84 protein-coding genes, 2 pseudogenes and 1 CRISPR repeat array are annotated in these 96,261 nt (G+C 30.5%); of the genes and pseudogenes, 23 read left to right on the forward strand and 63 right to left on the reverse strand.

Annotated elements, in window-relative coordinates:
* Positions 1–361: 361 nt before the first annotated feature.
* From J2Z44_RS13420 to J2Z44_RS13440, 6 genes are all read right to left on the reverse strand, one after another.
* Positions 362–1,533 (reverse strand): IS3 family transposase gene (locus J2Z44_RS13420; protein ID WP_152513312.1). Its coding sequence is split into 2 segments (ribosomal slippage): positions 362–1,269 and positions 1,269–1,533, totalling 1,173 coding nucleotides; the frame shifts between segments, so codons are not numbered across the junction.
* A 271-nt stretch (positions 1,534–1,804) separates the two neighbouring features.
* On the reverse strand, positions 1,805–2,170 hold the full coding sequence (locus tag J2Z44_RS13425; protein WP_021285653.1) for a RidA family protein: 366 nt from the start codon (positions 2,168–2,170) through the stop codon (positions 1,805–1,807).
* Between the two features lie 451 nt (positions 2,171–2,621).
* Positions 2,622–4,316 carry a M3 family oligoendopeptidase gene (locus J2Z44_RS13430; RefSeq protein WP_209649663.1) on the reverse strand — a complete coding sequence of 565 codons (1,695 nt, stop codon included), beginning with the start codon at positions 4,314–4,316 and terminating at the stop codon, positions 2,622–2,624.
* 57 nt (positions 4,317–4,373) lie between these two features.
* Positions 4,374–4,499 (reverse strand): hypothetical protein, encoded by a 126-nt coding sequence (locus J2Z44_RS21850; RefSeq protein WP_278245324.1) that lies wholly within the window; start codon positions 4,497–4,499, stop codon positions 4,374–4,376.
* A gap of 31 nt (positions 4,500–4,530) precedes the next feature.
* Positions 4,531–5,559: a serine hydrolase domain-containing protein gene (locus J2Z44_RS13435; protein ID WP_021285649.1), complete on the reverse strand. Its 1,029-nt coding sequence runs from the start codon at positions 5,557–5,559 to the stop codon at positions 4,531–4,533.
* Between the two features lie 135 nt (positions 5,560–5,694).
* The gene (locus J2Z44_RS13440) at positions 5,695–6,081 is read right to left on the reverse strand and encodes a GNAT family N-acetyltransferase (RefSeq protein ID WP_021285648.1); all 387 of its coding nucleotides are present in this window, start codon (positions 6,079–6,081) and stop codon (positions 5,695–5,697) included.
* Positions 6,082–6,401: 320 nt separating this feature from the next.
* Between J2Z44_RS13440 and J2Z44_RS13445 the strand changes: the two genes are divergently transcribed.
* Positions 6,402–6,611, forward strand: a complete 210-nt coding sequence (locus J2Z44_RS13445) for a hypothetical protein (protein WP_209649665.1) — start codon at positions 6,402–6,404, stop codon at positions 6,609–6,611.
* A 184-nt stretch (positions 6,612–6,795) separates the two neighbouring features.
* On the opposite strand, the gene J2Z44_RS13450 is transcribed toward J2Z44_RS13445, so the two are convergent.
* From J2Z44_RS13450 to J2Z44_RS13470, 5 genes are all read right to left on the reverse strand, one after another.
* A complete protein-coding gene (locus J2Z44_RS13450; protein ID WP_021285646.1) occupies positions 6,796–7,680 on the reverse strand; it encodes an EFR1 family ferrodoxin in 885 nt (294 codons plus the stop codon).
* Between the two features lie 42 nt (positions 7,681–7,722).
* Positions 7,723–8,520, reverse strand: a complete 798-nt coding sequence (locus tag J2Z44_RS13455; protein WP_021285645.1) for a class I SAM-dependent methyltransferase — start codon at positions 8,518–8,520, stop codon at positions 7,723–7,725.
* Between the two features lie 83 nt (positions 8,521–8,603).
* Positions 8,604–9,107: a hypothetical protein gene (locus J2Z44_RS13460; RefSeq protein WP_021285644.1), complete on the reverse strand. Its 504-nt coding sequence runs from the start codon at positions 9,105–9,107 to the stop codon at positions 8,604–8,606.
* A gap of 128 nt (positions 9,108–9,235) precedes the next feature.
* Positions 9,236–9,478 carry a hypothetical protein gene (locus J2Z44_RS13465; protein WP_021285643.1) on the reverse strand — a complete coding sequence of 81 codons (243 nt, stop codon included), beginning with the start codon at positions 9,476–9,478 and terminating at the stop codon, positions 9,236–9,238.
* Positions 9,479–9,616: 138 nt separating this feature from the next.
* On the reverse strand, positions 9,617–10,267 hold the full coding sequence (locus J2Z44_RS13470; protein WP_021285642.1) for a class I SAM-dependent methyltransferase: 651 nt from the start codon (positions 10,265–10,267) through the stop codon (positions 9,617–9,619).
* A gap of 669 nt (positions 10,268–10,936) precedes the next feature.
* Here J2Z44_RS13470 and J2Z44_RS13475 point away from each other — a divergent pair.
* Positions 10,937–12,109, forward strand: a pseudogene (locus J2Z44_RS13475) (MerR family transcriptional regulator).
* 275 nt (positions 12,110–12,384) lie between these two features.
* Here J2Z44_RS13475 and J2Z44_RS13480 read toward each other — a convergent pair.
* From J2Z44_RS13480 to J2Z44_RS13525, 10 genes are all read right to left on the reverse strand, one after another.
* A complete protein-coding gene (locus J2Z44_RS13480; RefSeq protein WP_021285638.1) occupies positions 12,385–13,302 on the reverse strand; it encodes an alpha/beta hydrolase in 918 nt (305 codons plus the stop codon).
* 225 nt (positions 13,303–13,527) lie between these two features.
* Positions 13,528–13,749: a GNAT family N-acetyltransferase gene (locus J2Z44_RS22075; protein ID WP_021285637.1), complete on the reverse strand. Its 222-nt coding sequence runs from the start codon at positions 13,747–13,749 to the stop codon at positions 13,528–13,530.
* 9 nt (positions 13,750–13,758) lie between these two features.
* Positions 13,759–14,001: a hypothetical protein gene (locus tag J2Z44_RS13490; protein WP_021285636.1), complete on the reverse strand. Its 243-nt coding sequence runs from the start codon at positions 13,999–14,001 to the stop codon at positions 13,759–13,761.
* Positions 14,002–14,234: 233 nt separating this feature from the next.
* On the reverse strand, positions 14,235–15,398 hold the full coding sequence (locus J2Z44_RS13495) for a DUF4932 domain-containing protein (RefSeq protein ID WP_021285635.1): 1,164 nt from the start codon (positions 15,396–15,398) through the stop codon (positions 14,235–14,237).
* Between the two features lie 184 nt (positions 15,399–15,582).
* Entirely contained in the window at positions 15,583–16,818 is a 1,236-nt protein-coding gene (locus tag J2Z44_RS13500) for an alpha/beta hydrolase-fold protein (protein ID WP_242833457.1), read from the reverse strand.
* Between the two features lie 457 nt (positions 16,819–17,275).
* Positions 17,276–18,760 carry a DUF4179 domain-containing protein gene (locus J2Z44_RS13505; protein WP_021285633.1) on the reverse strand — a complete coding sequence of 495 codons (1,485 nt, stop codon included), beginning with the start codon at positions 18,758–18,760 and terminating at the stop codon, positions 17,276–17,278.
* Between the two features lies 1 nt (position 18,761).
* Positions 18,762–19,283 (reverse strand): sigma-70 family RNA polymerase sigma factor, encoded by a 522-nt coding sequence (locus J2Z44_RS13510; protein WP_209649667.1) that lies wholly within the window; start codon positions 19,281–19,283, stop codon positions 18,762–18,764.
* Positions 19,284–19,508: 225 nt separating this feature from the next.
* Positions 19,509–20,066, reverse strand: coding sequence for a DUF7010 family protein (locus J2Z44_RS13515; protein WP_021285630.1), 558 nt, complete (start codon positions 20,064–20,066; stop codon positions 19,509–19,511).
* Positions 20,067–20,136: 70 nt separating this feature from the next.
* Entirely contained in the window at positions 20,137–20,640 is a 504-nt protein-coding gene (locus tag J2Z44_RS13520; protein WP_021285629.1) for a hypothetical protein, read from the reverse strand.
* Positions 20,641–20,656: 16 nt separating this feature from the next.
* Positions 20,657–23,338 (reverse strand): sigma-54-dependent transcriptional regulator, encoded by a 2,682-nt coding sequence (locus J2Z44_RS13525; protein WP_021285628.1) that lies wholly within the window; start codon positions 23,336–23,338, stop codon positions 20,657–20,659.
* A 398-nt stretch (positions 23,339–23,736) separates the two neighbouring features.
* Here J2Z44_RS13525 and J2Z44_RS13530 point away from each other — a divergent pair, with 398 nt between their 5' ends.
* Positions 23,737–23,904, forward strand: a complete 168-nt coding sequence (locus J2Z44_RS13530) for a metallophosphoesterase family protein (protein ID WP_021285627.1) — start codon at positions 23,737–23,739, stop codon at positions 23,902–23,904.
* Between the two features lie 351 nt (positions 23,905–24,255).
* A CRISPR array of direct repeats spans positions 24,256–26,652; the repeat unit is 30 nt; unit sequence ATTTAAATACATCTCATGTTAAGGTTCAAG.
* 176 nt (positions 26,653–26,828) lie between these two features.
* On the opposite strand, the gene cas2 is transcribed toward J2Z44_RS13530, so the two are convergent.
* The 8 genes from cas2 to cas6 form a co-directional block, all read right to left on the reverse strand.
* Positions 26,829–27,119, reverse strand: a complete 291-nt coding sequence (cas2, locus tag J2Z44_RS13535) for a CRISPR-associated endonuclease Cas2 (protein ID WP_021283469.1) — start codon at positions 27,117–27,119, stop codon at positions 26,829–26,831.
* Positions 27,120–28,118, reverse strand: a complete 999-nt coding sequence (gene cas1b, locus J2Z44_RS13540) for a type I-B CRISPR-associated endonuclease Cas1b (protein ID WP_021283468.1) — start codon at positions 28,116–28,118, stop codon at positions 27,120–27,122.
* A 12-nt stretch (positions 28,119–28,130) separates the two neighbouring features.
* Positions 28,131–28,625 carry a CRISPR-associated protein Cas4 gene (cas4, locus tag J2Z44_RS13545; protein ID WP_021283467.1) on the reverse strand — a complete coding sequence of 165 codons (495 nt, stop codon included), beginning with the start codon at positions 28,623–28,625 and terminating at the stop codon, positions 28,131–28,133.
* Positions 28,626–28,633: 8 nt separating this feature from the next.
* Complete coding sequence (gene cas3 / locus J2Z44_RS13550) at positions 28,634–31,228, reverse strand: CRISPR-associated helicase Cas3' (RefSeq protein WP_209649669.1); 2,595 nt, start codon at positions 31,226–31,228, stop codon at positions 28,634–28,636.
* A 229-nt stretch (positions 31,229–31,457) separates the two neighbouring features.
* Positions 31,458–32,255, reverse strand: a complete 798-nt coding sequence (gene cas5b / locus J2Z44_RS13555) for a type I-B CRISPR-associated protein Cas5b (RefSeq protein WP_021283464.1) — start codon at positions 32,253–32,255, stop codon at positions 31,458–31,460.
* Between the two features lies 1 nt (position 32,256).
* Positions 32,257–33,225, reverse strand: a complete 969-nt coding sequence (locus tag J2Z44_RS13560; protein WP_021283463.1) for a type I CRISPR-associated protein Cas7 — start codon at positions 33,223–33,225, stop codon at positions 32,257–32,259.
* Complete coding sequence (gene cas8b / locus J2Z44_RS13565) at positions 33,218–34,948, reverse strand: type I-B CRISPR-associated protein Cas8b/Csh1 (protein ID WP_021283462.1); 1,731 nt, start codon at positions 34,946–34,948, stop codon at positions 33,218–33,220. Before cas8b ends, J2Z44_RS13560 begins: the two co-directional genes overlap by 8 nt.
* Positions 34,949–34,960: 12 nt before the next feature.
* Positions 34,961–35,662, reverse strand: coding sequence for a CRISPR-associated endoribonuclease Cas6 (gene cas6, locus J2Z44_RS13570; RefSeq protein ID WP_021283461.1), 702 nt, complete (start codon positions 35,660–35,662; stop codon positions 34,961–34,963).
* Positions 35,663–36,532: 870 nt separating this feature from the next.
* On the opposite strand from cas6, the gene J2Z44_RS13575 reads away from it, so the two are divergent.
* From J2Z44_RS13575 to J2Z44_RS13585, 3 genes are all read left to right on the forward strand, one after another.
* Positions 36,533–36,676, forward strand: a complete 144-nt coding sequence (locus J2Z44_RS13575; RefSeq protein WP_161624465.1) for a hypothetical protein — start codon at positions 36,533–36,535, stop codon at positions 36,674–36,676.
* A gap of 92 nt (positions 36,677–36,768) precedes the next feature.
* The gene (locus J2Z44_RS13580; protein WP_021283460.1) at positions 36,769–37,224 is read left to right on the forward strand and encodes an MgtC/SapB family protein; all 456 of its coding nucleotides are present in this window, start codon (positions 36,769–36,771) and stop codon (positions 37,222–37,224) included.
* Between the two features lie 317 nt (positions 37,225–37,541).
* Positions 37,542–38,762 carry a metallophosphoesterase family protein gene (locus J2Z44_RS13585; protein WP_021283458.1) on the forward strand — a complete coding sequence of 407 codons (1,221 nt, stop codon included), beginning with the start codon at positions 37,542–37,544 and terminating at the stop codon, positions 38,760–38,762.
* A 171-nt stretch (positions 38,763–38,933) separates the two neighbouring features.
* Here the strand turns inward: J2Z44_RS13585 and J2Z44_RS13590 are convergent, their stop codons facing one another.
* A complete protein-coding gene (locus tag J2Z44_RS13590) occupies positions 38,934–39,875 on the reverse strand; it encodes a helix-turn-helix transcriptional regulator (RefSeq protein ID WP_021283457.1) in 942 nt (313 codons plus the stop codon).
* Between the two features lie 91 nt (positions 39,876–39,966).
* Here J2Z44_RS13590 and J2Z44_RS13595 point away from each other — a divergent pair, with 91 nt between their 5' ends.
* Positions 39,967–42,240 (forward strand): ATP-binding cassette domain-containing protein, encoded by a 2,274-nt coding sequence (locus J2Z44_RS13595; protein ID WP_021283456.1) that lies wholly within the window; start codon positions 39,967–39,969, stop codon positions 42,238–42,240.
* Positions 42,241–43,014: 774 nt separating this feature from the next.
* Here J2Z44_RS13595 and J2Z44_RS13600 read toward each other — a convergent pair.
* The 5 genes from J2Z44_RS13600 to J2Z44_RS13620 form a co-directional block, all read right to left on the reverse strand.
* Positions 43,015–43,827, reverse strand: a complete 813-nt coding sequence (locus J2Z44_RS13600; protein ID WP_021283455.1) for an alpha/beta fold hydrolase — start codon at positions 43,825–43,827, stop codon at positions 43,015–43,017.
* 70 nt (positions 43,828–43,897) lie between these two features.
* Positions 43,898–45,556 (reverse strand): hypothetical protein, encoded by a 1,659-nt coding sequence (locus tag J2Z44_RS13605; RefSeq protein ID WP_209649671.1) that lies wholly within the window; start codon positions 45,554–45,556, stop codon positions 43,898–43,900.
* Between the two features lie 4 nt (positions 45,557–45,560).
* Positions 45,561–46,343, reverse strand: a complete 783-nt coding sequence (locus J2Z44_RS13610) for an ABC transporter ATP-binding protein (RefSeq protein WP_209649673.1) — start codon at positions 46,341–46,343, stop codon at positions 45,561–45,563.
* Positions 46,344–46,778: 435 nt separating this feature from the next.
* On the reverse strand, positions 46,779–48,902 hold the full coding sequence (feoB, locus tag J2Z44_RS13615) for a ferrous iron transport protein B (protein WP_021283451.1): 2,124 nt from the start codon (positions 48,900–48,902) through the stop codon (positions 46,779–46,781).
* 3 nt (positions 48,903–48,905) lie between these two features.
* The gene (locus J2Z44_RS13620) at positions 48,906–49,145 is read right to left on the reverse strand and encodes a FeoA family protein (RefSeq protein ID WP_021283450.1); all 240 of its coding nucleotides are present in this window, start codon (positions 49,143–49,145) and stop codon (positions 48,906–48,908) included.
* 164 nt (positions 49,146–49,309) lie between these two features.
* Here J2Z44_RS13620 and J2Z44_RS13625 point away from each other — a divergent pair, with 164 nt between their 5' ends.
* A complete protein-coding gene (locus tag J2Z44_RS13625; RefSeq protein WP_021283449.1) occupies positions 49,310–49,777 on the forward strand; it encodes a metal-dependent transcriptional regulator in 468 nt (155 codons plus the stop codon).
* 181 nt (positions 49,778–49,958) lie between these two features.
* Here the strand turns inward: J2Z44_RS13625 and J2Z44_RS13630 are convergent, their stop codons facing one another.
* The 5 genes from J2Z44_RS13630 to J2Z44_RS13650 form a co-directional block, all read right to left on the reverse strand.
* The gene (locus tag J2Z44_RS13630; protein WP_209649675.1) at positions 49,959–52,106 is read right to left on the reverse strand and encodes a diguanylate cyclase; all 2,148 of its coding nucleotides are present in this window, start codon (positions 52,104–52,106) and stop codon (positions 49,959–49,961) included.
* Positions 52,107–53,042: 936 nt separating this feature from the next.
* Complete coding sequence (locus tag J2Z44_RS13635) at positions 53,043–54,818, reverse strand: aminopeptidase P family protein (protein ID WP_021283446.1); 1,776 nt, start codon at positions 54,816–54,818, stop codon at positions 53,043–53,045.
* Positions 54,819–54,921: 103 nt separating this feature from the next.
* Entirely contained in the window at positions 54,922–56,031 is a 1,110-nt protein-coding gene (gene eutH / locus J2Z44_RS13640; RefSeq protein WP_021283445.1) for an ethanolamine utilization protein EutH, read from the reverse strand.
* Positions 56,021–56,590, reverse strand: a complete 570-nt coding sequence (locus tag J2Z44_RS13645; RefSeq protein ID WP_021283444.1) for a helix-turn-helix domain-containing protein — start codon at positions 56,588–56,590, stop codon at positions 56,021–56,023. The genes eutH and J2Z44_RS13645 overlap by 11 nt, the downstream gene beginning before the upstream one ends.
* Before the next feature lie 315 nt (positions 56,591–56,905).
* A complete protein-coding gene (locus J2Z44_RS13650) occupies positions 56,906–58,813 on the reverse strand; it encodes a S8 family peptidase (protein WP_031271441.1) in 1,908 nt (635 codons plus the stop codon).
* Positions 58,814–59,109: 296 nt separating this feature from the next.
* On the opposite strand from J2Z44_RS13650, the gene J2Z44_RS13655 reads away from it, so the two are divergent.
* A complete protein-coding gene (locus J2Z44_RS13655) occupies positions 59,110–60,819 on the forward strand; it encodes a methyl-accepting chemotaxis protein (protein WP_209649677.1) in 1,710 nt (569 codons plus the stop codon).
* Between the two features lie 283 nt (positions 60,820–61,102).
* On the opposite strand, the gene J2Z44_RS13660 is transcribed toward J2Z44_RS13655, so the two are convergent.
* From J2Z44_RS13660 to hcp, 5 genes are all read right to left on the reverse strand, one after another.
* Positions 61,103–63,115: a methyl-accepting chemotaxis protein gene (locus J2Z44_RS13660; protein ID WP_021282011.1), complete on the reverse strand. Its 2,013-nt coding sequence runs from the start codon at positions 63,113–63,115 to the stop codon at positions 61,103–61,105.
* Between the two features lie 522 nt (positions 63,116–63,637).
* Complete coding sequence (locus tag J2Z44_RS13665) at positions 63,638–63,865, reverse strand: hypothetical protein (RefSeq protein ID WP_021282010.1); 228 nt, start codon at positions 63,863–63,865, stop codon at positions 63,638–63,640.
* A 381-nt stretch (positions 63,866–64,246) separates the two neighbouring features.
* Positions 64,247–65,953: an HD domain-containing phosphohydrolase gene (locus J2Z44_RS13670; protein ID WP_209649679.1), complete on the reverse strand. Its 1,707-nt coding sequence runs from the start codon at positions 65,951–65,953 to the stop codon at positions 64,247–64,249.
* A 32-nt stretch (positions 65,954–65,985) separates the two neighbouring features.
* On the reverse strand, positions 65,986–66,153 hold the full coding sequence (locus J2Z44_RS13675; protein ID WP_021282007.1) for a hypothetical protein: 168 nt from the start codon (positions 66,151–66,153) through the stop codon (positions 65,986–65,988).
* Positions 66,154–66,579: 426 nt separating this feature from the next.
* Positions 66,580–68,226: a hydroxylamine reductase gene (gene hcp, locus J2Z44_RS13680; protein WP_021282006.1), complete on the reverse strand. Its 1,647-nt coding sequence runs from the start codon at positions 68,224–68,226 to the stop codon at positions 66,580–66,582.
* 267 nt (positions 68,227–68,493) lie between these two features.
* Between hcp and J2Z44_RS21605 the strand changes: the two are divergent.
* A pseudogene (locus tag J2Z44_RS21605) lies at positions 68,494–68,718 on the forward strand (hypothetical protein); the annotation flags it as partial.
* Positions 68,678–68,914, forward strand: coding sequence for a DUF2249 domain-containing protein (locus tag J2Z44_RS13685; protein WP_021282005.1), 237 nt, complete (start codon positions 68,678–68,680; stop codon positions 68,912–68,914). The pseudogene J2Z44_RS21605 and the gene J2Z44_RS13685, both read left to right, overlap by 41 nt.
* Positions 68,915–69,184: 270 nt before the next feature.
* Here the strand turns inward: J2Z44_RS13685 and J2Z44_RS13690 are convergent, their stop codons facing one another.
* The 3 genes from J2Z44_RS13690 to J2Z44_RS13700 form a co-directional block, all read right to left on the reverse strand.
* Positions 69,185–69,427: a response regulator gene (locus tag J2Z44_RS13690; RefSeq protein WP_021282004.1), complete on the reverse strand. Its 243-nt coding sequence runs from the start codon at positions 69,425–69,427 to the stop codon at positions 69,185–69,187.
* A 53-nt stretch (positions 69,428–69,480) separates the two neighbouring features.
* Positions 69,481–69,816 (reverse strand): thioredoxin family protein, encoded by a 336-nt coding sequence (locus J2Z44_RS13695; RefSeq protein ID WP_021282003.1) that lies wholly within the window; start codon positions 69,814–69,816, stop codon positions 69,481–69,483.
* A gap of 125 nt (positions 69,817–69,941) precedes the next feature.
* A complete protein-coding gene (locus J2Z44_RS13700; protein ID WP_021282002.1) occupies positions 69,942–70,223 on the reverse strand; it encodes an ArsR/SmtB family transcription factor in 282 nt (93 codons plus the stop codon).
* 433 nt (positions 70,224–70,656) lie between these two features.
* Here J2Z44_RS13700 and J2Z44_RS13705 point away from each other — a divergent pair, with 433 nt between their 5' ends.
* Positions 70,657–71,316: a 4Fe-4S binding protein gene (locus tag J2Z44_RS13705; protein ID WP_021282001.1), complete on the forward strand. Its 660-nt coding sequence runs from the start codon at positions 70,657–70,659 to the stop codon at positions 71,314–71,316.
* A gap of 147 nt (positions 71,317–71,463) precedes the next feature.
* On the opposite strand, the gene J2Z44_RS13710 is transcribed toward J2Z44_RS13705, so the two are convergent.
* On the reverse strand, positions 71,464–72,084 hold the full coding sequence (locus J2Z44_RS13710; RefSeq protein WP_021282000.1) for a LysE family transporter: 621 nt from the start codon (positions 72,082–72,084) through the stop codon (positions 71,464–71,466).
* A 374-nt stretch (positions 72,085–72,458) separates the two neighbouring features.
* Between J2Z44_RS13710 and J2Z44_RS13715 the strand changes: the two genes are divergently transcribed.
* Entirely contained in the window at positions 72,459–73,664 is a 1,206-nt protein-coding gene (locus J2Z44_RS13715; protein WP_021281999.1) for a DUF401 family protein, read from the forward strand.
* A 235-nt stretch (positions 73,665–73,899) separates the two neighbouring features.
* Here the strand turns inward: J2Z44_RS13715 and J2Z44_RS13720 are convergent, their stop codons facing one another.
* Entirely contained in the window at positions 73,900–74,433 is a 534-nt protein-coding gene (locus J2Z44_RS13720; RefSeq protein WP_021281998.1) for a rubrerythrin family protein, read from the reverse strand.
* Between the two features lie 310 nt (positions 74,434–74,743).
* Between J2Z44_RS13720 and J2Z44_RS13725 the strand changes: the two genes are divergently transcribed.
* A complete protein-coding gene (locus J2Z44_RS13725) occupies positions 74,744–75,220 on the forward strand; it encodes an RNA polymerase sigma factor (protein WP_021281997.1) in 477 nt (158 codons plus the stop codon).
* On the forward strand, positions 75,217–75,654 hold the full coding sequence (locus J2Z44_RS13730) for a DUF3955 domain-containing protein (RefSeq protein WP_021281996.1): 438 nt from the start codon (positions 75,217–75,219) through the stop codon (positions 75,652–75,654). Before J2Z44_RS13725 ends, J2Z44_RS13730 begins: the two co-directional genes overlap by 4 nt.
* 141 nt (positions 75,655–75,795) lie before the next feature.
* On the opposite strand, the gene catA is transcribed toward J2Z44_RS13730, so the two are convergent.
* Both catA and J2Z44_RS13740 read right to left on the reverse strand, forming a co-directional pair.
* Positions 75,796–76,452: a type A chloramphenicol O-acetyltransferase gene (gene catA, locus J2Z44_RS13735; RefSeq protein WP_021281995.1), complete on the reverse strand. Its 657-nt coding sequence runs from the start codon at positions 76,450–76,452 to the stop codon at positions 75,796–75,798.
* A gap of 125 nt (positions 76,453–76,577) precedes the next feature.
* Positions 76,578–78,587 carry a methyl-accepting chemotaxis protein gene (locus J2Z44_RS13740; protein ID WP_021281994.1) on the reverse strand — a complete coding sequence of 670 codons (2,010 nt, stop codon included), beginning with the start codon at positions 78,585–78,587 and terminating at the stop codon, positions 76,578–76,580.
* Positions 78,588–79,123: 536 nt separating this feature from the next.
* Here J2Z44_RS13740 and J2Z44_RS13745 point away from each other — a divergent pair.
* The 4 genes from J2Z44_RS13745 to J2Z44_RS13760 all read left to right on the forward strand — a co-directional run bounded on the left by J2Z44_RS13745 (position 79,124) and on the right by J2Z44_RS13760 (position 80,637).
* Positions 79,124–79,618, forward strand: coding sequence for a hypothetical protein (locus tag J2Z44_RS13745; protein WP_021281993.1), 495 nt, complete (start codon positions 79,124–79,126; stop codon positions 79,616–79,618).
* 169 nt (positions 79,619–79,787) lie between these two features.
* Positions 79,788–79,967, forward strand: a complete 180-nt coding sequence (locus tag J2Z44_RS13750; protein ID WP_209649681.1) for a YvrJ family protein — start codon at positions 79,788–79,790, stop codon at positions 79,965–79,967.
* A 102-nt stretch (positions 79,968–80,069) separates the two neighbouring features.
* Entirely contained in the window at positions 80,070–80,294 is a 225-nt protein-coding gene (locus J2Z44_RS13755) for a DUF1659 domain-containing protein (protein WP_021281991.1), read from the forward strand.
* Between the two features lie 124 nt (positions 80,295–80,418).
* Positions 80,419–80,637 (forward strand): DUF2922 domain-containing protein, encoded by a 219-nt coding sequence (locus tag J2Z44_RS13760; protein ID WP_021281990.1) that lies wholly within the window; start codon positions 80,419–80,421, stop codon positions 80,635–80,637.
* A 78-nt stretch (positions 80,638–80,715) separates the two neighbouring features.
* On the opposite strand, the gene J2Z44_RS13765 is transcribed toward J2Z44_RS13760, so the two are convergent.
* The 5 genes from J2Z44_RS13765 to J2Z44_RS13780 form a co-directional block, all read right to left on the reverse strand.
* Positions 80,716–81,795 (reverse strand): RpnC/YadD family protein, encoded by a 1,080-nt coding sequence (locus tag J2Z44_RS13765; RefSeq protein WP_021281989.1) that lies wholly within the window; start codon positions 81,793–81,795, stop codon positions 80,716–80,718.
* Positions 81,796–82,032: 237 nt separating this feature from the next.
* Positions 82,033–82,176 carry a hypothetical protein gene (locus tag J2Z44_RS13770; RefSeq protein ID WP_021281988.1) on the reverse strand — a complete coding sequence of 48 codons (144 nt, stop codon included), beginning with the start codon at positions 82,174–82,176 and terminating at the stop codon, positions 82,033–82,035.
* 218 nt (positions 82,177–82,394) lie between these two features.
* Positions 82,395–82,517 carry a hypothetical protein gene (locus J2Z44_RS21855; protein ID WP_278245279.1) on the reverse strand — a complete coding sequence of 41 codons (123 nt, stop codon included), beginning with the start codon at positions 82,515–82,517 and terminating at the stop codon, positions 82,395–82,397.
* Between the two features lie 44 nt (positions 82,518–82,561).
* Positions 82,562–84,355 (reverse strand): ABC transporter ATP-binding protein, encoded by a 1,794-nt coding sequence (locus J2Z44_RS13775; RefSeq protein ID WP_021281986.1) that lies wholly within the window; start codon positions 84,353–84,355, stop codon positions 82,562–82,564.
* Between the two features lie 72 nt (positions 84,356–84,427).
* Entirely contained in the window at positions 84,428–84,985 is a 558-nt protein-coding gene (locus tag J2Z44_RS13780) for a GNAT family N-acetyltransferase (protein ID WP_082206870.1), read from the reverse strand.
* A 476-nt stretch (positions 84,986–85,461) separates the two neighbouring features.
* Here J2Z44_RS13780 and J2Z44_RS13785 point away from each other — a divergent pair, with 476 nt between their 5' ends.
* Positions 85,462–85,839, forward strand: a complete 378-nt coding sequence (locus tag J2Z44_RS13785; RefSeq protein ID WP_021281983.1) for an FtsW/RodA/SpoVE family cell cycle protein — start codon at positions 85,462–85,464, stop codon at positions 85,837–85,839.
* Positions 85,840–85,947: 108 nt separating this feature from the next.
* Here J2Z44_RS13785 and J2Z44_RS13790 read toward each other — a convergent pair whose 3' ends face one another.
* On the reverse strand, positions 85,948–86,322 hold the full coding sequence (locus J2Z44_RS13790; protein WP_021281982.1) for a DUF3888 domain-containing protein: 375 nt from the start codon (positions 86,320–86,322) through the stop codon (positions 85,948–85,950).
* 599 nt (positions 86,323–86,921) lie between these two features.
* Between J2Z44_RS13790 and J2Z44_RS13795 the strand changes: the two genes are divergently transcribed.
* Entirely contained in the window at positions 86,922–87,845 is a 924-nt protein-coding gene (locus J2Z44_RS13795; RefSeq protein WP_209649683.1) for an Rpn family recombination-promoting nuclease/putative transposase, read from the forward strand.
* A gap of 270 nt (positions 87,846–88,115) precedes the next feature.
* Here the strand turns inward: J2Z44_RS13795 and J2Z44_RS13800 are convergent, their stop codons facing one another.
* Positions 88,116–88,352 (reverse strand): hypothetical protein, encoded by a 237-nt coding sequence (locus J2Z44_RS13800; RefSeq protein WP_152513222.1) that lies wholly within the window; start codon positions 88,350–88,352, stop codon positions 88,116–88,118.
* A gap of 520 nt (positions 88,353–88,872) precedes the next feature.
* Between J2Z44_RS13800 and J2Z44_RS13805 the strand changes: the two genes are divergently transcribed.
* Positions 88,873–89,040: a hypothetical protein gene (locus tag J2Z44_RS13805; RefSeq protein WP_031270987.1), complete on the forward strand. Its 168-nt coding sequence runs from the start codon at positions 88,873–88,875 to the stop codon at positions 89,038–89,040.
* Between the two features lie 432 nt (positions 89,041–89,472).
* Here the strand turns inward: J2Z44_RS13805 and J2Z44_RS13810 are convergent, their stop codons facing one another.
* The 4 genes from J2Z44_RS13810 to J2Z44_RS13825 form a co-directional block, all read right to left on the reverse strand.
* A complete protein-coding gene (locus tag J2Z44_RS13810) occupies positions 89,473–90,108 on the reverse strand; it encodes a chloramphenicol acetyltransferase (protein ID WP_021281978.1) in 636 nt (211 codons plus the stop codon).
* A gap of 475 nt (positions 90,109–90,583) precedes the next feature.
* Positions 90,584–91,714: a ribose-phosphate pyrophosphokinase gene (locus tag J2Z44_RS13815; protein WP_209649685.1), complete on the reverse strand. Its 1,131-nt coding sequence runs from the start codon at positions 91,712–91,714 to the stop codon at positions 90,584–90,586.
* A gap of 789 nt (positions 91,715–92,503) precedes the next feature.
* Entirely contained in the window at positions 92,504–93,097 is a 594-nt protein-coding gene (locus J2Z44_RS13820; RefSeq protein ID WP_209649687.1) for a hypothetical protein, read from the reverse strand.
* A gap of 149 nt (positions 93,098–93,246) precedes the next feature.
* The gene (locus tag J2Z44_RS13825; RefSeq protein WP_021281974.1) at positions 93,247–93,606 is read right to left on the reverse strand and encodes a hypothetical protein; all 360 of its coding nucleotides are present in this window, start codon (positions 93,604–93,606) and stop codon (positions 93,247–93,249) included.
* 611 nt (positions 93,607–94,217) lie between these two features.
* Between J2Z44_RS13825 and J2Z44_RS13830 the strand changes: the two genes are divergently transcribed.
* Positions 94,218–95,996 (forward strand): penicillin-binding transpeptidase domain-containing protein, encoded by a 1,779-nt coding sequence (locus J2Z44_RS13830; RefSeq protein WP_378109408.1) that lies wholly within the window; start codon positions 94,218–94,220, stop codon positions 95,994–95,996.
* The last annotated feature ends 265 nt before the right edge of the window (positions 95,997–96,261 follow it).

Genomic DNA, 96,261 nt, shown 5'->3' on the forward strand with positions numbered 1-96,261 from the left:
TATCAATATTGGTGTTCACAAGATTAGTATTGATATCTAGAAGGCGTTTGGTACGTTGTATTTTTTGGTAATTTTAAATTACTTGTAAAGTGGTGGAATTAATATTTGCATAAAATATTACCTATTACTTTACATTGCTGCCTTTAAAATAAAGCTTATATATATGCATCATGTTAGAATTTCATTTTAATTTATAAAACTTGGTGCAAGGAAACTCTTCATTTTTTTATTTCAATTCCGCAGCATGAGCATTCATAACAGACTTTTCCTTTACTTGCGTTGATATCTACAAATGTTGATAAGAATACATATTTAAAGCAATACTTCTTGTGGACCTAGGTCAATATTTTGGACACTTTTTTTATAAATTTGACGCCTTAGCTAAATCTTCTTTAGCCTGAGGCGTTAAATAACCAATTGAACCATGAATTCTTTGTCTGTTATACCATCCCTCAATATACTTAAAGAGCGCCAGCCTTGCGGCAGCAAAATCATAGTATATTACACGATTAACTTCTTCTTTCTTTAAGATAGAATGAAATGACTCTATACACGCATTATCATAAGGACAACCCTTACCGCTGTAGGAGGCTGTAATATTGTACCTTTTTAGTTGCTCTATAAACGCTTCGCTAGTATACTGTGCTCCAAGATCAGAATGAAAAATAAGAGAGCCGTTAGGCCTTTGTGTTTCATAAGCATTTCTTAAGGCTGTAATAATTAAGTTTGTATCCATAGTTTTTGCAAATGAATATCCAACTATCTTTCTTGTATGAAGATCCATAACTGAAGCTAGGTAACACCAGCCATTTTTTATTGTGTGTATATAGGTTATATCGCCTACCCACTTTTCGTTGATTGTTTTTGTTCTGAAATCTCTACGTAGTATATTTTTTCTTTCAACGATTTCACTCTTGCTACTATATGGCCTAAATTGTTTAACAACCACTGATGCTATATTTAACTTCTTCATAAGTCTCTGAACTCGCTTAATACTTATATTAAAGCCCTGATTTGTAAGTATGTTATGAATTTTGGGTGCACCATATCGCTCACTACTCTTTTTATAAATAGCAAGTATCTCAGATTCGTATTTTTGATTTTCAATAGCTCTCTTACTTGGAGTCTTATCAAGGAACTTGTAGTAAGTACTTCGAGGTATGTCAAGCACCTTACACATAGTTTTAACCGAATAGTTCTCCTTATTTTCATTAATAAAATCTAATATGGATTCTCTTCCTTTGCGAACATGGCGATAGCTTTTTTTAATATTTCATTTTCCTCTTTAATGCGTTCATTTTCCTTTTGAAGCTTAAGTAACTCTTTGTCATTATCCACAGCCTTTGGCTTATTATCAATTTTAATTATAGGCTTTTTTGATTCATTGGTAGGTGGATTCTTAAGCCATTTATATAATGTTGCGCTTGTTACACCATATTCGCTGCATAACTCAAGCACTGGCTTGCCTGAGTTATATACCTCTATTAACATTTTCTTAAAATCATCTGTATATCTCTTACCTCTACTCCTCATACGGACACTTCCTTTCAACAACTTTATATTAACTTGTTATCTAAACTTGTGTCCATAAAATTATACTAACACTACTTGAAAATAAGAAATATTGATATCAAGAAGTATTGATATCAATAAAAGAAGATAAGAAGATATAGTGTTTATGCGGGTTTTAGAAGTTTCTTAGATAAATTGCCCTTATTTATTCACCTTAAAAACCTCAGATAAATGAAACTATTTATATAATAGTGTCTAAGTACCCACTGATCATCTCTTTATGAGTCAACAACTACCCCTTAAATGCTATAGCATCAAGTTGAAAGTGAAGCCCATCTTCTCCACCACGATGTGCAAATTCTGTTTGTATGGATTTTCTTGCAGGGTACTTGCCATTAAATCTCTCTTTAATTACCTTTTCTAACACAGGAATATTCCAAACATCTCTAAACAAACAATCAATTTTTACCACTGACTCTAAAGTTAAGCCAATTGATTTTAGTCTTTCTTCTAAATGGTCAAAGGCACCATTAATTTGATTCTCAACAGGCTGTCCAATATTACCAACGCAGTAATTTATAAAAGCAAAATCTCCTGCTTCAACTATACCAGAATGTGCCCATTCCTCGCTTACATCACTTCTTACAATCTCTCTCATTTATTCTTCCTCCTTTTAAATACAAAAAAATCTATATTTTTTATGGTGGTCTATGTATTATTTAACTCAAAATTTTTTTACTAATTATAGTATATTTTATCATAGGATTTTTGTTAAAATATACCTAAGATTCAAAATCATTCAATAAAAAAGTAATTCTAAGATTACTTAATAGACTATCTTTTAAAGATAGTTCATAAACAAAAACAAAAGAGGCTAGTTCAAAATAGAAAGTAATTTCTAAGCTGACATAGTCTCTTTTATTTATTATATCAATGGGATCTTTAAGAAAAATCGAAGCATTCACCATTCTATGAATTCTTACCTTTATTTATATTCTATCATGATTATGGTTGAACCTTATAAACCCCATAATAAAAAGAGGTATATCAAAACAAATTCATTTGTAAAATGTTTTGATATACCTCTAAAAATATTTATTATTCATAAGTTAGACTAAGTTAACTTCAGCTTCAAGTATCCATTCTCTAATAGATTTTATGATAGATTCAATACTTCCTTCTTTAAAAGGATTTTCTAAGTTTCCTAATCTAATAACCTCCATAAAGGACTTACTTCCCCCTGCACTACATACCTTCATATAATCTTCCCAAGCTTTATCTCTATTTTTCTTAGCTTTACTCCAGAAATTAAATGCAACAAACTGTGCTAATCCATAATCTATATAATAAAAAGGCCCCCAGAAAATGTGTGATTGACGTAACCAGAATCCGCCTCTATCTAAAAAACTATTTTCTTCATAGTCCCTATAAGGAATATATTTCTTTTCAAGTTCTCTCCAGAAACTATTTCTCTCTTCATATGAAGCTTCAGGCTTTTCATAAACAAAATGTTGAAATTCATCAACTACAGCAATGTAAGCTAATAAAAATAATGCACTGCACATATGAGAGAATTTATATTTTTCTCCATCTTCCTCAAAAAAGTCCTCTACCCAAGGTTCAGTTAAAAATTCCATGGTCATAGAATGAATCTCTGATATATCTTCAGTTGCTGTTAAATACTCTGGTATTTTATAATTTCTGCATAAATAATGTTGAAAGGCATGTCCAACTTCATGGGTAAATACATTGAAATCTTCTATAGTTCCTTTGTATACGCAGTATATAAATGGTGCAGAGTATTTGGGGATATACTCACAAAATCCCCCCTCATCCTTTCCATCTCTTTTTTCAATATCAAAAAGATTTCTCTCACAAATATATTTAAAGAATTCATTTGTTTCTAATGACAATTCCTCATACATCTTTTGGGTTTTCTTTATAATTGACTTCTCGTCCCCTTTTAACAGAGGATTACCACTTAAGAAAAATATTGATTCATCATAATATCTTATATTTTCCACATTCAACCTTTTAGCTTGTCTTTCCATCAATTCTTTGTTCAATGGTACAACATATTCTAATATTTGCTTTCTAAAATTAGTTATCATTTCTTTATCATAGCCAATCCTATTCATTCGTGCATATCCCATATCAACAAAATTTTCATATCCCATTTTTATGGCCATATTATTTCTTAGCTTTACAAATTTATTAAATATTTCTTGCATTTCTTCTTCATGTTCTATATATATTTGTGTTTGAGCCTCATAAGCTCGCTTTCTCATTTCTCTATCTTCAGAGCATATATACTTATCAAAATCCCATCTTCCAAGTTCTTCTCCTTGAAATTTTGTCTTAAAAGACTGCCCTAATTTAACATATTCTATTATCAACTTTTTTTCCTGTTGTAAATCCTCTATTATGTCTTTTGAGATACACTTTGTCTTCATTTCCGCTAAGTTAAATAGATGATCTCCATACTTTTCTTTAAGTAGAGATTTAAACTTTGAGCTATTTAAAGCTTTATAGTAGTCACAAACTAAATCCTCTAAAATAGGTTCGGCATCAGCATAGTAATCCATTTCCTCACTATAAAATTCCTTATCTACTCCTAAGTTACTTCTTAACTCGCTTAATACTCTCATTGATGTAAACTCATTTCTAATATTATTAATTTCATCTATTATTAAGCATTGTGTTTCAAAAGAATTAGCTTCATTTATTTTGTTTATTAACTCATTAACTTTATTCTCAGTTTCTTTTATATCTACTCGTTGGTATATAAAATTCTCAAATTTCATGTTTGGTTATCCCCTTTAAACTCTCTCTATTTTATACCTTTTATAATCCCAATAACTTTATAAGGAAGCTTCTTCTGCAAAATATTCCACAAATACATTTTTCTCCTTTGTAAGACCTTGCATAACCTTTCTTTTCATCTTCATCCCCAAACACATTGAACTTTGCCAATATTTCTGTTCCAAAATCTACAAAGGGATCTTCCTTTAGCGGTAATTATATTTCATCAAAAATAATTCCTTCTATTTTATCTATATACTCATTCAAGTAATCGAAGTTATATACATTGTTTAAAATAATTATCTGGATATCCCCATCCCACACAGAGTTACATGTAAGAAATCCTGGCATAGAACCGTCATGATACACTAATCTACGTGTCTTTCCACCCATCTCCATGTCACTTACAATAAGTCCATATCCATAGTAAGTATCTTCATCCATCTTTGCTTGTTTACTAAGCATTTTATTTAGAGATTCCTCACTAATTACTTTTCCCTTGTATAAACCATCATTCCATAAATATAAATCTTCTATAGTTGAATAAATTTCTCCTGACCCATGATATCTACTCATATCCCCAAAATCACAGTTTATTTTAGCGCCATCCTCATTGAAACAATACCCACTAACTCTTCCATAAATTATCTTTCTATGGTTATCTATCCCTGAATCCATCATTGATAGTTTATGAAAAATATTTTCTTGGAGATTCTCTTCATAGCTCTTATTAGTTATTTTTTCTATTATGTATGCTAATAAAGTATATCCAGAGTTTGAATATGAAAACTTTTCTCCTGGTTCAAATTCATAAGCCAAGCCTTTAAAATGATTAATAAGGTCTTCAACAGTGTGACTGGTTCTTTTAAATATTCTCTCATATTCTTCACCATCAGTATAATCAGGTATGCCTGATGTATGAGTTAACAGATGATGAATTGTTATCTTATCTCCTTTAGGATAATCTTCAATATATTTATCTAAGGTATCCTCTAGACTTAATAAATCTTTTTCAACTAATTGCATTACTAAGACAGCTGTAAATTGCTTAGTTATAGAACAAATCCTAAATTTTGTATTATTTGTGTTGGGAACTCCAAGTTCATAATTTGCCATCCCCAAGCCTTTACTTATTACTTTTTCACCTTTAATAGAAACTAATAATTGACCACTAAATGTGTTATCTTCCTTCAAGTGGTTTTCTATATTCTTTCTAATTTTTTCTATCATCTCTTTATTTATCATAAATTCCCACCTAACTCCCATAATAGATTTTTACAGTGATTTAATTGCCATATACTCTCATACATTACCATATAAGGCTATTATGTTTATATCTCATAAATAATTCTGTGCTGAATTTGATTGGAACCTTAAATCTTAAAGGAACATTCCAATTGCACACTCTGTCTGCTTATAAAGTTTATAGCCTATACTTTCATAAACTGATAATGCCCTTTTATTATCACTCCACACTTCTAATCTTGACTCTTTAATGCCTAAAGCTATTAGTTCGTTAAGTGCTTTTAGAATTAGATTTCTTCCAATACCATATTTTCTCCATTCTTTCGAAACAAATAAGTCGTCTACCCAGCCATACTTACCTTCTACTTCATCTTCTTTTATAACTATGACAATATTACCTACAATCTCCCCTTTGTGTTTAGCTGCTATACTAAACCACTCAGTGTTGTTCTTTAAACTTTTTAAATCTTCCACAGAATATCCACTAGTAAATACTTTATTTTGTTTTTCCACTAATTCCATTATTTCTTCCTCATCTTTAAATTGAAGACTGGAAAATGGACAGCTTCAATGTTCTTAACAGAACCAAGGTAGGTTGCATAATTTAATTCCTACTTTTGTTTTCTAGAAATGAGATAGTAAATTTAATATAAATAAGCCCTAATAAAATAGCAAGATATAATCCCCTTATAACAAAACTGTTAGTAATATGCAATTGGTTATGCATAATATCTAGCATCATCACAAAGGGGATAAATAGTATGGAATCTACTGTTATAATTATCTCTGGAAAAATTGTTGGATTAGGTGTGCTTTGATAAAAAAAGGATGTTATATATTCAATGTCTATAATGATAGGTAAACAAAATATTAGGATGACAATTAAAAAGTTTATTATTGCAATTCTTTCTATTCTCCATGCCTTAGACAGAATTATAAATGTTAATAAACTTATAATCACCACAACCACAGCACTTTCATTAGTATGGTATGTTTCTTTGACATCAAAAAACAAGGAACCAACAATAGATATTAAATACATGAAAATATAAATAGTTATCAACTTAAATCTATCCTTCAACATCATTCCACCCTTAATTTATATATTAGCTCCATATGCTAGTATTATAGTTTTTTTTAGTCCCTGGTTATCTTTATAATACAAACCTAAACTCTTGATGCTAGTAGTATCCTACCTACGCTTCTTGTAACTAATAAATTAGTCTTTATAAAAAACTATTGATTTTCCAGCAAATACTCTTTAATTCCTTTATATAAGTACCCTTTTGCCAGTTCATCAATAGAATCGATTTGGTCTTTATTAGTACATTTTTTAATCTTGTCCAAATTATATCCTTCTTTGATTACAATAAATTTTCCTATACCTGGAGTTAAAGCCCTCTTAGGACATCCATAAATACATTTTAGGCATAGTAAGCATTTATTGCTAAACTGTGGTGTAGAATTTATAATTGTTATGTTTGTTCTTGGGCAATTTTTTTCACACCATCCACACCCATTACAATTTTCATTTACTTTTATTCTCTTACCGCAATACCTTGCACCATACTTTTCTAGTTCTCCTAAATTAGAAAAAAATTTATTGATTAAATTAGGTTTTGTTCTTCGTGTGATTCCCTTGGATAAATCACTAATTATTTTCTCAATTCTATTTGGAAGAACTTCAAGTAATCTTATTGATAATCCATCAACAGTTCGAATTATCCAATTACTAGGCATAACAATCATTTTTTCATATATAACCTGGAACCCCTTATTTTCTAGTCGTTTAATGCAATGTAATCTACTGGCAGTGTTAGGAGTAATTTCTCCTCCACCTGAAACAGATATTACTACTGCTGGCTTTTTCTCTACCTTGTCAACGGTTTTAATATATTCGTAAACTGCTTCAGGGGCATTACAAGCATGAACTGGATATAAAATTATCAGCATATCTTCTTTATCATTGGTTATTGTATTTCTACTGTTAAGTTCATGTACTATAACTTTTTTTTCTTGTGCTTCTAAGAGCCTTTGGAAAGTACCTGCAACTTCACCAGTACTTCCTGTTCCAGAAAAAAATACTATTTTAATTATTTCAGTAGAATTATATTGGTTCATATATGTCACCAACCTAACTAAAATTAGCTTTGAAAAGAGGTGCTATTTCTTTGTAGAAATAAATAACCCAGTTTCCTTGGGAATATTTATGGACCCTTCTTTTTGTCTTATTTCTTCAAAGTAGTCATAGAAGCCATGCAAATCATTTTCAGTATAATGTGCTATAGTAATGGTAGATTTTAGCCAATCTACTAGATCTTGAGTTTCTGTGATAGCTAAGGAATCTTCATAATCATATCTTTCAACTTCATCAAAATGCTTACTTAATATTTCCTTCCCATTTTGCAGATTGAAAGTAAAGTTTTCTGTAAAGGAATTCAGTTTTGGATTAACCTTTTTAAATGCATCTCTAAGAAATGGTCTCATACCTCCATTTCCATTTGTTGCTGAATAAAACTTCCCACCACTTTTAAGTACCCTGTTAACCTCAGATAGTGCTTTTGATAAATCTGGCACATGATATAACATGTGATTTGCTATGACAACGTCAAAGCAATTATCTGGGAATGGTATATTCTGAATGTCCACCTTTTGTGCTAACATATTAGTTCTACTTGAATACTTTTCCCAAACTGCTTTTACCATGCCCTCTGAAAAATCCGATAAAACTAAAGTGCAATCCTCAGGAAGCTTATGAATTTCCTTTTCCCATTGAGCACCATTTCCACAGCCTAATTCTAATATGCGGCACCCCTTTGGAAACTCATATTTTTCAAAAAGCCAAGGAAAAAAACCTTGCTTATTTGTACTGTATTTATCATGTAATTTAGTTCTTATTGATAGGTTACTACCATCTTTATATTGTTCTTTCACATTTTCTACTTTGTTCATTACTGACATAATATTCCCTCCAACGATATAAAATTCTTTTAATTTAACACTAGTATATTTTCACTAAGAGGCTATTAATAATTTTTATTAATTTATTGAACTTCTTCAAACCCAACGCACTGCTTAGTGTTATTTAAATAGTCAATCCTATATTTTTTACCAGATTTTAATTTTCCCTTTATAAATAACTTTGCTTCATAAAGCTTTAAATCATAAATAAATATGATATTACTACTTTTTGCCTCTTGAATATTATAAATTGTACCAACTGTGTATTCATAATTGTTTTTCATTAAACTAGGAATATCCTTAACTGCTGGAACTACCATGTAATAAATATAGAAAGGAATTGCAATAAAGTAGAACATAGATGCTAAGAAAGAAAAACTACATTTAAACAGCAAAGTAACTTTCGATTGGACTTTGGCATTTACAAAATATCCAATACATCCGTTCGCATTCTTTGATATTTTATAAAGTCTTAAATTCTTCCTACCAAAATAATAAGATATTCTTGAAGCTCCTGCTATAAGTGCTATACAGCTTAATAAAATTATAGTGTTAAAAACTACCATGTATTTTAAATTAAACTCCATCTGAATTTTTCCTTTCATAAATTAAACTGTTTTGTTTTTTATAACTTTAACCATAACTCAGTAAGAAACCCTAAGATTACGGCTATTTAAAAAACCTTATAAACCCATAAGTTTTTTTACATGCCTATTTACATAAATAAAAATAATACAAACTTCATTACCATGGTTACTAAAAATATTAAGATGCCTATAATTAGAATTTTAATACTTTTATTCTGAACCAGTTTTTCACCATCAGATATTAAGTCATCGTCACTTATTTTTCTGTGTTCTTTTAGTGTTTTCTTAAATCTGAGAATTGCAATACCTATCATGGTAAGCCCTAATAGTTCTATAGCAAAAAATACAATATTAAATATGCTCCTAAGCACTGCAGTTCCTCCTCGAATTCCTATTGTTTTTTAACTTATCTTCCGGTTCTTAAACTTATAGTAAATGAACACCTTAAGAAGAAAGCGAAGTGAAAAACTTCTAACTATTCTTATTTTATAGTTATCACGTATCAAGAGTTATTTGTTAAATTTTAAGAGTAATATTTTTGGTACACTGGAGCTATCATTAGAAAGTTGCGGCTCGTATAATAGTCTCAAATTAAATCCAACATTTAGCATACAATTGATTGTAGTGCTTAATGTTTTATGCCAAAAAGTAATTGGTTTCCCTAAATGTTCACTTAACATTTCTTGATATGGACCTTCATTAAAATAATCTTTTAATCCAAAACATGGATGCAAAATAGAAATTAAAAATTCACCACCTGGTTTTAATACACGATAAGCTTCCTTTATAGCCGCTTCAAGATTTTCTACTGCCATTAAACACATGGCTGATACAACGAAATCAAATTTTTCATCTTCAATTCCTTCTAAAAAACAAGCATCTCTTACATAATATTCAATTTCCTTAGCCTGGTTTTGTTTTAATGCTTCATTGATTAAGTTTTCGCAATAGTCTACTCCTATTACTATAGCTCCTTTACTTGCAAATAATCTCGAATATCCACCTTCTCCACACCCTAAGTCAAGTATTCTTTTCTCGTTTATATCACCAAGAATTTTTAATGTCTCTGGTATTAATATATCTGTTCTAACTTGATTAATTTTTAAAGATTCTAGCCATTCATTTGAAGCATTGTCGCATTCATTTAAAATATCATTCATCTATTTTTCCCCCATCGATATAAATAATTTTTGCTTTACAATACAATCTTTCTCGTGGATAGATCTTTTTAAAAGAAGTTGTCCTATTTTTGTTCATTTATCATATTTTCCTCATAATTATCTCCCATAGTAAAAATTATCTCTTCGGTACTTAGTTATTTATATACTTTTATATAGTAAGAGATGATTCATTGTTAGCATTTATATATATTTATGGACTCCCCTATATGGTTTCGTGATTGAATTGTAACTTAATCATATCCACAATCTCTTAAGGTAACCACCGTAGGACTCACTTATAGGTTAAGATATAACTCTGTACCCTAATAAATAGCTTATACTAATTATATAGTTACCCATTAAATCTACAATAACTTTATAGCTTGTTTTAGATCATTTTTATGAAGCTTTTAAGTTTTCATGTGTTTTTTTATTCAATTTAAACTTAAATAGAAAACACATGAATTGAAGAAATGTATTTAATACTTAATTCGAGTTATTTATACTTTCAGAAATAATTACCTAGCAATATAATTTCTTTAAGTGTTGACCCTCACATGATGTCATAGTGTAATATAAAAATAAAGGTTGAAGATATAAGCTAAAACTCATAGCCGGCAGAGTATTAGGTGATATTCTCATCTTAATTTTAAACTTGGAGGTATGTACATGAGAACAGTAAAACAAGTTTCGGACCTTACAGGGATAAGTGTGCGCATGCTGCATTACTACGATGAAATTGGATTATTAAAACCAAGTGCTGTTACAGATGCAGGCTACAGACTTTATGACAATGAAGCTCTTTTAACCCTACAACAAATTTTATTTTTTAAAGAACTTGATATACCACTAAAACAAGTTAAAGAAATTATGGATGGTCCACATTTTGATAAAATGCAGGCTCTTGAAAATCAAAAAAAACTACTCCTTATAAAACGGAATAGATTAAATGGTTTGGTAGAGCTTATAGATAAAACCTTAAAAGGAGAAAATACAATGAGCTTTAGAGAATTTGATATGAGCGAATATTATAATATACTAGAGGAATTTAAGAATGAAAATAGTGACAAAGTAATTAGTCAGTGGGGAAGTATAGATAAATTTGATGAAATCATTGAAATAATAAAATCTAAGGAAGCAAAGCTTGTGAACATGGCTTTGGAGGAATATGGAAGTATAGAAAAGTATACTGATGCTGTAAAGAAAAACTTGAATAATAGTGTGGTAATAACTAAAGCAGCACAAATTGATGAGTTTAAAAAGGATTTTCTTTGTGACAATCACCCAAGGTTAAAAGAATTATTTAAAACTCTTGTAGCTGACTTAAGTAAAGATCCTTCTTCAAAGGAAATTCAATAAATTGCTAATGAAATAACTAATACAACTAAAAAGGATTATGAGGTTTTTAGAGCTGACATGGGAGAAGATTATTGGTATACTATAGTACAACTTTTCTTAGTATTTCCTATGTGGATAGAAGAAGTTGATAAAAAATATGGTAGTGGTACATCTAATTTTATTGGAAAAGCTTTAAAAGCTTATTTGGGAGATTATGAACCTAAATTAGACAAGCTATATAAAAACCTTACTGCGGACTTAAGTAAAAACCCTTTATCAAAGGAAGCCCAAGAAATTATTTCTCATATAGTAGATGAGACACAAAGGCAACATGAAGTCTTAAAAGTAGAAGTAGGAGAAAATTATTGGAGCTACCAAGCAGACCAGTATTTATCAGAACCTATTTTAATTAAAACTCTGGATAATAAATATGGCAGTGGTGCATCTAAGTTTATTGGAGAAGCTCTAAAGTTTTATGCAAAAAATAATAAGAATCAATTATAAATGTCATGTTAAGTAAACCATAATAAAATAAAGTCCTATTTACTCTATAGCTTCCAATTTGTATTTTTCCCTAAAAGGGCAATATGAACTGGAAGCTATTCTAATCATAGTAGGTCTTAGTAAGGGTACAGCAAAAAAATATAATACTAAGTGCACTCTTTAGCACTGCAGTTTCTGATTAAATTTTTATTGATTTTTCAACCTAGTTCACAGGTTATTAAGCTTGCAATAAATGAACACCTTAAGAAGATTACGAATTAATTAAACTGCTATGTTTATTTTGCAGCCTCAATAATCCAGTCAACTATATAATTAAATCTTTCTGATGTAAGTGCATGACCACCTTCATATTGTTTAATACTAATTTGTTGCCCTGCATTACATTTTTTATATTCCTTTTCTGCCTTTTTATAGATATCCATTGCATCTTTGGAGTATTTATCTTCTGTTGCTGATACAATTAGAAATTTAGTTGGGCAAATCTCGCATACTACATCATCAATATCATAATATCTCATAAAATTTGGTATAACACTTGCCATTTCAATACCAACATTGTTCTTAATTCTGTTTCTAAATGTTGCGGCACTACCGCTAGCACAAGCATAATGTATTCTTTTATCAAATGCAGTAAGGTAAATCGTTGTATTACCTCCATATGAATGGCCTAAACAACCTATTTTATTATAATCAACGCAATCCAATCCATTTAACACACTGATTGCTCCTATTGCATCTTCAATTACTGTTTTTGCCAGAGTCTCACCTGTGAGTATTCCGTAGCACATTGTAAGAAAATGCTGCCAGTCATCATCTTCATCATTTTTATTGATTCCTGAGGCATTAACTCTTCTATCCTCAAAACACAATGAATCTGGCGCGATGACAACAAATCCCCTCTGTGCAAGTGCAGGACCAAATGCTTGAAGAGGATTCCCAGCAAGACCGCAAACTTCACTCTTGCCAAGATTTCTTTCTCTGTTATGTTGATGATTTATTAAAACTGCTGGGTGCTTTCCTTCTCCATCTGGCAAAAGCAAAAAGGCACTGTTTTTACGTCCATGTACGAAATATTGAATAAGTTCCCTTCTGTATCCATTACATTGGAATGTTTCTAAAACCTCATAATCTATTCTGCTATTCACAGGCTTCAAGTCAATAAGTTTTACCATCTCTTTACTATTTATACTCATACTACCTCCTTCTAATAAATACAAATTTATACTTTTTCGATATACGGATTTTATTTACTTCGACTTAGATTGCAAGTGTGTCTTTCTATAAAAATATTTTGTATTAAGTTTACTGTAGATTATGCTTATTAGGTGCTAATGTGAAAAATCGTTATTTGCACAATTAATTGATCTACCTTGCTCGTGAAGTCACCAAGTTTTGTTGCTATTTTCATCTATGACATCTCATATTTCATTTAGGTTGTATGACATTGGTGTTTTCCAAGGAGTATTAATGTTTTTTTCTGTTTCAATAATTGTAAATCCAAAATGTTTATAAAATAACAAACCATTTGGTGAAGAATTTAACACAATTTTATTAAAACCGCTTATCTTCAGCTCACAAACCATTCTGCTCATCAAGTCGGTTGCAATACCTTGACGTTGATAATCACTGTCAACAAACATCAAAGAGATTCAATTGTTTCCGTATGTCTCGATGATGCCAATGACTTTTTTGTCATCCAAAGCAACAAACATCAGGCGGTTACCCGAAAGATAAATATCAGGATTTGCAATTCTTTCTTCAATAGATAAGCGCATACGTTCTGTGTGCTCTGGGCCATAGTCCAGCGAGTCATATTCCATAAATACACGTAGTGCAAGGTCAAGAGCAGAGCGAATATCCTCAGCTGTTGCTTGCCTTATTTGATAGTTCATTTTACTGCCTCCTATTCCTTAACTTGATAATGTTATGAATATTACCTCTAACTAACTTTCCATATTTTCTTATAATAACATTGCACCGTCTAATATAAATAATCTGTAGTTCACACTTATCTACCACTATGTCTTATTTCCACCTGAAGTAATCCTCAATCATAGTTTTAAAAATGTGATAAGACCACTTCATAAAACCCTTTACTAAATAAAGAGCTTCAACTTTTATTAAATTATAGATTTGAATCTTTTAGACTCTTATCAAAAGCTTTAATAAGCTCTGGATAAAACTCTTTAAAACTTTTATATTTATCTCTGTTCTTTTCAAAGTCTTCAAGCTTTTTAGTTAGTTCATCAATGTATTGGAATCCTCTGTTCTTTTCATTAGCAATTACTTTTTCATATGCCTCACTACCAGAATTAATATAGGTAATCCTAGCTACAACTGCCCTAACTATATGCTCATTAACACTTATATCCCAACTTGAATAGGCTTGCTTAGCCATTTTATCCTGAATAGGTTCGTAGAGCTTTTTATATTTATTAACTTCTGCTATATTCTCTTCAGTTAGAGAATTTACAAAGGAATGGCTGAATTCATGTAAAGCAAGGTATCTAAAGCCTTCTTCATCTCCAAACATAGGGATATTGCCCTTCAATGAGTTAGGCCCCTCTATGCTGTAGAGATCATATAAACCATTTTCATTTTCAATACTTGGTCCAAAGCCTCCATTATGAAACATAGGAGCTAAAATTATATTATAACTATTTTGTTTCATACCATAGTACTGCTCTAAGTAGCTTATATAGTTGCTCTTTCCCATAACCTCTGCATTTTTTTCCACTACTGAATTATAAAAGTCTCTATGACTATTAAAAAACTCTTGAAACTTTGTATCCACTGCAAAATTTTTAAGTTCCTTAGCCAGCTTATTTAATGACTCTTTTGTTGCCCTGCTTTTAAGCTCTTCATTAAAGTCTTGTTTAATTTCTATATTTATAGGATTTGATAGATAAAGCATTGCAGTTGGTGGCGCATCAAAGGAAAAACCTGACCTGCTCATGGTATCAAACTGCTTCACAGCTTCATGTTTTGAAAAACTTGAAAAGTATTTCATTATATCGTCCTTATAGTTAAAACTCATATTAGTTATTAAGTCAAATTGTTGGTCATAGGTTCCTAAAGCTTGAACAACAGCTAGAAGCTCCATTCTTGGGTCAATCATTACATTTATTCCATTAACATTTTTAACTACTGGTTTTAAACTCTCCTCAACTACTGAGGTTGAATTTTTTGTAGCTACCTCAGTAACCTTTGGTTTCCTTAGCTTAATAAAACATCCCCCTGCTATAACTATTAATATTAAAATTATTAAACCATATTTAAACTTTCTCATGATAATTCCCCACTTTATAAATTGTTTTATTTTTATATAATTTTACCTATAATTAAGTTACACCACTAGAAACTAAACCCATAAATTACCATTACCATAATATTGCAAAACAAAATTCTAAGTACCATTTTTTATAAATAACTAGGTAATATCCATTTACATAAACAATTAGCACATAAGATCTTTATTTATTTCCAATAAGGTAAACTAGCCCATTTGCCAAGGTTTCCCCCCAACTTAAATAATCATGTCCACCTTTAAACTCTGAGTATTCAACCTGATACCCTTTAGAAAGAAGTACATCTTTCATTATTATGTTTGGTTTTATCATCCTATTTCCCTCAAGGGTTCCTACTTCTAAGTAAAACTTTAAGTTCAGCTTTTCTTTTTCTTTAAATAAATTACTAATCCAAGTTTCCTGAAATTCTTCTTTTGAGTTCACATTTTCAGGAGTCCATCCAGGACACCACCAAAAGGACCCTGATTGGGATAAAACATTACCAAATACCTCTGATTTCATTAGACCTAAGTAAGTAGCAGCCAATCCTCCTAAGCTAAGACCACCTATTATGGAATCCTCTGACTTATAGGAAACATTATATCTTTCTCTCACATAGGGAACTATTTCCTCAGCTATAAAACTAGTAAAATCCTTATTACAGGACAGCATCTCAAATCTATTGTCCTTACTTTCTATAAAAACTGTTACTATAGGTGCTATTTGCTTTTCATAAATCAGGTTGTCCAATAATGAAGGTGTTAAAAGCCCATGAACGTATTCAAAGCCATCAGTCAAAACTAGCATTTTATAGGGTTCTTCTTCTTTTGAATATCCTCCAGGAGTATAAATCCACACTCTATACTCATCATTTAAAATCTTACTTTTATATCTAAGCATTTCTAAGTTTCCACTAGGAATATCTTCCCTTTTTACAGACCACATCTTAGGCTCTGCTTTAGGAAGTTCAACCATATTGCATGTCCAGGGCTGTGAATTTGGAGTTTCTTCATCCTTTGGAACTAAAACCTTTTGCTTTGCCAATGGATCAATTCTTATACATTCTTCATTTCTTTTTTGCCAATCTTCATTTAAAGGATCATTTACAGTTAAAAAGTATCTAAATCTTAAATCATTTCTTACTTTAAAGGTCTTATACCAAATATCAGTATCTTGAATCCTATCCATTTTATTCTTTTCGTAATCTAGTCCTAGACCTCCATCAAGAACTACAACATTTTCAACTTCGTTGTCCCCTTCATATAAAAACGTAATTAGTACATTATCAGTATCTCCCTGGATTTCTTCAATAATTGGTGTATTATTTTCTTTGATTTCTTTCCAAAATTCATCTATATCCTTTTTATTTCCGTCCAAAATGCTTCTTTTAAAATTATTAATTTTTTCACTTTCAAAATTCATGCTATTCACAATAAATCCCCTCTTTATCAACGGTTAAGTTCAAGTTTTTAAAGGTTCAATAAGATCCTTTCATATAACTTTTTAGTAAATAAGTTCCTTATAAATTATATTTTACCATGTAGTTAATGTAAAAATATACCTTCAATCTTTGATTATTTACACAGATAAAAAAATAAAGACAGTTTACAGTTAATACTTTAATTTAATTAAAGCTTTAGCTGCAAACTGTCTATAGGCTTCATAAGTAACCGTTTAATCTATTATGCATGAATGAATTTCATGCCCAAAAGGTCTTAAGGGAACCAGGATAGGCTCATGTATAATTTAAGCTTTAATTCTGGTTCCCTATTTGATTGAATTTTATTATAGTTATTAAATAATAATTATCCAATGATTGATAGGTGCTATTTCCTTCAATTATCCTATAGCAATCCTACTTCTGCCTTTACTATTATCTTTAATTATTAAGATCAATGTCTATTTTATACTTATCATCAATTTCAGGTTCCTCCATAATAGGAAGTGCTATTTTGTATTTCTTGCTTTGATCTAAAGGAGGAAGTTTTACTGATGCAATTCTCTCCTCCACATCTTCAAGCACCGCCATAGGTCCATCAAATTCTGTCCCTATATCATTAAAATCTTCATCTAAAATTTCCACAAAATTAATCTTTCCAAATGGATATGCGCTGCTACCTTCCAGCTTGAAAGTGATTTTAGTTTCTTTGTCTGTTGCCTCAATACCCTTTATAAGGGCTGTGCTGTTTTCCCCTACTTTTATTACCTTATTAACAAGGTTACCTAAGGTTTCAAATTCCCTAGCTTTATCAATATTATAAACATGAGTAACCTTAGCCCAACCATACCCCTCAGATTTTTCCTTTTCTGTTGCAGCCCTTGATTTTGTTACAACCTCCTGTGGAATGTTTAAATCAGTGCTACTAACTGTAGTTTGTAATATTTGATATTTAATACCCTCTATCTCCTTGGTCTTATCTTCCGATTTCTTTAACACAGGTACAACAGTTAGTGATTTTACATTTGACAAGTTATTGATTATATTTATACTTCCTTCATATCTCTCCTCGTTAGAGTGACCACTTCCCTGGGTAGTTTGCAATATTCTTCCTTTATCATCCATAACAACAAAGTTATATATACCAGTATTATGAAATTCACTTTTATTTAAATTATCGAAAACTCCTGTGTAATTTATTGTATTTCCCAAAGGACTTATAACCAGTTTTTCAAGCTTTAAGGTGCTACTTGGCAACTTAATGGTTTTATCTAGATTTAAATCCTTTGACTTTGTTGAGTCATCTGCCTTTGAGACCTTAAATTTAAATTCCCAAGGCCCTTTTACCTCGTCTACCCAAGGAATATTTATTTTAACATCGACTTCCTCAGATAGCTCCATATTCGAAACATTTGCATAGGTTATGATAATAAGTTTATTATCACCTATTTTTTTATCCTTCTCACTATATGAAGCTACTGATTCACCATTTAAACTTATAAAGCCCATATCTACTCTATTTTCACTAAGATTCTCCCCTTCAACTATTGAAGTTATTGCCAAGGTATTATCATCAATTACAATTTCATCTATTGTAACTTTTATGCCGTTGTTCTCTGCAGTCTTGTTCACACTAGTTGAAAACTGCTCAAATTGTTCCAACTGCTCCCCCATGTTACCATGCTTCACAAGTTTGAAAATAGATTCCATTCCTGGGATTGCTTTTACTATTTCAGGATTCATAACCCCTGCAGCTGTTGTTATAAATACTGCTGCTGTAGCTGCAACTGCTATGTTTTTATATTTATTTCTAGAACTACCCTTTTTCTGCTTCTCTCTTCGACCTCTTTCAATTCCCTTTTTAACTGCTAAATCTATGCCTTCTGGTATTTTAATATCATTTATTAAACTATCTATATTCTCCATATTAAATGCTCTCCTTACCCATAGATATTCTCAACCTGCTTAAAGCTTTATTTAGATGTGTCTTTACTGTACCTGTTGGACAATCAAGAACCTCTGATATCTCAGTTATGGTGAGATTCTGAAAATACTTTAGTACTATAACATTCTTCTGCTTATGTTCAAGCTTTTCAATGGAACTAAGGATATCTAGCTTTTCATCAATTCCACAGCTTTCATAATAGCTTGAAGTATCCGAAAGATTATCCATTATAGACAAAACCTTATTCTTTTTTTTCATAAAGTCTTTAGCATTATTAATCAAAATTCTAGTTATCCAAGTTTTAAAGTATTTAGGCTCCTTTAATTTGCCTATGGACATGTAAGCTTTATATACAGTCTCCTGCAATATGTCTAATGCATCTGCTTCATTTTTAACATAAGCATAGGCTGTTCTGTAAAACCCTTCTTTATTTATGTCCATAAGATATTCAAAAGCCTTTTCATCCCCTTGGATTGCTAGCTTCACCTGTTCTTCTATAACCATAGCTAATCTCCTTTAAGGTATTAATTACGCGTAATTTTTGTTTTAGGCATCTTTGACTTATTATTTATTTTTAGGTACCTTACACCTATTAGACATTGATAATCATAAAACGGTTTTAAAAATCATAAAAAATCTGCAGAAGAATAAAGATTCTACTGCAGATTTCTGTAGGACTAAAACTATCCTTGGCTGGCTCAGTATACGCCATGATGCTATTAAACTGTATTAATGTTTTAGATTAAACTTAAAATCTGCTGGAATTTTTTTATTTTCAACCACCAAACAAATGCTAAAGAAAATCTCTATTATCATCATCATAACTGCAAGAATATAAGGTTCGAAATTTACACCAACTATAAGAGATAAAATTGGAACTAAAATAGCAAACGTAATATATGATTTTGACTTATACAGCCACCCATAAGGCAGTAAATGTGCTCCAAAAATCATTGCTATTATCATTAACATTTTTTCAGGTAATGTTGGATATATCCACATTGCAATTAACAGATATAGCATTTGATTGGCTGAAAAAAGAATTCCCAAATTAGTTAAGGGATTTTTCTTGTTTTGAAAATCCACTTTAATAATTTTAGATATTAAAAATGCTAAGGGCATTAACGGTGCTGTAAAACAAAATGTAAGTAAATTTTTAGTAAGAATAGGTAACGCTGTTATGTGAATAAAAAATACAGCACCCCAAATAATAATTGATGCTAATATGAAATGTAATCCCTTCTTTTGCTTAATTGCACAATCCAAGCGTAATTCTTCTAAGTACATAGTGAAGCCTCCCCATTATAAAAATGTATTTTTATAATATTTTTTATAAGAATTCTGTTTATAGATTCTATTATTTAAACTTTACAACAACTTCTCCTCCTGTAGCTTCATCACCAACTACCTTTAAAGTATACTCGCCTACCTCAGGTGCAGTTAGTTCCACAATTTCCTCTTTGCTCCCTTCAACAAACTTAAGAATATTACCACCTTTATCCAAAATTAAGAACACAAGCTTTCCTGATTCTATTTTTGAACTATACTGAAGTTTTACACTTTGCTCCTTGTCCAGTTTAAGCTTTGACATGGTGTGTGTTCCTCTAAACTTTTCAAACCTTAATTCCCACGAATCCCTAGTATCACGAGGCATAAACATTACCCCGCTAATTTCATCCTCTGATTTAGTTATATTAAATTCACTTAGATCTACACTAGTTGGTAAGTTTTCTTTACTTTCAACTTTAGCTTCATAGTTAATGGTATTCCCTTGATTCATCTTCTCATTGTTATCTTTACTACATCCTGACAAGGATAAAAGAATCCCCATAAATAATATAATTAATGACTTTCCTCTCATAATAACCCCCTACTTCTTAATAACTATTCTGATTCCCCATTTTAAAGTAGCTCATTATATAGCAAATTTCATCGGACAGAATATAAATATCATATTTTTCATTTAATTCATTGCAAGCTCTCTTCACTGCTTTATAAAGCTGTGGATTGGCTTTAATATATTCTTCCTTACCTTGAAACCCTATTACAGAGTCACCCTTTTTAAGTCTTTCAATCATGCATCCTATATGAAGAGTTGTACCTATAAGCACTTCCCTATCCATTTTTATATTTAGCTTTTCTTCTATTTCAGTTATGAATGTCTTAATATCTTTAAAAACTTCAGCTCCATCTATAGCTTTAAGTTGATTTTTTAAGGTATCTCCCATTTTCATATAAGTAGCTTCTACATCTATAAGCTGCTGAATTTCCTCTATAGCTGCCCCACTTATAATTTCGTGAAGCCCAAAATGCTTTATTTGCTTATTTATGTCGAAGGAGCTAACTATACAAAGAATATTTTTTTCCCGGGAAATAGCCTTAATCCTTGAATTGATACTTTCCCTTGATACTAAATTGAAAGGGATTATTTCAAGTAGATTGCTGTCATATCTAAGGTTCTTTTCTAGTAATTCTTTGATAGTTCTTGCACTGCCTTCTCCTGTAGTGCAAACTGTTATAATAGCCATTTTATCCTCAAAGTTGTTTAAGTCTTGAGTCTGTGAAATATTCTGTTCAATTAAGCTGTTAACGTTTAAGGTTTCTTTGTAAACTTGTTCTAAAGAGCACCCAAGCATGGATTTTCTTGCTGCTTCTAAAACATGAAGAGTACTCACCAATGGGATAGTCCTTGTTTTAATTGAAAATTCTTTCTCTAGCTCTTCTCCAAAGGTTGTTAAAGAACCCATGTCTACTAAAATCATCATATCTGAAGCTATATTATTTTCTCTTATCACAACCTTCAACCTCTGAAGCACTTGTTGAGGTTTTTCTTCAAGAGGAGCATTTATGCCAATAACATGATTTATTCCTAAAAGCTTATTTGCCACCTCTGCCATGGAAGTTGCAGTATTACTACCATGAGCGATCACAACTACTTTTACTTCTTCCTCATACTTTATGCTCTCTTTTTCATCATAAACTAAAAATAGTGCAATGAATCCTGCTTCATCAATAGGCATTGTGATATCAAGAGTTCTTTCTATTATGTTTAAGCATTCTAGTGCCACTGAAAACTCTTCACTATGGTCACTTCTTATCCTGTTTAGTTGAGGATTTATTATTTTTTTACTTCTGTTAACCCTTTCAATTGCATTGGCTAAATGAGCTGCTAATCCAAAATAAACCTTTTGACTTAATACCCTTTTAAGTCTTTCCTCACTAAAAGTCATTATATGCTTTATAACACTAATAATTTCCGGTGAAATTATATTTTCTAGGCTGGAAATATCTGTTCTTTTGCTTACATTATAAATATACTTTGCAAAATAGTCCTCTATATCCCTACCTATTTCCCTTTCAAAGTCATTTTCCTTTACACCCTTTGCCTTAAGTTCATGAACTCTCATGGCAATCATGTCATATATAGTGTCTTCACTGTTATCCTCTTGAAAAAGAATTCCTTCATTGTTTTTATTAAAAATACAGTATCTTTTATTGAAACCTATGAGCTTGTTCCATATTTGCCTATGTTCAGTTTCCTTATATAAGCCTTCCCTAATGTAAATAGGAAGCTCTGAGCTATTTATCTTTATTTCACCTTTTTTCCCAGCAGCAAAATCTGCATAAGCTTTAGCACAAGCTAATTGAATATCTGTTTTAAGTTGCCCTATATTATTTGTACAATCATAGCTTAAAAAAGCTCTCATGGAATTTACGGACACCTTTATTTCTCGCTCTAATCTAGTGGATTCTTCTTTAAAGAAACCACTAATAAGGTTGAATCTTTCCTCAACACTTCTCTCTCCTAAAGATGGTATTTTAATCACCATAGGAATTCTTCTGGTAAAGGTTCTTAAAAGAGCTGACTCAGGATTTTCTGTAGTTGCGCATATAATCAGCACCGTTGCTCTTCTTTCCTGCTCCGTTTCCCCAAGCCTTCTGTATATCCCCTTATCCATAAAGGTAAAGAATATTTCCTGTCCCTCTGGTGGAAGTCTATGAACCTCATCAAGAAATAGCACTCCCACATCAGCCTTTTCAATAAGCCCTTGCTTATCTGAATCTGCCCCTGTATAAGCACCTTTTTTAGTTCCAAAGAGCTGACTAATTAAAAGCTGAGGGTTATTCGCATAATCTGCACAGTTAAAGGTAACAAAGGGAGCATTATTTTGAAGCTTCTTTGTCTCTAAGGCATACTTATGTATAAGAGAGGCAAACATAGACTTTCCAACTCCAGTGTCTCCAAGGATTAAAATATTCATACCCTTAGGAGGATAAAGCACTGCAGCCTTAGCTTGTTCCACTGCAGTAAAAAGACTTTCATTAAGCTTTGAAAATTTATCTATGGTAAAAGTAAATCTTTCAGTAGGCTGATCTTTTGAAACACTAAATACTACAGGCCTACCACTACTTTTAGAAACCCTGCCCTCTTCACATAATTTATTTAAATCACTGCTTACATTGGCCCTGCTTAAATCTAGAGCCTCTGCAACTTCTATGGCAGTTGCCCCCTTTTCATATTCCTTTAGCTTTTCATAGATAGCATCAATTCTCTTCAAGTTATCACCTCCACTCAGATGATTAAAAAATATTTGCATTTACAGTTTCTGCACCAAAACTTCTAAGGTAAAATTCCCCTTTATACTATAATTCTAATAAATATCTAGTGAAATGTCTAAGGTAATTTAGTGATTTTTGGAAATCTTTCGAAAGTAATCTCCCATAACTAAGATTAAGGCATATAGTGCCTCTAACATAAAGGGACTAACAGTTTTAAACTTTTGGATATGAGTACTATTTTTTGAAGAGTGAATAATGCGGTGCTATAAGCCCAAATCTGAGGGGTAAATCTATAGTGGTTTAATGTACTAATATGAAGTATATGATATAATTACCATTGAATTGAAAATTTTATAATTTAGCACGCAATTAAGAACGATATGATGGTTATGTTTAATTGGAGAGAATTGCATTAATTTCAGACATACATGCTAATATACCTGCATTGGAAGCAGTGTTATTAGATATAAAAAATAGGGTAATTAGTAGAATTATGTGCTTAGGTGATTTGGCAGGTAAAGGCGCAAGTCCTCAAATTGCAGTGGATATGATAAAAAGCAGTTGAAGTGCCAGGTTTTCAAAAATTTTTACATGAATTAAAAACTGGTGAAGTTTTTAGAATTAACTAGATAAAGGTAATCCTAAAAGTGGATTGTGTAATGAAGAAATAGTAAAAGAGTTTTATGGAGGAATGGATTTTTTATTAGATAAACAACTATAAAAATCTCCGTCTAAATACATCTCATGTTAAGGTTCAATCTTACGGACATTTTTACGCCCATTCTTCCATTTAAATACATCTCATGTTAAAACTCAAGTTGAAGAGGTTATACAACCAGTGAAGTATACTTTACTATTTTAACGCATTTTATGTTAATATTCAAGTTTACAATACTTTAATAAATTAAACCAGTTTATTTGGATACATATCATGTTAAGGTTCACGTACATTAATCCATTACTGAAAGGCTTGTCTATATCTATTTAAATACATCTCATGTTAAGGTTCAAGTTTTAAATTGCTCAATGTTTCTTACACCTTTTTCTTATTTAAATACATCTCATGTTAAGGTTCAAGCCTTCAAGAATTACATAGCCTTAAAAAGCCTATAAAATTTAAATACATCTCATGTTAAGGTTCAAGTACATATCAACATTATCCCAAGAATGAAGTATATTTGATTTAAATACATCTCATGTTAAGGTTCAAGGAACGCAGGCATTGTTGCTTAAATTTGCATATCTTATTTAAATACATCTCATGTTAAGGTTCAAGTTGGATTATTGTGGTTTTAGTTTAGATTTAGGTTTACATTTAAATACATCTCATGTTAAGGTTCAAGGTCGGAATTGACATCACTTATGATATTATCACTTAATTTAAATACATCTCATGTTAAGGTTCAAGGAGCTGTATTTTTAAGTTTTAAAGATTGGAAGGAATAATTTAAATACATCTCATGTTAAGGTTCAAGTCTTCAAATTTTGCATTTTGCTCAACCTTCTCTTTATTTAAATACATCTCATGTTAAGGTTCAAGTAACCCAATAGCACATAAAGAGTTCGTTAGGCTTAAATTTAAATACATCTCATGTTAAGGTTCAAGCTTATCAGCTGGAGAGCATATAGTGGGGCAACAACTATTTAAATACATCTCATGTTAAGGTTCAAGAAGAGGATTATTACCATTCGGTACAGCGGTAAAAAAATTTAAATACATCTCATGTTAAGGTTCAAGTATAGCAGATGGCAAAGATGCTGAAGCCTATATTGAATTTAAATACATCTCATGTTAAGGTTCAAGTATCTGTCCCCAGTTTCTCTATTAAGCTTGTCTATTGATTTAAATACATCTCATGTTAAGGTTCAAGATTTTTAAACCTCCTAGTTTTATTATTTTCATTAGTATTTAAATACATCTCATGTTAAGGTTCAAGGTCGTGATGACAATTGGAACTACCTTCTTTTTTTATATTTAAATACATCTCATGTTAAGGTTCAAGGAAAATAATTAAATCAAGCCCAGCACTAGCAGATGAATTTAAATACATCTCATGTTAAGGTTCAAGAAGTTAGCGATATGAGGGGAGGTGAGCCAGTAAAATTTAAATACATCTCATGTTAAGGTTCAAGTGCTTATGCGAGTAGTACAGAATGGTATGTTAATGGATTTAAATACATCTCATGTTAAGGTTCAAGCTAACATTAAAGCTGTAAGTGGCGCTACTTCTGAATTTAAATACATCTCATGTTAAGGTTCAAGTGCTATAATCACCAAGTAGTGCCATACCTCTTTCAGATTTAAATACATCTCATGTTAAGGTTCAAGAAAACCATTGTCATTGTACTGGATTTCACCTTGCTTCATTTAAATACATCTCATGTTAAGGTTCAAGAAATAGATGGTATTATTGCTATGTTAATGGCATTGCATTTAAATACATCTCATGTTAAGGTTCAAGCTTGATGACTTTCTCTTTGAAATTGCCAACAAACAATTTAAATACATCTCATGTTAAGGTTCAAGCATTACCAACTTATGCAATTAAAACATTATAGGAGATTTAAATACATCTCATGTTAAGGTTCAAGAACAATTCTCCACATTTCAGGCAAACTGTACCATTCATTTAAATACATCTCATGTTAAGGTTCAAGCCAACTAAAATAAATCTTCAGTTATTTGGAATTGAATTTAAATACATCTCATGTTAAGGTTCAAGATGCAAGGCAAGAGTTTGATAAATATATTCAGCATAATTTAAATACATCTCATGTTAAGGTTCAAGGATAATGCGTCAGGAAAGGTTTTATTTTTTATCCAATTTAAATACATCTCATGTTAAGGTTCAAGGGGTTAAGTAGTCCAGGATAATAAAAGTAGATTAAATTTAAATACATCTCATGTTAAGGTTCAAGGTTTTGTACCCACGACGATGCGGCCGATGTAGCTTCATTTAAATACATCTCATGTTAAGGTTCAAGCGGTATGCCTATAGCTCCAAGAGATTCAAGAAATCGATTTAAATACATCTCATGTTAAGGTTCAAGGCAAAAAAATATATTTAACTATGTAGTAAAAGAGCTATTTAAATACATCTCATGTTAAGGTTCAAGAAGTTTTATGATGCACAGGGCAACCTAAAAGGAAATTTAAATACATCTCATGTTAAGGTTCAAGATACAAACTGCTTGGAGAGGTATAAAAAATATTACATTTAAATACATCTCATGTTAAGGTTCAAGGAAGCTGGAGCCATGGATAGTTACCCTATTGAAGCCAATTTAAATACATCTCATGTTAAGGTTCAAGCACTGATAAAATGCCATTCTTTAATTTAAGTTTATCCCTAAAGGCCTTTTATTTCAACGATTTATAAATAATTTACCAAGTGAAACATCTTAAACTTTAAAGTAACTGAAAATAAACCTTAGATCAGTAATTTCAAGCCTTTGGCTGACCTAAGGTTATAATTCAGGTTGGTAAAATTATATTATCAAATCTTCTCCAGTACTATTTTGCTGGACTCCTAAGATTTCTTCCCCATACACACTACCATTTAGTAATTTTATAATACAAACAAAGTCCTCATTTTTATCTATTACTTTGTTAAGATCCTTCTTAAGAAGTATGAAATTTGAAGGAGTTATTTCTCCTCGGAACACTGACTTTTGAAAGTGAGATAAATACTTTTTACACACCTTAAAAACCCTGTTTACTCTTTTTTCATTTACATCGTAAAACAAAAAGGCGTAGTTATAATTAATTTTATTACTCATTTACATATTCTCCTTAATTCTAAAAGGAATAAATTCTTTGTCCTCTAAAATAAACTTTATAAGCTTATAGCAATCAAGTTTTATAGCAGTTCTGTATGTAATCTTTCGCTTAAGCTTAGGATGGGTAAATACACTTTCAAGCCTTTCTTCAAAGGCTGTGATGAAAATATTTCTTCCCTCTTCATTTAACAAACAATAATTAAGCTTTTTATCAAAATGTTTATTTACTTGTATTCTTTTGTTATTTACCAACTCAAAAATAGTTTTAAAAACTATCACTGGTTTAAAAGCCTCACTGATATCTAAACTTAAGGAAAATCTTCCTTCTGAAGGCTCATGTAAAAAACTTATTCTTTGGTCAAGGTGAGTATTGTATATTGAAGTAATTGTTTTTCCATAAAGCAAGGTATTTCCAAAGGATATTAAGGCATTTATAGGGTTATCTGGTGGTCTTTTTACTCTTTTATTCATTATAAAGTCTTCTGGGAGAATATATTTGAAATCCCCATAAAATCTTTGCCATAACTCCCCTTCTACTTGCAATATTTGTTTTATTTGATTTGCTTTATTTAGATTTTCTTTAAAATCACCTTTTATCCAATCAATAGTTTCCTTAACACCTTTTTTATCATGCTTATAGTAATGGTATAAAACTTCATGAATATTTTCTCCTATAGCTAAAACAAAACTCTTAGCTACTTCAATCCTTCTTAAGTTGAAAGCCTCAACTTGTTTTATTAATAGTTTACCACTGTTGTAGTAAGTCCTTGGATAAAAGGTTCCACTATATCCTTCGTGGTAATTAAAAAAATGAAGAGTTATATTATTTTGAGATAAAAAATCTAATAGTTTAGTATTTATGCTAACTTCTGAAAAGCAATAAATTTCTTTTGTGTTTTCTACTGGAATATAAACATTTTTTCCACCTTTTCTAAAGCATAAGGAATTATCCTTCCTTGTTAACTCTCCCATAGAGGTTATATATCTTGTGCTCCCCATGATTTCCTCCTTTTAAATATAGCAATACTCATAATATGAGCATTTTTTGCACTTAGCTTCATTAATAACTTCTGGTGCCTTTTCTCTATCCAAAAGTGCTTCAATATCCTCAATTATTTCATTTAGTTGTTTATAATTATCCTCGGTAATTTCTACATAAATAACTTTATTTGCAGTTTTATTCTTTTCTACAAATTCTAGCTTACCTTTCCTTTCTATGCCCTTATCTTTTAGTACTTTTAAATATAATAACAGCTGCCATTTTGCTGCTTCCACATCCGCATCAGACTTTTTAATTTCTATTAGGTATTCCTCAGTAAGCTTATCTATTTTAATATTATCAATGGTTATCTCACTGTTTTTAGATTTCTCTTTCTTTTCTTCATGAATTGCTTTTCCGATTTTCACATCTTCACTGTTATCTTCTAGATTTATTCTGTTTCCATGAAACCAACATTGTCTTTTACAATGAAAAAAATAGTTTATTAATGTGCCATTTACTTTCATAACTCCTCCTAAATAAACTCTCCAATCCCCTTACTAAACTTTTTTCTATCAAATTTCCCATTGGTGAAGTAGTTTTCTCCATTGTCAATTTTATAGATATCCCCAATCCTATCTTCATAAGTAAAATCTCTTGTATTGACTTTATAGATGAAATAATTTAGCTTTGATGTTACTTTAGATAATTCAACTTTCTTTTGTGAGTAATCTATTAAGTTATTTCTTAAAAGTTCTTCATACTCCTTCCAAACAGCTTCTCCCTCTAGCTTTGACCCATCTTCCAATTCAATAGTTCTGGTTAAAAATACAGTAACTTCATTTTTCTTATCGTCAATTAGCTCCATTCTTTCCCTAACCATAAAAAAATCTAAACTTCCTATTACCTCATCCCTAAAGACTTTAAAGTTATTATCATTAAGCTTTTCTCCTGACTTATTTATCCTATCTAAAATTTCATCATAAAACACTGAGAAGTCTTTATCTAAAAGTACTGTTCTCATCTCCTTTGAAGCAAGAGTTACACTCTTTTCCTTTCTAAAATCTCCCCTATAAATTGAAGCTGCCTCATCAAAGTTGAACAAATAAACCTTACAATCTGATTTCCTGCAAGAACGATTTATTCTTCCTAAGAATTGCTCCTCTGAATCTAACATAGATATATCTTTATATCCTATATCCATATCTATATCTACTCCAGCTTCAATAACTTGAGTAGCTACTAATATTATGTTCTTTTCATTTTTTACTTTGTCTATAATCTTATTTCTATCTATGCTATTGTCATCTCCAGTAATAAGTAAGATTTCTCTTTCAGATTTCCCACTTTCTGATGTTTCACCATAATAATCATTTAAATAATTATAAAAAGTTGTAGCTGTTTCCTTTTTAATAAACTCAATTAGTATATTTTTATCATTATTTTTCCCTGTGGTTGTAACGTGATTTCTTAAGTCTTCAAGGTTTACTTCCTCATCTAATAAAGAAAAGTCTAGTCCTACTCTATCTTTAAATATTGGATGTTTAAAATACTTATCTCTGTTGTCTATTAATTTAATAGCAATTTTTTCATCCTCTATTAATTTGTTAAAATTCGGCAAAGTTGCGGACATTATAATGAATTTCATATTTAAAGTCTTTGAGTATAAATTTAAAAACATGATGATTTCTTTCCATATGGAATTTTTATAGCTCTGTATTTCATCTAAAACCACTACACTATTAGCCATTTGAAATAGAGGGAATAAGTTATCCTTAGAAGTACCAAATAAATAGTTAAATATACTTACATGAGTTGTAAGTACAACTGGGTAGTTGAGAAATTGCCTATCTAGTAGTGATTTATCATAGTCTAGCTTCTTCCACTCATCCCCCTCTTCTATATTTCTTTCCTTAATGGGAACCACAGAATTAATTACAGCAATATCTTTCATTATTTCTTCCCTTTGCTCAAATATCTTCTCCAGGGATTTTATATTTTGTTCCACTAAGGTGTTGAAAGGATAAACATAAAATATTTTATTTATTAGCTTGTCTTCTTCAATTAGTTTAAAACTTAAGTTTAGAGCAACATTACTTTTTCCACTTCCAGTTGGTGCTTCAAGGTAAAAAATACTTTTATTTATATTCTCGGTTAGCTTTGCGTCTGCATCTAAAAACATTTCATTCCTTAAAATATTTATATCTTTAACTTTATCTAGTTCTTTCAAAGAACCGTAGCTATTTTTTTCATAACTTCTAATTCCCTTACAAACTTCTGTAGCTTTAAATACATCATAGAACTTGTGAATTTCTTTAATTTCTCCAAAATTTGAAACCTTGCATCCCTTCATGAAGTCCCCAGTTGAATAAAAATCACAAGCTATGAGCAATGAAAGCATTAATCTAGTGTAAATAAATCTATATATTTGTTTATCATCATTGGTTTCATCCCTGCTAAACATTTGCTTCTCAGCTAAGTTAAGCATTTTCTTCATAAGGTTATTTTTTTCGGTAAACTCAATTTCTTCTTTATAAATCTTATTAAACATGGCCATTTCCTCATTATAAAGCCTTCTACCTTCACCATCTATATTTGTAAACTTATTTTTGAAATCTTGAAAACTATCAAGACCAGTGTGATGTTTTGAAATAATATATGAGTTTATCACCATAAAACCAATAAGTTTGTTCCTAATATTGCTAGATAAGCTTTTATTATCTCTTATTTTCTTGTAGAAATAATTCATAAATATCAATGAAGAAAGAAGAGAATGATTTGAATTATTAAACTTTAACCCTTCCTTATTATTTAAAGCAGGATTATTAAGCTTTTTATATTGAAAGTTGCAATTAATTTTTCCTAAGTCATGCATGTAAATTGTATTTAATAGTATTTCTTTAAATAGCTTTCTCCCCTCAATATCCTGTTCTCCTAAAAGCTCTTGCTCAAGATTTTTAAAAACCTGGTCTAAATTTTTAGCTTGAACAATTTTATAAAAATATTCAAGACAAAGCTCCATATGATTTTCTAGTGTTTCATTTCCCTGCTCATTTTTATGAGCAAATATAAAATCACTATTACTTAAATTATTCTTCAAATTAAACTTCTCTACATTTTCAAAGTACATGATTTTCCTCCTAAAATTTATAAAATAAATAGGAGGTTTCCCTCCTATTTATTTTTGTAACAAGCAAACTCCTTTTAAAGTGCAACTTTGAAGGATCTTTAATCCTCACAAAGCTATCCTTATAACAAAAGCATTTTATTCACAAGCTTTTCTTTCCTATAACAAAGGTTGCTTTCATCCAAGTGTTCTCCTTCAAAGAATATAAGAAAATTTACCTTAGAAAATATCTTTAAAAAAAGAATATGAATTTTCCATCACAGTTATATACCAAAGCTTCCTTCTTAGTACTCAAAGACGAGTTAGTGAAGATGAACCTTTCAAACTCATACTTGTTTGTATTTTCTTCTAATGCTACAGGTAATAATTCTTCATACTTCCATATGCTTTCATAATCATCCACAGAGTCAAATATGTTATCTTCCTCGCACACATTAAGCTGAAAATAGTCTTCTATATATAAGCTATGAATTTTATCAACGTTTTCTACTCTTTCCACTGTCCTAATTATTTCCACATTATCTATATTGGCAACATGATCATTCTTACCAAGATAAGGTAGATACTTGAAGCTGAAAGAACTTAACCTATTTGCAATTTCTTCTTCAATTTTTCCTTGCACAAGCAAATATATACTCCACTTTGGGTTTTCTAACCACTGCTCTTTTACAATTAGGTTTCCACCCTTCTCATGAGAAGCATAGCCTACAGAGTTATTAAACACTTGAATTTTTTTCTCAATGTATCCTTTTTCATTTTCAGGCACTATAGCAACCTTTATATTTCTTAATTTCTCATAAAACTCTGGATAAGGACCTGTTTCTATTTTAGTATTACACTCTTCATATACTTCTTTATAAGTCTCTCCCATCGCTTTTTGGTTATATCCCTCAAAACCCATAATTGCCCCTAAAATCCCAAGTAAGGCTACTTTATGAATATTACCATAAGTAAAATAGTAATAGGAGTTCACATCAGGCTTCTTAAAAAAAGCGGTTCTTCCACTTAAAGTAAATTTCAAAACATCCATTTTAAACCTCTTCTTTTGTAAAAATATTAAAGTATTTAGCCTTGTTTAAATTTTTCTCAATTACTGTTGTATAAGGGTTATAGTACACTTCTATAGCTTCTATTTTTTCACTTACCTTATTAATTAGTTCATCACATTTAATTATTATGGAGCTTTTTTCTTCTCCTTTTTGGAAGTGAATATATTGAGTTAAATCTGGCAAATATAAATCATCCTTTGTTTCGACAAATAATGCAAATTCGTTCTCGCAGCCAATTTTAGAATTAGTACTATAGGAAGTAGCTGCAATAGTAGCTGCCTTTTTAAACTTACTATAGTCTTCTTCTGTGTAACCTTCTGTAACACCAAAGGATTTATATTCGTCATAACTATGGGGATTTATAGCAAAAGGATAAAAATAATGAGCTTCATTACTTACTATTTTTGTACCTAGTGTTGAAGACTTTGCTTCTCCACCTTCCTCATCCTTCTTCTTGTCATTACCCTTACCTTTATCAGATGCGTCCCTAAAAGGTGATAATATTTGTTGCTCTTCTGCACTGGTGCCTTCATACTTATTAAAGCCTTGACCAATTTGAACTGCACCTGTTATAGAAATGTTGTTACCTTCTTCTGCAAAAGTAGCTCCAAAGTTTTTAACATCAATTGCCATAAATAAATTAGTTAATAGTTTTTTACTATCTTTGTTCTTTTTTAGATCCTCTTCATTGAAAATAAACTCATATCTTTCCTTAAGAGACCTTGGTATAAGATCAGTTTCTCCCTTTTTACCCTCTTGTAATTTCATAGATTTAATATACAAGACTTTTTCCCCTTGTTGCTGCCACATCTTCTTCATAGGGAACTTAAATGCTTTATCACTACCAAATACCTCTCCGTCAGAAGTAGTCTTAGGGTAACCTGTAAAATCCGCATTCCAGTTACTCATCCTAGATACAATTCCTAAAACTCCAAATACTCTTTTATCCATTATGTTCATCCCCTTTACTTAACCTTTCATATATTAAGCTGCTGCTTAAATAACCAGCTATTATTAACTCCTCTTGAACTTTCCCTTCAGAACAATAAGATAACACTGCTCTCATAAGCCTTTCAAATCTTACTCCTTCAGCTGCATAGCTATACTTTTTAAACATCTTACTAATTTCTGTTTTTATTTTTTCATCATTCTTAGCTCCAATAATTGGATTTGCCAAAGAATGATTCTTTTTGCTAGACTTATTTAGAGATATAAAGTAACTTGTAAGCTGCCCTACTGCAAAGTAGTACTCTTTGTCATTTTCTATTTCAGCCTCAATGTTTTTATTATTTATTTTTTCTCTTAAGGAGTTTTTAACTTCCATTAAAATATCTGCCATATGAACCTCTCCCTCAAAATAAGCTTTTAAAGACCATCTTAAATTAAACTGCTCGCAAGCCCTTGGTATGGACCCCTTAACAATAGAACCCTTTATTATGCTTAGACTGCTTATATTTAATACCTTCCAAACACCATTATTGCTTCCCTTATAAAACCAATTAAACAATGCTCCTCTAGCAAGGAGTAGGTTTCTTTTTAAATTATTATCTATTAATGAAATATCTTTAGGATCTGTAAAATAATTATTTACTAAATACCCACTAAAAAATATTTCATTAACTATATTCTTAACCTCTTTCAAGGTGTTAATTGAGCCGTACCTCACCTTTAAATGCTTAGTGTCAGTATCTAGAATATTATCAAGGTTTATAGTTCTAATTCTATGCTGATAATTAACCACATTATCAAAATCATGGATTTCTACTTCTTTTCCCTTTTGAAGCCTCATATAAATACCAGTAAACTCATCTTCCAGCATTTCATCATTTGAAAAACTTAAAATTTGCTTATCATCTATGTAGATATTCTGTTTACCTTTTGAAAGCTGGTTGCTGAGATAATCAAAAAATTTTCTTTGAATGATTACTTCATCTAAAGATAATAAATATGGTACTGTTACCTTTCTAGTTTTATTTTCTAAATAAGGCTTTTTTGTGTTTAATCCCATATTATCATTGGGAAGTCCATAAATACTTCCATTTATAATTTCATTATAATCTGTGCTATTAAATATATTAGGTATAAAATACTTTTGACTCTCTTTCTTATATTCCCTCAAATCATACTTAAAGAAAATTTTAAGTTGAGTTTTGTCATTACTCTTATCATTAACAAAACTGTATAAATTTTCTTTAATCCAAGCTCTAATCTTTTCAAGTCTTACTTCATCAACTGCTCCATATCGCTTTTCCATTTCTTCATACATAGCTCTTGATTTTGATTTAGAATACTTTAGTGTAGGGTTTTTTAAAATGTCATAATAACCATCAATTACTTCCTTTGATATTTTTCTATTAGCTATATTTTCCTTTTTTACAAAGAAAGTAAAATAGTTGTTGCTAAATATATTTTTATCTTTAATGGCTTTGTTTGACTCTAAATATTTGCTCATATAATCAGCCTGACATATAAATCCATAGTAATCACCAGATGTATCTACTTGTTTAGTCTTCTTATCTTGCTTTATATGAACTTTATCTAATATTTTAAAGCTATCTCCTTCTTCACCAACAATAATATATTCACCATCTACTGGTATATAGTCATCTATTATTAAATTATCCTCATAAATCTCATATTTTTTCTTAAAGGTTTCAATAGCGTCCTGTAACACGTTTTCACCTCCCTATAAACACCTAAAGTTTACAAATCCAAAACCACGGCTGTTAGATTCTCCGATTCCTGTGCCTAGAGCCAAGTATGCTAATTTTTGCGATTCTTCATCATCTGATATTACTAAGGTTACTTTATCTCCCAATAACTCTACATTCTTCACAACAGTTGAAACAGGTTTCTTATTATCAAAAGATATAAAATTATACACTGGAAACTTCTCTTCAAGCTCTGTTTGTAAAAATTGATTATACTTCTTTATTAAGTTTGATTTAATTCTATTCTCATAATCAGCTAAAGATAAGTTTCCTCGCCAGTACCCCATATCCGTCTTTATAACACAAGGTGTAATAGAGTAAATCTTTTCAATATGTTTTTGGGGTAAAGTTTTTTCTTCTATAGTTAAGCTTTTTAAGCATTCAGTCTTTTCATCACATAAATATTTCTTAAAATGCTGTGCCAATTCTCTATTAATAGTTCTTATCTTAATATTATAAACTCTGCCATTTTTATAAACTCCATTATCTTCAAGAGGAAACAGACTATTAAAGCAATATCCTTTAAACATATTTTTATTGTGAAATTCTAAGAAATCACTTTCACGAGCTAAAGATTTATCTATTAACTCTGCAATTTTAGCCAGTGCTTCATTACTTCTTATATTCTTTAAGACATAAACCTTCAGGTTTAATTCCAAAACATTCAAATCCTTCAAATCCTTCACCACCTGGTTACATTATATCATTCTTCACAAATTTTTCCATAAAACATTTGTGAATGATTATTTACATTTTTATTATTAGTTTTCGTATAGTTAAAATCTCACTAGTGAGGTATCTTCATTTACATAACATGCTATAACTCAAAAATATTTTAAAGATAATTAAATTTAGATACAAGAGACACTTTAGCACATGATGAAAAGTTTGCTAATACTAGACCTAACTATTTATATCTATATCCATATTAGTAATTTATTTTATTTAAAATCAAATTAAAATTTAACTTTTTTACAACTTAATAAGAGCTGTAAATATGGCTTTTCCAATTTTATAATACCAGAAATTAATTACCTTTTTTTACTTTATAATTACACATATAAGCTTAGCTTATATTAATAAATAGAAAGTGCAGGAAAAGGCAATAGGAATTTTTAGTATAATTTCTTTATTATTCTTTCTAACTTGATAGACCATCAACGTAACCTTTAAATAAAAAAATATAAAGGGTGTTCTTTTAAAATTCAATAAGAGGTAAAAATATATATGAATGCTATTTACTGAAAAAGTTTTGGTGTATTGAAAAGGTTATGCTACTCTATAAATGAGGCTCACTGCTATTTTAGATTTACCATTATGATATCTTATGTAACTTTATGGCAGGAAGTTTATTCTTTTTGATAAGTGCTTCAACATCGGGTGGTATACATTCACAGAGTGCTTTAAAAAATTTCATATATGTATTAGTACAAGGCAAGAATGGAAAAGAAATTTGTATGAAAAAGGTTTATTATAATTATCATATTAAATAAAGAAGGTGTAGGAATTGGAAACTAAAGCTATTATGCTTGATAGTCTAAAATATATTGAGAACAATTGAGTTTAGAGATGAAATTCGTCGTAGAGCGAAGGCAGAACAAACATTAGATATATATTCTCCTATAGCTGCTAAATTGAGTAATGAAAAGGTAATGGCAGAATTAAATGATTTGTCTGTAAAGTATATTTAAAATTTACCATGAGAATTGAGTAATTTCTTTATTATGTAATTATGAAAAACAAATATATTCTTATTATTATTTAATGGAAATGGAGAAAGAAGATGAGTGATAAAATGATGTATTTTGAGGATTTCATTAAAATAATACTTTCATGTTTCTTAGGAGGATTAATAGGTCAACAGAGGCAGATGAAGGGTATGGCTATGGGGGTAAGGACACATATAGTGGTTTGTGTTAGTGCTGCTTTAGTTCAAATCATTTCAATAGATTATAATATTTTAAACGGTACAAATATTGATGTAATGAGATTAGGAGCTCAAGTAATATCTGGTATAGGTTTTTTAGGTATGGCAAGTGTAATTAAAAATGGTAATAATATCATAGGATTAACCACAGCAGCAAGTATATGGTTTATTGCATGTGTTGGTTTAGCTATTGGAAGTGGCATATACTTTCCAGGTATAATTGCAACAATTGTAATTTATCTCATTCTTAAAGATGTATTTAATCTAGACAAAAGGACGGAAAGTAGAAAAAAAATTAAAGATGATCATTAATTTAGAAGTTATTTTATGTGGAAGAAACAAGAATAGTAAAACTAAAAATATACAGAAGAGTTTTGAAGATTTTATTACTAAGGGATCTTGAAAAGTTAAATAAATATCTACTCTATTTTTAGTTATTATTTATTTTTAGATGCCTAGAATAAGTACAGAAGATAATGAAGAAGAGACTATTTTATGAAATTAGGTACATTCTTACAGGATAACTGCTGAAATATTATCATTGCTACTTAAATATAAAGCTATAAAATAAATACAGTTAAAAGTCATAAGCATTTAAAATAAATTTATGAATTGCATTGAAATAACTAATGAAAGTTGGAAAACCGGTGAATTATTGCGAAGATATTATAAAATATATAAATAAAATAAAAGAAAAATTGTATAACAATATGTATTGCTCAGCACAGGAGTTAGAAAAAGATTTTTACACAATTAATGAACTAACTGGTACTAAACCAAACACCACGGAGTATGAATATTTAAAGAGTGTATTTACAGTGCAGGAATTTCTTATAAATGAGGTATGTAAAATACATGAGAGTGAAAATGATTTAGTTAATGCTAAACTTTTTAGTGAAAATTTAAATATAAAAGAACTTAAGAAGCAGCTTAAGGATGGAAAAATGGCATTTAATATATACTCATTTAATGACAGTGGATATGATTATTTTTTAATTGGGGATATACATTCAGATTCAGTAAGTTTAAAGAGAATACTTCATATTTGTAATTTCTTTAGCAATGTTGTTGAGAAAAAGAAAAAACGACTTATTTTCTTAGGTGATTATGTAGATAGAGGTAAAGCACATATTAAAACCTTAGAGTATTTATTGGCTTTAAAGTTTTTGTTTCCTAACTATATATATTTATTAAAGGGAAACCATGATGCTGGTATTATAGTTGAGGAAAAAGTTAAGCTCAGCGTAAAAAAACCAGAGAATGAAAGTGATGAGGATTATTTTCTTTTATATTTGAATAACCTTTTAAGCAGTGATAACACATTAAGACTTCGCATACTAAATTCATATCTAAACTTTTTTAATAGTTTATGTAATATTGCTTTTATAACTAACCAAAGTGTTACTTTGTTAGCAGTACATGGTGGTATTCCAAGACCTAGAAAAAATGATTCAAAATATTATAGTTATATTAATAGCATATCTGATCTTACAAATATTAAAATAATAGATAACATGAATAAAACTATATGTAATAATATGCTTTGGAGTGATCCTTGTGAAAGTGATGATAATCTCAGAGAGAACTCTGGAAGGTTTAGATTCACAGTAGAACATTTTGAGGAATTCCAAAAGCATATAAATTTTGATTTATTAATAAGGGGGCATGTGGCAGAGAAGAACGGATTTAAAGGATTCTTTAATGATAGATTGTTTACCATATTCTCTAGTGGTGCTATTTTAGAAAATGATATAAATATAAACAATGAAACAGCCTATGAGGATATTAATCCAAGGATACTTGAGTTTTCTAGCACAGGACAAATTTCTTTATTAAATTTAAATAGTTGATTTATGTAAAATTAAATAGCCTATAAAAATACCGTATTATTCTCGTTGAGTTTTACGGTATTTTTTCATGGCAATAAAAAAATAGAATTCTCCTTAATTACAACTAAAATATATTAAATTCACCTCTTACATTTTGTGTTCACTCTCAAAGGAACCTAGTAAGCTTTACACCTATCCTCCATAGTTATCTATTACTTTCTGTGCTTCCATGCATAGAAACTCCTTCATTTCCTCTGGCTCAATTACTTTAACCTGATTACCTAGTTGCATAAAAAATCTTCCTGTATATTCTAAGTCGCTATAGTCTATTATTTCATCAATATAGCCACCTTCTCCATTTGGGTTCATAACAATGCTATCTCCTAGATAGGGATTATTTCTGCATTCCCTTACCCCTAAATCTGTTAAAGTTACATATAACCTTATGGGGTTAATTATTTTGTAGGAACTTATATATTCTTTTAAGGAAATATCTAGGTCTTTATATTGGGCATTAGTGTCTTCTAAGTCTAAGATTCTATCAACCCTAAAATGCCTCATATCCTCACAGCCAAAATCATAGGCTGGTACATACCAAAAGCCGTGGTTGCTGTATATGCCAATAGGAACTATTCTATAGTTTTTCTTTCCGTTTTTTGAGGCATATTTTATATTTATAATTTCCTTTTCTAAGGAATGCTTTAATAATTCCTTTATATAAGGAGCTTCAATTTCTCTTTTATGATTCCAAAACATTAAGGAGGACTCCATTTTATCCACAATACTTTGAAGATCTTCTGGGAGTTTTGTGTACAGCTTTCGTGATACTGAATTTATATCAATTTCAAAGGGAATGGTTTTATAATGTTTAAGAGATTGAAAAGCAAAGAATATGGCAAGTGCTTCATCTTCATTAAAGTTAATTGGAGGAAGCATTCGCGTTGATAGTACTCTATATCCACCATCTTTTCCTTGCTCTGTATATAAATACACTCCCATATCTGAGAGTTCTGTTAAATATCTATGAGCAGTTCTTACTGAAATATTAAATTCTTCAGCCACTTCATTGGCAGTAAATCGCTTCTTTGTGTTTACATATTGCAATAATTCAAATAACTTTTGTGCCTTACTCATTATTTATTTTCAACCTTTCTCACTTAATCTTGTCAAGTTCTGTCATATATCCATGATATTCTATATCTATTACTTAATCAAGGAGGTACTCATGGATAAAAACAATATTATTATTTCTGGTGCACGAGAAAAAAACTTAAAAAGTATAGATGTTACAATACCTAAAAATCAAATTACCACGGTGGTAGGTGTGTCTGGGTCTGGAAAGTCCGCCTTAGTTTTTGATACCGTTGCAGCGGAATCTCAAAGACAATTAAATGAAACTTACTCAAGTTTTATAAGAAATAGATTGCCTCATTATGGTAAGCCAGAGGTGGATTCCATTAATAATCTTTCCGTATCTATTGTTATTAATCAGAAAAGACTCGGGGACAATGCCCGCTCTACTGTAGGAACTGTAACTGATATTTATAGTCTGCTAAGGCTATTGTTTTCAAGAATTGGCACTCCCTTTGTGGGATATTCTGATATTTTTTCCTTTAATAATCCTCAAGGAATGTGCGAGGAATGTGAGGGTCTTGGCGTATCACAAGGTTTTCGGATAGATCAGCTACTAGATATGAATAAATCCTTAAATGAAGGTGCAATTTTATTCCCTACTTTTTACCCTGGAGGCTTTCGTTGGAAACGTTATGTTCATACTGGATTATTTGATAATGATAAAAAGCTTAAGGATTATAGTGAGGAGGAACTAGATACTTTGATTAATAAATCTGGCTTCAAACCCCAAAATCCAACAAAAGATTGGCCTCCTACTTCCTTTTATGAGGGCGTTATTCCGCGAATAAAAAAAGCATTTCTAACTAAAAGTTGCAGAGAAGCAAAGCTATATAAAAATCATATAGCAAGAGTAGTCTATGAGGATCTATGCCCTGCCTGCTCTGGAAGTCGCCTAAACTCTAAGGTATTAAGCTGCAAAATAAATGGAAAAACCATTGCAGATTGTGTAAATATGACCATCTCTGACTTAATAGACTTTTTAAAAGAAATTAAGGTACCCAGTGTAATTACAGTTACAGAGTCACTACTTCAGCAACTGAGTTATGCAAAAGAAGTGGGCCTTGGATATCTGTCCTTAAGTCGTGGAACTTCTACCTTATCTGGTGGTGAGTCTCAACGTATAAAAATGATACGTCAGCTTGGTAGTAGCTTAAATGGTTTAATTTATATTTTTGATGAGCCAAGCATTGGCCTCCATCCTCATGATATTCTTAGAATTAATAGCCTATTAAAAAGGTTAAAGGAAAAAGGCAATACTATTTTAATTGTGGAGCATGACCCAGATATTATTAAAATCTCTGATTGCCTCCTTGAAATGGGGCCTGGTTCTGGGGTTCTAGGTGGAGAAGTTATGTTTCTGGGAAGTTTAAGTGAGCTTTATCATAGCTCTACCTTAACAGCTAAATATCTAAAGAGTTGCCATGAAATGAAAAAAACAATTAGGGAACCTAAGGGTTGGTTAGAAATAAACAATGGTTCCTTACATAACCTCCATAATGTTCAGGTGAAGATTCCAAAAGGAGTAATGACTGTGGTAACAGGGGTAGCTGGTTCAGGAAAAAGTACACTGTTTAATAAACTTCTTCCTGCTTATTATCCACAATGTATTTCAATTAATCAAAAGTCCATTACCACTAACAAACGTTCCAATATAGCTACCTTTTCAGGTATTTTAGACCCTATTAGAAATTTATTAGGAAGTGTAAATAAGGTTGATGATTCCCTATTTAGTTTTAACTCAAAGGGTGCCTGCCAAAATTGTAAGGGGTTAGGAACCGTGGAACTTGATTTAGCCTTTATGGATGCAGTAACAGAGGTTTGTGAAGTTTGTAATGGGGAAGGCTTTACTAAAACTGCACTGCAATACTTATACAAAGGCAAAAATATCAGTGATATTCTAAATTTAAGTGTAGTTGAAGCTATAGAGTTATTTAGGAATCAACCTTTTGTCAGCGAGCTAAACAAGCTACAAGATGTTGGGCTAGGATACTTAAAGTTAGGGCAACGGCTAACCACTTTATCTGGTGGAGAGCTCCAAAGACTAAAACTTGCCCTTGAATTACAGGAGAAAAATCAAATTTATATACTAGATGAGCCAACTACTGGATTACACCCTTCTGATATTGAAAAGTTATTATTGATATTTGAAAGACTATTAAACAATGGTAGCACCCTAATTGTTATTGAGCACAATTTAGAAATCATGTGCCATGGAGACTTTATAATTGACATGGGGCCAGAAGCAGGAGAATTAGGTGGAAACATAGTGTTCTCTGGAAAACCTGAAGATATATTAGGTTGTGAAGAATCAATTACAGGCAGGTATATAAAAAATTATATTAATGATTCTAAGTACAAGGTTTAAAACTTCAACTATTAATTTACAGCTTAAACCTCACAACCCCAAAATAATATTAACCACCTAGGTTGCTTCCCTATCTGCATAGAGAGGATGGAAATTATGCTTCTACTCTTATTTCTACCAGGCTTGTCTTAGTAGTCGGTGTGATATATTCTAATTTTTATACTCTCGTTATATCTCAGACTACTTCTGAAATCTAACGGGTTATATATCTGATTTTTAAGATTCCATGAAATCTTTATAAAGAGATATATTTAAAGCTTCTTTTATAGATATATTTATAACCATAAATCGTGAAAAGTTCTTTTATTGAAATCTTAATATACAGATATCGTGAAAAATTGTTTTATTGAAATCTTTATAAAAAGATAAGAAGATATAGTGTTCATGCGGGTTTCAAGGGTTTTATGTGGAATTAGGCTACTATTTTTTATTGATGTGATGATGTAATTAAGGGATATGTAAAAACCAAGTATTTTAAACTTCATTTTGACATATCCCTCTTTTAAAGTCTCTATTTAGAATCTTATTGAGTTTTTCATGCTTAATACTAAAAGCTACCTTCCAAAGCTGGCTATAAAACTACTACTTGAAACAATAATATAATAATAAGGATTGTGTAGAAGAAATATCTTCATAAGAGGTTCTAGCTTCCTTTAAAATCACAAGGTTCTTCGCCTCTATATGATTTAGATAATTTATAAAATATTCAATATCAGAAAGCCTGCTAAGAAAAGATTCATCATGTTTAAAGCATTTGAAAATTCACTCATAAGCTTATTTCTGAATAAATTTTACTAGCTCTTCATTAAATTTATCCTTTTGATCATAAAACACTCCATGACCACTATAGCTGAAAGGTAATAGTTTTGAATTTTTAATGATTTTGTTTTGTATTTCACCTAGTTCAAAAGGAACAACCTTATCATGGATTCCATGAATAATTAAAGTTGGAACATTTACTGCCTCTAAATCACAAAACAGCACTTCATTTAACCAAGTATTGGCAATGGCTGCGGTTGACCATCCAGCCGCTTGTAAGCCTAACTGGAAAAACCAATCTGAGAAGGCTTCACTTATGAACTGGTAAAAGAATATATCTCCAAAACCTCTAAGCATTTTAGGTCTATCGTCATATGTTCCTTCGATTAGCTGTAGAACTGTTTCCTTATCTAATCCGTAAGGAAAATTAGAACGCTTAATGAGACTAGGTGCAGCTGCAGAAACTAGAACAAGCTTTGATATTCCATACCCTTTATGTCTCCCCATATATCTTGCGGCTATGGCCCCTCCAGTTGAATGTCCTACAAGTGTAATATCACATAATCCAAGTGTATCAATTACACTTTTAACATCATCTGCTAGGGTATTGTAATCATATCCTGTCCATGGTTTATCTGAATTTCCAAATCCTCTTGTATCTATTCCTATACATCTATAACCTTGCTTAGGGAGCTTGTCAAACTGATATTCAAACAATTTATGACTGCCAGGCCACCCATGTATAAACAGAATTGTCTTTTTTCCTTCTGGATTCAAATCTTCCACATATACTTTTACATTTGTAGAACATTTTATATAATAGCTCATTATGAACCTCCAATAATTATTAGCTCTACCACTATATTATTCACTTTGCAAAAGAGTGTGTATGCTAAAACTATTGTCCCAAAGCCTTATCAAGTTTTTCAGGCTTAATGTTGAAAGCTACATTCCAAAGTATTAGGTTAGCTACAATACTTACACCTAAAAGTATATAAAAACTATAATCCATTTTGCCTATAAAATAGTGTGCTACCCATATGGCACCAATGACAAACATTAAGATAAAGTTTATGCCTACGTCAGATTGTTTTGCAGCATCATAGGGTTGTGAAAATGGCAGGCCTTTTTTCATAGTCATAAAGCATAATAGAGTATAACTCATCATATTCAAAAGAATCACCACTAAATCTCCTGTTATCCTCACTCCAAAAATAGCTATGAAAACTGCTGCTTGAAACAAAAATATAGGAAGAAATAGCTTAGCTATAAGTGCTTTCATAGTTCCTTTAAACACAGGCTTATAGTTGTTAATTGGCATAGTTTTATAGATCCAAGCTCCTTTATAGTTTCCGGAGTACTTAACCATAATAATAATTGAAGATAACATCATTCCAGTAAAGTATATAAAAAAGTAAGATTTTCCCTTAGAAATCTCAGCAAAGGAAGACATAGATAACCTTTGAAAGATAAATATAAAAGGAAAGATTATAGCAAGCCCTAAGGATGGGTATACCTTAAGCTTAAATTCCCTTTCATTTTTGATCATGTCTGAGGTAAACCTAAAGAACAGCCTCTCCTCTTTGCTTCTGCACAAAATCTTTGAAATTAATTCCCCAGGTTTTCTTTTAACTTTTTTCCTCTTTCCAGAGTTATTAGTCATCTTTTGAAGATTTTCTTCAAACATAGCCATGGACTTAACATAAAACGCTATTGCAGTAATTGGAACTACAACAGCCATCACAGAAAGAATACCATAAACTAAATTTATCTCTGATTTTTTCATTATCTCAAATGGGGCTGCAAACCATACAGGAGGCAGCAAATATTGCCACCACTTTGGTGTAAACTGAACATTCATTTCTGCTACCTGGAATAGTCTCCCCACCATTTGATAACCTATAGCAATTACTAAGCTTAGAATAATTTGAAAATAGTTGATTACATCTTTAAGCTTTTCTCCATCAAAGAATCTTAAAATTATAAGATATAAGAAGGAAGTTAAAACTATTATAAACATATCTAAGAATATCACTGCTACAATAAACATAAGAGTAAATAATATTCCATGCTTTGAAACACTAGCAATAAGAGCTGGTAAAATCAAGGCTATGGTTACATAAAACATATATAAAGACACATGAATGGTCTTTGCAAAGTTTAAGGTTCTTGAATCTACTGGCTTTGTGCCTATTATATTTTTATCCCTCACATCTAAAAGTACCGATGAAAAATCTGAAATTAAAGAGGACATAATTAAAAACATAATTATCCCAAACACAATACTCATTTGATATAAATAACTGCTTTCCATGAGAATAAAAGGAATTAACATTAACCCAATAAGGATATATACCCAGAGGGATTTTAAAAACCTATTACTGTTGTCTTTTTCACTTTTTTTATTATCATTAGCTGCAAAAACTGTTGGTACTCTTCTTCCATCCATTAAAAGCTTTATTTGAAGTATTTTTCTCATTACCTCATAATCTACTCCAAGTTTTTTGAAGATGGACTTAAACCTATCTAAAAACTTTAAAAATTTAAAATCCTTCATAAGTCTACACCTCTTCAACCACAGAGACAAACTCCTCTGCAATAGTTTCATACTGGTTAAACCCTGTAAGCTGGTTGAAGATTTGTTCTAGGGTACCCTCTTTAATATTTTCCTTAAGCTCATTAAAGCTACCATCTGCAACAACTTCACCATTATTTAAAAGTATTATTCTATTGCTTATTTTCTCCACCACGTCCATGATGTGTGAGGAGTAAAATATGGTTTTACCTTGCTTTGAAAGATGAAAAAGAATTTCTTTAACTACCATTACACTATTTGCATCTAGTCCACTTAGAGGCTCATCTAAAAATAATATGTCTGGATTGTGAAGAAGACTAGAGATAATTAAAACCTTCTGCTTCATGCCCTTAGAAAAAGAGCTAATTCTTGAATTATAGGAGTCTTTTATTCCTAAAAGCTCCATAAGCTTTTCTGCTTTTACATCTGCCTTTTCAAAAGTTAAGCCATAGAGTTCTCCTATAAAGGTGAGATATTCCCTTGCTGTAAGGCTATCATAAATGTCGGCAATCTCAGGTACATATCCAATTCTTCTTTTATATTCTTTGCTATCCTTTGATATATCTTGTCCTAATATTTTAACTTCTCCCTGGTACCCATGTACAATACCTAAGATAATTTTAATAGTAGTACTCTTACCTGCTCCATTAGGTCCAATATATCCAATAATTTCTCCTTGGTGTATTTCTAAATTTATCCCCTTTAAAACCCTTTTTTCCCCATAACTCATGGACAGGTTCTTAATCTCTACTGTCACATCATTACCCATATAAACTCCCCCAACTGTTAAATTAATACTTATAATATATCATTTTCCATTTACAATTTCAAATTATAATGTGAATTTAAACTAATTGTTTAAATTTTTCTTGAAATTATATTTATTATTATTCATTAATTAAATTTACATTTAATTTTAATTCTCTAGAGTTCATATAAAATAGTGACCAATATATTACTACTGTTTTTAAATTGGTTTTATTATTTTCTGTTAGGTTTATAAGTAATGTTTATCTTATCTTTAAGGGCTCTGTGCCTATATTGCACCATCTATATAAGTAAAAAAACAACAGAAAAACCATGAATAATATGAAGAATTAATTCTTATATTATCCATGGCTTATTAAGCCCACCCTAATAAATCTTCCTTTTATTGAAGCCTGCTAATAAATATTATTTTAAATTTCGTGGTTTTCCTAGAAAATTAAAATAATAAACCAAATAACTTAAATAAGTTTGTAGTTAAAAAACATACTCCAAAGGCAATTATTGTTGGTAAAGCAAAGCTGAATGCTGTCCACTTCCAGCTTCCTGTTTCTTTCTTAATTGTCCATAAGGTTGTAGAACATGGCCAATGAAGTAAACTAAATAGCATTGTATTTAGTGCAGTTAAATACGTCCATCCGTTATTTCGTAAAACTTCCGTTAAAGACTCAAGACTCTCAAACTCTATCATTGAACCAGTAGATAGATAAGACATTAATAATATAGGTAGCACAATTTCATTTGCAGGTAATCCTAAAATAAAAGCCATTAAGATAAATCCATCAAGCCCAATTGCTTTTGCTAATGGATCTAGTAGATTGGCAACATATGCAATTATACTAAGATTTCCAATATATATATTACCTAAAATCCATGTTAGGGCTCCTGCTGGCACTGCTACAAGCACAGCTCTAGACAATACAAATATAGTTCTATCAATTAAAGAAGTATAAATAACTCTTCCAATTTGCGGCTTGCGATATGGTGGTAATTCTAAAGTAAAAGTTGATGGTACCCCCTTTAACAGAGTTTTAGATAGAATAAATGATACTAAAAGAGTTACCCCAATACCAATTATAACTATAAGCGTTACAGACAAGGATGGAAGGATACTTAAAAACTTCTTCTCACTTATCATGGCAAAAAACACTGTAGAAATTGCAATAAGTGTTGGAAACCTACCATTGCAAGGGACAAAGTTATTTGTAATTATGGCAATTATACGTTCTCTAGGCGAATCGATAATTCTGCATCCAATTACCCCTGCTGCATTACACCCAAATCCCATGCACATTGTTAAGCATTGCTTCCCATGAGCACAAGCTTTTTTAAATAAATGGTCTAAGTTAAAGGCTATACGTGGAAGATATCCTAAGTCCTCTAAAAGGGTAAACAAAGGAAAGAATATTGCCATTGGTGGTAACATAACAGATACAACCCAAGCTAATGTTCTATACATTCCTAACACAAGAATTCCATGAAGCCACTGTGGTGCATTCATGGCTATAAACCATTGAGTTAATTTTTCTTCAAAACCAAAGAGTAAATTAGCCAACATTTGTGAGGGAATATTAGCCCCCTCTACCGTAAGCCAAAATACTAGTCCTAGTAGAAGAAGCATCAAAGGTATGCCAAAAACTTTGGAGGTTATTATATCATCAATCTTCTCGTCTCTTTTCCATTTAGAGCTGTCACTTTTAATGCATTTATTGGTAAGCTCTTTAGCTAACCTATAAGTTTCATGTGTAATTGATTCTCTAATGATTTCTCTATCTATATTTAAATTTAAATTCTTTACTTTAGAATTTGTATTCTCAACAGTTTCATCACCTAAATACTCTTTTAAGGAGTTAGTAATACTTAAATCACCATCAATTATTCTTAAAGCAAGCCATCTAGAGTTCATATTAGGAATAGTTTCCTTTATGATTGGCTCCACCTCACTAATTAATTTTTCAATTTCATCCTCATACCTAATTTTCATATTAGAATACTTATATTTATCAAAGCTAACTTCGTGAACTATGTTTTTTAGTTCTTCCAGACCAGTACCATTTCTAGCTGCGGTTAAAACAACTGGTATGCCTAAATGCTTTTCTAAACCTTGTTTATCTATAATAATGTTCTTTCTTTTCGCTTCATCTATAAGGTTTACGCATAGTATTACTTTATCTGTAAGTTCCATGATTTGAAATACTAAATTTAAATTTCTTTCAAGACATGTAGCATCTGTTACAACTATGCAGGCTTCAGGATTTCCAAAACAAATAAAATCTCTTGCTACTAGCTCTTCCACAGAAGACGCAAAAAGAGAATAGGTTCCAGGTAAGTCTACAAGAATATAGTCATTATTTTTATATTGAAATTCTCCCCTAGCATTTACTACCGTTTTTCCTGGCCAATTACCTGTATGTTGGTGCAGCCCAGTTAATGAGTTAAATACAGTGCTTTTTCCTGTGTTAGGATTTCCAGCTAGGGAAATCACATGTTGACTTTCACTAGCTTCAATATTAAACATATCTTTTAACGATTCTTTTTTCGATGTTTTATAAGTTAATCCCATTTTTTACTCCTTTATCTTATTGCTAATCACATAAACTAAACTTGCTTCTTCTTTTCTAAGGGCAATCATAGCTCCTCTAATTTTATAAACTACTAAATTATCCTTAGGGCCTTTTCTAATAATTTCAACTTTAGATCCTTTAACTAACCCAAGAGCCATTAACCTTTCTTTTAGTAAATCTTTAGCTTCTAAACTTTTTACTTCCACTATTTCTCCAACCTTCATTTCACATAATTTGTGCATTACTTTCACCTCGAAAATTATTTAATTTAGCTTAGGCTATAAGTTTTAACCATGTCTAACATTCACCCTGCTTTATACTATGAATGAAAATAAAAAATGGTTACCATTAGCATAAAAAAAATTGTAGTGAATATAATTATGTATATTAAAATGGGGGTGAATTTATGGAGAAGAATGAATTTTATACTTTTAGAGAATATACTAAAAACTTTAAGAGCAACTTAACTCCCTGTGAAGAAGATTATGTTGAAATGATTTATAGATTATCAATAAGCAACAATGGCTACACAAGGGTAAATGACCTAGCAGCTGCTTTAAATGTTAAACCTCCTTCAGTTACAAAAATGATAAAGAAGTTAAATAATAAAGATTTAATTGCTTATGAAAAGTATGGAATAATTCAATTGCTGGATAAAGGAAAAATCACTGGTAAAATACTTCTAGATAGGCATAATACCATTGAAAAGTTTATGAAAATGTTGGATATATCAGAAGATATACTTGAAGAAACTGAAAAAATAGAGCATACCATTAGTGTTGAAACTTTAGTTAAAATTAAGGAGTTAGTAGATTTCTTTACAGAAAATAGGGAAGCCCTTGAAATGTATAAAAGATTCAAAGCGAGGCTTTAGTTACTCTTTTTAGTAGTATATTGTTCTCAGATGATTTAATAGTATAACTGTATTAAAAGAAGGCCACTCCCCCTGGCCTCAAACAATGTTTTACACTGCTAATAAACTAAACTTTCACTAAGGCATCTGAAAATAAATAAAAAGTGCCCTTGCAATTTAAAATTGCTTGGGCACTTTTCTTTTAGTGTGAACATATAACACAATTTCTACCGTTGTGCTTTCCTCTGTACATGGAAAGATCAGCATTTTTTATGGTAGAATTAACTCCTATTCTTTCATTATACTGCGCTACCCCAAAGGTTATAGTAGTATTAATCTTGTTTCCATTATAGAAAAAATTATAACTTTCAACTTTTTCTCTTAGTCTTTCACATAACTTGGCTGCTTGATGGTGATTAGTATCAGGTAACAACATTAGAAATTCCTCTCCTCCCCACCTAGCAAAAACATCTTGTTCTCTTAAAATACTGTTCACCATATTGCTTAGCTCCACTAATATATAATCTCCACAATTGTGACCATAGACATCATTTATAGTTTTAAAGTAATCTATATCTAACATTACAATAGAAAAAGCTTTTCTGCTCTTCGAATACTCTTCAACTTCTTCCTTAATTTTCTTCATTATATAGTAACGATTATATATTCCTGTTAAAGAATCGGTTTTAGATAATAGTTCTAATTCGCTTTTTTTAGCTTTAAGATCTTCAGATTTTTGAGAATTATTTAAAGCAATAGCAATATAGGCACCTAAAGCTTTAATCATCTCCAAAGATCTATTAGAATGGGCATTATCCCTATAACTTTGAACTGTCATGGCACCAATTACCTCTTCCTCAATGATTAGAGGATAATAAATCATTGATTTAACTCTATGACTTGGACTGTTAGCTCCAAATCTTATTTGTTTTTCTCCATCAACCATAAGATCCTTTATAAAAATTTCCTTCTTTTCTCTTATACATCTTGCTGCATAACTTTTCTCATCATTAATGGAAAGACTATACAGTGGACGAGGTTCCCCTTGCTCCATAAGTATTTTAAAGTCTACACTCTCATTTTCTTTATTACATAAGCAAATTCCAAAAACATCTGCAGCCATGAGTTTACCAATATTTTTATAAATCATAAAAAGTACTTTTTCTATATCTAGAGTAGCAGTGATTTGTTGAACAATTTCTCCTATGATTTTAATGTCTTCATAGGCTTCTTCAAGAACTTTAGTTTTAAGTTCATCTTCTTCACTTTTCCTCTTTAATTCCTCATTTTTTAATCTTTGTATTTCTGCATCCTGCTTTGCTCTTTCAATTTTGTATTGGGTTGCATGCTTAGCAAGCTTATTATTTAGTTCCTTAGTCTTAATCTTTTCTTCCAATTCATTATGCACCTTAAGACAATGAAAAGCCTGTTTATATTCCCCTTCCTTCTCATAGGTCTCAGACAAAGTCCTATAAACACTATTTAAAAGGCCATGCGCTTTTATTTTTTCTGCTTCCTGAGCAGCTTGATTAAGATAAATAACAGCCTGATGATTTTCATTTTGCAAAGCATATAACTTTCCAATGTTATAAAGCATTTCTATTTCAAAATACTTTTGCTCACTTTCCTTGTATATATTTAATGCAGTCTGGAAATTTTCTAAAGCTTTATCCCAAAGCTTCATTTCTCCATAAATTAACCCAAAGGTATTATAACACTGAGCCACGTCACCTTTCTTACCATTAAGTTTAAAGGTTTCCAAGGCACGTTTATTCCACTTTAAAGCAGATTGAATGTCGCCTTTTTTATGATAGGTGTCTGCTATATTTGATAAGATTAGGCTTTCTATCTTATCTTCTGTTTTAGTTGAAATATCTAGAGCCTCTTGTAAAAACTCTAAGGATTCATCAAACTGCCCAAAATTATAATAGATTACAGCAATATTATTTAAAAATGCTGCATCTATTTCATAGTTATTTTTTTTCATAAGGGCAAACCCCTTGGTATAGTGGCTTAGTGCTGCTTCAGAATTACCTAAGGTATTGTATAGATTTCCTAAAACATAAGCTGCTTTAATCTCCCCTTCTAAATTTCCTTCAGCAGTTGCCCTATTACTACCCTCATGAGCCATTTCTAAAGCCTCATCATATTTCCCTTGAAAACTACAATACCTTGCTAAGGTAATTTGGCTTAGAGTAAGACCCTTTTCATAATTTATATTCTTAGACAAATCTTCCGCCTTCTCGATAAGCGGTAGTGTTTCTTTTATATCAGTCCTAAATAAGTCCCAGCTTCTATTAAGTAGTACGTGAATCTCTTCTTGAATTTTATCTTCATAATTGTTTTCCACTACTTTTCCCTCCCGGCTTGTTTATCTGTAACTTATAATACATATACATCTTTCAGTAAATTCTAATCATTAATATCATTTTAGAAGCTTTAAGTCTGCCATCTTCTTTAAGTAGCAGTTGCTTTGGTGTAGCAAGAGTGCTTTGTTAACAAATTTCATTTATTTACCAAAATCTGCTTACAAAGTAACTCTACAAAATGGACTTGTTTATTAATTAATAAAAACATCTTTGTACATAGAATGCAATAACGATACTGTGCGAATATATTTAATTCTTTTTTGCATTCTCTTTAATATGAGTTGCTTAAAATTATCTTTTAATATTTAAGTAATATTGCAATTTATATATAAAATTATAATTACTTAAATATTACCATAAGTATAAATAAGTGTCTAAGAATCTTGATAAATATTTAACTACTATCCCCTATTATAACTATAAGAGTGATGGATTCTGAATATTACTCAATATATTTACTTTTCTCCTTGTTTATCTATAGATATACCGCATCTTAGCTTTAAATAAACTTAAGTTTTTTCAATGCGTTGATAGCAAAATACTTTAAGGTTTCTAGTGGTAAATCTATAGAGAAACCACTTCACCAATTAATTTATATCTTTCAAGAAGTGGTTTCTCCAAAAGAGATAGGCAAGCTCAATTAGTGTAATTATCTGAGCTTTTATTAATATCAAGGAATTTCAAATTTAAAGATATATAAAGTTTTGAGCTTGTTTATCTATATATATACCAATAAAAAAACATGCGTAAACAGACACCTAATTCATCTGTTATGCATGTTTTTTTATTATAGGTTTTCATAATAGAATTTTAACTTTTAAATATAGATGAAATTTACCTCCATAAACCCTTGAGAGAACTATGGTAGTACTGATAATAAGTTAAGCGTTAACTCTGGTTCCCTATATTTAGTAAATTTATATTGCTCTAGTTTCCTCTAAAAGCCACTCTTTACACTGCTCATCTAACTGTGGTGAAAGAAGTTCATAAACCTTTTTATGATAATTATTAAGCCAATTGATTTCAAAATCTGTAAGCATTTCTTTAACTACTGCACCTAAATCAATTGGAACATAACATAAGTCTTCAAAATACATAAATTGTCCAAATTCAGTTTTTTCTCCTTCAGCTACAATTACTGTATTTTCTGTTCTTACCCCATGTCTACCTTCTTTATAAACCCCTGGTTCTATGGTTATTACCATGCCCTTTTCTAGTTTAATATTGTTTGGAACTTGACTAAAACGTTGTGGCATCTCGTGGACACTACCAAGGAATCCTATTCCATGACCTGTACCACACTTATAATCAAGACCTTCATCCCAAAGAGGTTTTCTTGCCAATATATCTAAATTTGAACCTGTGGTGCCATAAAGGAATTTTGCTGTGGATAAAGCAATTACAGATTTTAATACCAAAGTGAAATCCCTTTTTTCTTCCTCAGTTAAATCACCTAGCACTATAGTTCTTGTAATATCTGTAGTACCTTTAAGGTATTGACCACCTGAATCTAAAAGGAAAAATCCTTGTTTTTCAAGTGTTACTGGGATTTCCTCATTGTAAGGATTATAATGCATCATTGCAGCATTTTCTCTGTAACACGCTATGCTATCAAAGCTAGGTCCAAGACAAAGAGGCTCAGTTCTTCTAAGTTCTTCTGCTTTTTTAACCACATCAACTTCAGTAATTGTTCCAGTATTTTCTTTAACCCATTTAAAAAGCCTAACTAATGCAGCTCCGTCCTTTATATAAGCTTCTTTCATATTTTCTACTTCAACCTGACTTTTTATTGCTTTAATCATAGTAGTTAAATTTGGCTCATTAATTTTTTTAGCATCTTCATTTACACTACTAACTAAGCTGTAATTTACATTGTTATAATCTATTATCACTGAAGCCGTATCTTCTATAGCTTTAAGGAAAGAATAAACTTCCTCATATTCCTTAACAATAACTCCAGCTCTCATTAATTCTTGCTCCACATTAGCATTTACTTTATTTTTATCAACAAATATAAAGGCTTCTTTTTCTCCCACTAGGCTGTAAGAGATGATAAAAGGATTATTTGGAATATCATTTCCTCTGATGTTAAAAAGCCAACAAATATCATCTAGGGATGAGAGTAAGTAATAATTTCCTCCAAGGTTTTTCATTACCTCCCTAACTTTATTAAGCTTTTCCTCTCTACTTAAACCACAGTACTTTGTATCATGAATAAACACTTCATCTGAAGGAACTTCTGGTCTGTCTATCCATATAGGACTTATTAAATCTAAAGTACTATTTATTTTTATCTCCTTACTTTGAAGTTCTTTTTCCAACTTTTCAGCAGCAGAGGCCGAAAAAAGCATACCATCAAAACCTACAGTTTCTCCCTCTTTTAATTCTTCCTTTAACCACTGAGTATAGGTTGGAGTCCCTATTTCCGCTGCTTTAAACAGTTCTATGCCACTATCCTGAAGTTGTTTTTCTGCTTGAATATAGTACCTTCCATCTGTCCATAACCCAGCTTTGTGTTTTGTAAACACTACTGTTCCTGCTGATCCTGTAAAACCACTTATCCATGCCCTTGCTTTAAAATGCTCTCCCACATATTCACTTAAATGTGGGTCTGCACTTGGCACAATATAAGCCTCTATCTTATGCTTTTCCATAAGGTCTCTGAGTTTTGATATTCTTTCTTTAATCTCCATATCCCATTTCCTCCCTAATATTTATTTTAAAATTTTAATAACATTTTGATAAATTTCAATTCTGCTAACCTCTTTAATTGACAGTTACTCTACCTACTTACAATTATTCTCCTAAGGCTTCTGAAGCTTGATAAAAGGAAGTTTTCTGTTGAAGGTATATATAGTTTGAGAGGATTAAGCTTAAAATTCCTGAAACTACCTTTGCAATAAAAAAAGCTCCTAGTAGGTTTGGCTCTACACTTGCAACATAAGCAAGTTGTCCTCCAAATATAAATGCCCCACTTACTGCAAAGGCTGTACACATAATCTTTCCTTTTTCATTCATATAAGATAAATTTCCAAAAACCAAAAGATTACTTGCAAGATTTCCAATCATTGCTGTTATGGAATTTGAACTTATTTCTATTTTCTTGCCTAACCTATCCATTGGCATTTTTAATGCTCTATTAATTACTTCAAGCATTGGATAAGCCCCACCAAGAATTATTGAAATTTTTCCTACTAAAGACATGGTTTCTTCAAAGGGTGTAAGGAGACCACCAAAGTTATAACCATAAATTAATTGAATTTCTTGAAGAGCTAAACCCAAAATACTCAGCATTATAATTACTTTTCCAAAGCCCTTGAAAATTTTCATAGTTAAATTTTGAGCCTTAAAAAGCCCAATTACTAATAAGATGGAAAAAGCCACTATTGGCATCATATTCCACAAAAGAAGGTTCATATCCATCCCTTGCCATATTCCAGCAGCTATAATTCCTACTGGAATGGATACAATTCCAACCATTATTCCCTTTGCCAAAGGCTCCTTATCCTGCTCACCTGTCATACTAAAAGCTAGGGGTAAGGTAAAACTAATAGTTGCTCCTAAAGTTGCCCCAACTATTACTCCTAAGAAAGTTCCAAGCTCACTATTTATAGCTATATTTTTGCACAGTTCATAGCCTCCCATATCCACAGCAAAAAAGCTACTAGGAATAATAGAAGGATCTAATCTAAAAAACTTCCACATTACCGTTGATATTGGGGAAATTAATTTTAAAAGCATAGGGCATAAGGAATATATTCCTATAATACCTAAGGCCAAAGCACCCATGGTCTTAATTCCCTCTTCAAATTTATTCCCCAGATTTAAAGGATTACCCAAAACATAATCCACAGCTCCAAGTAAAAAGAAAGCTCCTATTATATATATAACAAACTTACTTATCATTTTTACCACCACTAAAATAATTTGGAGAATTTACTGTAAGAAGCTTTACCACTTTATTAGTATTGTTACACCAATTATGAATTCTAGTGGAATCTAAGGAAATACTGTCTCCTGGATAAAGATCATACATATTATTATCAATGTATAAAGTAAGGATTCCTTCTAATACAAAAATAAACTCTTCACCAGAATGCTTATATAAAGCCACCTGCTCCTCAGTCTTGTGTGGAAAAATTTCTATAAGCTTTGGTAAAAAGGCTCTGTTTTCAAGGTTTTGGCACAAACCATAGGAAATAAATCCCCCATCCTCCATACTAAGCACAGGTCTTTCATAGCTTTTTATTACAATTCTTTCAGGTTTCTCATCAAAATGAAAAAAGTAGGAAAGATTAACTCCTAATATGGTAGCTAGATTTTCAAGAGAATCTACAGCAATGGAAGTTAATCCTCTTTCTAGTTGTGACAAAAATCCCACAGATAGTCCACTCTCTTCACTTAATTTTTTCAAAGTGATATTCTTACTATTTCGCAGTTCTTTTATTTTATGTCCAATATTCATAAACTTTTACCTCCTTATTTCTACATGAATATTATACCATATTGTCAAATATAAAATCACCGCAAAATATTTTTTTTCACCATAATGATTAAATCATATAAAAACACCATAATTATAAGAATTAATCTTCAATTACAGTGTTTTTTTCTTAAATATTCAAAGTATTAATTAGCTTTAAACTATATAGATTTTCCTAAAAATATTGCAAATTGTGAGGTTTGTTCTAAGCTTTCAAGGTTTTACTGATTTTTTCTTTATTCCTTTAAAGATTAAATCTCCTCATTTATTTTCTTCTTGCTTTACTATAAACCTGTGTTAACTTTTTATTCTTTGAAATATTTCACTTGGTATATTTATATATAAATAACTATACTGATTTTCACCATTAGATTCTATGAGTTTTCTAGTCTCAATGGCACCACCAATTCTTTCTAGAACTCCATGCAACAAATTAAAGCTGAACTTTCCAAATCCCCATTCAATGTTTGGATAAAGCTTACCTTCCTCCTTAACTGTTGAATTAATTATTATGTTTCTTACTTGTGGCGCGTAAAAGCCCATTAAACTTTCATTTGATACCCCCCATTGAGATATTAATGCTACAGCTCCTGTTAATACGGCTCCTGCCATAGCCCCACCAGTTCCTATGATTAAAGAATTGTTTAAACCCGCTGTCAGTAAATTTACCCCAGCATTTGTCACTGTTGGCTCTAAAGTTGTTCTTATAGGAAAACCTTTTCCAGAGCTTTCTACTATGGTGTTATTTATTTGATTATAATTAGAAGTTGCAACTATATTAGAAGCCCCACAAGGGGTTAATAGAGTTATACTAGGATCTGGTCTTAAGAATCTAGTATCCCCCTCTAGCAATTCAGACTGAGGCATCCAAGCATTATATACCCCATTAATAATATCTACTCCGGTAAGTCTTATATTCCAGACTCCTTCCGTAGTATTTTTTATTAATATATTCAAACTTAAATATCCCGATATTGTGGTTCGTGTGATGTAATCAATACTAATATTATTTTCTTCGAGGCTAAAGTATCTCAGCTGTTCAATATTAGTAGTTAAAGGAATATTACTTAAGGTGTTTCCACTAGGGGAAGTTATTGTTATTGATATAACATCTTGACTTCTAAAGTAGATTGTTATATTTAGTAGAGTTTGTAACTTACCCACGTTAATTAAAATATCACTTGTTGTTCCATCTTTCACAACACTTCCACTAGTATGAGTGCTTCCAGTACCTTGATTTCCTGTTTCTGTAACAATAAAAAAATCTCTTCTGTTAGTTAAATTATCAATATACCGTTCTGTTATAGTATCTCCATTTCGTCCTCCAAAATTAGACCCTATAGATAGATATACTACCATAGGCTTATTAAGACTTTCTTGAAGTTCAGAAAGGTATCTAATTGCAGCTGTAATATCAGAGGATTGGTAAACATTGTTAACGTCCTTAACTATACCTGCAGTTGTTAATATATTTTTTTTAGCTTCTGTTAATTTGACAACTGCAAACTGACATTTAGGAACTATGCTATTTATCCTATCAACTTCCCCAATTAATCTTCCGCCAATAATACCTGCTATGGCTGTACCGTGGCCTACTTCATCCTTATGTGCAACTATATCATAGGGAGAATTACCTGTTGTATTCTTACTTATCCTTATAGCATTATCTATATCTTCTTTGTTATATACTGTTCCATAGGGATAAAAACTTGGGCTAGGACCTTTTTCAATTGTTTGATCCCATATTGACACAATTCTACTCTCACCATTTTCATTAATGAACCTAGGATTTAAATAATCCATTCCTGTTCCGATAATTCCAACTATAATATCCTCACCGGTAAGAGGTATCTGATTCTCATAAGCATTAACTCCATTACTTGTATCTCCATCCACCTTAAGTTCAGACAGAGTATATATTGCATTAGGTTGCAAGCTTATGATTTCTGGAACACGTTCTAGTAAGGTGTTTAGCATTCCATTTTTAACAAATAAAATTGCAAAAAACTTATCAGTTATATATACATCTGCATAATCCACTTTAGATATAGCTGTAAATATATCTCCGGAGTATTCAATGAAGTAAATTTCATAATCTTCACTAAAATAATAGTTTCTAAACTCCTCATCTGTCAGTGTTTTAAAATCCCCCTCCCCTAACTCCCTAGGGTTTCTCCCATCATATCCCCATTCCGTTAAGCTCATAATATACCTTCCCATAATTTGTACTTCTAGTTACAGTATATTAGTTAAATGATAATGAGTTCATTTTTTATAGTAGTTTTTTTTGAACTTCTTTACTATAATCAATTATTTAAAACTAGGAGCAAATTTATAGCCAAAGTTAAACTAATAACCTTTAATTTTATTAATCTTTATAAGATTTTGCTATTATATAGTGAAATATCTATAGTAATAACTTTCTTAAAGTTCTTATCCTATTGGCCGATAATATTAATTGGTAATTTCTTAAAATAAATTTTAGAGAAAGAAGTGATAAAATGATTAAAAATTTGAAAATGAGGTTTAAAATATTAACCTTATCTCTAACTGCTTTTATTTTGATTTTAACTGTGGCTGCAGTAGGTTACATGGATATGACTAATTCTAACCAGGAATTATCCTCATTATATGATAATAATTTATTACCAGTACAGTATCTTAACGATAATAGAAACCAAGCTAGAGCTATTGAGGCAGATATATACGCAATAATTTTGAATGTTGGTAATAAGAGTATCCAGGATGAAAAATTACAGGACATTCAAAAACGAAGTAAAACTTTTGATGATAATTTTAACAATTACAAAAAAGTAGACCTAGATAAATTTGAAACCGATTTAATTCCTGTACTTGAGGAAAACCTTAAAAAATATAGACAGGGCAGGGATGAGACAATTAACTTAGCCTTAGAGGGAAAACAAAGTGAAGCACTAAATAAGTTTAATTCTGTTCAAACCTATTTAAATGAATTTCAAAAGCATTTAAAAGAATTAGCTGATTATAATATTAAGGTTGCTGAAGATACAGAAGTACATAATGTTGAAAATGCTAAGTCAGTTACTAAACTTTACATAATTCAAATAATAATTTCATTAATTGTAGGTATTGTTATGTCACGTGCTGTTTCAAATAGTATCGTAAAACCACTAGTGCTTATAAAGGACTTTGCAAACAGACTTAAAAACTCTGACTTTTCTACTCCTATTGTAATGTCGAGAAAAGATGAATTAGGAGAAATTGGAACTGCACTTAATGAAGCTCAAAACCAAATGAGCATGGTGATTGGTGAAATTCAAATCTCTGTTAATAATTTAAGCTCTGAAAGTGAGGAACTATCTGCAACAGTAGAGGAAATGACTGCTAAACTTGAGGAAATTAACTTTGCTACAGAAGAAATTGCTTCAGGAGCACTGGAAACTAGTGCAGGAGCAGAAGAGGTTGCAGCTTCTACTGAAGAGGTGGATGCAAGCATTCAAGAACTTTCTTCTCAGGCTTTAGAGGGAAGCAATAAGGCAGAGGGAATAAAGGAAAAAGCAACCCTAGTAAAAAAGGAAACCAATGATGCTTTTGAAAAAATACAAAGAATTCAATTAGAAAAAGAAGAAAAAATTAAAAATGCCCTTAAAAAAGCCGAAGTAGTTGAAAATATTAAAATCATGGCAGATGCCATTTCTGGTATTGCAGGCCAAACCAATTTACTTGCACTAAATGCAGCCATTGAAGCTGCAAGAGCTGGGGAGCAAGGCAGGGGTTTTGCAGTAGTTGCAGAAGAAGTTAGAAAACTTGCTGAGCAATCTTCAGCTGCAGTAATTAAAATTAAAGAAACCATTACAGAAGTTAGAGAAGCCTTTGATGATTTAAAAGAAAATAGTAATGAAATTCTCTCCTTTATAAACAAGGATATTACAGAGCAATTTGTAAAATTTGTTGAAGTGGGAAATGATTACTTTGAAAACGCAGATTTCTATGCTAAAATTTCTGAAAACATAGCATCTATGTCTGAGGAGATAACTGCAACTGTGGATCAAGTTAATGGAGCTATTCAAGATATGGCCCTAAAAGCACAAGGATCAAGTGAGAACTCTGAAAGCATAAAAGGTGGAATTAATGAAGCTTCAATTGGTATGAATCAAATTTCAGTTGCCGCTCAAACCCAAGCAGAAATGGCTGAAAAACTAAATGAATTAGTGTCTGGTTTTAAAATCTAACACATTACTTATTTAAGAACTCCATTTATAGATGTCTATAAATGGAGTTCTTTTAAAATATTTTTAAACATCTTCCTAAAATAAAAACTAGCAGGACTGAAAATAATACTTTATGAAAGTCCTGCTATAAAAAAGATGAGTTACATGTTAAGTTTCACAAATTTATTGGACTTTAGAAGTATAAGGGGGTTATTTCGTAGCCTTCTTATGGATTTGAGATCCCCCTATAACATAAGTCCTCCAAAACCAATTTTATAAAACTTCATTTTACAGTAATGATTTTTTATATCTTAAAGTTTTTAATCTCACCCTCTAGTTTCTGTGATAATTGTTCAAGTTCTTGTGCATATTGAGTAAAGTCATTCATGGTAGCAGTAATTTCCTCTGTAGAAGCTGAAACTTCCTCTGTGGCTGAAGCAGTTTCTTCAGATATTGAAGAGATATTCTCTATTTGTCCAACTATATTTTCCTTTCTTTCTTCAATATTATCTATAAATTCTTGTATCTCACCTACTTTACTATTTAATACAAAAATTCCATTAATAATATTATCAAAGATACTCTTAGTTTTCTTCACAACTTCGGTCTGATTGTTTACTGCAATTTCATTTTCCTCCATAGCCTTTACTGCAGCTATGGATTTATATTGAATTTCACCAATTATTAACTTTATTTCTTCTGCAGAATTTTTAGATTCCTCAGCTAACTTCCTTATTTCATCTGCTACCACTGCAAAGCCTCTTCCAGATTCACCTGCTCTTGCCGCTTCTATGGATGCGTTCAGTGAAAGTAGATTTGTTTGTTTAGTTATACCAGATATAGACTCAGAAATCGAAGTTATTTGCTCCATACTTTTATTAACATCCTTCACAAGCTTTCCTACTTCTATAGAAGATATTCTAGTTCCATTGGAAATATCCATCAACTCTTCCACCATTGTAAGTCCAGAACTACTTAACTTTTCAGTATCTGAAGATATCTGCCCCATATTTCTTGTTGATTTCGATATTGTATCTAACTTTTCAGACAAGTCCTCCATGTCATTTGAACTTTGTTGAGTACTTTCTGCTTGTTTAATAGCCCCAACTGTTATTTCATCCATAGCTTGAGCTACCTGCTGTACCGCAGATGTAGTTTGCTCTGACATATCAGCTAAATTACTTGCAGTTTCTAGCACTGATTTAGAAGCTGAATTAACATTTTTCATTAACCTTGAGATATTTTCTATCATTTTATTGAATGAGTTTCCTAAGCTTTTAAATTCATCCTTTGACTTGATATCCACACTAACCGTTAAATCACCTAAAGATGCTTTTTCAATAACCTCTTGAACTCGTCTCACATTATTAGAAATACCATTACTAATGAAAATTGATAGTACTGTAGCTATAATACTAACTAAAACCACTGCTGCTAAAATAACAAATAATATTTTATTTGTATCTTGTAATAATTCCTCTTGGTTTAAAGTAGCAACGATTTTCCATTCTGTTAAGCTAATTGTTTTATAAACTGCGAAGTTCTTAACTCCATCCAGTTCATAATTTGCAAAGCCACTTGATTTAGATATCATCTCACCCCAAAAGCTTTGTTTTTTCATAATATCGGTTCCAATATATTGGGAATTAGGATGAATAATCATAATTCCTTCTTTGTCACTAATAGCTATATATCCTTCATTGCCTATTTTAATGCTAGATAAGCTCTCTGTTAATTTCTTAAGAGATATATCCATTCCAACAACCCCAACTAACTTGCCATCTTTTTCAACTGCTTTTGATAATGTAACTACGTATTCTTTAGTTGCAGTATCTTTGTAGGGTGGGCTTATTGCTATATCTCCTTTTTTGTTTACAGCTTCTTTATACCATCCTGTTTCTCTATGATTGTATCCAACTGGAAGATCAACCTGAGGAGAGAGTAACATCCTACCAGCTTCTAACCCATAAAATGTGTTTAAGATGCTATTGTCTGTATTTCTTGTGTCTTCCAGGAAAGAATTAATATATTTTTCTGAGTCTGGTACATTACCATAATTGATGTAATTATAATTAACTGCTAGAATTTCTAAAGGATTTCCCATGGCTGTAAAATAGTTTGTAAGTCCTCTGTCTATTTCATCCATAGTTTGCTCGCTTGTTACTTCCAGTTTTTTTAGCAGTATGGAGTGAGCTTGTCTATATGCAAAAATCCCCACTAAAATCAAAGGAATTAAACAAATAGCTAGAAAGCTAGTAATAAGCTTAAATCTTACAGATTTTAGACCTAATCCTCCCACTGATTTAACCTTTTTCATTTGAATCCACCTCCGTATAAAAAACAGTAAATGAAAATTACTTTATTTAAGATAGTTTTTATTAATATAGGATTAAAACTAACCAATAAAAACTCTTTAATCCTTACTTGAAAATTATAATATCAATTAAATAGTTTGAAATTGGGCTCCAAGTATCATTAATAACTTCCTGCTTCATTCACTACTTCATTTATAACTGATTAAGCTACTTTTTGCTAAAATTCAAAACTTGGAACCCAAAATATAAGGGGATGAGAAATTACAAGTTTAATTTGAATTTTAATGTCCTAGAGTATAAAAATTATTGATATATCATTCTACGCTCCACAACAAGTGTATTTATCACCTTAAATATTGCAATTTAATTTTATTTTTCATTTATTTTTCTGAATATTTCCATAATTTATTCTAACACTTTATTCTCTTTATTTCAATAGTAAAACAACATAAAATAACAAATAACTTTATATTTTCCAATATTAAATCCTTCTTCATTCTCTTCTAAATCCCTGTCAGTTATTACTACAATGGGAATATTTTTATTTCTATATCCACTGCATACTCAATGCATCTTAATTTATATGCTACTAATACCTGATTTTCCTTGTGAGAAATAGTAAGAAGAACTCTAAATGAACTTTTAAATTTATTTAGTTTTATCTGTTGATTCATTAACGAATAATTATGATATCTAGATTTATCAATATTATTAGCATATTCTAAAGAAAAATCAAGTAAACTTATCCCCATCAATATACTACTTACACTCTAATTATAGTTGTCACAAAGTGATCCAGGTGAAATTTAATCCATACAACATTTACCACAAATAATATAAAAGCCTGCATTCTTCTTTAAATAACTATTTAATTATAGCCACTTGAAGATTTGCAGACTTATTTATATCATATTTTACCTTTATTACTTTTAAGGTTTTATTAGATGTTAATTTTGCATCCTATTTTGAGTTTGTTAATAATGATAAAAATCAATTGGAAATTTTATAAAAGTACTACAGGTCACCCAAATTTTTCATAGAAAACAAAATATTAAAGAAGAAATAAAGAACTTTTATAATAAGCTTAATAAGCCAATTTTATTCGGCGAACTCGGTTTTTCCTATTACAGTAATTACTCTTTTTCTCCATATAAGATACTGATTTTTTCAAAATCCTTTTCAAGAATCTGAAGGCATGTCATCAACTTATCTGAAAACTTTCCACACTCACCATTTAATATCATCTGAATTGCTTCATTATGGTGAAAAGCTCTTTTATATGGGCGTTTTTCTATCAGAGCATCATAAACATCTGCTAAAGCTACTATCTGGGCACAGGGCGGTATTTCATTCTCAAGTAAACCATCCGGATACCCTCTTCCATCAGCCCTCTCATGATGATAACGGCATATGTCATGTCCAAATTGTGCAAGTTCAGGATCGTATTTTTCTAATATCCTATGACACAATTCATCCCCAATAGTAGTATGAGTTTTCATTATTTCAAACTCTTCTTTTGTTAGCTTTCCTGGCTTCAATAAAATACTATCAGGTATACCTATTTTCCCAATATCATGCAATGCAGAAGCTTTGCAAAGTAAATCTATTTTATCTAAGCATACTCCAAACACCTCTGGATAAAGTTCCGCTGCTTTTTCAGTTAGTAAATATGTATATTCTTTTATCCTTTTTATATGCTGACCAGATTCTAAGTCTCTAAACTCAACAATGTCTGCAAGATTATCAATAATTGTAATATTAAGCTTTTTTAACTTTTCGCTTTGAAACTCAATGTTTTCTGTCTTTTCTTTAATAATCTCCTCTAGCTTATTTCGATGTACAATCAATTCACGCTCTGCACTTTCAGCTCTTTCTTTTAACCTTACAGCTTTATTCCTTTTTATATAATAAAATGTAATAGCTGAATTCAATGATATAAAAGAAAAAACATATATACTAATTAACAGAATTCCATAAGCATAAGTATTGCTATTTATTACCTTTCTATCAACCACATATACTACACGCCAATTTGATTCTGTAGCTTTATATACAAGGGAATATTCATATCCCTCATTGTAAAGTTCTATAACTCCTGACTTTTTATCAAATACTTCCTTTAAATATGGTTCTATATATTCATAATTATTCATTGTTCTATCGAAGATAGACTTTCCTATCATGGTAGTATCACTATGTGCTACGAAGTTTCCGTCTTCATCCAAAATGAATCCTTTTTCTATAAAGCTTTCTTTGCTGATAGTGTTATTTATTATTTCGTTTATTTTATTCTGACTTAGATCAAGTCCAACTACACAATGCTCAGTGCCTTTCACCTTCTTAGAAATAGTTACTGTCACTTCATCAGTTAGTATATCTTTATAAGGCTTAGTAGTTACTAAATCACCACTAATTATTGCCAATTCATACCAATCTCGATCTTTAGGGCTAAAATCTTCATATCTATCATCTATAGTACTAACTATTTTATCGTCATATGCAATATACAAATTTGGAAAAAGGTCTGTATTACGACTTATCATTTGGAAACTTTCTAAAATTAGTTGCTTAACATTCATTTGATTTTCAGAAATATCTTCTATATATCTATAATCTCTTTCAATAAAATTGATAATATTTTCTCCAAAAAAAACTATATTATCTAACTCATTAACTGTTTCCGCACATTTAGAAATCCCCTTCTCCACATTCTTTTGGCTCACTTCATTTTCAAATAATCTACTTCCTCCTAACGCAATCATTAATAAAGCAGAATTTAAAAAAATTATAATTAGTACAAATAAGTAATGCCTTTTTATAAAGTCTTCTATTTCATGCAATTAAATCACCTCCCATATCTTTAATTAATCTTTTAAAGGATATCTATTAGATAATAGTGAAACTCTTCGGATATAGAAGAAATATTTTCAATTTGACCTCCTATATTTTCTTTTTTCTCTTCAATATTATCTATAAATGCTTGTACCTCTACTGCTTTATTCTTTAGAATAAAAATATCACTATCTTTATTATCGAACACTTCTTTAGTTTTATTTACTACTTTAGTTAGGTTATTAACATCAAATTACTTGTAATTTGTAATATAAAAATAGACACCTGTCAATTACTTCAGATGTCATTACTATAAAGTGAAATATAACCGTAATTCTATTTTATGTTAATAAGGTAATTATATCATTTTCTATATTTTTACACAACACTTCAATTTTAGACATTTTTCCTTTATTTATTCAACATTTTTTGACTTTCTCGTGGTAAATAAGAAGGTTTTTAACCAAAGCACCCAATAGTGTCAGCAGTGCTTCAATAAGCGCAAAATAAAAGAGGGTATTTTAAAGGAGTTTTTGAAACCACTCTAAAAATACCCTCTTTTGTATATAGTAAGTATTTACATCAATGTTATTAGTTAAGTTCCTCTCTAGTCTTTCTAGCTGTTATGAGGATCTTATTTTAAGGAATTTCCCAAATCTTCCTCTGCAGTGCTAATAGGTTTAATTCCAAAAGTATCTACTAGGAATTGTAACACGTTTGGAGTAATAAATGCTGGAAGGCTTGGTCCTAAATACATGCCTTTTACTCCAAGATATAGTAATGCCAATAGATCTGCTACCGCCTTTTGCTCATACCAAGAAAGCACTATAGTTAGTGGTAATGAGTTTATGTCTGTTTCAAAAGCATCAGCAAGCGCTAATGCAATTCTTACTGCTGAATAAGCATCATTACATTGACCTACATCTAATAATCTTGGAAGTCCAGCAACAGTTCCAAAATCAAGTTTATTGAATCTGTACTTACCACAAGCTAAAGTTAAAATTACACAATCCTCTGGCACTTTTTCTGCAAATTCAGTGTAGTAGTTTCTTCCTGGTTTTGCTCCATCACAGCCACCTATTAAGAAGAAATGTCTTAGTTTGCCTTCTTTAACTGCATCAATTATTGCTCCTGCATGACTTAAAGTTGCCTTATGTCCAAAACCAACTAAGATTTCTTTTACCTCTTCCTCCTGTTCAAAACCACCAAGTTCTAGGGCTTTGTTTATGATTTCTGAGAAATCTTTATGCCCATTTTCATCTTTAGCTATATGTTTTACATTATCCCAACCAACTACACTAGTTGAGAAAATTCTATCTCTATAAGAATCTCTTGGCTTCATCATGCAGTTTGTTGTCATTAAAATACAACCTGGTATACCATCAAATTCTTTTTGTTGATTTTGCCATGCACTTCCGAAGTTTCCAACTAAGTGGGAGTACTTATTAAGCTCTGGATAACCATGAGATGGTAACATTTCTCCATGAGTATAAATATTAATTCCTTTGCCTTGTGTTTGTTCTAATAACATTTCTAAATCTCTTAAGTCATGGCCAGAAACTATTATGAAAGGTCCTTTTTTAATATTAACATTTACTTTTGTTGGTGTTGGAGAATTGTATTTTTCATTATTCCCCTTGTCAAGAACTTCCATTACCTTAACACTTTTCTCTCCAGTTTCTAATAAAACTTTTATTAAATCTTGAAGACTTAAACTGTCATCAGTAAGGGCTTCTAGAGCTTTGAAATAAAACTCGTCCACTTCATCACTTATATAATTTATGAATCTAGCTTGGTGAGCATAAGCTGCTATACCCTTTAATCCGTACTTTATAGTTTCTCTAACTGAACGAATATCTGCATCTAAATCTTGGTTATACATTATTCCAGCCTTTTTAGCATCTTCAAGAATTTCTTCTTTGGTGTTACTTAAATTATAAAGTGCTTCTTCTCTATCTAAATTCTCACCATTTAACTTATTTCTTAATTCCTCTTTTACTTGTTGAGATTTCTCAAGGGCTCTCATATGAGCTTCAGGGTCAAAGTTTACATTTGTTAAAGTCATAAATAAAGAATCTTCAACAAAAGAAACTATGTGTTTAGATATTTTTTCTCCTTTTCCAATAAGCTTCATTGCATATATGCTTATGCCCTTTAATTGATAGATTAATAAATCCTGCATTGCTGCAATTTCTGGTGTCTTTCCACAAACTCCGATTTTAGTGCAGCCTTTTCCTCCTGCTGTCTGTTCACATTGATAACAAAACATTAACTGTTCCATAGGTTGTCCCCCTTTAGAATTATTTCTATCTTTTTAAATACTCAACTACGAATTGGTACATTGAGATGATTTATATAATATTTTACATAATATTCTACATTTTTGCAATATTTTTAAATATTTTTTCTGAAATATTGTTTTATATTAAAATTTATTTTGTTGAATTTGATTTAAATCACATTAATCTTCTTAAATTCCTTATACAATTAATACATAGTTAGGAACAAAGCTTAATTAAAAAGCTTTAAAGTTTAGAAGTTTTACTACTTAAATGAAACTTCAAAGTATCTTGTGTTTCAATTAAGAGACCACATTTATAAAGAAATTTATATTTTATACCCTTCAGCTATAGATGCAATAAAGGAAAATGAAATTTGGAAGGACATGAAAGAAAAGTGTGACCTTATTGGATACTGCCCCTTCACTCAAGAAATAAAAGGAGATGTTAGCTATGTCACAATTTGCTGCACAAGTAGATGCAAGAAAATATGAGCCAAAGGATAAACACGCTGTCATTTTTAGAACCTTTTTCGACTTAAAAAAAGGTGAAGTAATGGAATTAGTAAATGACCATGATCCAAGGCCACTACACTATCAATTTTTAGCAGAACTAGATGGTACCTTTACTTGGGAATACCTAGAGCAAGGACCTGAGGTTTGGAGAGTTGCAATAGGAAAGGTATCATAAATTAAAATTAGATTGTATGATTAAAATTTAATAAACCCAAAATGTAAATAAGTCTGTAAGTACTTTAAGTCTTCTATTAAAATAGTGACTTTAAAGTATCTACAGACTCTTTTATTTTAGAAAACCAAATTCAAGACCTAAGTTATACATTACGCCTATCTTGGTTCTCTTAAAGCTTTTTGAAGATGAATAAGATAAACCTTCATCATGGAAGCCTAAATTAATAAGTATTACCTAAAATGAGCCTTAGCTTCATTATAATCAAAAACACTATAACAGTATGATTCTAACCCTACTATTATATTTCTTAAATAATTTTATTGTTTCACTTAAGTTACAATTGTCAATTGAAGTTTCATAAATAATAATGTCTGGATAATACTCTTTAACTTTACTTATGGCTTCCAGAGAATTTTTAGCTACATAAACTAAATTGATTTTTTCTTTAAACACTACACTAACTATTGAATTATGGACTACCTCTAGATCTCCAATTAACATCACTCTATCCAAATCAATCACCCAATTTAATTGTAACCCATATTGGTTTTTTCGACAATGTTATTTCACACCTGCTCTTGAAAAAACATATTGTAGTATCTTTCTAGCTTAGAATTTAGCTCCAGAATGCTTATATGTCGTGCTTCTCTAATTATTTCTTTTCCTTCAATAAAAACAAGAATTACAGGAATAGTAAAAATGTTATAGTAAGCGGAAATCTTAATACTTTGCTCCACATCCACTTGAGCATTTTTAATTCTTGGGTACTTCTTCAAAAGCTCCTGAACCTTTGGCTTTAAAGCAGTGCATACCCCACAATTATTACCGCCAAAGTATACCAATGCCATTTTATTATTGTTTATTAACTCCTCAATAGCCTCATTAGAATTTATTATATCCATATTAATCAACTCCAATTATCATTTTATAGGAACCCAAAGTCGGCATTTTACTTTATACATAACTCTAATTTACTTAGATTAAAGCTTATGACAATGAAAAAACTAAACTTTCATCATTGATATTTTTAGTCACAGTAATTTGCTTTTAATGCTTTGATTATGTTTATTATTCTTTTATCTTCAATACAGTAAGTAATAGAAAGTCCCCTTTTATTTGATGATAGAATTTTACTGGCTTTAAGTAAGACCAAATGCTGGGATAAGGCTGATTGGGTCACATGATTTAGCTTTTCATGTAGCTCACTAACAGTCATTGGTTTTTCAATTAAATGGCACACAATAGCTAATCTATTTTCATTGGATATTACCTTTAATAATTCAGATATTTCTTTTACTTTATCTAACATGATACTCCCCCTAATTGTACAATGAGTATTTTAGTATTTTCTTATTTACTTATATTAAATATAAAGCTATACTTTGTCAACTTTATGTTTTTAATTGTAAGTAGCATTTCCTTTCTCAAGCCTTACAATTCCTCCAATAGCAAATGCAAATTTATATAGCTGACAAAATAATGTAATCAAAAAAGCCTGAAGTATAGTAATTAACCCAGGCTAGACCATTATTTAATTATTTTCCTATTCTAAACTGTTATTGAATAGGCATAAAAATCCTTTCTAAATTGAGTTTGCAAAAGTTATAATCACACTTTTATACTTTTTACATATTTTGATATTGATATATCGTAATATTATGATATACTAATATAGTAATGTGATTAACTCCCCCCAGGGGTGTGTGATATTACAGGGGTGTGTGATATTAGGAGGATGGTTTATGAACAAATTATTTCAACTATGGAAGAAATATTCCTATGCGCTTTTACTTATATTTGTTTTAGTTAGTCTTTTTGATTTTAGAATTGGAATGGCTGCAATTATTTGCATGATAGCACCTGTAATAGTATCTTTTTTCAGAGGAAGGTTCTGGTGTGGAAATTTATGTCCTAGAGGAAACTTCTACGATAATATTATGTCTAAATTTAGTAAAAACAAGCCTGTGCCAAAGTTTTTAAAATCTACATTTTTTAGAATTCTTGTGGTGTTATTTATGTTTACCATGTTTGGCTTAGGAGTAGAACAAAACTGGGGAAATCCCGCTGGAATAGGTATGGTGTTTTACAGAATTATAGTTGTCACTACCTTAATTGGTATAATATTATCTCTATTTTATAACCACAGAACTTGGTGTCATTTCTGTCCAATGGGAAGTATATCAGCTTTCGTGTCTTACTTTAGAAAAGATAAAAAAGTATTAGAAGTATCTAGCTCTTGTGTAAATTGTAAGATTTGTACTAAGAAGTGTCCAATGGGTATATCCCCTAATGAGTATAAAGGTAATGCTTTAGATCACCCTGATTGTATTCAATGCTCAAAGTGTGCAATTGCCTGTCCTAGAAACTCTATTGGTTATGACACATTAGAAAATAAGAAATAAATAATCTAAATAATATTTATAATTTCTCAAAGGGCTTAGGATGATATTATCTTATAAAGTCCACCATGAGAGCAAATAAAGCTAATTAATGATAACTTGAAAAGGAGTTGGATTTTATTAATTTCCAACTCCTATTATTCTTTATTCTTAGAACATTAACAGCCCTTTTATTACACTGTAAAGGCCCAACAAGGCTATTGCACCACCAAAAATTTTATCTATAAGACAGAAGGTTTCTATTTTAAAACTCATCTTGTACTTGTGAATCAACTTACCTATGACAACCCAAAATATCATTGATCCAAGGAATATAGATAATACAAACAATAAATTTTCACCTATATCTCTCCTGTGAATTTTAATTCCCATCTTTGTAAATATAGTTATAAAAATTAAAAAAGTCGTGGGATTTGAAAGCCCTAGGAGAAAATTTGAAAAGCCTGGATGTAGCGTAAACCCTTTCTTACTTTCCACTTCAACCCTATTCTTTAATGCATTTATAAAAATATTAATTCCAATAATTAAAAATAGTATTCCAATTGTTTCATCAACTAAAACTCTATGCTTATGTAACACTCCACCAATAAAACTAATGCCAAATACTGCACATAGAGCATAAACTACATCAGAGGCAGCAGCACCTAGGCCTGAAAAGAAGCCTACTTTCCAATCATTATTTATAATCCTTTGTATAGTCAAAATCCCTAAGGGCCCTATTGGTGTGCTTACAATTACTCCAATAAACAAGCCTTTTAAAAATAGTTCCAACTTATCACTCCCTATTATATACTGTAGAGCTATTTTCTCATTTTTTCTTAAATTACTTAGAAAGTAGCTACTTAAAATTCTAACCTAAAAAGGGAATATCTTCAAAGCATATTTTAAAGCGAAAGTACATCCTATTATAAAAATTCTTCTTAATATTGTTCTTCTTCCTTACTACCTATTTGAAACACAAAAAAATATATGGATTAAACATATCTTCAAAAATATAAGTAACTAATAAATTTCATAGTAACTTGTCGTTTAATAGCAATAAAGGTTATAATTTACATGTCAGAATTATTTGTGGAGTATTATAAACTAAAACTAGAAATAGAAATTAAATGCTCTTTAATATAGGGTTTAAAAGGAGGATTATTTTGGATATTATTAAATTAATATTGATTTTTTCTTGTATTGTTATGGTAATAAAACTTAAAAAACCTTTATATGTATCAATATCTGCTGGTATATTAGGTACAATTTTATTATATGGCATAAATCCAGTGCAATCTATTAAACTTATTAAAGATGGAGCTTTTAGCCTAGCTACCCTAAATCTTATTTTAGCTTTTTACACAATTACCTTTCTTCAGAGAATGATGGAAAAAAGAGACCATTTAATGCTGGCAGAGAAATCTTTAAGCAATTTGTTTAACAACAGAAGAGTAAATGCAATGATTGCACCATTTATAATTGGCTTATTACCCTCTCCTGGTGCAGTGCTTATAGCCTCTCCAATAGTTGACAACGCTGGTGAAAATTATATAAGTATAGAAGAAAAGACTTTTATTACTAGCTACTTTAGACATATTTCTGAAGCCTTCTTACCTACATATTCAACCATACTATTAGCATTAAATCTTTCTGGAGTAGATATGACAGCCTTTGTAATAGCAATGCTACCAATGGTGGTTGTATTATTTTTGTTAGGGTATTTTATGTATGTTAAAAAAATTCCAAAAGATATTGAAGTTAAAAATACAAATAATAAAAGGCAAGACCTTAAGAATTTAATAATTAGCTTATGGCCCATTGTTTTCACCATTGTAATTATCTTAATGTTAAAAATACCTGTTCACTATGCAGTTTTTCCAATTATAATACTTTCATTTTTTCTAAACAAATTTAGCTTTGAAGAAATAAAGCCAATGTTTGCATCTGCAGTAGAAAGCAAACTAATACTAACTACTATTGTAATAATGGTGTTTAAAGAAGTTTTAACCTTTACAGGAGTTATTCAAAGATTACCTGAATACTTTTCAGCATTACCAATTCCACCAGTAATTATTTTTATGCTTTTATTTTTCTTCGGCACCTTAGTAGCTGGAGCTCAAGGCATGATAGCTATAGCTGTACCTTTAGCTTATGCTACTATCCCAAATGGTGGACTAGCCTTAATGGTCCTAATTATGTGTACAACCTATATTGCTATGCAGATTTCACCAACTCATATATGTTTAGCAATAGTTGTAGAGCACTATGGAACATCCTTTATAGACTTGGTAAAAAAGACTATACCCATACTCCTAAGTTTCATTGTAATCAGCTCTCTTTATAGCTACTTGTTATATTTTCTGTTGTAAATCCTGATTAATATTAATATGTTAAATACCTTATGGGAAACCACTTAATAAAAATAGACTTGGATAAAACCAAGCCTATTTTTGTATAAACTTAAGAACTTTATGTTAAAGTCGTAGCAAGCTGTTTAAAGTCTAGCAACTTTGGAAGCAGATTTTGACTGGCACTAAAGCACATTTTCTAGGCTGGACAACTGCCACTTTTTAAGATGGCAGACTTGAAGCTTCCAAAATGTTGTTAAAGTTCAGGACATAAGGGCTTGTACCAACCTTGAGGATAGTTGTCAACTGGACAAACAAAAGGTGCTTCCTTTCCTTCATGCAAGTAACCACAGTTTAAACACTGCCATATTTCAACAGTATCACGTTTATATAAAGTACCATTTAATACGTGGTTATATAATTCTTCAAACTGTTTTCTATGGAGTTCAAGTACGACCCTAGCCTCCCTATAAAAAACTGCAACTTCATTAAATCCTTCCTCTAAAGCTTTTTTTTCATACTCTAAAAAGCGTTCTAAACTATTGGCTTCAGATAACATAGAGTATCTAAGATTCTCCTGTAGTGATTTAATTTGCCCAAGGAATCTGCCATAAACTTGTCTAGAGAGTCCAAGCTGATGTTGAGCAAACTCCTCATAAATTCTTGCAATAAATTCAAAGCCTTCACTTCTAGCACGTTCTGCAAACAACTGATATTGAGTTACTGTTCTTGAGTCCAAAGCAAAAGTTCTTTTCAAATTTTCTTCAGTAACCGTTCCATTAAGTTCCATATCTTATCCTCCTAAAAGTTTTTCCATTTACTAAATTAATACAATATATTATAGTGTATTAATTATTATTACTTCTTCCTTATTGAATACCTTTTAGGTATTCCAATAAGGAACCTAACTACAAATGGAATATAACTTTATAGTAAAAATATTTTCAGAGCAGGATTCATAAACTGCTTCTCACTGACATAATCAGTTGCTTGATAACTTCACTGTAAAATCTTTCTTTGTAGAAAAATAAATAAATTTTTATAAAATGTTGTAACAAAATAGTCTTATGATAGTCTTATATATGAAAGGCGGTGAAATTGTGACAGGATTTGAAGAAATATACTCTATATATTTTAAAGATGTATATAGATATGCGTTGTGTCTTTCTAAAAATGAAAGTATTGCAGAAGAAGTAACTCAAGAAACATTTTTTAAAGCATTAAAAAATATTAACAATTTTAAAGGTGACTGTAAGATAAGTGTTTGGCTTTGTCAAATTGCTAAGAACACATATTTTTCATATTTAAAGAAAGAAAAAGGTAGTGATGAAGCTTTTGAGGATTTACAGCTTGTTTTAGATTCTAATCTTGAAAGGGCATTCATTGTTGATGAGAATGCCTTTGAAATTCATAAATTAATTCACAATTTAGAAGAACCATATAAAGAAGTGTTTACTTTACGTTTTTTAGGTGAATTATCATTTTTAAGGATAGGTGAGTTATTTGGTAAAACGGAAAGCTGGGCAAGAGTCACTTATCATCGTGCAAGAATAAAGTTAAAGGAGAAATTGATATGAAGTTATCATGTGAGGTCATTAGAGATTTGCTACCATTGTATTTCGATAAAGTTTGTAGTAATGACAGTTCTTCATTGGTTGAAAAACACTTAGCTGAATGTCCACAATGTATGAAGGAACTTGAAAAACTTAAAATGGATATAGAAAGTCCGAAAATTACAGATGGGGAGGTACAATTAATGAAAAATATTTCAACAAAATGGAAAAAAGACAGAAAATCATCCTTTGCAAAAGGTTCTATGTTGATTTCGGCGTTGGCAGCAATAATTTGTTTTGTTTCTTACAATATTATAGGTGCAGAGGTTTTACCAGACGGTACATTGGTTGAACCCTTCGCACTAATACCAATTGGATATGTATTTCTGTTGGTGTTTATTATTTCTACGATATGTAATCTTATAATTTCAAGGAAACACAAAGCTAACACTTATTAGCACATCCTGGATAATATATATGCTTAGTTCACGTTGCTCTTATATAATCATTAGTTATAGTTTATTAGATTAGTGTTAAAGCATACAAAATTTTAAGGGAAGCCATATGGCTTCCCTTATCTTATAAAATAGTGTAATCTATTAATGTTTTAACCAGCTTTGAGAATTTGATGCTAACTCTTGTACCTCGTTAATAAATCTACTGGTATGGTACCCATCACAAACTGCATGATGAACCTGGATAGACATAGGAATAAATACTTTATTATTCTCCTCAAAATATTTTCCAAGGGTAAATATAGGAGTTAAATAGGTTCCATGATCCTGTATATTAAGATTAAATCCAGTAAAACTCACCCAAGGTATGCAAGATATAGGAAATGTATTAGCTGGTTCATTTAACTTTGGATCAAAGTTCATAATATTCCCGTAGTTTTTATTATCCTCAACATACTTATTATAAAAACCTGAAAAACTCTTGTCATATTCTGTCCAGATATTTGAAAAAGTTTTGGTCTCCTCATGAAAGATAGTGTAATTTGGACTCATACTATCCCAGTATCCTAAATTATTGTTTTCATCAAAGCAAGTGCGGAATTCTTCATGATTATTTATCACAGTTGCAATGATATATATAAGTGTTGGATACAGTTTAAGTTTTGTTATTTTAATATCCTTCAATAAATTTGTTATTTCTATATTTGCTGTGATGCTGTAAGTACACTTAACTGAATTAAAATAGTGTTCAAAATATGGTTTTCTGTCCCATTGATCAATATCTATTAAATTAAATTTCATTATTTTGCCTCCTAAAAATTTTTTAACTTATTTTAGCAGGCTGACTTAATTGAGATAGCCACCTTATTCCCTCCAAACACATATATTTTGTTTGGATTATAACACATATGCCTTAATGAATCAATTTATCTTGTTTTAAACTTACTTAGTTCCTCATTTAAAACCTCTGATAAATTTTGTAGTCCCATAACATAATTATTAAACTCTTCCATTGTAGCATTTATCTCTTCTGTGGAAGCTGATACTTCTTCAGAGGAAGCAGCTGTTTCTTCTGACACCGATGAGATGTTTTGAATTTGACTTACAACTTCTTCTTTTTGATTATTAATCTTTTCAACTTTTTCTTTTATATTTTCAACCTTTTGAATTAAGTTACTTATAGAGCTATATATATCGTTAAATATAATATTTGTATCTTCTACTGTTTTATCCTGCTCTGTAACAATATTTTGAGCTTGCTCCATAGCTTTTACTGCTATATTAGACTTATTTTGGATAGCTTCAACAATTCTTTTTATTTCTTCTGTAGAGTTCTTGGATTGTTCTGCTAGCTTTCTTATTTCATCGGCAACTATAGCAAATCCTCTACCAGCTTCCCCTGCTCTTGCAGCTTCAATAGAAGCATTAAGAGAAAGTAGGTTTGTTTGTTCAGTTATTTGCGTAATGGCCTCTGAAATCTTACTAATCTCCTTAGTACTCTTACTCATATCTTCAACTATTTCAGCAACAGACTGTGTTGTTTCTTTAGTCTCTTCTGATTTATCCATAAGTAGTTTAACCATTTTTAAGCCTTTATTGCTTAAATCTTTAGTATTTAAAGATACCTCATCTATTTCTTTCGTTGAGGTTTCAATGCTATCTATGCCTTGTACTAACTCGTCCATTTCATTAGATGCTTCTTGAGTACTTGAAGCTTGCTGAACCGCTCCATTAGATATTTCTTCTATTGCTCTTGATACTTCTGCCACAGATGCTGTAGTTTCTTCTGTCATTGCAGATAAATTAGTTGCAGTATCTACAACTGTTTGTGAAGATTTTTCAACATTTGATAAGATTTGTGATATATTCTCTATCATAAGATTAAAGTTTTTTGCTAAAACTCCAATTTCATCACCTGATTTTATCTGAACAGTTTCTGTTAAATCTCCCTTAGAAGCTTTAGTCATTACATCTTTTATTTTATTTATATTTACAGTTATTGATCTAGTTACAAAAATTGAAATTCCTGTTGCTATTACAGCAGTAATAATTAATACTATTATAAGAGTTACTAAGATAGATTTTGTATCCTTATTTAACTCTTCCGTTTCCATAGCTCCGAGTATTGTCCACCCAGTAACAGGACTGTTTGTATATACAGCAAACTTATCTTTTCCATTATATTCATAAGTGCTAAAACCATTCTTCTTTTCCATTACTTCCTTCCAAACAGGAAGCTTAGAAAAGGTATCAGTGCCAACTAACTTTTCATCTGGATGGGTTAGAATTAAACCATTTTTATCAAGAATCATGGCATATCCTTCTTCTCCAACCTTTATTTCTGCTGTGCTTTTTGCTAGTGTATCAAAATCTATATCCATAGCAACTACACCAACTACTTGTCCATCTTTTTCTACTGCTTTTGAAATGGACACTGAAGTTTCTCCAGTAGTTGCATCTTTATAAGGGTCACTAAACACAACTTTCCCCTTATTCTCCACGGCATCTTTATACCAGGGTCTTGAAGTTGGATCATAGTCGGCTCCAACTTCAGTAGCTGGATATACATAAAACTTCTTACCAACTGTCCCTATGTATATTGATTCTACATTTGGGTTACTTTCCTTCATACCTTTAAGACTATCCATGAGGTAAGGTAAGGATTCCGGATTGCTATGTATATTAATAAAATTATAGTTATTGGCAAGCATTGTTATATTATTGCCCATAGCCGTAAGCTCTTTATCAATCCCTCTATTTGCTTCTCTTAGTAATTGAGAACTTGAACTCTCTAGTTTTTTAGCTATTATTGACTTAGAATTAAAGTAGGATACTGCTCCAAGAATAATTAGTGGAATAATACAAATACCTAGTAAACTTACAAATAGCTTTGTTCTGATACTTTTAAACTTAAATCCAAACTTCATTTTGCCCATGAAAACTTTTCCTCCCGCTACTTAATTACTATTTAATTTAAATATAATTAAAAAACTAAATAGTAATTTAAACTCACTTTCCCTTATTTTCGTCATTATTTCCTTTAACTTTACACTATTTTTAGTTTTATTTAAATTTATTCATGTTTTTATCCTATATTTCGACATTTGCAACTAAATAAAAATATCGCCTTGAATTTATCACCCTTTCATTTTATTAATTATTATCTACTGAAATTTAACTACTGTTAAATTATTTTTCTCAGTAGTTCATAATATAACCCCTGTATATTTATACACATGATATTGGATATATGATTATAAAGATTTAATGATATCTTTATAATCATATATCGTGAAAAATTCTTTTATTGAAATCTTTAAAATAAGAAAAAAAGATAAGAAGATATAGTGTTTATGCGGGTTCTAAGAACTTTCCATGAAATTCTCACCCTAATTCCCATAAAAAACTCCTCCTTATTACATATATTTATAAAGAAGCAATCTTTATAAATATGTAATAAGGAGATTTTTATATGACTAGAAAAGACTCTAAGAAAACTTTAGAAATAGATGATTTTTCTTCTGACTATGATGTGGAGGAAATTGGTTTTGATAATTTAATTGTGGGCTCCCCTGTGGCAACTTTTAGTTTTAGTGACAACACAGAAGAAGCTAGTAACGGAACCTCTTCTAGTTCCATAGATTTAACTTGTCCAAGCAATTCTTCTAACTATGCTCATAGTGCTACTGAGAGGATAAAAAAAGAAACAGCCTACAATACAATTAATACCTCCAGTGAAATTCTGGATAATCGTAAGGCTAAAGCCGCCCCAAATGGCATTACCCCTCCAATAGATGGTGAACACTTTGATATAAAAAGAGGCTACACCTTTCGTAAATCTACTCTTAGAAAGCTAAATGAACTTAAAGCAGCTCATCCAGATGTTAATGTGTATCTAAGCACAATTATAGATGAAGCTATAAACCACTACTTTAACTATGTATTTCTTGAAAACAACAAAAGATAAAGATTAGTCACATGTTAAATTATGTATATATCTAGCTATGAATCTATTTATAGGTCTATGACATTTTACATAATGGGTTAAAACCCTTTATTGTGACTGATAAAAATATTGCTTTTCACTAAAAACCTTTCCTATTTTTGCATATATGGTTTATGTGGAGGTGATCTAAATGGAAGTAAATGAACTTATTAATCTTATTGGCAACGTGGGCTTTCCTGTAGCCATTAGTGCCTATCTTTTAATAAGACTTGAAAAAAACATAGCTATGTTAACTTCATCTATAAACAAGCTTAACACCATAATTTCAACTAAGCTTGGAGTTGTTATAGACAACACTAACGAAAAATAATTTTTCATTTCTGTAAAACTTCCTTCTAAGTGCATATATATCCTTTGTAAAGATTAATTCATCTTTACTAATACTTTTTATAACCTTAAAGGAGGTGTTCTTATGGCTATTTCTAAAGTTTTAAACTCTGCTACCTTAAGTATTGAGGTTGAAAACGGTACTGACAAAACTGGTGCTACAGTTTACAGAAAAAAGAACTTTTCTGGTATAAAGCTTACTGCTGATCCTCAGAATGTATTTGATGTAGCTGAAGCTATCAAAGTAGTTTTAAAACCTAACACTAGAGACTACTACCTAACTGAAAGCTCAAAGCTTACTACTCCTTAATAGAAGTTAGTTTGCAAAACTAGAGAACTTCAACAACATAAGTTTATTTATTAGATTGTGCTTCTCTAGATTTGTGTTTCTAAGTGAGGATTTACCAAATTCATAAAAGAAAGTAGGTGAAAACATGGAATATTCATTAGCAATGACCTTTGTTACCACTAGTGGTGATAAAGTTTCAATGACTATAACTGACGTAAAGAGCAACATCACTGAAGTTGAAGCTTCTGCTCTTATGGATACCATTATAGCGAAGGATATCTTCCTAACTAAAAGCGGTTCCCTAGCTTCAAAATATGGTGCTCAGCTTACTCAAAGACAAAGCACTAAACTTGATGTACAGTAGCATCATGGCTTTAAAATAAAGAACAGGGTATTTTCAAGATGTATTTTAAACATTCCTTGGAAATACCCTGTTTTTATATTAACTTATAATTTCCTTGGCAATTTCTTTTATTCGCTCTAAATTTAATTCTGTTATCCCTGCTACAAACTCATAACCCATGCCTTCACGAAGTAATTTTCTTGCAATCTCCTCCTTTGCATCATTTGTTCCTTTTTGAATTCCTTTTTCAAACCCTTTTATAATTCCCCTTTTCTCAACCTCAGGGTCATAAAAACTTTTGAACATAACTTCTACCTCCTGGCTTAACCCTTTATAATAATTGTAGGTATCAATGAAGTAATCATTTAAATTCTGTATTACTGATAACATTTCGCTGTAATCTTCTAGGGTAATTTTATCACATTTATATGCCTCACTAATAGCTTCAAGGGTATTTTTTATTGTAGTTAATATATGTACATTAATCTTTTCTACACTTAGCCTTTTCTTTTCTTCTGATTGCTTACTTATCTTTAAGTTCTCCATAAATCTTCTGTAATTAAAAAGCTGCAGTGGATAAAGTAAATACTTATTTTCTTCAAATAGTCTTTGAAGATCGTATTCCCAATATTTTAATACATTGATTTTATAATTGAAGCTTCCTTGCTTAGGAAATTTAATTCTTAAGTTAATCTTATCCTCTAGACCCTTTTCCTTTTCTAAAACTATAAGATAAGGTTCAGGAAAACTGATATCTATAGTATTTTTATTTAATTCCATGGAATTTTTAACTGCCTTATCAAATCCATACCTAAAAATTCTTATGCCCATGTCCTTTTCATATTTAGTTTGAAATTCAATGGCATAATCATATAGTTTATCTTTATAAGTAACTTCAATATATAAATCTGCTCTAAAGCTTAAAAGACCGTTATTTATGTTCCTGTTTAGATTTTCCACATTGGGATAATAAACCTCTGCCTCATATCCAATATCATCACCATAAATTGAATTTAGGAAATCAATAATAGGTTTCTTATTTTTAAGGGTAAACAATCGCTTCATTATGCTATCCATATTTAATGAAGTTTTACCTGAATTTTTACTTGCATCACTTTCATAATTTGAATCTTCTTCTTGAACTAAGGTTATTACATTACCTTGTTTTAAGTAATACATAAATTCACTTCCTATCATTAAATATTATAGACAAAAAATCCATTTTTAAACATATGTTCGCTATATAAGATAAATCTCTACTCTTTCAATTACATTTATTGACACTAGTGGTGATAAGGTTTCAATCTAAGATTGATGAAATAAAAAGCCACTATGAAAATTACTATAGGAGCTGTGACTCTGGAGTAATTTTCTCAGTGGCTTGAATGTTTTCCACTGATAGATTTAAAATTAAGTTTAAACATCAATGATAAGCATACCTTCTTGTCCAATTTCAAAATAAGATATGAGTCTACCCTCTTTATCTACTGAAAATGCTCCTCCAAAATAATATTCATCAAGATAATTTGTAGCCAAAGTAATAGCATTAGTTTTTTTCATCTGCTCTAGGTATTCTCTAAATACTTCCCTTTCCCATATTTCTTTGATATTTGTCTCTGGATAAAGACATCTTGCAAAAGGGAAAAATAAATACTCAACACTTTCTTCTCTTACTTTGCTTACAAGTTCTTCTTCAAATAAATCACCACAAATTAAGAAACAAATGGAGCTGCCTTCATTTTATTCCTCCCTAAAAAAATTTACTAATCTTCTTATGTTTAAAAAAATATAGATGCCTGCCCAAATAAACCATCTAAATCTGACACTTGAACATCTAAAAAGTTCTTATTTTCAGGCAACAATTCATTTGGAACAGAAACCTGAACAAAATATGCTGTCATACTGCAATCCTTACAATATTCTTCAACTTTGTTTACTTTATAAACTATGCATACCACTTGCTTTGAGCCCTATACATCTCTGCATATTTCCCATTTTTACTTATAAGTTCTTCATGGGTACCTATTTCACTTATGCCCCCATTATCTAGTACCACAATTCTATCTGCTATTTTGGCAGAACCTAATCTGTGCGTTACAATTATGGCTGTTTTACCTTTACACATGTCTACAAATTTATTATAAATCTTAGTTTCCTCAATTGGATCTATGGCTGCAGTAGGCTCATCTAAAACAATAGTGTTGTAATTCCTATAAAAACCCCTTGCAATTGCTATTCTTTGCCATTGTCCACCGGATAAGTCTATCCCATCAAACTCTCTAGAAAGCATGGTGTCATAGGAATCTATAAACTTTTCCTCATCTATAATTAAATCTGCTTTATTTAAGGCACTATTTAATCTTTCACTATTAACATGGCCATTCTTCCCAATATCACTAATAGCTATATTTTCACCAAGAGTCATTTTATATCTTTGATAGTTCTGGAAAACAGCAGATACATTTTTATATAAGGATTTCATAGAAGCTTTAGAGGTTTCCACCTTCCCTAACGTCACAATACCACTGCTAGGAGAAAATAGTCCTAGCATAAGTTTTACTAAGGTACTTTTTCCTGAACCATTTTCACCAACAATAGCAATGGTTTCTCCCGGCTTAACTTCTAAACTAATATTGCTTAATGCTTCCTTTTCTGCTCCTGGATATTTAAAGGAAACCTGTGTGAGAGTTATTCCTGTAGCTTCATTAGAAGCTATATCTTCCCCTCCTCTTTCAGGCATTTCTAAAAACTTCACTAACCCTTTTACATTACCTAAATTTTCCGTAATGGCTCCTACGTGTCTGCAAATTATTTCTTCCATGATATGAAACATACTGCCAATAGATGCAAATACCGCACCAAAGGCCCCCACAGTAATTTCCCCTCTTATTAAAGCAATTACAAGTAAATATAAAATGCCCAAATATCCTAAAAGTGTTATTGCCTTCATTGTAAGTTCCATAATTCCAGAGGTTTTTTCTGCCTTCCAAATCTTCTTATTTAATGAATCAATAGCTGATAAATATAACGATTTAAAATACTTAAAAGCTCCAAGAAGCCTTGTTTCTTTAAAATATTCCTTATCAATAATACATCTTTCATAGTACTGGAATTCTCTTCTTATAGGTGCCGATTCATCAGAAAGCTTTGTAAATACCTTAAGCCTTAAAAATTGAGTAAGTGCTACTGGTATAAATATAATTACCAGTGATATTGCCAGTATTGGCTTTAAACTATAAAGGTAAATTCCCATGACTAAAAAGTATGGAATATAGTAGGTTAAAACAGTTGAAATTATAAACACTAAATACATGCTATTAAGCAAGCCCTCATTAGCCTTGTTTATGGCATCTAAATTAGAGGGAACTTCAAAGGTTAATGCATCAAGTTTTCCGGCTTTTTCGTTAATTTTCCCTGCAATATTACTTTGAACTCTAAAACTTATATCATCAGGAGTAAAATTAGCAACACCATTTAATATTTGATTTATTATCAAAGTGGCACCTAAAGCCAATACCATTAGTAGTACTTCTTTAAAACTCCCTTTGTTGCTCACTGCATTGGCAATGGCATCAAAAAACTTTTGAGTCATAATAACAGTAACCACATGAGATATTCCGTGTAATATTGACAACAAATTATCCACTATAAAATATACAGGACAAGTCTCGAAAATCATGGGGAGTACAGTTTTTAGTATTTTATAAAGAGATATATTATCCTTCTTCTCGCCCATCATAAATACCAACTCCTTTGGCTTACTGTTGTCTATATAAAAGCTTTTATATAGAACTCCTCCTTAAAATATATTTTAAAAATTATAATTGTTCTTCTTATGGAAATGTAAAATTAATTTTGAGTATTTATTAGTAATTAACTCCTTATCTATTCTATACTTAATACTTTTATTGTTATATTCCTCTATAGAAAACCCTGCTTTATCCAGAATACCTTGCATTCTTGTATTTAATTTACTTGTATAAGTATAAATGTTATTTAAATTTATCCCTTCTACTTTCACTAAGAAATAGCATATCAGCCGTGCTATTGTAAACCCATCTCCTTGATATTTGGGATCAATAATTAGGTCTTCTATGCATAATGAATTATTTTCATAGTGTAAGCTATATGCTAAGTAACCCTTTAAAATATTATCATTGCTCATCAAAATGTATCTTGTCCCATTTTTTAACCTTAACTTAAAGTTTTCGTACCATAAATTAAAGTCTTCCTCCTTTGAAGTATCAGATGGAATTATAGTCGTCATAGCTATATAGGTTAGCTCAAAGATTTCATTTATAACCTTGCTATCTGGCATTTTCCCACTGGATATACTTGCTTCTTTAGGGTATTCATTAAATAACAACATAAAACCTCCTACATTGTCCTTTTAAAGTTGACCTTAAACTTATATTAATAATATGTTTCTTTAAACTTTTAATGCTAGTTATAAAGGATTTATTTTATATTTTACTTAATTTATACACAAGGCAATAAACAGCTAAGACTTCAACATAATGAAGGCTTTAGTTTTTAACTGCTTATCTATTAATTGGGGTAGTAATTTAGACACATAACAATAAGCCACTGAGAAAATTACTCCAGAGCTTAAACCTCCTGAGTGTTTTCTTCGTGGCTTTATTATTTAGTAAGTATATTATCTTAAAAACATTGTAATACTGAAATTTAATCTCTTATTAAGAATGTTCCGCACTAAACATTTTTTACTTATATACCACTTCACATTCTTCAAATACTACTAACATATCCTGGGAAAATTCCATATTAAATTCTTTCAGTTGTCTTGTGAAGAAGTCTATATGTACCTTTGGGAATGGATTCACCATGAAACCTAAGATCATTCCTAATCTTCATACTGATTTTCTTTTTACTTATATAGTCTATACCTTTGGTTGGATTGCAGCTGCTATTTTAATTACACTAATTGTAGTATTTATTCTAAAAATCATTACTGTAGCAAAGGTTACTAAGAATGCTTACGGAAAGCTCATAGTTTCTGGTTTTATTGCAGTTTTAACTACAGAGTTTTTACTTAACATTGGAATGAACTTTGGAATTGCTCCCATTGTTGGTATCAGTCTTCCTTTTATGAGTTTTTGGTGTTCCCAGTTACTTATTAATATGACTATAGTAGGGCTAATTTTAAGTGTTTACAGAAGAAAAGACCTAACTCATAATATGGCTAAGAGTGAAGTAATTTAACTTATTTTTTCCCAAAACACTAACGCTTGTAATTTTGCAGGCGTTAGTCTTCCTATAGTCTTTACTCACTCTATAGATTAGCACATTATAAGAAAATACAAACAGCATTTATTCTTCATTGTGACTAAAACTAATTACTTTAGTACCCATAGGACTTGTTAGCACAGTAACAGTTTCAATACCTCCTGGTGGATTATGAGCACCTGTAAAAGTTTCAACCTGAACTATTATTTCATATTCAAATTTTTCAGGTGTCTTTTTAATACTTATAATTTTTGCATCATATAGATCAAATTGTTTAGAGTATCCATAATACTCATCCACTGAATTTGAGATATATGGGTATAAAAAACATAGCAAACTTCCTTTATATAATTCTTGCTGGATTATATCCTTATCAATGTTAGTAGAAATATCTTTTGAATAAACATTCTTAGGAATTAAACATATCATTAATAACACTAAAACAATTAATTTTTTCATAAAATCACTCCTTATTGCAATATAGTTTAAGTAATAAGGAATTAATTTATTAGAAGTTCAGAATATTTTACTTGAACGTAGAGAAAGCTTTAATCAAAATAGTCTAACAGTTAAAATAGCTTTAGATTTTATGTGACATGGCAATAAACCACTGAGATAACTAACCAAAGCTTGCAGCTCCTTGATGTTATCTTAGTGGTTTTATCTTTTAGTAGCTATATTGAGCTTTAAAACATTGAAATACTGTGATTAAGTCGTTTATGTTCTCTGCTCATAAATTTAAAATTAAGTTTAAACATCTACCATTAGCATACCTTCTTGTCTAATTTCAAAATAAGATATGATTCTAACCTCTTTATCTACCCCAAATTTTCTTAAAATATTGTTAGTCCAGCTAAGACTTGAGTGCAGTGAAATCTTTAGATGTGTAGTGTCTACAGATAATGCTCCTCATAGTTGCTACTCACATTTTCTTAAACTATTCCAAATAGATGCAAAGTATTAATTTTACATATCTTAAAAAATTTTGAACATATGTTTGTATATCCGTTATTTTCCTGTCAACACTATAGATATACCTTATGGAAAGGACTGATTCTATGCAGTATAATAGTATTATGGAAGGTTATTTCATAAAAGAAGATTCAAATAAATATGAAGATTTTTTGTTGAAACCTAAAAATGATTTTGTGTTTAAAAAGATTTTTGGTGATGTAAAAAACAAAGACTTATTAATTTCTCTTTTAAATTCTATTCTAAGCGATAAAGTTAATGATGTAACAATTTTAAATTCTGAATTACCTAAAGAGAACATTGAAGATAAAAAAAGTGTTTTAGATGTAAGAGCTGTAACAGATGCCGGTTATCACATAGATATAGAGATTCAAGTTTTAAGAACTGTTTCTATGCCAGAAAGAAGCCTTTATTACTGGTCAAAGCTCTACATAGAACAAATTGCTGTGGGTGAAAGTTACAAAAAACTTAAGAAGACCATAGCCATTAACATTGTTGATTATGACTGTATAAATACTAACAAATATCATAATATATTTCATATTATGGAAGATGAAACAAAGCTAAAGTTAACAGAGGTTCTAGAAATTCACTTTATTGAACTGAGGAAGCTTAAAAATATTAATACTATAGATAAATTGTCTCAGTGGATGAATTTTATAAAAGGCGATTCAAAGGAGGTTATTTTAGAAATGGCTAAGGTAAATAGTGACATAGAAAAAGCTTATGATATTTTGAGAACTATGAGTCAAGATAGGGAGACTCGTGCCCTCTACCTTTCAAGAGAAATGGCTCTTCATGATGAAGCAACTAGACGTGAGGAAGCTTTGGAAGAAGGTGTTGAAATAGGAAGAACTACTCTTTTGATAAAGCTGCTAAAAAAAAGGTTTAAGGATTTTTCAAAGGATATGGAAGAAAAGATAAAAAAACTTCCAGAAGATAAATTTGAGGTTTTATCTCTTGACATTTTTGAATTGAAAACTATAGAAGATATCTATAAATATATCTAGGCGAAAATATATAACTGCAGTAAATCTAGCTGCAGTTTCTTTATTTTACTAATTTGACATTAAATAAAAATCCACTTCATTACATTACTTGTAAACATATTAAAATGCTTATAAAAACTAATTAAGCTATCATCACATTGCTTCTATTTCATCTTCAAATTTTACTAAAACATCATCAGCTCCTACCCAACCAATAAATAACATTTACTGTTATTCTTTATAAAAGCTTTTAGGCATCTGAAAATAAATAACAAGTCAAAGATGTGAATACTATTTTGTGTTCACAAGCAAGCTTGTGTTCACAAGCAAGCTTGTGCAGACAAGGAAACAGGTTCCGCAGATAGTTGAGCTATCAAAGGGTTCTGTTGACGCAGTATAGCACAAAATAGACGAGCATATTGACTCACTTATTTTTTGAAGATGCCTTATATGAAAAAACCCCTTGTCATCTGGCATTTTCTCACTAGTTATACTTGCTTCTTTAGGGTATTCATTAAATAACAACATAAAACCTCCTACATTCTCCTTTTAAAGTTGACCTTAAACTTATATTAATAATATGTTTCTTTAAACTTTTAATGCTAGTTATTAAGGGTTTTATTTTATATGTTTTACTTAACTTAGGACAAGGCAATAAACAGCTAAGACTTCAACATAATGAAGGCTTTAGCTGTTAATTTCCTCACTATTAGTTGAGGTAAATTTTTAAGACCTATAAAATTAAGCCACTGAGAAAACTCCGTAAGGGCTTGTGGCTCCTTGGTATTTTCTTAGTGGCTTCTTATTTTAGTAAGTATACTAAGTTTTAAAACATTCAAATACTATAATTAAGTCACTTCTTAAGAAAGTAGCGACTTAACTAATCCTATATTAAAGCTTACTAACATTTTAAAAACACTATATTTAAAGAAATAATTATGATATACTTATTCGGTAAAATAATCCGTAGAAGTGGATGGCTACGGTGGTTGTACGTTTTCCACCTTGGGCTATTGGTGAAGTCTCATCATAGCTTAAGGGGGTGGTATTGGATATGCCAGAACTAGTGGTAAAAAGTATAGTCATTGTTTATATTATCAAAATGATATTAAAACATAATCTTTTTATTTCGACTCTAAAAATCAAGGTTAAACTTCTTGGTTTAGACATAGAAATTAGTAGCAAAGAGAAAAAGCACCCATCCGACAAAGAATAGTGCTTTCATCTCTTATTTAACGTAAATTCAGTTAAAAATCCAATAGCCCTAAAACTAAAAACGTTCTAGGATAGCTTAGTGTTAGCGCACTAAGCTTTTCTTATTTATATTATATCATAGACTCTTTGAAAATAAACCTATAATTTTTTATAATTTCATTTATCATATTGCATTGAATCTAAATCAATCTCATTATTAGATACTTGCCCACTCATCATTCTTTGTATGTATTTATCATTACACATTACTACTCTTTCTTGTAAATCCTACTGTAATATTCGTAAGGTAACTTTTTTACCATATAACATACTCTCCCCCCTATGGTTACTTTCTTGTAATATATAAATCATTAAATTCATTATCAAAAACTACAACAATACTTCGCATTCATTTACATTTATGTAGTAAATTGCAATAGAATTACTATTGTAATTACAGATATTCTGAAGGATTGTTCAAAATTTCTTGAAAAGCATTAAAAAATTGTCCAACATGTATTCCGTCAACTAATGCATGATGTGCCTGTACAGAAAGTGGCAACTTAATTTTTCCGCCTTCTTCAAAGTACTTCCCCCATGATATCCTTGGTATACTGTCAACTGGTTTCATATGAATTGGATGAGTAATACTAGTAAATGTAACCCAAGGAACACTTGTTACATACAATAAATCATCACGCCCAGGTTCATCTTCTATACTAATATTATTTTTTACCTTCTCAATTTCGTTTAGTGTATTGTTTTTAAACCTCTTAAATTCCTCTGTAAAGTTTGATGTACAGAAACTAAATACTTCCTCCTGTGCCATTACAGTAAAAGAAGGGCTTACAATTTCATGTTCAATAACCTTGTCTTCCCTTATCCTAAATCTAAATTCTTTTATACTATTCGCTGTCTTTGTAGCAGTATATAATAGTGATATAAAAAATGGTAGTTCTTTTTCTATTATATATTTGTAAAAATTAGAAATATCAAGGTTTCCACAAATACTAAAATGCGGATAATCTAATTGTTTAAAGTAATTATAATGGTCTTTTCTCTTCCAATTTTCTATGTCTATATATTTCATTAACTTTGTCACCCTCCATTAGAATTTTAAAATCTGCTGATGAACAATATTTCATTAGTCTGACTTTAAATAAAAACTTCTACGTTATTATACTAATCCTATTTTACCATGACTCATTATAACAATATATCCATTAAATCCAATTAGTTGAAGGTAAATAAAAAATCCAGTACAATTTCTTGCTACGACTTAAACAATGTAAAAGCTTTTTCTGGAAATTACCTACCAATTATTTATGTCAAAATTTTAAGATACATATGAATAAGCCACTGAGAAAACTACTCAAGGACTTGTGTTTCCTTCATATTTTCTTAGTGGCTTCATCTTTTAGTAAGGATATTAGGTTTTAAAATATTCAAATACTATAATTAAGTCGCTTCTTAAAAATCAGCTCACAAACCATTATGCTAACACCAATATCCCCTTATCCGGCCATATAGTTATCTCTGTTATTACTTTATACTATACAGCTTTGTTAATTAAATAATTTGCTAATACTTTCAGTAGCATCTAATAAATGTGCTATTGAGGTTCCTTTATTTAGGCAGTCTATTACATTAGCAATAAAACCAGAAAGGTCAACCTCATTCAACCATTTTGCTTCTTTTACATCATTAGGTATATAACTTAAATTAGTTGAGTATACCTTTTCAATTAAGCCAGACTCATAAAATTTATTAAATTTTGCAACACCCTCTGTGAATAGTGCGAAGGTTGTTGCTATAAATATTTTATTTGCCCCACGTTTTTTCACTTCCATTACAATATCAAAAATCGATTCACCAGAAGAAATCATATCATCAATAATTAATATATTTTGACCTTCAATATTTCTTCCCATATACTCATGCTGTACAATGGGATTCTTGCCTGATACTACTTTAGAATAATCCCTTCTCTTGTAGAATAACCCTATATCAAGCCCTAAAACACTAGAATAATATATAGCTCTATCCATTGCACCAGTATCTGGACTTATAACAAGAAATTTATTTTTATCTTTAATAAGTTCTCCTTCTTCATTAATTATAGCTTTAACGATTTCATATGTAGGATATAAGTTATCAAATGATATTAGTGGTATAGAATTTTGAACATTAGGATCATGGGCATCAAAAGTAATAATATCGTCAACACCAAGCCTCTCAAGTTCTTGTAAAGCAATAGCACAATCTAAAGATTCTCTCCCTTTTCTCCTATGTTGGCGGCTAGAATACAAAAGTGGCATGATTACAGTTATTTTTTTTGCCTTCCCACCTAATGCTGATAAAACTCTCTTAATATCTTGAAAATGATCATCAGGACTTTTATGATTCTTAAAACCATGCATTTCATATGTACAACTATAGTTACCAACATCACATATAATATATATATCCTTCCCTCTAACTGTATCTTCTAAAACAATTTTTCCTTCACCATTTGAGAATCTAATCTCCTTAACAGGTATCAGAAAGCTTTTCTGAACAGAGTTTGTATGATCTGTATTAATTCTCTGTCCAATTAAATAGTTGTTTATTTTTTCACATAGCTCCCTACTACTCTCTAATCCTATTATCCCTATTTGTCCATAAGATACTACACTTTGTTTTGAATATGTTTTCATACAATTGTCGAGTATACACTCGACTTTCACCTCTCTTTCATTAGTATGTGAGTGGGCTAAGTCTATCGCCCCTCACAAAATCCAACTACCCTACTAAGGCATTAGGTTCTTCATATAATTCTTAAATTACGTTCCAATAATAAGATATATCTTTGGTGCTACAATATTATACTAACGCCACTTAATTCATAAGAAAAGTGTATCACACTTACCATTTTATTGCATTTGTTTCCAAAATACTTCCGTTAACTTTTATTTATAATATCGTATTATTCAACTTTCAAAGACCATTTATGTCACACTTTTATCAACTTTCTATAGTAATTGATTTTTCTTTGATTTCCGATTGCACCAACAAAAATTGTAATTAAAGCCCCCAAAAATACATACCTGTAAAAAAATTCGGGTATCCTTTGATTTAATAAACCCAGGGCAATCATCAATATAAGGTTTAGAATGCATATAATAAGACCTATTTTTGAAACCTTATTTATTACTACCTCACTCCCTAAATAAAAATATGCATTATATTATAGTTGTTCACAATACTTTACTAATTTGACCTTAAATAAAACTTCTAAATCTATCTATCAACCTAATTTTACCATATAATTACAGTAGTAATATACATATACTTTTAGTTGCATGAATGTGAAATAAAAATAAAAGCCAATCTACAGCTGGTAGTTTTTGCTGTAATCATGCTCCCAAGCTTTAACAGGTTTAACTTTTTAATATATTAGATTATTCTTATCATTCAAGAAATTATTAATCATCATTCTCTTTATCTCATTTTTTTATTTGAGTTGAATTTCCAACCTTTGCATCAAAGTTAATTGGAAGGTATTTTTCATCAATTATCTTTTTATAGTTTATATCAGAAAAATAATTACAAAAATTAATTCCTACATAAATTAATCTATTATTTTCTTTGTCAGCCAAAGCATAAATATACCCAGTATCGTTTGCACTAACTGCACTTACTGGATAATTAAATCCAGTTGAACCATATATAAGATAATCTTTATCGGAATTTAACTTTGATAACCTCTCTGTTTCTTTGATAAAATCCTCATCACTGCATGTATATACAAGGTATAATACAATGTTTGGGTCAAATGGATTATAGTAGTAATAACAAAAATCTTCAACCTTTGCCGAATCAGGAGTACTTTCGGGAAATATATCAATGTTATTCTTACCATTATAGCTGAACCATCTAACATAATTTTGTCTATACTTGCCATTATCACCAAAATGCTTATTATAATCTCGTATGTTAGTAGTTTTATCTCTTTCTACCCATATTGCACAAAAGGTAAGGGGCAACGCAATAATTATTACAATAAAAAAACTTAATATGATCTTTGTTTTCTTTTTCATCTACTTATTCTCCTTTTAAAAATTGTATTTTTTCATCGGTGTTAGGATTATTCAAATTTTTATCCATTATGACTTTTACCTCCAATTAATTACTTGTAACCCACATTTGTTATAGTTAAACACATTATAAGAAAACTGAGTGTTTGATTTTATATTCTCACTTTGCGGTAGACAATCTGTAGTAATAAAATTAGGGTAACAGAAAATCCTATAATACTAATTTGGGTATCATAATTATGATAATGATAGGTTAATGCTTGTTGCATTGACATAAACCATAAAAATAATGGTATTAATAATAATAGAATATTCACAAGAAGGAGTCTTGTCTTTCTTATATAAAAACTAATTGTTATTAAACATAGTATTAATAATATAGTTGCAGTTTTCAATTCATCATCAGTTATATTCACTGGTATATCACTTGATATAATCATTTTATATACCCAAACAGTAAATATAAATACATTTACGCATATTCCTAAAGAAATATCTATTGCCTTTTTCACTTTATAAAATCACCCTTTTAATTTATTATTGTTTATTTATAGCCTCAATTCCTTGTATTTATTATAACATAAATTAAATAAAATGTAATAACTATACATTTACACCAATTTAAAACATAGCCTAAACTTAATTTCTTTCTAAAAAGAAAGGGAGTGTCGCAAAACTACTTGAAAAAATAGTTTTGCGACACTCCCTTTAAACTCATCATTATTTACTAGTTTCATCTTAAATTAACTGTTCTATATTCCTTCATTAACTGTGTTTTACTATATAGTTACTGTAATAATATATCTAAAACTTCTGAGTGATTAATTTTAAAAATATAATTTAAACAGCATGAAGTGCAGCTTCTTTGGAATCACCACTGAATAATCGCCTTTCACGGCTATCTATGATTAATATTCCCCTTGATGAAATAGGGGTTGTACATGTAATTTAGAAATGAATTTGATAATAACTCCTATCTATGGAATCTGTTTTCTTGCCAGCACAAGCTTGCTTGTAAAGTTAAAACTTTTTCACTTTTTTCACTTATTATTGTTTTCTAATGCCTTAATTTAAAAATAACTGTTATAATAAAATATAAATATATGACTTTGTATACTGGACGGTGATTAATTTGAAAAAAACTCAAAAAATTACGGCACAAGGTAAGCTTAGACTGACTTCTGTCTTTTGCATACTTACTCTTATTTTTACTCTACTTCTGTCTAGATTATTTTATATAATGGTAAATAAATCTAAAACCTATAAAGCCCTGGCACAATCACAGTGGACAAACCAAATGAAGCTTTCTCCTAGAAGGGGAAATATATTAGATAGAAATGGTAATAAGCTTGCAGTAACAGTTGATGAATATAGAATAGAATTAGATTTTGTTACCTTAAACCAGACTCTTAAGGAAAAGAAGATGACATTAGATGAATTAGTCCCAAAGCTTTCAACTATCTTGGGTATGAAGGTTGAAGATATCAATGGAATATTTAATAAAAAACTTGATAACGGGGATCCTATAACCTCAGCAATTCTAAAAAGAAATGTAGAAAAAGCTCCTGCTGATGAACTTAAAGCACTTGGTTTAAGAGGCATTATAATATCTCCAGAACTTGAAAGGTTCTATCCAAATAATAATTTACTATCTCAAGTTATAGGTCACACAGATTATGATGGGAAGGGTATTACTGGAGTTGAGTTTAACTATGGTAAAGAACTTGAGGGTATGTTAGGCCTTAAAGGATTTCAATCAGATATTACTGGAAATGAACTTCCCTATGATTCTTTTAATGTAAATGCAATTAATGGTGAGGATGTTGTTCTGACCATTGATCAATACATACAACTGCTAGCTGAAAAAGCTGCTGAAAAAGCCCTTAAAGATAATAAAGCTAAATCAGTTTCTATAACTATTATGGACCCTAATAATGGAGAAGTACTAGCCATGACAAATAAACCAGACTATAATCTAAACGCCCCTTGGGAAGTTGGCTCTACTTCAGAGGAAATTCAAAATGCTTGGAAAAACAATGCGATACAAAGTGCCTTTGAACCAGGCTCCATCTTTAAAGCCATCACTGCTGCAGCCGCTTTAGAAAACAACTTAGTTGATGAGAATTATAAATTTAGTTGTAATGGAAGTCTTAAGGTTGCTGGCCAAACCATATATTGTTGGGAAAGAAATGGACATGGTGAAGAAAACCTAGTTGATATTTTAAAGAACTCCTGTAATGTTGGTTTTATGGAGCTCGGTGAAAAAATTGGTAAAGATAAATTACTAGAGTTTGCTAAAAAAATGGGATTTGGTGAAAAAACGGGAATTGATTTACCTGGTGAGTCTACCGGAATTCTTTCAGAAGGTGGCTCTATAGGACCTGTTGAACTTGCTACCATGTCTTTCGGACAAGGAATAGCTGTTACTCAAGTTCAATACTTAGCTGCTTTTAATGCCATAGCCAATGGAGGAAACTTAATAACTCCTCATATAATGAAAGATGTTGTACGTTATGAAAATGGCACAAAAGTTGTAGATAAGGAATATGAACAAACTAATCCAAAGAAGGTTATAAGTGATACAACTTCTGCTAGATTAAGATCAGCTCTTGAAAAAGTTGTAACAGAAGGAGTAGGAAAACCTGCTTTTGTAGAAGGCCTTCATATTGGTGGAAAAACAGGTACAGCTCAAAAATCCAACTCCTCTACAGGTAAATACGAATCAGAAAAGTATATAACCTCCTTTGCTGGTATGGCTCCTGTAGATAACCCTAAAATAACAATGCTAATAACTATAAATGAGCCTGATCCATCAAAATATTATGCTGCTCAAACTGCAGCTCCTGTAGGTAAAACTTTGTTTACTGATATTATGAATTACTTAAACAGTAAGGCTCCATAACATTAATCATTAGGCATTAGTATATTTAGTCTTAATGAAAGCCGTACAATTTGTTAGTTGTACGGCTTTTTCAATATCAACTCATAGTTTCTTTAGCTATTTCCTTATATGATCTATACTTAATTCTGCTCTATGATATAAATTAATAATTCACACCTTTTCGAGGTAACCGGATTAACCCCTTCGTTTTGGACAAAACCTAATAAATTCTTCGATTTTCTTAGATTTACACTCTTATCTGAATATTAGTTGTATCCTCTCCAAA

The sequence above is a fragment of the Clostridium punense genome, from assembly GCF_017874425.1.
Classification (GTDB): Bacteria; Bacillota; Clostridia; order Clostridiales; family Clostridiaceae; genus Clostridium_J; species Clostridium_J punense.

Bases quoted from the DNA above. Each gene is read 5' to 3' on its own strand.
- cas4 (WP_021283467.1), bottom strand. From the start codon at position 28,625: ATGAAAGTAAATGGCACATTAATAAACTATTTTTTTCATTGTAAAAGA.
- J2Z44_RS13740 (WP_021281994.1), bottom strand. From the start codon at position 78,587: ATGGGCAAAATGAAGTTTGGATTTAAGTTTAAAAGTATCAGAACAAAG.
- catA (WP_021281995.1), bottom strand. From the start codon at position 76,452: ATGAAATTTAATTTAATAGATATTGATCAATGGGACAGAAAACCATAT.
- J2Z44_RS13450 (WP_021285646.1), bottom strand. From the start codon at position 7,680: ATGAACCAATATAATTCTACTGAAATAATTAAAATAGTATTTTTTTCT.
- J2Z44_RS13685 (WP_021282005.1), top strand. From the start codon at position 68,678: ATGTCACAATTTGCTGCACAAGTAGATGCAAGAAAATATGAGCCAAAG.
- J2Z44_RS13590 (WP_021283457.1), bottom strand. From the start codon at position 39,875: ATGAGTAAGGCACAAAAGTTATTTGAATTATTGCAATATGTAAACACA.
- J2Z44_RS13520 (WP_021285629.1), bottom strand. From the start codon at position 20,640: ATGAGAGGAAAGTCATTAATTATATTATTTATGGGGATTCTTTTATCC.
- J2Z44_RS13605 (WP_209649671.1), bottom strand. From the start codon at position 45,556: ATGAAGGATTTTAAATTTTTAAAGTTTTTAGATAGGTTTAAGTCCATC.
- J2Z44_RS13820 (WP_209649687.1), bottom strand. From the start codon at position 93,097: ATGAAAAAGAAAACAAAGATCATATTAAGTTTTTTTATTGTAATAATT.
- J2Z44_RS13480 (WP_021285638.1), bottom strand. From the start codon at position 13,302: ATGAGTATAAATAGTAAAGAGATGGTAAAACTTATTGACTTGAAGCCT.
- J2Z44_RS13495 (WP_021285635.1), bottom strand. From the start codon at position 15,398: ATGAGAAAGTTTAAATATGGTTTAATAATTTTAATATTAATAGTTATA.
- J2Z44_RS13795 (WP_209649683.1), top strand. From the start codon at position 86,922: ATGCAGTATAATAGTATTATGGAAGGTTATTTCATAAAAGAAGATTCA.
- J2Z44_RS13425 (WP_021285653.1), bottom strand. From the start codon at position 2,170: ATGAGAGAGATTGTAAGAAGTGATGTAAGCGAGGAATGGGCACATTCT.
- J2Z44_RS13645 (WP_021283444.1), bottom strand. From the start codon at position 56,590: ATGAATATTGGACATAAAATAAAAGAACTGCGAAATAGTAAGAATATC.
- J2Z44_RS13430 (WP_209649663.1), bottom strand. From the start codon at position 4,316: ATGAAATTTGAGAATTTTATATACCAACGAGTAGATATAAAAGAAACT.
- J2Z44_RS13560 (WP_021283463.1), bottom strand. From the start codon at position 33,225: ATGGATAAAAGAGTATTTGGAGTTTTAGGAATTGTATCTAGGATGAGT.
- J2Z44_RS13435 (WP_021285649.1), bottom strand. From the start codon at position 5,559: ATGATAAATAAAGAGATGATAGAAAAAATTAGAAAGAATATAGAAAAC.
- J2Z44_RS13695 (WP_021282003.1), bottom strand. From the start codon at position 69,816: ATGGATATAATAAATTCTAATGAGGCTATTGAGGAGTTAATAAACAAT.
- J2Z44_RS13500 (WP_242833457.1), bottom strand. From the start codon at position 16,818: ATGAATTTTGAAAGTGAAAAAATTAATAATTTTAAAAGAAGCATTTTG.
- J2Z44_RS13780 (WP_082206870.1), bottom strand. From the start codon at position 84,985: ATGTTGTTATTTAATGAATACCCTAAAGAAGCAAGTATATCCAGTGGG.
- eutH (WP_021283445.1), bottom strand. From the start codon at position 56,031: ATGATAAGTAAGTTTGTTATATATATAATAGGAGCTTTCTTTTTACTT.
- J2Z44_RS13745 (WP_021281993.1), top strand. From the start codon at position 79,124: ATGACTAGAAAAGACTCTAAGAAAACTTTAGAAATAGATGATTTTTCT.
- J2Z44_RS13505 (WP_021285633.1), bottom strand. From the start codon at position 18,760: ATGGAGAATATAGATAGTTTAATAAATGATATTAAAATACCAGAAGGC.
- J2Z44_RS13750 (WP_209649681.1), top strand. From the start codon at position 79,788: ATGGAAGTAAATGAACTTATTAATCTTATTGGCAACGTGGGCTTTCCT.
- J2Z44_RS13800 (WP_152513222.1), bottom strand. From the start codon at position 88,352: ATGTTGTTATTTAATGAATACCCTAAAGAAGCAAGTATAACTAGTGAG.
- J2Z44_RS13635 (WP_021283446.1), bottom strand. From the start codon at position 54,818: ATGGAGATTAAAGAAAGAATATCAAAACTCAGAGACCTTATGGAAAAG.
- J2Z44_RS13760 (WP_021281990.1), top strand. From the start codon at position 80,419: ATGGAATATTCATTAGCAATGACCTTTGTTACCACTAGTGGTGATAAA.
- J2Z44_RS13700 (WP_021282002.1), bottom strand. From the start codon at position 70,223: ATGTTAGATAAAGTAAAAGAAATATCTGAATTATTAAAGGTAATATCC.
- cas3 (WP_209649669.1), bottom strand. From the start codon at position 31,228: ATGTACTTTGAAAATGTAGAGAAGTTTAATTTGAAGAATAATTTAAGT.
- cas1b (WP_021283468.1), bottom strand. From the start codon at position 28,118: ATGGGGAGCACAAGATATATAACCTCTATGGGAGAGTTAACAAGGAAG.
- feoB (WP_021283451.1), bottom strand. From the start codon at position 48,902: ATGGGATTAACTTATAAAACATCGAAAAAAGAATCGTTAAAAGATATG.
- J2Z44_RS13720 (WP_021281998.1), bottom strand. From the start codon at position 74,433: ATGGAACTTAATGGAACGGTTACTGAAGAAAATTTGAAAAGAACTTTT.
- J2Z44_RS13770 (WP_021281988.1), bottom strand. From the start codon at position 82,176: ATGAAAAAAACTAATGCTATTACTTTGGCTACAAATTATCTTGATGAA.
- J2Z44_RS13445 (WP_209649665.1), top strand. From the start codon at position 6,402: ATGTCTATAATGATAGGTAAACAAAATATTAGGATGACAATTAAAAAG.
- J2Z44_RS13470 (WP_021285642.1), bottom strand. From the start codon at position 10,267: ATGAATGATATTTTAAATGAATGCGACAATGCTTCAAATGAATGGCTA.
- J2Z44_RS13625 (WP_021283449.1), top strand. From the start codon at position 49,310: ATGGAGAAGAATGAATTTTATACTTTTAGAGAATATACTAAAAACTTT.
- J2Z44_RS13705 (WP_021282001.1), top strand. From the start codon at position 70,657: ATGAACAAATTATTTCAACTATGGAAGAAATATTCCTATGCGCTTTTA.
- J2Z44_RS13665 (WP_021282010.1), bottom strand. From the start codon at position 63,865: ATGGGGATAAGTTTACTTGATTTTTCTTTAGAATATGCTAATAATATT.
- J2Z44_RS13620 (WP_021283450.1), bottom strand. From the start codon at position 49,145: ATGCACAAATTATGTGAAATGAAGGTTGGAGAAATAGTGGAAGTAAAA.
- J2Z44_RS13580 (WP_021283460.1), top strand. From the start codon at position 36,769: ATGAGTGATAAAATGATGTATTTTGAGGATTTCATTAAAATAATACTT.
- J2Z44_RS13455 (WP_021285645.1), bottom strand. From the start codon at position 8,520: ATGTCAGTAATGAACAAAGTAGAAAATGTGAAAGAACAATATAAAGAT.
- J2Z44_RS13585 (WP_021283458.1), top strand. From the start codon at position 37,542: ATGAAAGTTGGAAAACCGGTGAATTATTGCGAAGATATTATAAAATAT.
- J2Z44_RS13785 (WP_021281983.1), top strand. From the start codon at position 85,462: ATGAAACCTAAGATCATTCCTAATCTTCATACTGATTTTCTTTTTACT.
- J2Z44_RS13515 (WP_021285630.1), bottom strand. From the start codon at position 20,066: ATGTACTTAGAAGAATTACGCTTGGATTGTGCAATTAAGCAAAAGAAG.
- J2Z44_RS13815 (WP_209649685.1), bottom strand. From the start codon at position 91,714: ATGAAAACATATTCAAAACAAAGTGTAGTATCTTATGGACAAATAGGG.
- J2Z44_RS13490 (WP_021285636.1), bottom strand. From the start codon at position 14,001: ATGAACTATCAAATAAGGCAAGCAACAGCTGAGGATATTCGCTCTGCT.
- J2Z44_RS13610 (WP_209649673.1), bottom strand. From the start codon at position 46,343: ATGGGTAATGATGTGACAGTAGAGATTAAGAACCTGTCCATGAGTTAT.
- J2Z44_RS13790 (WP_021281982.1), bottom strand. From the start codon at position 86,322: ATGAAAAAATTAATTGTTTTAGTGTTATTAATGATATGTTTAATTCCT.
- J2Z44_RS13600 (WP_021283455.1), bottom strand. From the start codon at position 43,827: ATGAGCTATTATATAAAATGTTCTACAAATGTAAAAGTATATGTGGAA.
- J2Z44_RS22075 (WP_021285637.1), bottom strand. From the start codon at position 13,749: ATGTTTGTTGACAGTGATTATCAACGTCAAGGTATTGCAACCGACTTG.
- J2Z44_RS13660 (WP_021282011.1), bottom strand. From the start codon at position 63,115: ATGAAAAAGGTTAAATCAGTGGGAGGATTAGGTCTAAAATCTGTAAGA.
- J2Z44_RS13510 (WP_209649667.1), bottom strand. From the start codon at position 19,283: ATGGTTATAGAAGAACAGGTGAAGCTAGCAATCCAAGGGGATGAAAAG.
- J2Z44_RS21855 (WP_278245279.1), bottom strand. From the start codon at position 82,517: ATGACAGCATATTTTGTTCAGGTTTCTGTTCCAAATGAATTGTTGCCT.
- J2Z44_RS13755 (WP_021281991.1), top strand. From the start codon at position 80,070: ATGGCTATTTCTAAAGTTTTAAACTCTGCTACCTTAAGTATTGAGGTT.
- J2Z44_RS13440 (WP_021285648.1), bottom strand. From the start codon at position 6,081: ATGGAATTAGTGGAAAAACAAAATAAAGTATTTACTAGTGGATATTCT.
- J2Z44_RS13595 (WP_021283456.1), top strand. From the start codon at position 39,967: ATGGATAAAAACAATATTATTATTTCTGGTGCACGAGAAAAAAACTTA.
- J2Z44_RS13460 (WP_021285644.1), bottom strand. From the start codon at position 9,107: ATGGAGTTTAATTTAAAATACATGGTAGTTTTTAACACTATAATTTTA.
- J2Z44_RS13650 (WP_031271441.1), bottom strand. From the start codon at position 58,813: ATGAGCTTAACGGAATGGGGATATGATGGGAGAAACCCTAGGGAGTTA.
- J2Z44_RS13655 (WP_209649677.1), top strand. From the start codon at position 59,110: ATGATTAAAAATTTGAAAATGAGGTTTAAAATATTAACCTTATCTCTA.
- J2Z44_RS13810 (WP_021281978.1), bottom strand. From the start codon at position 90,108: ATGAAATATATAGACATAGAAAATTGGAAGAGAAAAGACCATTATAAT.
- J2Z44_RS13775 (WP_021281986.1), bottom strand. From the start codon at position 84,355: ATGATGGGCGAGAAGAAGGATAATATATCTCTTTATAAAATACTAAAA.
- J2Z44_RS13765 (WP_021281989.1), bottom strand. From the start codon at position 81,795: ATGTATTACTTAAAACAAGGTAATGTAATAACCTTAGTTCAAGAAGAA.
- J2Z44_RS13730 (WP_021281996.1), top strand. From the start codon at position 75,217: ATGAAGTTATCATGTGAGGTCATTAGAGATTTGCTACCATTGTATTTC.
- cas2 (WP_021283469.1), bottom strand. From the start codon at position 27,119: ATGAGTAATAAAATTAATTATAACTACGCCTTTTTGTTTTACGATGTA.
- cas5b (WP_021283464.1), bottom strand. From the start codon at position 32,255: ATGGATGTTTTGAAATTTACTTTAAGTGGAAGAACCGCTTTTTTTAAG.
- hcp (WP_021282006.1), bottom strand. From the start codon at position 68,226: ATGGAACAGTTAATGTTTTGTTATCAATGTGAACAGACAGCAGGAGGA.